Origin of the sequence: Streptomyces sp. NPDC046716, from assembly GCF_040645755.1 — a bacterium.
Classification (GTDB): Bacteria; Actinomycetota; Actinomycetes; order Streptomycetales; family Streptomycetaceae; genus Streptomyces.
Genome location: NZ_JBEYYU010000001.1, coordinates 168116 through 278530, shown reverse-complemented (window position 1 = coordinate 278530; position 110415 = coordinate 168116). Strand labels below are relative to the sequence as shown.

Genomic DNA, 110415 nt, shown 5'->3' with positions numbered 1-110415 from the left:
CCAGTCACGGGCCGCCTTGACGCCGCTGCTGATCGGCAAGGAGCGCGCCCACCCCACAGCCCTGAGCGAAGAGTCCGCCACGATGGACCACCTTTCTGTGTCCACTGACGCGTGCCCCGGATCGGCCGATGCACGTACACCCCTACGGGGGTAGTCGAACCGCCGCGGGAAGACGCCGTCCCAGGCGCCTCCGACGGCAAGCGGTGTTCCAGACGCAGCATCAGTGCCGCACCCAGTGCGGCGAGCAGGCCCATGGCGAGTCAGGGCAGCAGGCGGCCGTGGCGGAAGAGGACGCCGAACAGGGTGGGGCGATGACGTTCGCGAGGCCGAAGGAGTACCGGTACGCCGCCGGGTAGGTGCCCCGCGAGCCAGGTGGTACCGCGTCCGCGGCGAGCGCCATCGAGGCAGGTCCGTACGTCGTCTCCGCGACGGTGCGGCAGACCACCACCGCCACCAGGAACGGCGCCAGAGCCCGGGAAGGCAGCCGGACGGCCGCCGCGGACGCGGTGCATCACAGCGCCCACAGGCCGCCGGCCCTGGCCATCGCACCAGCGCGGGTGCAGCGGCGCCTCACATCCTCGCCCCACTGAACAGCCGTCGTTTCTCACAGGGGCGGTGGCGGCGATCAACCCGTTGTCGCCGTCGGCGGGCCGTCGCCGTCACACGTCGAACGCCGCGACGTCCGGGGTGTGTTCGTGGAAGTGGCGCCGCAGATGCCGTTCGATGAACCGCTCCCCGCGGCGCTGGAGGTGGGCGCGGCCCGCCTCGCTGCGGCCGAGTATCTGGTAGCGCAGGAGGTTGGCGGCGATGAGCGGCGGTACGGCCCAGGGCAGCGAGGGTGGCAGCCCCAGGTCGCGCATGCCCCGGCGGCCGAGGAAGAAGCGCAGCATGCTCAGCAGTCGCGCCCGCGCGTGGGCACGCCGTACCCGGGCGAAGTGCCGGAAGTGGAGGTGCCGTTGGGCTTCCACCAGCGCGCCGGCCAGGGGCGGACCGGCGGCGCCGCCGTAGCTCTGGGTGAGCAACAGGTGGTAGTTCAGGCGGTGTTGCTGCGGCTCGTAATCGAAGAGCCAGTCCTCGTCCACCCCCAGCAGATGACCCACGTATTTCCACAGATGCATGACCGCGCGCGATTCGGCGCGCGTCACGCGCACGCCCAGGAGGCGGACGCCGAGCAGCTGGACGGCGTTGAACAGGCCCAGTGTGGCGGCGAGATCGGACCTGTTGACGGGCAGGCCCCAGCGCGCGGTGTCCCATCCCCCGCCGCGCTCGAACCGGTGGTTGACCAGGGCGTGCATGAGGCGGACGTGCACGGTCAGGCGGAAGCCCTCCCCGTCGCGGCGCAGGGCGCCGGGGGCGGTGACGGCGGTCGCCCAGTGCTGTGTCTCGGCGATCCGGCGCAGCGCGGAGCCGCCGACCAGCCCGCCGGTCTCCACCAGCAGGCGCGGCGGTCCGTCGAAGCGGTAAGAGCCGATCAGCGCGAGTTGCAGCATCACGTCGGCGGTGTTGCGGCCGAATCGGCGGGCCACCCGGCCGCCCTCCTCGACCAGGTCGAAGTCCACCCAGTCGGGGACCGGTTCGACCGCGGCGAAGAAGTCGCGCAGCGCGCGGGGCGCGTCGGGCACCGCGTCGATGCCGTCCTGGAGCGCGCGCCGGAACTGTTTCATCGTCACCTTGCCGCAGTCCCCTGCCCCGGTGCCGCGCAGGGCGTCCGCCAGGGCCGCGCCGAGCTCGTCGCGTGCGGTGAGCCGTTCGCCGATGGTGGCGAGCAGGCCCTCGTCGACGCGGCCGCGGCTCACCCGCAGCAGGCGCAGGGGTCTTCCCAGGCGGCGGTTGAGGCGTTCCGTCTCACGGAAGCGCCGGGGGTACGGGGACGGAGGCGTCGTCGTCCGATGTGGCTCGACCGAGGCATCTCGCGTTGAAGGCTCGTGTGCGACCATGACTCGATGCTGACGGTCTCTCATATTCGCGTTCAACTCGTCTTCTGATGCCCAGGTCATCGCCCGGCCGCGACGACCGGCCGGCACCGGTCACTCGCGTCTCCGCGCGAAGGGTTCCGCGCCAGGAGCGGTCGCGGGCGACGGTGGAACGCATCCTGGAGGCGGGCGCGCAGGTCCTGTCCGAGCACGGCTACGAGGGTGCGTCGACCTCCCGGATAGCGACGGCGGCGGGTATCAGCCCCGGCTCGCTGTACCAGTACTTCCCGCACAAGGACGCGATCGTCCTGGCCGTGCTCGAGCGCTACAGCGACCGGCTGGTAGCGGGGATCACCGCCCAGATGACGGGGCAGTTCGAGCAGCCCGCGCCGGTGATCGTCCGCGCCACCCTGGCCACGCTGCTCGACGGTCTGGACGTGGAGCCGCCGTTCCTGCGCGCGGCCGTCGTCCACGGTCCCCAACTGGACGACGGCCGCGCCCTGCGGATCTTCGAGGACCGGATCGGCGAGCTGGTCCTCGCCTATCTCACCACCCGGCGGGACGAGTTGCGCCCCGATCTCTCGCTGTCCGCGGCCGCGTGGATGCTGGTCCGCACCGTCGAGCACCTGACGGTGCGCTATCTGCTGGACCGTCCTCCCATCGAGCGGGACCGCTTCCTTCAGGAGCTGACCCAGTTGACGCTCAACTACCTGCGCCCGACGGCGGTTTGACCGCAAGCGGTCGCCGACGCCGATGCCACTGGGGCGCACGGGCCCCGGGCGTCCGGCAGGATGTCCTGACACACCGGTACGCGAGGAGACGTCAGCAGTGAGTTACAACCAGCCCGGACCGTACACCGGCCCGCCGCAGCAGCCCGGGCCCTACGGCGTGCAGCAGCCCGGGCCGTACCCGCAGGCAGCACCGCCGGGGCCGTACGGACCACCCGCGCCGCCGGCACCGTACGGGCCGCCGCAGCAGCAGGGCGGGTGGGGCTGGCCGCCGCAGCCCGGCGGCATCCGGCCGCCGCAAGGTGGCGCGGGGAGGAAAGGGGGGATCATCGTCGGTGTGGCGGTGGCGCTGGTCGCGATCGGCGGCGCCGTGTTCTGGTACGTCGGCTCGAAGGGCCTCGAGGACGACGGCCCGCACCGGCTGACCGCGCCGTCGACGACATCGTTCGCCACGTACTTCCGGTACGGCGACGCCTCCGACACCGAGATCACCCTGGGCAAGAAGGCGGACACCCAGGAGCTGACGGAGATCGGCATCGAGAACCCCGAGCCGGTCGCCGCGAGCTACTACGAGGAGGACCTCAACAACCTCGACACCTCCGACCCGGACGCGGTCCAGGACAAACTGCGGAGCGCGAAGAACCACGCGCGGTTCACGGTCTCGGGCGCGTACGGAAAGATCGCCGACCCCAAGTCGACGCTGATCCAGTACATCGCCAAGACGCGGGAACATGTGGCCGACGCCGCGAACAGCAGCAGCGCGCACATCGTCACCACGCTGGGCGTGGCCGAGGACGCGGAGGCGGACTCGCTCGACGGCGCGGTGATGATGTGCGCCGATTTCGACGTCGACAACTGGGACACCGACGAGGACATCGAGACGACGGTGTGCGGCTGGGCCGACTACTCGACCATCGCGCTGGTCACTCCCTACGACGGGATCTTCGGCCTGTCGACCGAGGAGGCGGCGGAGCTCACGGGCAAGGTCCGCGGCGACCTGCGCGTCGCGCGCTGAACCCTGCCCCGTGACTCCTCCCGGCAGTCGACCCCTGTGAGCGAGGCCGACGCCGGCTACGCGTCGGCGCGGCGGCGCCCGCGGCGGCGGTTCAGCCACAGCAGGCCCGCGCCGCCCGCGATCACGGCCGCCCCCGCTCCGGCCAGTGGGAGGTCGCCGCCTCCGGTCTCGGCGAGTTCCTCACCGGACGCGGGGGTCGACCCGGTCTGGGGCGTCACGGCGGAGCGCGCCGATTCGGCCGGGGGCGTGGCCGGCGTGCCGGATGCCGTCGCGGCGACCGCGGCGACCGCGCCGCGCGTGATGTGGGTGCCCGTTCCCACGGGCTCGGCCGCGTAGTTGGCCTCGCCGACGCAGTCGCTGTACTCGTAGTTGGCCTTGGCCGAGCCCTTCAGGCCGCCCGCGTCGGTGCTGGTGGGGCCGCCGAAGACGACGTCGGTCCTGGGCATGGTCGCGCAGCTGGGAACGGCGAGGTAGTACTCGACGAATCCGCCCTGGCTGCCTTGCAGATCGCCGCTGCCGGCCGGGAGCGTCCAGGTGCCGAGGTGGGTCCTGGTTCCGGTGACGGTGTCCCTGGCCGTGCCGGTCCAGGTGTCCGTTCCCGACCGGGCGACCGTGAGGTCGTAGCGGTGACCGTAGACGGCGTCGAAGTCGACGGCGCAGGTGACACCGGGCCCGCCGTCGGCTCCCTCGTGGCAGTTCGGGTCGGTGGTGGTGGAGCCTCCGGTGAAGGTCGAGAAGCGTGCCGACAGGCGCTCGTGGCCGCCCTCGTTCTCGCGCGGCTGGAGACCGGTGTAGCCCATCGCGTTGCCGAAGTTGAACTGCTGCGCGAAGTAGAGGCCGCTCTGGTGGGCGGTGGCCTTCTCCACGGTCAGCGGGAAGGTGATGTTGCTCAGGCCGGATGACGGGGTGCCGGGGATGGACCAGCCGACCGAGACGTTTCCGCCGCCGACGGACGCGGAGGCCGACTGGGGTACTGCCATCAGCAATCCGGCCGCTGCCGCGACTGCTGCCGCACTGTGCCGGACGGTCCTGGTTTTCGTCACGCTCTGCTCCAAGATCTGTGATGAGTACGGTCGAACGGACGCTGTACCGTGGCGGACTGCCAACGGTTCGAACGACCTGTCGACCTTGTAGAGCGCAGGAGCGAGCCACCCCCTCGCCGCGTTATCCGTTCGTGATGCAGTTTGCGCATGTGAACGGATCGGGTGCCGGGATTCCCGTCCACCGCCGCTCGGCGTCGAACGAAAGAGAGTCCTCCGTGTTCGCCCGCCACAGCGACCTCACCCGCCTGTGCGACGAAGAGCTGTCGGCCGCGCTCCGACCCTCCGGCCAGGGCGGCGACCCGGCGGCATCGGCAGAGCTCGGCGCCCGGGCGCTGGCCGAGCTCTACCGGCGCCACCGGGCCGCCGCCCTGGCCAGGGCGCGGCGCTTCGCGGGCGACCACAGCGCCGAGGACCTGGTCTCGGAGGCGTTCCTGCGGACCGTGCGCGCCGTGCGGGGCGGGAGCGGGCCGACCGGTTCCTGGCGCCCGTACCTGCTCACGGTGGTGCGCAACACCGCCGCCGAGTACACGAGGGCGGCCCGCACCGAGGTGCCTCTCGCGGACTTCCAGACCTGGAGCGAGTCGCTTCCCGACGCCGTGGAGCCGGAGGCCGTCGTGCTGCGCACCGAGGAGACGCGCCTGCTCATCCGCAGCTTCCGTTCGCTTCCGGAACGCTGGCAGTCGGTGCTGTGGCAGCGACTGGTCAACGAACGTTCCACCGCGGACGTCGCCCACTCGCTGGGGCTGACTCCGAACGGAGTCACCTCGCTGCTGGCCCGTGCGCAGGAGGGCCTGCGCAGTTCCTACCTGCAGGCGCACGTGCGGCTGCGCGGGGACCGTGAATGCATCCATTACGCGGGCCTGTTGGGCGAGGCGGTGCGCGGCAAGGGCGGACCGAACCCGGGGCTGAGGCGTCATCTGGCCCGGTGCGCCCCGTGCGCGACGGCCTTCGCCGATCTGCGGAACCTCAACGGGCGGCTCAAGGCACTGGCACCCTTCGCGCTGCTGCTGCCCGCGCTCAAGGACACCGTGCACCTGGCCGCGCAGGGCCTGTCAGGCGGAGCGGTCACGACCGTCGCCAAGGGGGCGGCGGGCAAGGCGGTGGCCGGAGGCCTGCTGGCCGCGACGGCCGCGGTGGTGGTGGGCCTCGCCGTGTGGTCCGGATCGCCGAAGTCCTCGGCGCCGGAGGCGAAGCCGGCCGGGCCCGCGACCGCCTCGCCGTCGGCGTCCGAGGCGAGGTCCACGGCACCCTCCTCCCCCACCCCGAAGGCCGAGCCGTCACGCACCACGGCCCGCAGTGCGCGGAAGGCGGATCCGGCCACCGGCGCCCGGATCAGGGGCACCGCCTGGGGAACGTGCGTCGGCGCCGAGGACGGTCGGGCCGTCTCCCTCCCCTGCGACGATCCGCGGACGGCCTGGCGGCGGGACGGCGACGACCATTTCCGGCTCATCAACGCGACGACCGGCCAGTGCCTGGACACGGCGGAGCACTACGACCGCACCTCGTTCAACGGCGGGGGCATCTGGGCCGTGCGGATGGCCCCCTGTACGCGGGCCGGCACCTGGTCCGTCCCCGGCTTCTCGGACCACGTCGAGCGTCTGGTCGACGACACGACGCGGGCGTCGCTGTCGACGGGGAAGACCTTCGGCACCACGGCCCCCACCACGTTCATCGCGTACGGCGCGTACACGGACTCGGCGGACCAGAGCTTCCCCCTCGGGTGACGGGAGACCAGGTTCGTAATCGTCAACAAAAATGTCCGCACGATCGCTGTGCAGATTGTTGACAGTCTCGTAGCGTGTGCGACGCCTCGATCCCGAGGCCTCGGCGCAGTACTCGGCACGCGATGAGGAGACTTCATGCAGCGACTCTCGGCGTCCATGGGACGCACCGCTCCGCACCCCACGGGACGTCCGGCTCCCGGACGTCTGCTGCGAGGTGTGGCGCTCGTCGGCTCGCTCGCCCTGACGGCGCTCGCGACACCTGCGTCCTTCGCGGTCGCGTCCGCCTCGGTCGAGCGGGGCCGGGGCGCGGATCCGCAGGACGCGGCGCTGGCGTTCGACAGGAGCGCCTACACGACGATCACCGTCACGGTCGACGGGCGGCCCGTGAACGTCCGCCGCTACAAGGAACTCTGCTACGTCGCCGACCCGGTCGCCGCCGCGCCGCAGCAGTCCGGGATCGGCGGCAGCACCACGATCGACAACACGCGCTGCGGATACCAGAGCATGAACGTGTTCGTGCCCGAGAGCGCCTTCGGCGATCAGCGGGCGCCGATCTACTTCGCCGTGAACAACGCGGGCTGGATGGCCAGTTACGTCAGGTCGAGCGTCACCGCGGGGGCCGCCTACGACAGTGCGACGAGCAATGTGGGTGCGGCGCTGAAGGCCGGGTACGTCTTCGTGGACGTCGCGAACCGCAGCCGCGGAATGGTGGGCGCGGACGGTTCGTCGCCGGGCAAGGCGCCGGCCGCCGCGGTCGACGCCAAGGCCGCGGTGCGCTACCTGCGTCTCAACGACACCGCGATGCCGGGCAGCGCCGAGCGGATCGTCGTCAACGGCACCAGCGGTGGCGGCGCGCTCTCCTCGATCCTGGGCGCGTCCGGCAACGACAGCGTGTACGACCCGTACCTCGCGGCGATCGGCGCCGCGGGGATCGACGCCAAGGGGCGCAGCACCCTGCGCGACGACGTGTTCGCCGTGAACGCGTACTGCCCGATCACCGATCTCGGGAACGCGGACGTCGCCTACGAGTGGCTGTACAACCTTCTCGGCACCCGGGACGCGACCGGCTCGAACGCGCAGGCCGCGGACGCGGCGGCGATCGCGGCCAAGTTCCCCGCGTACGAGAGGAGTCTGGGCCTGCGCAACGCGGACGGTTCGAAGCTCACGGCCGACACCATGCTCGCCACCATCAAGAAGGAGGTCGTCCGCTCGGCGGAGAGGTATCTCCAGGCCGACCCGGCGCACACGATCCCGGCCCTCGGCGAGAACTTCGTCATCACCTCCGGCGGACCCGGCGGGACCACGACGAAGTCGTACGTCAACGACTGGCTGGACGTGGACAACGCCACCGACGAGGTGCGTTCGGTCGACATGACGAAGTACCTGAAGTTCGTCGCCACCCAGGCCACGCTGAAGACGACGCCCGCGTTCGACGGAGTGGGGGTGTACGGCAACACGACGAGCGGTACCGAGACCAACCTGTTCGGCCCGTACGCCCGGAAGTACCTGAACTACACCGAGTTCAGCTGGGACCACAACGACGTCGCGGGCGACGGGAGCGGCCTGGACGACACCGGGCTGACCTGGAAGCAGTACGTCGCCAGGAAGAGCACCACCGTCGACGACCAGCTCCGTCTCATCAACCCGATGGACTTCATCGGCACCAGGAGCGCCGACACGGCACCGAACTGGTACGTCCGCAACGGCACCCGGGACCGCGACACCTCGTTCATCATCGGCATCAACCTGGACCGCGCGCTGAAGGCGGACCCGCAGGTCGGGGACGTGAACTTCCAGCTGGCCTGGAACCAGCCGCACGCGGGCAACTACGACGTGCCGGAGGCCATGGCGTGGATCGCCGAGGTCGTCGAGCGCGCCGGCGATCCGACGGCCTCCGGCCACCGGTGACCGGCACAGGACGATGACGGGGTGCGGGGCAGACCAGGGCGGGCGTTCCGCCGAGTGCCCGGTCTGTGCCGTGCCCGTCCTATGCTGATGGCATGTCACGGTCGCATCAACAGGTTCGGCAACGACCGTACCGGCCCGGACTCCGAGGACGAGCCCGCGTCCGAGGACGCCGGAGCGAGCTGATCGGCAGGATCGTATGAGCGCATCACGGACCGCGCGGGCCACCTGGCGCAACACGACGCACGACTGGGCGGGGACCGTCGACTTCGGGCATCTCGCACGCATTCGCCGGGATCCGGTCCGCTTCGCGCCGAGCGGCACGCTCCATCTGGTCCTGGAGGTGATCGCATACGCGGCGGACGAGGCGGAGAGCAGGGGCGGTGGACGCTGCCGCGTCACCGTCCGTCCGGACGGCTCCGTCTCCGTCGTGGACGACGGACGCGGCACCGACACGCGCGTCGACGACCGGGGCGAGGTCGTGAAGAAGCCGGTCATGGCCACGAAGGACCTGCGCTTCTTCGACCACGCGGACGCCCCGGCGCTGCCCGACGGACACCCGCGACAGGGCATGTCCACCGTCGCCGCCCTCAGCACCTGGCTCGTCCACACCAACCGCCGTCACAACGGTTCCTGGACCCAGCGGTACGAACACGGCGGCCCCACCACCGGCCTGCGGTCGATCCCCGACGACGGGACGACCGGCACCGGCGTCCATTTCCTGCCCGCGCGGCCGCTCCTCCCGGCCGACGACGCGACGGTGCGTGACCTGGCACGGCTCACCGGCTCGTGGCCGCATCTCCGCCTGACGGTCCACGGCGGCCCCGCCCTTGGCCTTCGAGGCCTCCCGCGACCGCCCAAAGACCGTCCCCTGCCCGGTCGCTAGGCGATCGACGCGCGCAAGACAAGGAGAACAAGGTCACATGTGTGTCGGCTGCTGCTCTTCTGCGCGCTGCCTTAGCATCCGAACATGACGGTCCTGCCTGACGACGGGCTCTCCCTGGCAGCCGAATTCCCTGACGCGACGCATGATCAGTGGCAGCAACTTGTCGCCGGTGTCCTGCGCAAGTCGGGCAGGGAAGTCTCGGCCGGCGAGGCGGAGGACGCCCTCTCCACCACCATCGAGGACGGGCTGCGCGCCCGCCCGCTCTACACAGCGCACGACGCCGCTCCCCCGGTCGGCCTCCCCGGCTTTCCGCCGTTCGTCCGCGGCGGCCGCGCCGAGGGGAACACGGCCGGCGGCTGGGACGTGCGCCAGCGCCACGGACTGCCCGAGTCCGCCGCGGTCCTCGCCGATCTCGAGAACGGCGTGACGTCGCTGTGGCTGACGGTCGGCGACGCCGGCGGCTTCCCCGTCCCGGCGCTGCCCGCCGTCCTCGACGGCGTGTACCTGGACCTCGCCCCCGTGGTGCTCGACGCGGGCGCCGACCACGAGAGCGCCGCGCGTGAACTGCTGCGCGTGTACGAGGACCGGGGCATCGCCGCCGACGCGGCGCGCGGCAACCTCGGCGCCGACCCGCTCGGGCTGGAGGCCCGCACGGGCCGGGCGTACGACACCGAACCCGTGGCCGAACTGGCCCGGCTGTGCGCCCAGCGGTACCCGGGACTGCGCGCGCTGACCGTCGACGCCCTCCCGTACCACGAGGCCGGTGGCTCGGCGGCTCAGGAGCTGGGCGCGTCCCTCGCCACGGGCGTCGCCTACCTGCGGCGTCTCACCGAGGCGGGCCTGGACGTCCGGCAGGCCCTCGCACAGGTCGAGTTCCGCTACGCCGCCACCGCCGACCAGTTCCTCACCATCGCCAAGTTCCGCGCCGCGCGCCGACTCTGGGCACGGGTGGCCGAGGCGTGCGGCGCGCCGAAGAGCGGGGCGCAGCTCCAGCACGCGGTGACGTCCCCGGTGATGATGACGCGCCGCGATCCGTGGGTGAACATGCTGCGTGCCACCATCGCGACGCTCGCGGCCGGAGTGGGCGGCGCCGACGCCGTGACCGTGCTGCCGTTCGACGACGCGCTCGGCGTGCCGGACGCGTTCGCCCGGCGGATCGCGCGCAACACCTCCACCATTCTGATCGAGGAGTCCCACCTGGCCCGGGTGATCGACCCGGCGGGCGGCTCCTGGTACGTGGAGCGACTGACCGACGAACTCGCCCACGCGGCCTGGGAGTTCTTCCGAACCATCGAGCGGGAGGGCGGTCAGGCGGCCGCACTCCGCTCCGGCCTGGTCGGCGACCGGCTGGCCGAGACCTGGTCGGTGCGCGCCCGCCGCCTCGCCGAGCGCCGCGAACCGGTCACCGGTGTCAGCGAGTTCCCGCATCTGGCCGAGAAGCCCGTGGTGCGCGCGGCCGCGCCGCCGCGGCCGTCCGGCGGACTGCCCCGGGTCCGTCGCGACGAGGCGTTCGAGGCACTGCGGGCCCGTTCCGACGCCCACCTCGCGGCCACCGGGCAGCGGCCCCGGGTGTATCTGGCGGCGCTGGGACCCGCCGCCGCGCACACCGCGCGCACGACGTTCGCGGCCAACCTGTTCCAGGCGGGCGGCATCGAGCCCGTGACCGACGGCTCCTTCGAGGAGAGCGGGGCGCGGGAAGCGTGCCTGTGCTCCAGCGACGCGGTCTACGCGGAACAGGCCGAGGACGCCGCGCGGTCCCTGCGGGAGGCGGGCGCCCGGCACGTGTTCCTCGCGGGCCGCCCGGGCACCGTCTCCGCCCCCGACAGCTTCGTCTTCGCCGGCTGCGACGCCGTCGACGTACTCAGCGCCACGCTCGACCGCATGGGAGTGTCCCGATGACCGCCGCTGGCACGTCCGGTGTCCCCGACTTCTCCTCGATCGATCTCGGCAGCCCCGCGCCGGGCACCACGGCGCAGGAATGGCGCAGCGCCCTCAAGCGCGCGGGCGACGGCGCCGACCCGCTGTGGGAGACGCCCGAGGGCATCTCCGTCGAGCCGCTGTACACCGGCGAGGACCTGGAGGGCCTGGACTTCCTCGGCACGTACCCGGGTGTCGCACCGTACCTGCGCGGCCCCTACCCGACGATGTACGTCAATCAGCCCTGGACGATCCGCCAGTACGCGGGTTTCTCCACGGCCGAGGAGTCCAACGCCTTCTACCGGCGCAATCTCGCCGCCGGTCAGAAGGGCCTGTCGGTCGCCTTCGACCTGCCGACGCACCGCGGCTACGACAGCGACCACCCGCGGGTGACCGGCGATGTCGGCATGGCGGGCGTCGCGATCGACTCGATCTACGACATGCGGCAGCTCTTCGACGGCATCCCGCTGGACCGGATGACCGTGTCGATGACGATGAACGGCGCGGTGCTGCCCGTGCTCGCGCTGTACATCGTGGCGGCCGAGGAGCAGGGTGTGCCGCCGGAGAAGCTGGCCGGGACCATCCAAAACGACATCCTCAAGGAGTTCATGGTCCGCAACACCTACATCTATCCGCCGAAGCCGTCGATGCGGATCATCTCCGACATCTTCGCGTACACGTCGCAGCGGATGCCGCGCTACAACTCGATCTCCATCTCCGGCTATCACATCCAGGAGGCGGGTGCGACGGCCGATCTGGAGCTGGCGTACACCCTCGCGGACGGCGTGGAGTACATCCGGGCGGGCCGGGAGGCGGGACTTGACGTCGACGCGTTCGCGCCGCGCCTGAGCTTCTTCTGGGCGATCGGGATGAACTTCTTCATGGAGGTCGCCAAGCTCCGCGCGGCCCGCCTGCTGTGGGCGAAGCTCGTGAAGCAGTTCGACCCGAAGAACACCAAGTCCCTTTCGCTGCGCACCCATTCGCAGACGTCGGGCTGGTCGCTGACGGCGCAGGACGTCTTCAACAACGTGACGCGTACGTGCGTGGAGGCGATGGCCGCGACGCAGGGCCACACCCAGTCGCTGCACACGAACGCACTCGACGAGGCGCTCGCGCTGCCCACCGACTTCTCGGCGCGCATCGCCCGCAACACCCAGCTGCTCATCCAGCAGGAGTCGGGCACGACGCGGGCGATCGACCCGTGGGGCGGCAGCGCCTACGTGGAGAAGCTGACGTACGACCTGGCGCGCCGGGCCTGGCAGCACATCCAGGAGGTCGAGCAGGCCGGCGGCATGGCCAAGGCCATCGACGCGGGCATCCCGAAGCTGCGCATCGAGGAGGCGGCCGCCCGCACCCAGGCGCGGATCGACTCGGGGCGGCAGCCCGTCATCGGCGTCAACAAGTACCGCGTCGACTCGGACGAGGAGATCGAGGTCCTCAAGGTCGACAACTCCTCGGTGCGGGCCCAGCAGATCGCCAAGCTGCGCCGGCTGCGCGAGGAGCGCGACGAGACGGCCTGCCGGGACGCGCTCGACGCGCTGACCCGGGCGGCGGGCGGTGACGGCAATCTCCTGGAGCTCGCGGTGCGCGCGGCCCGGGCGATGGCCACGGTCGGCGAGATCTCGGACGCGCTGGAGAAGGTCTACGGCCGGCACGCCGGACAGATCCGTACGATCTCCGGTGTGTACCGCAACGAAGCAGGGGAGTCCGGATCCGTGGACCGGACCCGCGGCCGCGTCGAGGAGTTCGCCGAGGCCGAGGGGCGCCGGCCGCGCATCCTCGTGGCCAAGATGGGGCAGGACGGCCACGACCGCGGCCAGAAGGTGATCGCGACCGCCTTCGCCGACCTGGGCTTCGACGTCGACGTCGGCCCGCTCTTCCAGACACCGGGCGAGGTGGCGCGGCAGGCCGTCGAGGCGGACGTGCACATCGTCGGGGTGTCCTCCCTGGCCGCCGGGCACCTCACCCTCGTACCGGCGCTGCGCGAGGCGCTCGCCGACGAGGGGCGCGAGGACATCATGATCGTGGTGGGCGGGGTGATTCCGCCGCAGGACGTGCCCACGCTCCTGGAGATGGGCGCGGCCGCCGTGTTCCCGCCCGGCACGGTGATCCCGGACGCCGCCCACGACCTGGTGTCGCGCCTCGGGGCGGACCTCGGGCACGACGACCAGTGAGCCGGTGACGGTGTGCCCATCGATCTCGAAACGTACGTCAAGGGTGTCCTCGCCGGGAAGCGGGCGGTCGTCGCGCGGGCGATCACCCTCGTCGAGTCCACGCGTCCCCAGCATCGGCGCCTGGCCCAGGAGTTGCTGACCGAGCTGCTGCCGTACAGCGGCCGGGCCCGCCGGATCGGTGTCAGCGGGGTGCCGGGGGTGGGCAAGTCGACGTTCATCGACGCGTTCGGCTCCCTGCTCACCGGGCGCGGTCACCGGGTGGCCGTGCTCGCGGTCGATCCGTCGTCGAGCCGCACGGGCGGTTCCATCCTGGGCGACAAGACCCGGATGGAGCGCCTGGCGGTCGATCCGGACGCTTTCGTGCGCCCCTCCCCCACGGCCGGCACGCTCGGCGGTGTCGCGAAGGCGACCCGTGAGTCGATCGTCGTCATGGAGGCGGCCGGGTACGACGTGGTCCTGGTGGAGACGGTCGGCGTGGGCCAGTCGGAGACGGCCGTGGCGAACATGGTCGACACGTTTCTGCTGCTGTCTCTGGCGCGGACCGGCGACCAGTTGCAGGGCATCAAGAAGGGTGTCCTGGAGCTCGCCGACGTGATCGCGGTGAACAAGGCGGACGGGCCGCACGAGCGGGACGCGCGGTCGGCGGCGCGCGAACTGTCGGGCGCGCTGCGGCTGATGCACGGCAAGGACGCCTTCTGGACGCCTCCGGTGCTGTGGTGCAGCGCCCGTGAGGAGAGCGGGCTCGACGAGGTCTGGGAGCGGATCGAGCAGCATCGCTCGCTCCTCGACTCGACGGGGCGGCTCGCCGAGCGGCGCCGTACGCAGCAGGTGGACTGGACCTGGACGATGGTCCGCGACGAGCTTCTCGGGCGGCTGCACGCCGATCCCGCGGTGCGGGCCGTGACGCCGGGTCTGGAGCGGCAGGTCCGCGATGGCGAACTGACCGCGACGCTGGCCGCGGAGCGGATCCTGGACACGTTCCGGGAGCGGGACGCGCACTGAGCTGCGGGCCGGCTCCGGTCGGCGCGTCGTCGCCCGGGCGGCCCGGTCACCCGGCCAGGCAGCAGTCGCCGCACTTTCCGCCGCCCGGCGCGCGGTAGAGGAGGCAGCAGCTGTTGCGGCGGAACGTCAGCCCGGGTCCGGTGATGCGGCCGGTCCCCCGCAGCCGGCCCGTCTCCAGCAGTTCCCGCGTCAGGCGGGTGAGCGGACCGCGCAGGGCGGGCCGGATGCGCAGCAGTTGCGCTGCCGAACCGACCAGCGCGGACGCGGAGTTGCCGGCCAGCAAGCCCGGCGCCACCTTCGTGGTGAGAGCGCTCTCGACGTCCCGCAGCACGCCGTCGACCTCCGCGTGGAGGGCTTCGGCGAGCGACGGCAGGCCCGCCGCGAGCCGTCCCCGCGGGTCCGTCAGACGCAGGTCCGTCGTGTCGCCCGACCACTCCGCGGCGCCCATCGCCGGCACGATCCCGTGCACGAGGGCGCAGGCGAGGACCGGCGACCACAGCCGGGCCGCGAGCCCCAGGTGCGCGACGGACACACCGACGCGCCTCTCGGTCGTCGCGAACCGCTCGTCGACCGCCTGGGCACGGGCCGCGAACCCGTCCCGGAGACCGCCCCCGTCGACGCGGACCGGATCCCGAGGTGCCCGGGGCACGGCGGATTCGAGGGCGAAGAAGCCGCCGAGCCGCGCCACGTCGCGCAGCGCCCGGGCGACCTGCTCCGGCCGGGCCTCCGTGGCGTTCACGAGGTGGCGGGGGCGCGGCGCGGCGGCTTGATGAGATAGAGATCGAGGATCTCGGGCCGGTCCGCCACGCCGGGTCCGCCCGCCCGCACCCAGTCCGCTATGTCCTCGGTGGCGTCCGGGTCGTTGACCAGTCCGAGCCACACCGGCCGGGCGCCTGCCGCCCGGCCCGCTGTGGACGGCTGCACGACGACGACGTTGGCCTGCTCGCAGACGTCCAGGCACTCGGAGATCCGTACCGGGGCGATCTGGCGCAGCCGCGCGGTCTGGGCCGCGTGATCGGCGTCGACCTTGACGGTGCCGCAGCAGCAGTCGCGGCACACCACCACCCGGCACGGGACCGTCCGGTCCCCGGTCGTCACGGTCTCGTCGGCGAGCCGTTCAGGCATGCCGTGTCCTTCCTCTCGCCGGGGAGTTCCGCCCCGGGGTGCTTCGAGGAGGCGACAGCGTGAGTCTCCTGGCTCTCGGGTCCGTGCTCGTCCCGGCCTTCCCGCCCGCGCGGGGCAGTGGCTCGTCGGGATCCGCTCGCCGATCACAGTGGCGGTACCGCACCGGATTCACACCGGTTTCCTCGGGCGGCTGCCGCCCATGTCCAGAGCCATCATGCCATCCGCCCCGGCCTCGCGACGGGCCCGAGGTCGCATCGGACGCCGCGCCCGGGAAAAGCCGCCGGAAATCCATGAACCGGTTGTTAATGTCCCCCCATGAAGAGGCGTCAACTGCTCGGTATGGCAGGCGTATCCGCGTTATCCGTCGTCACCACGGCCTGTGGAGGTTCCGGGTCGGACTCCGTACCCCGGCCCAAACTGAAGTTCGCCAACCCCGTGCGTATCCCACCCCTTCTGCATCCCGCTCCGGGCAAGGACGGCAGCCGCAGGTTCGCACTGACGCTGCAGACCGGGCGGACGGCCATCCTGCCCGGGAAGACCACCCCGACCTGGGGATTCAACGGCACCTTCCTGGGGCCGACGCTGCGCGCCACGCGCGGTGACACGGTGCGGATGACGGTCCGCAACCGGCTGCCGGAGACCAGCACCGTGCACTGGCACGGCATCCGGCTGCCCGCCGTGATGGACGGCGGCCCCCACCAGCCCGTCGAGTCGGGCGCCACCTGGACGCCGCACTGGACCCTGGACCAGCCCGCCGCCACCGCCTGGTACCACCCGCATCCGCACGGCGAGACCGCCCAGCACGTCTACAACGGCCTCGCCGGAATGTTCATCCTCGACGACGACACCCGGCCGGAACTCCCCTCCGACTACGGCGTCGACGACATCCCGCTGATCCTCCAGGACAAGAAGTTCGACGAGGACAACGCCTTCACCGGCCGCGTCCTCAAGGGCACCTTCGGCATCCTGGGCGACCACGTCCTCGTCAACGGGACCTTCGATCCACATCTGAAGGTGACCACCGACCACGTCCGGCTGCGCATCCTCAACGGCTCCAACGCCCGCATGTACAACCTGTCCTTCGCCGACAAGCGCACCTTCCACGCAGTCGCCACCGACGGCGGCCTGCTGCCCGCGCCCGTGCCGGTCAAGGAACTGGCGCTGACCCCGGGCGAGCGCGCCGAGGTGGTCGTCGCCTTCGAGCCGGGCGAGCGGGTGGTGCTGCGCACCGTGGACAACGGCGTGGACATCGCCGAGGGCGACCTCGATGTGATCAGGTTCGTCGCCGCGGCCACGCTGAAGCCGTCCCCGGCGCCGCCCGCCGTGCTCGCGGCGCGCGATGCGATCGTCCCCGCCGCGGACGCGCGGGTGCGGCACTTCGTCCTCAACGGCCATGACGCCATCAACGGCGAGGAGATGGACATGAGCCGCATCGACGAGGTGGTCCCGGCCGGAGCCGTCGAGATCTGGGAGGTCGAGAACAACGTCTACTCCCACAACTTCCACATCCACGAAGTGGCGTTCCGTGTTCTCTCCGTCGGGGACGGCAAACCGGCGGCGTACGCGGAAGGCCGCAAGGACACCGTCTTCGTCCCCGGCAAGAGCAAGGTCAGACTGGCCGTCAGATTCGGCACCGCCACCGACCCCAAGTGGCCGTACATGTACCACTGCCACATCCTTCGTCACGAGGACTCGGGAATGATGGGCCAGTTCGTCCTGGTCGAACCGGGCACCGAGCGCACCGTCAGCCGCACGCTGAAGATGCCCCACCATTAGGCCGCCTGAAGGGCAGTCGTCGTCGGGCCGGCCGTCGGTGGCGGATCGGCCCGACGGTGTCCTAGGCGGAGTCGGTGCGCCACAGTTCGTCCGGGTCGTCGCCCGCCGCGTCGAGGATGAGCCGGGCGTCCCGTTGGCCCAGTTTGATCGCCTCCCCGATGAACTCCGGTTCGAAGAAGAGGTAGCTGAGCAGTTCGCCCCGGCTCTGCCCCGGGCCCAGGAGCGCGGCGAGGAACATCAGGTCCGGGTTGGTCAGGCGGCGCAGGCCGCGGAAACTCGTGTCCAGGACGTATTCCGCCATGACACCGAGCTGATCAACCGGGCCGGGCATCGGCCCGCCGAAGAGGTACTCGACGACGGTGTACGGACGTCCACGCGGGCTGATCCCCTGCGCCCCGGACTCCAGCAGTTCGTCCACCTTGCCGAGCGTCCGCGTGTCCTCCACCATGCGATCGCCCATCAGACCGGTCAGGATCTGCGCGACGACGTCCTGGACGGACGGTGCCGACTCGTCCCCGCACTCCACGGGCCGGGGCAGGTCGCGCAGCGGTGTGGTGGCGACGATCACGACGCGGCGCGCGCCGAGCGAGATCGTCGGCTTGATGGGGGCGTTGAGGCGGACGCCGCCGTCCATGTACCAGCAGCCGGTCGGCCCGATCCTGACGGGCGGGAACGCCACGGGAATCGCCACGGACGCCATCACATGGTCCACGTCCAGGACGGTACGGGTGTAGTCCACCGCCCGGTCGGTGTCGGAGGCGGGCAGCCTGGCTGCCGCGGGGCCCTCGGCGAACACCTCCGTCCGCCCGCTGCCACAGGCCGTCGTGGCCACGGCGACGGCCTGGGCCGCGCCGTCGGCCAGGTTGGCGTGGAGCTGGTCCCAGTCGACCTTCGTCCGCAGGGTGGTCCGAAGCGGGCCCGTGTCGAGCAGTCCGGCCAGGGGCGCGCTGGACGGGTTCACGACACGCGTCACGCACTGCCGCAGGATCATGGGCAGCGCTGTCAGCACGAACGGCCTGAAGACCTCGTTCTTCGTCAGTCCCTGCCAGGCGGCGATCACTTCGTCGGCCGCCCGGGCCGCGGGCAGGTGGGCGAACGAGGCGAAGAGCACCGCGTTGAGCGCTCCCGCGCTGGTGCCGGTGAACAGCGTCGGACGCTGCCCCCACTTGTCGAGCTCCGGCAGCAGGGTCGCCAGCATGCCTGCCTCGTAGGCGCCCCGCGCCCCGCCCCCTGCCAGCACCACGCCGATGTCGGCGCCCGCCGACGACGGGGTGGCGGCTCCGTCCTCGGGCATCGCCCCTCCCAGGTCCACGTCGCACGGGTGCGGCCGCGGCACGTCTGCCGTGCGACTCGGGCCGCCTCGTCGATGCCACTACGCCCGGCGGATCGGTGCAACGGCGGAACCGGCCATGCCCGCCTCTCGCCGGGAGCCCACCGCACGCCGTGGAGCTAGAGCCTGCTCATCGAGGCCATCGCGTACAGAAGTTCGATGACGGCCGTGGGGTCGCCCTGCTGGCTCGCGGCCGCTTCCCGTGGTGCGAGATGACCCGCCGCGACCCGGCAGAACCCCACTTCGGGCAGGACGATGTGGCTGACGCAGTTGTCCGGGCCCGCCGGGCCGTCGGCGGCGTCCACCGGCAGATACCAGTCGCCCCCGCTCTCGCCCTCGATCTCCAGGCGGACGCTGCTCGGCGACGCTCCCGGCTGTGTGAGGGGCCGCGGCGGGGACGCCAGTCCCGCCTGCCTGCGCGCGGCCAGGATCGCCGGCAGCATCTGCACGGCGACCCCGATGTCGGTGGCGTGGATCCAGGTCTCGAAAGCCCTGTCGGGCAGGGCCAGGCGCAGGGGCAGGACGACGTCGTCGCCGTAGGGCACGGCGATGTCCGCGACCCCGTTGCCGCTGAACGAGCAGGTGCGGATCAGTTCGTAGGCGTGGTCCCGCCAGACCCGTCGGACGGTCCGGGGATCCTCGTCACCGGACGCGTCGGACGCCGTACGGTCCTGCTCCGTCTGCTGCCAGAGGGCCCTGGGCGCCCCGCACGGGGTCGGGCAGGCCGGCCATGCCCCCTCGGTTCTCTCCCCCCTGCTGCCGCACACATCAACGTACCCAGCCGGTGTTGTCGTGCGCCAACTCGCTTGCGCATGAACGGAATTGATCGAAGGGAGAGCCCGGATGGATCGCTCCCGACCCGTCCGTGACGCCGGGCGGAGATCAGTCGAGACAGAACTCGTTACCCTCGATGTCCTGCATCGGGATGCACGACTCGTTCTCCTCGTCGGCGTACAGGGTGCACACGTGTGTCGCGCCGAGCGCGACGAGTCGCCCGCACTCGGCCTCCAGGACGGCGAGGCGCTCGGCGCCGACGAGTCCGGTACCGACGCGCACATCGAGGTGCACGCGGTTCTTGACGACCCTGCCCTCGGGAACACGCTGGAAGTACAGGCGCGGCCCCTCGCCCGAGGGATCGACGCACGCGGACCACGCGTCCCGCTCCTCCTCCGGCTGCGCGTTCCTGAAGTCGTCCCAGGTGTCGAACCCCTTGGGCGGCCGGGGCATGACGTACCCGAGCACCTCGCACCAGAACCGGGCGACACGCTCGGGTTCCGCACAGTCGAAGGTGACTTGGAACTTCTTGATCGCTGACATCGGCGCACCATACCAACGGCCGACGCCCCACACATCCCAAAAAAAGAGCCCCGCTCCGGGGGACGGTGTCAGAGCCCCGCGAGGGTCGCGTTGAGCTGACCGGCGGTCAGGGCGGACGCGGGCAGGGGGAGTTCGGACGGGGCGGGGCGCAGGCCCGCCAGGAGCAGGGCCAGAGGGCGGCGCCAGGCCTCGGCCGTGGTCGCGGCGGTGAGCGCGGGGACGGCCCGACCCAGTGCGGCGAGGGCGAACAGGACGTCCTCCACGACGACATCGGGCCGGACGGATCCCTGCGTCTGCCCACGCCGCAGGAGTTCGTCCAGAGTCCGGTGGTTGTGCGCGTGGACGGCCTCCAGGGCGGCGACGCCCTCCAGGCTCGTGGTCATCAGGTCGTTCGTGCCGCGGTCCGCGGCGAGCACCGTGAAGACGACCTCCAGGTAGCCGGTGAGACCCGCCCACGCGTCGTCGGCCGCGCGGGCCTCGTCGCCGGCGGCCATCGTGCCGCTCAACTGGTCCCGGAAGACGGCGTCGACGAGGTCGGCGCGGCGTGCGAAGTGCCGGTAGAGCGTCGCGTTGCCCACGCCCGCGCGGCGGGCGACGACGTCGAGGGGCGCCGTGAGCCCCTGCTCCCGGAACACCTCGCGCGCGGCCTCGACGATCAGCTCGCGGTTGCGTCGCGCGTCCCGCCGCCGGTGCGCTGCCGCGCCGGGTGCACCGCCGGTCATGTCGTCCTCCTGCGTCGTTTCCCACCGAACATCCGGGGAGTGGTCCCCGGTAATGATGCTATCGTCTCGCCGAACCGGGGAGCACTCCCCATTTAGTGAGGGGTGAATCATGGATGAAGCGGACAGGGCTCTCGTACTGGGCGGCGGCGGGCCCGTGGGCGGCGCGTGGCTGGTCGGCGTCCTGGCCGGGCTGGCGGACGCCGGCTCCGATCCGGCCGACGCCGATCTGACGGCCGGCGCGTCGGCGGGAGCCGTCTTCGGCGCCCGGCTCCTGTCGGGCCAGTCCCCGCAGGAGCTGTACGAACGTCAGCTGGCCGGCGCCGACCGCGTCGACCTCGCCGTCACGACCGCCCAGACGCTGCGGTTCCTTCGGGCCGCCCTCGGAGCGAGGAATCCCGACCGTTCCGCGCGCCGCCTCGGCCGCGCCGCGCTCGAGGCGCGGACCGTCCCGGAGTCCGAAGTCCTCGACACGGTGCGGACGTTGCTGAACGGCGCGGAGGACTGGCCGGTGCGTCTCCTGCGTGTCGCGGCGGTGGAGGCCGCCACGGGCGAGCCGGACGCCTTCGACCGCGAGTGGGGCGTCCCCCTCGTCGACGCGGTCGCCGCGAGTTGCGCCGTCCCCGTGGTGTGGCCGCCGGTCACGGTGGCCGGTCGGCGGTGGATGGACGGCGGCAGCCGCGCGACCGCACCACTGGAACTGGCCCGCGGCCACCGGCGCGTCCTGGCCGTCGTCCCCCTGCCGTCCGCCGTCGGGCCGCACCCGCACGCCGCACGTCAGGCGGCCGCGCTCACGGCGGCCGGAAGCCACGTCACGCTCATCACGCCCGACGCGGCGGCACGGCGCGCCATGGGGCGGAACATGACCGCGGACCACCGCCGGGCGGACGCCGCCCGCGCCGGTCACGCGCAGGCCCGGGCGCTGGCCGCGTCCGGCACGATCGACGACCTCCTGAACGCCTGAACCCGCGCCGGAACCGAGCCCGAGTCGCCGGGCGGCGCGCCACGGACCACCGACACCACTCACGAGGGACGGCCCCATGCCATCGGCACCCACGCTGCAAGAACTGGCCCCCGCGGGGCACGACACGGCCCGCGATCCCCACCCCGTGTACGCGGCGCTGCGGGCGCGCGGACCGGTCCATCGTGTCCTCGTCCCCGGGAGCGGCGAGAGCTGGCTCGTCGTGGGCCGCGACGCGGCGCGCCAGGCGCTGTCCGATCCCCGGCTGAGCAACGACATCCGCCACTCGGCGACCTGGGACACCGACGGCGGTCACGCCCTCGGCAGGAACATGCTGCAGAGCGACCCTCCGCACCACACGCGGCTGCGCGGACTGGTCGCCGGACGCTTCACGCCCGGGCGGATCGCCGCCCTGCGCCCGCGGATCGAAGCCCTCGCGGACGCCCTTCTCGCCGACCTGCCCCGGCCGGGGACCGTCGACGCCGTGCACCGGTACGCACTGCCTCTGCCGGTCGCCGTGATCTGTGAACTCCTCGGGGTGCCCGAGGACGGGCGCGACGTCTTCCACGCCTGGTCGCGGGAGCTGGTGATGCCCACCTCGGAAGCGGCGGCGGCCGCGGCAGGCGCGCAACTGACGGACCTGATAGGCGACCTGCTGGCCCAGCGAACCGCCGCTCCCGACGGCACCCTGCTCAGTGAACTGGCCGGCGCCGGGCAGAACGGCGCCCTCGCGGCCGATGAACTTCTCGGGATGGTCTTCCTGCTGCTCGTCGCCGGACACGAGACGACCGTCAATCTGATCTCGGCGGCGCTGTTCAGTCTTCTCACGCATCCGGAGCAGCTGGCCCTCGTGCGCGCGGATCCCTCGCTGACGGCTGCCGCGGTCGAGGAGACGCTGCGCCTGCACGCTCCGGTCCATTCCACCGCGTTCCGGTTCGCCAGGGAGCCACTGGATCTTGCGGGGACGGCGATCCCGGCGGGCGACGCGGTCCTGGTCGCTCTGGCCGCGGCGTCCCGCGATCCCTCGCACTACACCGACGCCGACCGTTTCGACCTGCGTCGCACGGGTCCCGCGCATGTCGCGTTCGGGCACGGCCTGCATCACTGTCTGGGGGCGCCCCTGGCCCGCGTCGAGGCCGAGACGGCCCTGCGGCGCTTCCTCGCGCGGTTCCCGGCCGTCGCGCTCGCCACGGATCCGGCGACGCTGACGTGGCGCAGCAGCACGCTGCTGCGCGGCCTGACGGACCTTCCTCTGCGCCTGGGGTAGCAGGTACGCGGGAGGGTAGGCGCGGAGCCCTCCGAGCCGTGGCGGGGGTGGTGCGGAGGGGTGTTCAGCGCAGCGAAAGCGCGGCGGTGATCGTCTTGCCTGCGGGGCCGATCTCCACGTCCAGACGGGAGCAGAGCCGCTGGATCACCACCATGCCGTATCCGCCGGGGGTGCCCTTGCGCGTGCGGACCCGCTGCGGTGCGGTCCGGCTGGCGTCGCTGACCCGCACCAGGAACTCGTCGTCCGCCACGTCGACCTCCAGGCGGGTCACCCCGCCCGCGTGCACCAGGGCGTTGGTCACCAGCTCGCTGACCACGAGCAGCGCGTCCTCACTCAGCTGTCCGGCCCGGGCCCGTGGCAGTTCGCGGCCCGCCGCGGCCAGTGCCGCCCGGACCGCCACCCGGGCGTCCGCACAACTGATCTCCTCTGTCTCCAGTGCTTGAGCCGCGCTCATATCGACGTAGGTCCTTTCCCGTACATGTCGCACCTCGTGCCGCCACAGTTCTCGCTTTCCCCGCACCCGTCCGTCCAACACTCCCCCGTTCCCGGCCGCTGCGGACGAGAAAGGGGGATCTGCCGATCACACGCCCAGGAACCTGTGGGAAGGTCTGCGGATGGTTTCCGACAGACAGAGAATCGACGTCACCCGGCAGGACCGGGTGACCGTGGTCTCCTTCCGTGACGACATGGATCTCACGGACGAGGCCGAGGCCTACCTCGCCCTGTCCGGCGCGCGTGGGGACACCGGCACCACCGGTACCCTCCTCGACCTCGCCGGTCTCGCCTTCGCCGACAGCACGACGCTGAACGTGATCCTGCGCGCCTACAACGACCACCAGGCCGTGCCGAGGCCCTTCGTCCTGAGCGGCCCCTACCAGCCGGCCGTCGCCAGGCTCTTCGAGATCACCGGCGCCGGTGACGCGCTGGAGATGGCCGACAACCGCGCCGCGGGGCTGCGCCGCGTCCACGAACTCCAGGAGCGGCTGGGCAGCGACCAGGCCTCCACGCCCGACGCGCAGTGACCCCGCGAGCCGGGCCGGGGGACGGCTCTATCCTGCGCGGATGACGCATGAAACCGAACTGACGTCTCCCGTCGACCTGTGCCGGCCCGACGGACGGTTGAACCGGGACGCGGTCGGCTGGACCCGGCGCCCCCTGCACACCGCCAATCTGCGCGGCTGGGGGCGGGCGAAGCGCTGGGAGTACTGGGCCATCGTGACCCCGGAGCACATCGTCGGCGTCGTTGTGTCGTCCCTCGACTACGCCGGCGTGCACGGGCTGTACGTCCTGGACCGGGCGAGCGGGCGGGAGACGAGCACGGACGCGGTGGTGCCGTTGGCCCGGGGCGCGGCACTGCCCGTGCGCAGCGGTGACGGCGAGGTCCGGGCGCGGGGCGGCGGTCTCGAGATCAGGATCTCGCAGGCCGCGGACGGCTCCTCGATCCGTGCGACGGGCCCCGGTGTGCGGCTCGACGCGGAGGTGCCGCTGCCGCCGGGGCACGAGTCCCTCGGAGTGGTCGTGCCGTGGAGCGACAGACGGTTCCAGTACACCGTCAAGGACATCGGCCGGCCCGTGCACGGCACCCTGGCCCTGCACGGGCGGACCTACGAGCTGGGCGGCCCGGGATCGTTCGCCGCGCTGGATCACGGCCGCGGCAAGTGGCCCTACTCGGTCACGTGGAACTGGGCGGCCGGCGCCGGGCCCGACCGGGCGATCCAGCTGGGCGGCCGGTGGACCGACGGCACCGGCAGCACCGAGAACGCCCTGTTCGTCGACGGCCGCCTGCACAAGATCGGCGAGGAGCTGCGCTGGAGCTACGACCGCTCGGACTGGCTGGCGCCGTGGCACATCGGCGGGGAGCGGGCGGACATCCGCTTCCACCCGTTCCACGAGAAGGCCGCCCGCACGAACCTGGGCCTTGTCGCGAACGAGACCCATCAGTGCTTCGGCCGCTTCAGCGGCTGGGCCCGCACCGACGACGGCACCAGGACCGACCTCGACGGGCTGGTCGGCTGGGCCGAGGAGGCACGGAACCGCTGGTAGCGGACTGGGCCGTACGGGCGAAGTTCCTGACACCTCATCACATGAGGCACTGTCGCGTTGTCATACGGTCATGACGATCGAACTCATCGCCCGACGGCCCATGCCCTCCCACCCGCGCCGCAGCGACGGGCAGGCCCCCTTGCCCGCCCCCGGGGAACGCGCCTCGCTGCGCCGCGCCTGGCGGCTCACCGAGGAACAGGTGGCCGAGGCGTTCGGAGTGACGGCGGCGACGGTCCGCTCCTGGGAAGCCGGGCGGTCCGCCCCGCGGGGGCTGCGCCGGGCTGCGTACGCGGCGTTCCTCAGCGGGCTCGCGCACGGCCGGGTGCCGGAGCCTTCCGGCGGCAGCTCTCCCCCGTCCGGAAAGCCGGCCGCGCCCCGTGGTCCGCGCGGGCGGTCGGGCGGAGCCGTCGTGGAGACCCGCGCGGCGGTCGTGCTGCGCGGGGCGGCTCCCCCGGCGCCCGGTCGACCGGTGGGGCGGGCGCCCGATCCGGTGTCGCCCGCGCGGCTGCGCAGATTCCGCTGGGCGACCACGGCCGTGGGGACGTGGATCGTGATCTGCCATCTGCTGGCCACCACCCCTGTCCCCCATCCGTAGGCCGTGACGGTGATCCGGCGCCGGCCGGGTCAGAGGACGAAGACGCTCTGCGCCGTCTCGGTGTTGTACGTCTCGCCCGGGTAGACGAGCCATTCCACCTGCCCCGTGCAGTCGGGGCCGGAGTGGACCTCGGCGATGGCGTCGGTGTTGTTGACGATGGACGAGGGGAAGCGGTCGACGGCGTAGCAGCCGCTCGGATCGGCGTGGTCGACGCCGTTGACGACGAGGACGCCCTCGGCCGCGGAGGCCGGTTCCGCGGTGGCCAGGGTCGCCGCGGTCGCCAGTGCCCCGAGGGTCAGGGCCGTGCGTCGCATCATGGTGAGTCCTCTCCGTGGCGCGGGTCACGCGTACCGCCACCCGCCGTCATCACGGAACGTACCGGATCACGTACGTCGAGTGACCGGCGCACGGAAGTGATCGCCCAGGGGCGGAGTGCGCCGTGGCTCACCCGAGTGAAGTCACCGCCGCGCGCAACTGTTCCAGCGCCTCCAGCACGCACCGGGCCAGCTCCTCACCACCGCCGCGCTCCCCCTCGGACCACTGCGCGAGCCCCCGCTTGAACGCGAGCACGCCCAACTCCCCCGCGACGGCGGCGACCTCGCCGGGAATGCCGCGCTCCTCCAGGGCCGCGACCATCGCGGCCGCGATGCTGACGGTCTTGAGCGCGTCCCGCTCCTGGAGCTCCGTACTGGCGGCGACGGCGGCCTTCACCCGCGGGGCCAGCTCACGGTTCTGCGGTCCCATCGCGCCCGAAGCGCGCTCGAGGCCCGCGGCGACCGCCTCCAGCGGGCCCGCGTCGGCGGGCGCCTCGGCGATGCCCTCGACCAGCAGCCGGCTCAGGGTCTCCTGGCCGGCCACCAGCAGATCGCGCTTGTCGGGGAAGTGCCGGAAGAAGGTGCTCTTGGTGACCCCGGCGCGCTCGGAGATCTGCGCGACGGTCGTGGCGTCGTAGCCCTGCTCGGTGAACAGGTCGACAGCAGCCACGACGAGCCGTTCGCGTGAACCTGCTTCCCACCGAGCCATGCCGTCATCCTACGTGATGGGACTCTTGTCCCATCACCCGTGTACCGTGATGGGACAAGAGTCCCATCACTTTGAGAAGAGACCTCATGCGCGTCTTCGTCACCGGTGGCACCGGCCTGATCGGCTCCACCGTCGTCGCCGAGCTCCTCGGCAACGGCCACTCCGTTCTCGCACTCGCCCGCTCGGACAGGTCCGCGGCGGCCGCAGAGCAGGCCGGCGCACAGCCGCTGCGGGGCGGGCTCGCCGATCTGGACGTCCTCCGCTCCGGCGTCGCCCAGTCCGACGGGGTCGTCCACCTCGCGTTCAGCAACGACTTCAGCAGCCCCGAGGCCCTGGCCCGGGGCGTCGCGGAGGAAGGGGCCGCGCTCGCGGCCCTGGGCGACGCGCTCGTCGGCAGCGACCGGCCGCTCGTCACCGTCTCGGGGACGCCGGTCGCGGCGGGCCGCCCGTCCACCGAGGCGGACCCGCTGCCGACCGACGGGCCGGTCGGCGGCCGCAGCGTCGCGGTCATGCGGGCGCTCGGTCTGGCCTCGCAGGGAGTGCGCAGTTCGGCGGTGCGTCTGCCGCGCACCGTCCACAACGAGGGCACCGGCGGGTTCGCCGGTCTGCTCACCGGCATCGCCCGGCAGAGCGGGGTGTCCGGCTACCCGGGCGACGGCGCCCAGCGCTGGCCGGCCGTGCACGCGCTGGACGCGGCCGTCCTCTTCCGCCTCGCCCTGGAGCAGGCGCCGGCCGGAACCGCCTGGCACGCGGTGGCCGACGAGGGGGACGCCGTGCGGGACATCGCCGGGGTCATCGGGCGACGGCTCGGGCTGCCGGTCCAGTCGGTTCCGGCGGAGACCTACGGCCCGCTCGGCCCGGTCTTCGCGGCCGACCAGCCCTCCTCCAGCGCCCACACGCGCGAGGCGCTGGGCTGGGAGCCGAAGCATCTCGCCCTGCTGGCGGACCTGGAGAAGATCCAGCCCTGACCCGGTTCCGGTGGAGGGACCCGGCGGGCGGGTCCCTCCACGCCTACGCGTCGACGGTGGCGGGCTCGCGAGTGCGGGTGTCGGCGGCCGGGGCCAGCAGGATCGCACCGGCCACGAACACGAGGACCGCGACCATCGCCGAGCGCAGGCCGTAGTGGTCGCCCAGGAAGCCCAGGGCGGGCGGGCCGACCAGGAACGCCACGTAGCCGATGATGGCGACCAGGGAGACCCGGGCCGTCTGGTCGGGGCCCGAGTCACCGGCAGCGGACAGGGCCACCGGGAAGCCGAGTGAGGCGCCGAGGCCCCAGAACAGCACGGCGATCGCGGCCACGACGGCGCTGTCCGAGAAGATCACCAGGACCAGCCCGACGGCACCGGAGACGGCGCTCGCCCGGACGACCGCCACGCGTCCGAAGCGGTCGAGGAAGTAGGAGCCGCAGAAACGGCCCGTGGTCATCGCGGCGGCGAACCCGACGTAGACGAGGGATCCCGCCGCCGCGCTCAGGCCGTGGCCGTCGACCATGAGCAGCGGCAGCCAGTCGTTCGCCGCGCCCTCGGCCAGGGCCATGGCCAGCACGATGGCGCCGATCAGCAGCAGCCGGTGGTCCTTCCAGACCTGCGGCCGGGAGCTCCGCCCCGCCTCCGGCGCCGCCCGCTCCGCGCCGAGGCCGATGCCGGCGGGCACGGAGCGCAGCGCGTACAGCAGGAGCGCCGTGGCCGCCACCGCGACGGCGGCGAGATGCCAGTGGGCGGGGACGTCGGCGGCCGTGGCCGCCATTCCGGCGAGTCCGCCGATCACCGTGCCGAGGCTGAAGCAGCCGTGCAGGGTGGGCAGGACCGCCCGGCCGGTGATGCGCTCGACATCGGCCCCGTCCACGTTGATGGCCACCTCGCCCGCTCCCGTGCCCGCGCCGAACAGGCACAGTCCCGCGGTGACCAGGGGGGCGGAGGCGAGGACGCTGCCCGCTCCGACCACGACGACGGCCGCGACGATCAGCCAGGTGCCCAGGGCGATGACGGGCCGGGTGCCGTAGCGCGACACGAAGCGTCCGGAGCACAGGATGCCGGCCATGGCCCCGACGGAGAGACCGAAGAGGACGAGCCCCATCTGGGCCGTCGACACGCCCAGTTCGTCGCGCACGTCCGGGGTGCGGGTGACCCAGGAGGACATGGCGATGCCGTTGAGGAAGAAGAAGAGGTACAGGGCCTGACGGCGCCGGCGCACGGCAGGGTCTATCAACAGGGGCTCCGCGGGAGTTCGGAAAGAATGGACAGGCAGGCGACGCGTCCCGCCCCCACCGGGTATGCACAAATGTACATACCCGGTGGAGCGGAGAGAAGAGAAGGCGGACCAGGACGATGACCGGAAGCAACCGCGGCCCCAACGATCCCCAGCGGCGCGAGCGGATTCTCGACGCGGCCCTCGACGTCATCGCCGAACACGGCGCCATCAAGGTCACCTTCCGCCGGATCGCCGCGGCGGCCGGGGTTCCGCTCGGCTCGCTCACCTACTACTTCGACGACATGCAGCACCTGCTCACCGAGGCCTTCACCCGCCTCGCCGAGACCGTCTCCAGCCGCTACGGAGCGCTGCTGGCCGCGGCGCGCACCCCCGAGGAGGCCCAGGAAGCCGTCGTCGAGATCATCTGCGGCAAGGTCTGGGGCTCCGACCGCAATCTCCTGCTCAGCTACGAGCTGTACGCCTTCGCCACCCGTCACCCCGAACTCCGCGAGGTGATGCGCTCCTGGATGCAGGCCAGCCGCGACTCCCTCGCCCGGCACTTCGACCCGCTCACCGCCCGTGCCCTGGACGCCCTGGTGGAGGGCTTCTCCATCCACAACTCCGTCGACGCCCGTCCCACCGACCGCGCGGGCATCGCGGCCGTCGTCGGCGCCGTCGTCGCCCGCCCCGCCGCCTCCGGCGTCGTCTAGGGTCGACACCACGATGAACAGCAACAACGCCTCCTCCACCCCGCCCGCGAAGGCCGACAAGGCAAGCGTGCGGCGGCACAATCTGAGCCTGGTGCTGCGCACCGTCCACGACGAGGGCGAGGCGACCCGGGCCGGTGTCGCGGCGCGTGTGGGGCTGACCCGGGCGGCCGTCTCGTCGCTCGTCGACCAGCTCCTGACGGAGGGGTTCCTCAGCGAGTGGGGCAAGACGTTCAGCGGGCAGGCGGGCCGCCCCGGCACCGTCCTGAAGGTGGCCCGCAGCGGTCCCGCGGGGCTGGGTGTCGAGATCAACATCGACTACGTGGCCGTGTGCGTCGTCGATCTCGCGGGCACCGACCGGGTCCGCCTGGTCGAGCGGATGGACAACCGCGGCGCGGCGCCGGCCGCGGTCCTCAACCAGGCCGCACGGATCGCCGCGCGGGCCGTCGTCTCCGCCACGGAACAGGAACTGCGGCCGGTGGCGGCCGAGTTGGCGCTGCCCGGCCTGGTCTCCGGCGGCGCCGTGCGGCAGGCGCCCAACCTGGGCTGGAACCGGGTTCCGGTCGAGGGCCTGTTCGCCCAGGCCCTCAGCACGCTGCGGCCCGAGCACCGCGCCCTGCCCGTGAGCGCGGACAACGAGGCGAACCTCGCGGCGATGGCCGAGCTGTGGTTCGCCGCCGCGGACGACGACCGCGCGCCCGTGAACAGCTTCGTCTACCTCACCGGTGAGATCGGTGTCGGCGGCGCGCTGGTGCTGAACGGTCAACTGCTGCGCGGCGCGCACGGGTTCGCGGGCGAGATCGGCCATCTGGTGGTCGATCCCGACGGGCCGCCGTGCAGTTGCGGCGCGCGCGGCTGTCTGGAGCAGTACGCGGGTCAGGCGGCGCTGCTGCGGGCGGCGGGCCTGGACGAGAAGTCGGGCGCGGCGGGTGTCGCGGAGCTGGAGGCGAGGGCACGGGCGAGCGAGCCGCGCGCTCTCCAGGCACTGGAGGATGCCGGGCGGCGGCTCGGCCGGGTGCTGTCCGGGGCGGTGAACCTGCTGGACCCGGACGCGGTGATCCTGGGCGGCGCCTTCCGGGAGCTGAAGCCCTGGCTGGCACCCGCCGCGGACGCGGAGCTGACGGCGCGGGTGGTGTCGGGCCTGTGGACGCCCGGCAGCGGACGGCTGCGGGCCTCGTCCTCGTCGGGCGACGCCGCGCGCGGCGCCGCGGCCCGCGTGGTCCGCGACGTACTCGCGGACCCGGCGGCGTACGCGGAGCAGACGACGGACTGAACGGCGGGCCCGCGGGGCGGCCGACCACCGCCGGGGTCGGGGGCCCGGCGCGACCTGAACGGTGTCCTCGCTCGCACCCCCACGCCGACCGACCACCACCGCCGGAGCCGGGGCGAAGCCTCGCGCCCGCATACCGCCCAAGCCCAGGGCCAAGCCGCGCAGCCCCGGACGGCGACCTCGCCACGCGTCCGCGCACCGGACGACCACCGCCCAGGCCCGGGGCGAAGCCCCGCGGTCCCGGCGCGGCCTGAACGGTGGCCTCGCTCGCACCCCCACGCCGGCCGACCACCACCGCCGGAGCCGGGGCGAAGCCTCGCGCCCGCATACCGCCCAAGCCCAGGGCCAAGCCGCGCAGCCCCGGACGGCGACCTCGCCACGCGTCCGCGCACCGGACGACCACCGCCCAGGCCCGGGGCGAAGCCCCGCGGTCCCGGCGCGACCTGAACGGTGGCCTCGCTCGCACCCCCACGCCGGCCGACCACCACCGCCGGAACCGGGGCCAAGCCTCGCGGCCCCGGACGGCCACCTCGCCACGCGTCCGCGCACCGGACGACCGCCGCGGAGAACCGGAGCAGAACCTCTCGGCTCCGGCGCGGACTTCACCGCCAGCCCTCCCCCTCGCCCGCACACCCGTCGTCCACCGCCAGGCCCGCCGGAGCCTCGCGGTTCCGGTCCGGCCCGGACGGCGGGCGGTTCTCGCGCTCAGGCGATGTTCTCCTGCAGCCGTGCCACGTTGGCCCGCACGTCGCCCTTGGACAGATCGCTGCCGATACTGACGGTGAAGGCTCCGGCGGCGAGCCACTGTGCGGCGTTGTCGACGCTGACGCCACCGGTGGCCATGATCCGGGCGCCGAGCAGGACGGACAGCAGCGACTTCAGGTAGCCGGTCCCGCCGATGTTCGCGGGGAAGAGCTTCGCCACTCCGCGCCCGGCGGCGATCCGCAGTTCGCTCGGGGTGAGTCCGCCCTCGACCAGGAGGCGGCCCGCCGCGTCGGCCACGGGCCGGACCTCGGGGACCTGGAAGGGGCTGACGAGGAAGTGCGCCCCGGCCGCGAGGGCCCGCTCGGCGATCTCGGGCGAGGTGACGGTGCCCAGGCCCAGGGTGACCTCGGGCGCGTCGCGCGACCAGGTCTCCACCAGCTTCTCCCAGCCGGGGGTCGTGGCCGTGAACTCGAAGGCGGTGATGCCGGACTCGACCAGGGTGCGGGCCATCCGGTCGGCCGCGTCGGCGCCTGCCTCGCGGACGGTCGGCGTGACACGGGCCAGCCGCAGCCGGTCGATGACGTCGGGGACGGCAGGGACGGCGGGGTTCATCGGTGTCTCCGTACGGTGCTGGGTCATGCCGGGGCCGCGATGCGCGCGAGCGCGTCCAGGGTGGACTCGGCGTCGGTGCCGCTGGCGCGCAGCACGATGGCGTCGCCGCAGCGGATGTTGAGCGTCATCAGCGACAGGACGCTGCGGGCGGGGACCTCGGTGCCGTCCTCGCGGGCGACGGTCACCTCGGCGGAGGCGCGGGCGGCGGTCTGGGCGAACGCGGCGGCGGGGCGGGCGTGCAGCCCCGCCTCCTCGGTGACCACCAGTCGGCGCTCGACGACGGTCATCGGGTTCCTCCTGCGAGCAGTGCGGTCAGCCGGTCCACGAGCTGGTCCTCCTCGTCGGGGCGGAGCGGGCGCGGATCGATCAGCAGTCGACCCGTCACGGCGAGGTGGTCCCTCAAGTGGACGCCCGAGGAAGCGAGTTCGGCGGCGAGTCCGGCCGCGTCACGGCCGGCGGCCGCCGGGTCCACGGTCAGTTCGGTGCGGTGGATGGCGCGGCCGGCCTCGTCACCGACGACCCGGGTCGTGATGCCGGGCAGGTCGGAGAGGCGCGCGGCCAGCTTCTCCATGCGCTCCCGGTGCCCGCCGGGCTCGGCGGTGCCGTAGTCGCGCAGTGCCTGGACGAGACCGAACAGGGTCTCCTTGCCGACCTTCATGGGGCGGGCGATGCCGCCGTACTGGGCGCGGCAGGCGGCGATCCGCGCGGCGCTGCCGCAGATCATGCCGGAGGCGGGTCCGCCCACGGCCTTGCCGCCGCTGTAGACGACGAGGTCGGCGCCGGTGGCGGGCCAGCGCCGCAGGTCCTCCTCGGCGGCCGCGTCGACGATGACGGGGATGCCGTGACGGCGGCCCACCTCGATCGTCTCCGCGAGGGAGACCATGCCCTTCTGCACGGCGTGGTGGGACTGGACGTAGAGGAGGGCGGCCGTGCGTGGTCCGACGGCGCCGGACAGGTGGTCGGCGGTGACCTTGTTCGCGGAGCCGACCTCGACGGCGCGGCCGCCGCCGAGCGCGATCATCTGGCGGATCGGGGCACCGAAGTAGACGGAGTGCCCGCGCGGCAGGATCACCTCGCACGGCGCGTCGCCGGGGTCGGGCAGCGCCTCGACGCGGCTCACGTCGGTGCCCGCGATCACGGAGGCGACCGCGATGGCGACGCCCGACGCGGCGCCGGTGGTGGGACAGCCGGCCTCGGTGCCGGTGGCGCCGGCGATCTCCCGGCCGACGGCGTCCAGCAGGTCGTCCATGACGACGTGCTGGCGGGCGGCGTCACCCATGGCGGCGATGACGCCGTCGCCGAGGACGCTGCCGCCGAGGGCGGTCATCTTGCCGCTGGCGTTGATGGCGGGCGGGACCCCGAGGTCCTGATGGAGGGTGGGCACACGGTCTCCTTGCGCTGCGGGTACGGGAGCGGGGGCGGTCACTTGCCGGGGATGGGGAAGAAGAGCCCGGCGAGCATCGCGCCGATGATGGCGCCGCCGGTCAGCGGCTTCTGCCACTTGTAGAAGAGGAGGGCGCCGATGGTGGAGCCGAGACCCACGGGCAGGGACGCGGTCGCGGCGGAGATGATGACGAGCGGTCCCAGATAGCGTCCGGCCGAGTTGCCGGCCCCCATCATCACGTCGGCGCCGAAGGTCGAGGTGCCGCCCGTGGAGTTCACGGTGGCGCGGCGGATCACGATGATGGCGATGCCGATCAGACCGCCGAGCAGCGCGCCCACCGGGACCGCGAGCCAGAAGTGCTGGAGCGGAGCGGTGAAACCGGCGCCGAGGAGCATGGCGGGGATCCCGATGCCCACGCCGGTCTGCAGGGACCCTCCGATGTCGAGGATGCCGACCATGGGGCCCTCGATGATGCGGGCGAACAGGAAGCCCGCGCCGAACGCCGCGGCGGCGCCGTAACTGCCGTTCTCCATACCGGCCTTGAGCATCGAGGCGACGGCGACGTCGTTGAACACCCCGGTGTCGTAGACGTAGTAGAGGTGGGTGCCGGTGAAGATGCCGGCGGCCAGGCAGGCCACGAAGACGGGGAAGGCCCACTCGGCCAGCCAGAAGCTGTGCTCGCCCGGCACCCTGCTCAGGAAGCCGCCCTTGGTCTCGGGCTCGCCGGAGTTCTGCGCGGGTATGCCGCCCGCGGCGGCGGTGGATGTGTCGGTCATGTCGCTGCCTGCCTCACTGGGGCTTGGTACCGGTCGCGTCGTGGAACTGCATGAGCCAGTGCGGGATGTGCACCTTCATCTGCTCCAGCAGGGTGAGGTCGACGCCGCGCAGGAAGGTGCTGGCCACGAACAGCACGATGACGACGCCGGCCAGCGCCTTGGTGACCTTGGTCCAGCCGAGGTCGTCGACGCCCTTGGCGATGACGATGCCGAGCACGATGCCGGGGACCGCGTTGCCCATCACGAGGTGGCCGAGCCCGCCGAGGACGGTGCCCCAGGCTCCGGCGCGGCGGCCCGCGTCCACGGCCGCCATCCAGAAGATGATCGGCATGACGGGGTTGATCAGCCACTCCGAGGCCGGTCCGAGCACCTGGGCCGCAACTTCCTGGAGGGAGTGCGGAATCGAGGCGGCCGTCGTGTTGAGGAGGGTGACCAGGAGCATGCCGACGACGGTGCCGGTCAGCGCCATCCGGCGCGGGTTGTGCAGCGTCGCGTCGAGGTTGCGGTTCTTCGCCATGGCGACCGCCGCCGACCAGTGCGGCACGATGCGGTGGTCCACGTCGGAGGTGAGCGCGCCGGTTCCGACCGCGCTCGACCAGGCGTTGAAGAGGAAGCCGAGCCCGAAGGAGAAGTGGGCGACGGGGTCGTTCTGACAGGCGTTCAGCTCGCCCAGGGTGCGGAAGGCGCCCATGCCCTGGACCTTCGGCGCGTGGAACATGCGGGCCACGCCCGCGCTCGCGCCGAAGCCGATGAGGCCGCCGATGACGAGCGACTCCAGGAGGACGGTGAGGGTTTGGTTCATCGGGTCACCTCATGTGCAGGGCGTGCTGGAGCGACGAGAGCCGCTCCTCGCGCACCGTGAAGTCGACGGCGTCCAGGTCGAGTGAGGCCACCTGGACCTCGACGCGCAGCGTGATCTCGAAGCGCTGACGGGTGCGAGGGAAGAGCAGGCCGAGGAACCGCTCGGTCCAGCGGTGCTCCACCGCGGACACCACGTCGAGTTCCAGCGGTTCCACGCGGAAGTTGACGCCGTCCGTGCGCTTGGCGACCTCGGACTGGACCTGTCCGATGGCGGTGGCGAACGCCTTCTCCCGGGTGGGGCCCGAACCGCTGAGCCGCAGGGTGTGCCGGGACTGCTTCACGAGGCCTCCTTGGCGAGCTTCTTCAGCAGCGCCTCGGTGACCTTGAAACCGAGCTCCTCGCTGTCGAGGAAACCGAAGCCGAGAACGGTGCGGCCCTGCTCCACGGCGGTCACGCCGGCCTGCGCCGAGCGCATGCCGAACTCGATGTCGTGGCCGTACTTGGCCTTGGCGGTGACGGCTCCGGCGCCGCCGCTGCCGCAGAAGGAGATGCCGAGCTGCGCGCCCTCGGCGTCCATCACGTCGCCCACCTTCATGTCGGCGCCGGGACCCGGGATGAGGACGGGCTCGCCGCCCGCGGCGCGTACGCCGTCGGCGACCGCCTGGCCCTTGCCGAGCCGGTGTCCGATCACGATCTTGACTGTCATGGCGGTGCTCCCTGGTGTGTCGGTCATGCCTGAGGTGTCATGCCTGCTGACTGGTCTGGTGCTGGAGCTGTGCCGCCGCCTCGAAGTGCAGGGCGAGCAGCAGGACTTCGGTGTCGCGTGCGGCGAATCCGCGGGGCGCGCAGTAGGCGTCGACGAGGGTGCGGACGGCCGCCATGCGGCCCGGGGCGATCTCCGAGCTGAGTTCGTCGTCGAGCGCGTCCAGGTGCTCGTCCGCGCGGACCCGCCGGACGAAGGCGAGGGCGTGCACGGCGAGCGCGAGCGAGCGGACGTCGTCGAAGCCGATGCCGCAGGTCTCCGCGTAGACCTGGGCGAGCGGCAGGAAGGCCGTCAGGTCGGCGCGGTCCGCGTCGGTGACGGGGCAGGCCGAGTCCCCTACGGTCGTCGCGAGTCGCTCGATGAGGGGGGTGGTCATGCACGGGCCTCTCGGTGGTTCGGTCGGTGGTTCGTGGCGTACGGGGCGCGCGTGCCGGGCTTCGTCGGGCCGCGGGCGAGCGCCGGTCCGTACGGCGCTCAGGTGGCGCTGCCGACGGGCAGCGGTCGTCCGGCGCGTACCGCGGTGACGGCGGTCAGGCGGGTGGTGCCGGTGCGGGTGGCGCCCTCGGCGTCGGTCAGCGTGACGGGTCCCTCGGTCAGCCGCAGCAGCGTCAGGTCGGCCTCGGACCCGGGCCGCAGGGTGCCCAGCTCGTCCTCCATGCCCACCACTTGAGCGGCGTGCAGGGTCGAGCAGCGGATCGCCTCGTGCGGGGTCAGACCGAGGGCGACGAGTTTGGTGAGGGTGTCGACGAGCGAGTGCACCGGGCCTTCGACGTTGCGGTGGTGCAGGTCGGTGCTGATGGTGTGCGGGGTGAAGCCCGCCGCGAGGGCGCGTGCGGCGGTGGCGAAGCTGAGGCTGGCGCTGCCGTGTCCGATGTCGAGGCGGACGCCGCGGGCCACGGCGGCGCGGGCCTGGGGTTCGCTGCCGAAGAGGCCGCCGGGTTTGCCGTGGAAGGCGTGGGTGACGACGTCTCCCTCGCCGAGCAGGTCGAGTACGTCGCCGAGGTGCGGCGGTTCGTTGCCGACGTGGACCATGACGGGCACGCCGACCCGCGCGGCCACGCGCTTGGCCGCCCGCAGCGGGGCGAGCCCGGAGTCGCCGAGGACCGAGGCGCTCATCCGGATCTTGATGCCGCGCACCCGCTCGGGGTGGGCGCGCAGCAGCTTCTCCGTGGCCGCCTCGTCGATGTCGTCGGGGCCGTGGCTGAGCTCCTGCCGCCCGTGGACCAGGCCGTGCCGGGAGATGTTGAGCCAGCTCAGGACGCGGGTGGTGGCCGGGCCGACAACGTTATCGACGAAGTCGTCCCAGTGGTCGCTGCCGCAGCTGCCCGCGTCCACCACGGTGGTGACGCCCTGGCGCACCCCGATCTCGTCGGCGGCCACGCCGAGATAGGTGCCGGGTGCGTAGACGTGTGTGTGGAGGTCGATCAGGCCGGGGGCGACGAGGAGCCCGGAGGCGTCGAGCGTCTCCTCTCCGGCGAGGGTGCCGGGGGCGCCGACGGCGGCGATCCGTCCGTCGCGCACGGCCAGGTCCCCGGGGACGGGTGCGGCCTGCAGGGGATCGGCCAGCAGACCACCCGCCACGACGAGATCGAATCGTTGCGGATGCACGGAGGAAGTTCCGTGTCCAGCCATGGACGGCCGCCTTTCACGAGCGTGAGAGTGGGTGCGTGGAGCATCCGGTCGCACGGCCCCGGACACCCAGGGGGCTGCGCCACAACCGAAGGACGCCATCCCGTTCCGTGGAGTAGAATGGCGTTCCGCTGTGCGGATCGATTGGCAACATAGTCCGCTTCTCCACGGAGGGTCAATGGAAGCGAGCAAGCCCGCGAATTCCGTCGCCAAGGCGCTGCATGTGCTGCATGCGGTGGCCCGCGCCGACGGGCCGCACCGGCTGGGCGACATCGCGGAGCGCTCCGGCGTCCCGAAGGCGACCGCGCACCGGGTCCTGGCGACGCTCGTCGAGGAGGGATACGTGGCGGCCGACGGCGAGGGGCGCTACGGCTGCGGCGTCCAACTCCGTTCCCTGGCCGCCCAGGTCCTCGCGGACGACGCCGTGGGCATCGACGCCGTGCTGCGCGCCCTGCAGCAGCGCCTCGGACAGGCCGTCCACCTGGCGGTCCTCAGCGGCGACCACGCCACGTACACGCACAAGGTCGATCCGGGACACGCCTACCGGATCGCGACCGACGTCGGGACGCCGCTCCCCCTGCACGCGACGGCCGCGGGCAAGGCCCTGCTGGCCCATCTGCCGCCGGCCGAGGCGGCGGACGTGCTGGACCGCACCGGCCTGCCCGCCCGCACCCCGCGCACCCACACCGACCGCGCGGCGCTCGTCGAGGAACTCGCCGCGATCCGCGCCGCCGGGTACGCCGTCGACTACGAGGAGGCGGACGAGTCCATCTGCTCGCTCGCCGCGCCGGTGCTCGACGCCGACGGCACGGCGGTCGGCGCGGTGTCCGTCTCGTCCCTCACCTTCCTGGTCACCGAGGTCCAGTTGGCCGCGTTCGCGCCGGCCGTCCGGCAGGCCGCGCAGGACGTGTCACGGCGCCTGTGACCGCAACGGTTCTCGTCCGGACACACCGATGCCCGGCGGAGGACTCCGCCGGGCATCGCTCGTCGAGGCGTTCCGTCAGCCCTGGTGGGCCTCGATCAGCTTCCGGTACCAGTGGTAGCTGTCCTTCGGGGTGCGCTCCTGGGTGTCGTAGTCGACCCGGACGATGCCGAACCGCTTGGCATAGCCGAGCGCCCACTCGAAGTTGTCGAGCAGCGACCAGACGTAGTAGCCGCGCACGTCGACGCCCGCGTCCATGGCGGTGCGCAGGGCGGTGAGGTGGTCGTGCAGATACGTCACCCGGTCCGCGTCGTGGACGGCGCCGTCGGCGGAGACCTCGTCGTACTCCGCGGTGCCGTTCTCCGTGATGTGGATGGGCGGCAGGGCGTCGCCGTAGCGCTCCTTGAGGCCGGTCAGCAGCTGGGTGAACGTCTCGGGGACGACCGGCCAGTTCATGGAGTTGCGCCGCACGTCGGGCCAGGGCTGCTCCGCGTACCGGTTGTCGGTGGCGACGCGGACGGCCGGGTCGGGCTCCCGGTGCGGGGCGTCGGCCACCAGGGTGGGCCGGTAGTAGTTGACGCCGAGGAAGTCCAGCGGCTGCGCGATGAGTTCGAGGTCGCCGTCGAGCCGGAAGTCCTGGCGGGTGATCAGCTCGCCCCAGGTGTCCTCGTCCGAGTCGGGGTAGCGGCCCGCGAGGATCGGGTCGGTCCACACCAGGTTGTGCTGGGTGTCGGCGCGCAGCGCGGCCGCCCGGTCGGCGGCCGAGTCGGTGGCCGGGACGTTGAAGTCCGGGTTGAGGGTGATGCCGACCTCGCGCACGCCGGCCGCGCGCAGCTCCTTGACGGCGAGGCCGTGGCCGACGAGCAGGTGGTGGGCGGCGGCGAGGGCGGGGGTACCCTCCTGGGCGCCGGGCGCGTGGCGGCCCACCGAGTAGCCGAGGAACGCGCTGCACCAGGGCTCGTTGAGGGTGATCCAGCGCGGGACGCGGTCGGCGAGGTGCCCGGCCACGATCGCCGTGTACTCGGCGAACCGCTCGGCGGTCTCGCGCACCCGCCAGCCGCCCTTGTCCTCCAGGGCCTGCGGCAGGTCCCAGTGGTAGAGCGTGGCAGCGGGCTCGATGCCCGCTTCGAGCAGCTCGTCGACGAGCCGCGAGTAGAAGTCGAGGCCCTTCTGGTTGGCCGGCCCCTGGCCCGTGGGCTGGATGCGGGGCCAGGCTATGGAGAAGCGGTAGGACTCGACGCCGAGGTCGCGCAGCAGGGCCACGTCCTCGGGGTAGCGGTGGTAGTGGTCGCAGGCCACGTCGCCGGTGTCGCCGCCGTCCGTGCGGCCGGGCGTGTGGCTGTAGACGTCCCAGATGGACGGGCCGCGGCCGTCCTCGTTCGCCGCACCCTCGATCTGGTAGGAGGCAGTGGCCGCGCCGAACACGAAGCCTTCGGGGAAAACGGGCAAGTCACTCATGAAAAGCCTTACTTGACGGATCCGCCGGTGATTCCGGCAGCAATGTACTTCTGGGCGAGGACGAGCAGCACGGCGGCCGGGATCGCCGACAGGACGGACGCGGCCATGACCGAGCCCCAGTCGCCGACGTGGGCGCCGATGTACTGGTAGATGCCGAGGGTGACGGGCTTGACGTCGTCGGTGGTGTTGAGCGTGAGGGCGAACATGAAGTCGCTCCACGCGTACAGGAAGGAGAACAGTCCGGCCGTGATGAGGGAGTTGCGGCTCATCGGCAGCACGACCTGGACGAAGGTGCGCACCTTGCTCGCGCCGTCGACCTCGGCCGCCTCGATGACCTCCTTGGGGATGGCCACCATGAAGGAGCGCATCAGGACGATGGCGAAGGGGATGCCCAGCGAGGCGTCGGCGAGCATCAGGCCGAAGTAGGAGTTGACCAGGCCGAGATCGACGTACGCGCTGTAGAGGGCGTTGGCGATGACGATGCCCGGCACCATCTGCGTGATGAGCGTGCCGAAGACGATGGACTTGGTGCCGGGCAGCCGGAACTGGGCGAGCCCGTACGCGGCGGGCGCGGCGATCGCCAGACAGATGACCACGGCGCCGAGCGCGACGGCGAGCGAGGTCAGCAGGTGCCCGCCCTGCTCGCTGATCGCGGAGGAGAAGCCGGACAGGTCCAGCGAGTGCGGCACGGGCGAGACCTCGAGGAGTCCCGACTCGGGCTGCAGCGCCGTGTTGATCATCCAGTACAGCGGGAACAGCATCACGAGCAGGATGACGACGCCGGCGACGGTGGCGCCCCAGCGGCGCTTCGGCCCGCTGGTCGCGGAGGCGGAGGCGGTTGCCATGCCGGTCACTTCCCCTCGGAGCGGTTGGCCCGCAGGTAGAACACCGCGAAGACGGCGGAGATCAGGATCAGGACGTTGCCGACGACGGCGCCCGCGCCGAAGTCGAGCTGGACGAAGGAGTTCTGGTACGTGAGCGTGCCGAGCGTCTGCGTGGAGTCCGCGGGTCCGCCGTCGGTCAGGGCGAGGATCAGGTCGAGGATCTTCACCGTCGACATGAAGCCGAGCACGAGGACGACCGTGATGACGGGCTTGAGCAGCGGCAGCGTGATGGAGCGGAAGGTGCGCCAGGCGGAGGCGCCGTCCAGCGACGCGGCCTCGTACAGCTCCTTGGGGATCTCCTGGAGTCCGCCGTAGAGGATCACCATGTTGAACGGGATGCCGATCCAGATGTTCACCATGATCACGGAGAACAGCGCCATGCCCGGGCTGGTCAGCCACGGGGTGTGGCCGCCGAATCCGAGGGTGTCGACGAAGGAGTTCAGGACGCCCGTGTCCTGGTCGAGGATGCGGCGCCAGACGATTCCGGAGACGACCATGGGGACGAGCCAGGGCAGCAGGATCAGCGAGCGCAGGAACCCGTTGAGGGGGAACCGCTTCGTGAAGAAGACGGCGAGCGCGAGGCCGATGCCGAACTGGCCGATCAGCGAGCCGATCGTGAAGACGATGGTGTGCCACAGCGCCTTGCCGAAGAGGTCGTCGTGGAAGACCTTGCTCCAGTTGTCGGTGCCGTTGAAGGGCGACTTGCCGTCGAAGAACGTGGACGGTGAGAAGTCCTGGAAGCTCATCACGACGTTGCGGACGAGCGGGTAGCCGAAGAACAGCAGCATGAAGACGACGGCGGGGGCGATGAAGCCCCACTGGGAGAGCCTGCGGCGGCGCCGCGTGTCGCGCTTCTTCACCGGGGTGGCGGGAGCCGGCCGGGTGGCGGGGGCGGCGGAGGCCGTGGTGGTCGACATGTTCGTGAAACCCCTCAGTTCCCGCTCGTGGCGCGCGCCTGCGCCTTCTTCAGCGCGTCCGCGCTGTTCTGACCGGTGAGCGCGGACTGGAAGGCGCTCTGCAGGGCCAGCGACACGGACGACCAGCCCGCTCCGACCTTCGCGGTCCGCGAGCGGGCGGTGGCCACCTGGTCGGCGAGCGCGTCGAGTTCGGGCACTTCCTTGCGCCAGATCGCCGCGGCCTTCTCGTTGGCGGGCACCATCCAGCTGTTGCGCGCGTAGGTGATCTGCTCCTTCTCGGAGGACATGCACCCGATGATCTTCGCGGCGGTCTTCTCGCGCTCCGTGTCACCGGTCTTCGGGACGGTGAGGACGGCGCCGCCGAGCGGGCCGACGGAGTCGTCGCCCGACTCGGGCACGGGGATCTGCGCGATGCCCCAGTTCAGGGACTTCTTGGTGTTGAGGGTCTCGACCTGCCACGGACCGTTGATCATCATCGCGGCGTTGCCGGCCATGAACTGGTCGTTGACGTCGGCCTGCGTCCAGTTGACCGTGGACTTGGACAGCGAGCCGTCCTTGAGGAGGCCCTTCCAGTAGTCGAGGGCCTCGGCGACCTGCTTGCTGTCGAGGTCGGTCTCGTCGCCGCCGTTGGACCACATGAACGGGGTGAACTGGAAGACGCCGTCCTCGGCACCGCCCGCGCTCAGGGCGATGCCGTACTGCTTGCCCTGGGTGAGCTTCTTCGAGGTCTCCTTCATCTCGGCCCACGTGGTGGGGACCTCGAGACCGGCCTTCTTCAGGATGTCCTTGTTGTAGAAGAGGGCGAGGGTGTTCACCGTGCGCGCGGCGCCGTAGTACACACCCTTGTAGGAGCCGAAGTCGACGATGCCCTTCGGGATGTCCTGCGTGGACAGGCCGAGCGACTTCAGGTCGACCAGGCCTCCCGCCTCGGCGAACGTCGGCATCTCGGAGGCGTCGAACTGGATGACGTCCGGGAGCGACTTCGACGACGCCATCCGCAGCGACTTCGTCATGACCTGTGAGGCCGGGACGCTCTGCTGCTCGATGGTGATGCCCAGCTTCGCGCTGCACCGCTTCAGGGTGGCGGCGTCCCAGCCGTGGTAGGAGTCGTCGGTCGAGGAGTTGAGGACGGTGTAGACGTCGTCGTCGCGCTGGCTGCCGCAGCCCGCGAGTGCCGCGGAGGCGACGAGGACGGAGACAACGGTGAGCGGGATAACGGCCCGCCGGCGTGCTGCTGTCACGGTGCTTGCCCTTGCCTGGGGAGGGGTGGCCGGCCCGGCGGAACGCCCGTGTTCCGCCGGGGATCAGTGATCGGGAGGCGTACGGGTCCGGCCCGGCCGTACGCGGCGAGCGGGCGAGAGCCCGGGGTGCTCAGCGGGCGCCGAGCAGGTGGTCCATCGCGAGCTGGTCGAGCCGCTCGAAGGCCATCGAGCGCTGGGCCGCGGCCTCCACGTCGAACTCCTCGAACGCGCTCTTGTCGGCGAGGAGGGCGGCGAGGCCGTCGGCGGCCGTGGGCTGCGCGAGCTGGTCGAGACGGGAGTCGAGCAGCGCCTTCTGCACCTCGGGGTCGGCGCGGAAGGCCGCGGCGCGCTCCTTGAGGATCAGGTAGTTGCGCATGCAGTTCTTGGCCGACTCCCACACGCCGTCGAAGCCGTCGGTGCGCACCGGCTTGAAGTCGAAGTGGCGCGGGCCCGCGTAGTCGGAGTTCTCCAGCAGGTCGACGAGCCAGAACGCCTGGCGCACGTCACCGGCGCCGAAGCGGAAGTCCTGGTCGTACTTGATGCCGGTCTGGCCGTTGAGGTCGATGTGGAAGAGCTTGCCCGCCCACAGGGCCTGGGCGATGCCGTGCGGGAAGTTGAGGCCCGCCATCTGCTCGTGGCCGACCTCGGGGTTCACGCCGACGAGTTCGGGGCGCTCCAGGCGCTCGATGAAGGCGAGTGCGTGGCCGATGGTGGGCAGGAGGATGTCGCCGCGCGGCTCGTTGGGCTTGGGCTCGATGGCGAACTTCAGGTCGTAGCCCTGCTCGGTGACGTAGTCGCCGAGGAGGTCGAAGGCTTCCTTCATCCGGTCCAGGGCGTCACGGACGTCCTTGGCGCCACCGGACTCGGCGCCCTCGCGGCCGCCCCACGCGACGTACGTCTCGGCGCCCAGCTCGACCGCGAGGTCGATGTTGCGGATCGTCTTGCGCAGCGCGTAGCGGCGGACGTCGCGGTCGTTGGCGGTGAAGCCGCCGTCCTTGAAGACGGGGTGGGTGAAGAGGTTGGTCGTGGCCATCGGGACGGCCATGCCCGTCTCGTCGAGCGCGGCGCGGAACCGCTTGACGATCGCCTCACGCTCGGCGTCGGTGGAGCCGAAGGGGATGAGGTCGTCGTCGTGGAACGTGACGCCGTACGCGCCGAGTTCGGACAGACGCTGCACCGACTCGACCGGGTCGAGCGCGGGGCGGGTGGCGTCGCCGAACGGGTCGTTGCCCCGCCAGCCCACGGTCCACAGACCGAACGTGAACTTGTCTTCAGGGGTGGGGGTGAATCCGCCGGACATGGTGCCGTCCTTGGGTCGATCGTTTGTTTTCTGACATGACTAATACGTCATTCGGCCGCTCGGCGCCAGACCCAACGGCGAAACTCACACTTCACAGATCGGCAACCACCTGCTGTTACGTAGAATCGAAGCGCTTGCGTCACGTCACACCCCGCACCCTCTTGTTCTTTTGTTTTCTGTACGATCAAATGCGTCATACAGGCGCTTTGGGCCGAGCCCGGCTTCAAGGCACAGGCAAGATCACCAACACGTTGAGGGGTGAGGGGGCTTCATGGCCGTCGTGATCGGCGTGGACAGCTCCACGCAGTCCACCAAGGCAGCCGTCACGGACGCCGCCACCGGCCGGATCCTCGCCGTCGGCCGGGCCCCGCACGTGGTCACCGGCGAGCACGGCGCCCGCGAGACCGAGCCGGGCGTGTGGTGGTGGGCCCTGCGCGACGCGGTCGCGAACGGGCTCAAGGAAGCGGACATCGCCCCCGAGGCCGTCACCGGGATCGCCGTCGCCGGACAGCAGCACGGCCTCGTCGTGCTCGACGAGGACGGCCGGCCGATGCGCCCGGCCGCACTGTGGAACGACACCCGTTCCGCCCCGCAGGCCGCCGCGCTGACCGAGGAGTTCGGCGGCCCGGACGCCTGGCTCGCGCGCACCGGCTCCGTACCGGTCGCCTCGCTCACCGCCACGAAATGGCGCTGGCTGCGCGAGCACGAACCGGCCCGCGCCGTCGCCGCCGTCCGCCTCCCGCACGACTTCCTGACCGAGCGGCTGTGCGGACAGGCCGTCACCGACCCCGGGGACGCCTCGGGCACCGGCTGGTACTCCACCGCGACCGGTGCCTACGACCCCGAGGTGCTCGACCTCCTCGGCCTGCGGCCCGAGCTGCTGCCCACGGTCGCCGCGACCGGCGGCACCCGCGCGGGCTCGCTGACCGCGCAGGCCGCACAGGCGCTGGGCCTGCCCGAGGGGATCGCGGTGGCCGCGGGCACCGGCGACAACATGGCGGCCGCGGTCGGTCTCGGCCTCGGCGGCGCCGGCCTCCTGGACCACCCGGTCGTCAGCCTCGGCACCTCCGGCACCGTCTTCACGGCCACCCGCACCCGCCCGGCCTCCCGGGATCTCGCCGGGTTCGCCGCGACCGACGGTACGTATCTGCCGCTGGCCTGCACCCTCAACTGCACGCTCGCCGTCGACAAGGTCGCCGCCCTCCTGGGCCTGGACCGCGAGGACGCCGAGCCCGGCGGCGGCGCCGTGCTCCTGCCCTACCTCGACGGCGAACGCACCCCGGACCTGCCGCACGCCACGGGCCTGCTCACCGGCCTGCGCCACGCCACCAGCGGGCGGCAGCTGCTCGGCGCCGCCTACGAGGGCGCCGTGTTCACCGTCCTGCGCGCGCTCGACGCGCTGCTCCTGGCCTGCGGTCTCGACCCCGACGACCCCGAGGTCGCCGCGCGCCCGCTGCGGCTGATCGGCGGCGGCGCCCGCGGCCGCACCTGGGTCGAGACGGTGCGCCGGCTGTCCGGACGGCCCGTGCTGCTGCCCGAGTCCGGCGAGCTCGTCGCGCTCGGCGCCGCCGCGCTCGCCCACGCCGCCGCCACCGACCTCGACCCGGTCGCCGTCGCCACCGCCTGGGACACCGGACGGGGCACACCGCTGCCCGCGGTGCCCCGCGACCAGGTGACCTGGAACCGGCTGGCCCACGTGCTGGACGGGGCGACGCCCGCCCTGCTGACCTGAGCCGACCTGAACCACCCCCTCCCGACCGCGCACCATCGCGCACCACCCCCCGCACCCCAAGGAAGATGATGAAGTTCACCGACGGCTTCTGGCTGATGCGCGACGGGGTCCAGGCCTCGTACGCCACCGAGGTACGCGACGTCCGCGCCACCGACGACGGCTTCACCGCGTTCGCCGCGACGAAGCACGTCCAGCGGCGCGGCGACACCCTCAACGCCCCGCTCCTGACCGTCGACTGCTTCTCCCCCGCCGAGGGCGTCATCGGCGTTCGCGTCACGCATCTGGCGGGCCGCAAGCACCGCGGCCCCGACTTCGCGCTGCCCGGCGCGGACACCGGCGCCGGCCGGGTGCGCCGGGACGGCGACGTCGTCGAGCTGACCAGTGGCTCCCTCGGCGTCCGCCTGGACACGGGCGCACCCTGGACCCTGTCGTTCCGCGACCCCGAGGGCCGCGAGGTCGCCACCGTGGGCCGCAAGGGCACCGCCTTCCTCACCACGGGCGACGGCGCCCACCACATGGCCGGGCAGCTGTCCCTCGGGGTCGGCGAGCAGGTCTACGGCCTCGGCGAGCGCTTCACTCCGTTCGTGAAGAACGGCCAGGTCGTCGACATGTGGCAGGCCGACGGCGGCACCAGCAGCGAGCAGGCCTACAAGAACATCCCGTTCAGCCTGCACGTCTCCCCCGCCGGCGCGTACGGCGTCTTCGTCGACCACCCGGGGAAGGTCAGCTACGAGATCGGCTCGGAGTCGGTCGGGCAGATGCAGTTCAGCGTCGAGGACCAGACGCTGACCTACTACGTCGTCGCGGGTCCCGAGCCCAAGGACGTCCTGCGCCGCTACACCGCGCTGACCGGCCGCCCGGCGCTCCCGCCGGCCTGGTCGTTCGGCCTCTGGCTGACCACCTCGTTCACCACGCAGTACGACGAGGCGACGGTGACGAAGTTCGTCGACGGCATGGCCGAGCGCGACATCCCGCTGTCCGTCTTCCACTTCGACTGCTTCTGGATGCGCGAGTACCAGTGGTCGGACTTCGCCTGGGACCCGGACGTCTTCCCGGACCCGGTCGGCATGCTGGCCCGGCTCAAGGAGCGGGGCCTGAGGATCTCCGTGTGGATCAACCCGTACATCGCCCAGAAGTCCGCCCTGTTCGACGAGGCGGCGGAGCTGGGGTACCTGGTGCGGACCGCCGAGGGCGACATCTGGCAGTGGGACCTGTGGCAGGCCGGCATGGGACTCGTGGACTTCACGAACCCCGACGCGTGCGCCTGGTTCCAGGCGAAGCTGAAGGTGCTCCTGGACCAGGGCGTGGACTGCTTCAAGACGGACTTCGGCGAGCGCATCCCCACGGACGTCGTCTGGCACGACGGCTCCGACCCCGAGCGCATGCACAACTACTACACGCACCTGTACAACAAGGTCGTCTTCGACCTCCTGGAGAAGGAGCGCGGCAGCGGCGAGGCCGTGCTGTTCGCCCGGTCGGCGGCGGCCGGCGGGCAGCAGTTCCCGGTGCACTGGGGCGGTGACTGCTGGTCGTCGTTCGGCGCCATGGCCGAGTCCCTGCGCGGCGGTCTCTCGCTGTCGCTGTCCGGCTTCGGGTTCTGGTCGCACGACATCGGCGGCTTCGAGGGCACCCCGGACCCGGCGGTGTTCAAGCGCTGGCTGCAGTTCGGTCTGCTCTCCTCGCACAGCCGGCTGCACGGTTCGTCCTCGTACCGCGTGCCGTGGGAGTTCGGCGACGAGGCGGTCGAGGTCGCCCGGCAGTTCACCAAGCTCAAGCACCGCCTGATGCCGTACCTGTACGGAGCGGCCGTGGAGGCCCACCGCACGGGCGTCCCGCTGATGCGCCCGATGCTGCTCGACTTCCCCGGCGACCCGACCGCCCGCGCCCTCGACCGGCAGTACATGCTCGGCCCGGACCTGCTCGTCGCGCCGGTCTTCTCGGCCGACGGCGACGTGGAGTACTACCTTCCCGAGGGCACCTGGACCCATCTGCTGACCGGTGAGCAGGTGCAGGGTCCGGCCTGGCGCAGCGAGCGGCACGGCTTCGACAGCCTGCCGGTGTACGTCCGGCCCGGTGCGGTGCTGCCACTCGGCGCCGACACGAGCCGCCCCGACGGCGACTGGCTCGAGGACCTGTCCCTGCTCGTCGCGCCGGCCGGCGGGGAGAACGGCACGGTGACCGTGTCGGTCCCCGACCACCAGGGCCGGGACGCGGCGTCGTACGAGGTCGTGCGGGACGCGGCGGGCGCGGTGAGTGTGACCGCGCCGCAGGGCCGGGCGGTGCCGGTGGTGGTGCGTTCCGCCCAGTAGCCGACGCGGAGCGTCTCTAAATACACGAGCGCCGCCCGGAAGCACATGCGTGCTCCGGGCGGCGCTCGTGTGTTCGGGGGCGCTCAGGGGCCGTCGTCGGGGCGCGGGGGCTCCAGGTGGGAGAGCCACGACGTCAGCAGGGTTTCCAGGGAGCCCGCTTCGGCGGTGGTCAGGAGATCCACGAGGCGCCGTTCGTTGTGCATGTGCTCCGCGAACGCCCGGTCGATGAGGTCCCGTCCCGGTCCCGTGAGGGCGACGATCCGGCCGCGCTGATCGTCGCCGGAGCGCCGCCGGGTGACCAGTCCGGCCTTCTCCAGGCGATCGATCCGCTTCGTCATGGCGCCGGTGGTGACCATGGTGTGGGCGGCCAGTTCGCCGGGCGCCCGCTCGTACGGCTCGCCCGCCCGCCGCAGCGCGCACAGGACGTCGAACTCTCCCTCGCTCAGTCCGTACCGGCCGTACACGAGGCGCAGTTCCTCGCCGAGCCGGTCCGCGAGGCGGTGCAGGCGGCCGATCACTCCTTGCGGCGTGACGTCGAGCTCGGGGCGCTCGCGCCGCCACTCGTCCTGGATGCGGGCCACGCGGTCCTTCGGCTGCTGCTCGTCCATGCCTCCCATATTAGCTTCCCGGGAAGCTATATTGTCTTCCATGGAAGCTAATGCCCGTTGGGTGGCGCTCACCGCTGTCGCTCCGGTGGCCTGGGGGGCCAACTACTTCGTGACCCGCGCGTACCTGCCGGCGGACAGCCCGCTGTACGGCGCCGCGCTGCGGGCCCTGCCCGCGGGCATCGCCCTGCTCGCGCTGCGCAGACGGCGGCCCCGTGGCGTGTGGTGGTGGCGCTCGGCCGTCCTCGGCGTGGTCAACGTGAGCGTGTTCTTCGCCCTCGTCTACGCCGCGTCGCAGCTGCTGCCGTCGAGCGTCGCCTCGACCGTCATGGCCGCCTCTCCCCTGACGATGATGTTCCTCGCCTGGCCGCTGCTGGCCGAGCGGCCGCGGGCCGCGCATCTGGGCGGCGCCGTGATCGGGCTGGGCGGGGTGTGCCTGATGCTGCTCACCGGGGCGGTGGCGGCGAGCGTCGCGGGCATGCTCGCCTCGGCCGCGGCGGTGCTCGTGTCCTCCTTCGGGCATCTGCTGACGAAGCGCTGGAGCGCGGGCACGGACATGATCGCCACGACCGCCTGGCAGCTCGTCGCGGGCGGCCTGTTCCTGCTGCCGTTCGCCGCCGTCGCCGAGGGCGCGCCGCCCGCGCTCTCCCCCTCCGCGCTGCTCGCCTTCGCCTTCGTGTCCCTGGTGGCCACGGCGCTGGCGTTCACCGCCTGGTTCACCGGCCTGCGCCATCTGCCCGCGGGCACCGTCGGACTGATCGGGCTGCTCAATCCCGTCACGGGCGTGCTCTGCGGAGTCCTGATCGCCGGGGAGGAGCTGACGGGCCGACAACTGTGCGGTCTCGCCCTGGTCCTGACGGGCGTGATCCTCGGCCGGCCCGCGCGCACACGCACCCGCGCGGCCCCCGGCCCACCGCTCCCGGACACCGGCGCGCGCGGGCCGGAACCGGATCAGGTCAGTTCGTCCGCGAGCAGGTCCATCAGCAGCCCGTCGTCCCAGACGCCCGTGCGGTGGTTGAGCCAGTAGGCGCGCATGACGCCGACGGGCTTGAACCCGACCTTGCCGTAGCAGCGGATCGCGGCGGCGTTGGCCGCGGCGGGGTCGATGGTCAGCCGGTGATGCCCCTTCTCCTCCACGAGCCACCGGGCCAGCGTGCGCACCGTGTCGGCACCGAGCCCCTCGCCGTGGTGCTTCGCCGTCAGGAAGATGTCGATCCCGGCCCGGCGGAACTCCGGGTCGTTCTCCTCCGCGTACTGGACGAGGCCGATGACCTCACCCCCGTACACCACCGCCAGCGCGCCCTCGTAGTCGTCCGGGGGCGACCACCAGACGGCGACCTCCGGCTCCCGTACGACCCTGTCCAGGATCTCCGTGTCGCCCCCGGCCACCGGGCGCAGCACGACCTTGTCCCCATGCAGCTCCATGCGCCCATTCTCCCCCGGCGTCCCTGATCAACCGGAGCCCGCCGCACGGGAGATGAGCCGAGCGGACACCCCCCGGTGCCTCTGCGTCATCCTGTGGCCAGTGCCATAATCACGGAGACCTCAACGGCCTCACCGGGAACGTCATGGTTTCCGGTGAACCGGTCCGCGACCCGATCCACGCTGGAGCCAGGCATGACGGCACATTCCTCCCCGAGCCGTATCGACACGAGCAGACCTCATCCGGCGCGCGTCTACGACTGGCTGCTGGGCGGGAAGGACAACTATCCCGTCGACCAGGACGTGGCGCAGAAGCTGCCGCCGCAGGCGCGGGAGAACGCCATGCGGAACCGGGCCTTCATGCACCGCGCCGCCGCCTGGCTGGCCGGGACCGGCGTCGACCAGTACCTCGACATCGGCACGGGCATCCCGACCAAGCCCAATCTGCACCAGATCGTGCAGGGCATCGTGCCCTCGGCCCGCGTCGCCTACGTCGACAACGACCCGATCGTGCTGCGGCACGCCGAGGCGCTGCTGGTGAGCAGCCCGGAGGGGGCGACCGACTACATCGAGGCGGATGTCCGCCGCCCCGAGGCGATCCTCGACCACGCGCGGACGTTCCTGGACTTCAGCCGCCCCATCGCACTGTCGATGATCGCGCTGATGCACTTCATCACCGACGAGGAGGATCCCTACAGCCTCGCGCGGACCCTCGTCGACGCGCTGCCGTCGGGCAGTTACCTCGTGCTCTCCCACGGGACGACCGACGAGCACCCGCATCTCGTCAAGTCGGTGCAGTCCACGTACAAGAAGGGCGAGATCCCGCTGCGGATGCGGACGAAGGCCGAGGTGGAGCCCTTCTTCGCGGGCCTCGACCTGGTGGACCCCGGTCTGGTCACGGCCACGTACTGGTACAAGGACACGCCCGCGCCCACCCCGGAGCTGAGCGGCTTCTACGTCGGCGTGGCCCGCGTCTCCTGACCACCCGCACGGCGCCCCGGCGGCCGGGGCGCCGTGTCCGCCGCTGCCGTCGTCCCGGCCTGTGCCAGCATGGGCGGCTCCCCACCCCCGGGACCGGCAGAAAGAGGCTGCGATGGACGAGCGTGAACTGACCCACCTGCGTCGCTGTGTGGAACTGGCGACCGAGGCCCTGGACGCGGGTGACGAGCCCTTCGGTTCGGTTCTGGTGGACGGCGCCGGAACGGTCCGGGCCGAGGACCGCAACCGCATCGCCGACGGCGACTCCACCCGGCACCCGGAGTTCGAGCTGGCCCGCTGGGCCGCCGGGAACATGACCCCGCGGGAGCGGCGGGACGCCACCGTCTACACCTCGGGCGAACACTGCCCGATGTGTTCGGCCGCGCACGCCTGGGTCGGTCTCGGCCGGATCGTGTACGTCGCCTCCTCGGCCCAGTTGACGCAGTGGCTGACCGAGTGGGGACGGCCCCAGCCGCCCGTCAATCCGCTGTCCGTGCGGGAGATCGCCCCGTCCGTGAAGGTCGAGGGACCGGTCGACGCGCTGGTGCCCGCCGTGAAGGCCCTGCACCGCCGCCTCGCCGACCGGGCCTGACCCCGGCACTCCGCGGGCGGTTCAGCCGAGGCCGAGTTCCCGCTCCCCCAGGGGCGCGAAGTAGTGCTCCACCTGGGCGGGCGTGACCTCGGCGAGGGTCGCGGGGCGCCAGCGCGGGTCACGGTCCTTGTCGATGATCTGGGCCCGAATCCCCTCCGGCAGGTCGTCCGTGTCCAGCGCCGCGCACGACGCCCGGAACTCCTGGTCGAGGGCCGCCTCCAGGGAGTCGAGGCGGGCCGCGCGGCGCAGGGACTCCAGCGTCGCCTTGACCGCCGAGGGCGACTTGGCCAGCAGGGTCTCGGCGGCTTCCTTGGCGGCGGGCTCCCCGCAGGCGAAGAGCCGGTCGACGATCTCCTCGACCGTGTCGGCGGCGTAACAGGCGTCGATCCACGGCCGCTCGCCGGCGAGCGCGCCCTCGGGGGCCGGCCGCGCGTGGCGCGCGACGGCGTCCTGCGCCGGTTCACGGGCCAGGTCGGCCAGGAGGTCCGGCAGCGCGGCCGACGGGACGAAGTGGTCCGCGAGGCCGCACAGCAGCGCGTCGGCGCCGTCGGCCGACAGGCCCGTCAGAGCGAGGTGGGTGCCCAGCTGACCGGGCGCGCGGGACAGCAGGAACGTGCCGCCGACGTCGGGGACCAGGCCGATGGAGACCTCGGGCATCGCGACCCGCGACCGTTCGGTGACCACGCGGACGGCGCCGTGCGCGGACAGGCCGACGCCGCCGCCCATGACGATGCCGTCCATCAGGGCGACGTACGGCTTCGGGTAGTGCGCGATACGGGAGTCGAGGCGGTACTCGGCGCGCAGGAACGCCTCGGACGCGGTGTGGTCGCCGCTGCGCGCATCGGTGTGGAAGAGACGGATGTCTGCGCCCGCGCACAGCCCGCGCTCCCCCGCCCCGTCGAGGACGACGGTCCGGACGGCGGGGTCGTGCTCCCAGGCGTCGAGCGCTGCGGCGACGCCGTGGATCATGGCGGGGGTCAGGGCGTTCAGCGCCCGCGGCCGGTTGAGGGTGATGCGGGCGGCGTGTCCGTCGACGGCGGTGAGCACGGGGGCGGCGTCGGGGGTCAACACGAGTCCTTCCGGTGAAGATCACGGCTGGCTGGCCCATCTCTATCACCCGCCCGCGTCGAAGGTCTCCAGCAGGATGTCGACGACCTCGTCCACCTCGGCCTCGGCCAGGTCGTCGAAGGCCCCGGAGTGCCGGGCCAGCAGCACCCCGGAGACCGCCGCGACCAGGACGTCCGCGCGCAGCCCCGGGCGGTCGCGGCCCTCCCGGGTGAACCGGTCCCGCAGCGGCTCCACCAGGCGGTCGTGCAGCGCCGCCCGGGTGGCCTCCTGTGCGGCGGCGTCCTTCAACGGTTCGACGGCGACCCGCAGCAGCGGCACCGGTCCGCGGCGCTGCGCGCGCCGTGCCACCTCGCGCAGCCGGGGTTCGGTGAGCAGGTCGTCCGGGCGGTCGTCGCCGTGCTCGGCCCGCAGCACCTCCACGTACAGCAGCGGTTTGCTGCCGAAGTAGCGGGCGATCAGGGACGGGTCGACGCCGGCCCGTTCGCCGATCTCGCGGATGGTGGTCCGGTCGTAGCCCCGCTCGGAGAAGAGGGTGGTGGCCGCCGTCAGCAGGGCCTCGCGGCTGCGTGCCGCATTGCGGCGCTGGCCCGTCTCCGGCGTGCTCACGGGCGGCCCTGTGCGGACGGTGCCGGGTCGGCGGCCGCGGCGGGTGCCGCCTGGACCACCGCGACGACGGACGGGCGCGGACGGGAGCCGCCGCGGGTGAGGGCCACGGCGATGATGCCGGTGATCGCGAAGGCGGCGCAGCCGACGAGGCCCGCGGTGCGGTAGCCGTCGTTGCCGGGGAGGCTCGCGCCGGGGGCGGTGGCGGCCTGGAGGATGACCGCGCTGAGTGCGCTGCCGGTCGAGTATCCGATGTACTTCACGACCTGATTGAAACTCATGGCGCTGCCCGTTTCCCGCGCGGGTACTCCGGCGACGATCAGGCCGGGGGTGACCGCGAAGGTGACGCCGACGCCGAGTCCGGCGAGCGCCATCATCGTGCCGATGCCCCACAGGCTGGAGCGGGCGAGCAGGAAGCAGACGAGGGAGCCGAGGGAGAGCAGGCAGCCCAGCGGCAGCATGCGGCCGGGGGTGGCCGCGCTGCCCAGCATCCGGACGAGCCGGCCGGTCAGGAGGCTCGCGGCGGAGAACGGCACGAGGAGCAGCCCGGTGACGACGATGGACGCGGAGAAGCCGTACCCCGCCGAGGTCGGGGTCTGGACGTAGCGGGTGACCAGGGCGATGAGGAGGTAGGTGCCGACGCCGCCGACCATCGTGGTCAGGTTGGCGACGAGGACGCCGCGGTCCTTGACGAGGCGGACCCGCACCAGGGGGTGGGTGCTGCGCAGCGAGTGGGCGACCCAGGCGGCCAGCAGGACGACGGCCGCGCCGGCCAGTCCGAGCAGCCGCGCCGAGGTCCAGCCCCAGCGTTCCCCTTCGGCGAGCGTCAGCAGCAGGGCCGCCATGCCGCCGGTGAGAAGCAGCGCGCCGGGGACGTCCATCGGGACGCTGGGGCGGTGCGGGGCGCGGGGCACGACGATCAGCGCGGCGGTGAGGGCCGCGGCGGCGGTGCCGGCCGCGAACCAGAAGCCCGCGTACATGCCCAGGTACTCGGCGAACATGCCGGTGATCGGGTAGCCGAGCCCGATGCCCGCGGCGGTGGTCAGGGAGAGTGTCGCCACCGCGGAGCGGGCCCGGGTGTCGGGCAGCGCGTCCCGGGCCGTGGCGATGGCGAGCGGGACGAGGCCCATGCCCACGCCCTGGAGGGCCCGGCCCACCAGGAGGCAGGCGAATCCGGCGGGGAGGGCGGCCAGGACGCTGCCGACGAGGACGAAGCCGAGCCCGCCGATGATGACCCGCTTGCGGTGCGGGCCGTCGCCGAGGCGTCCCATCACCGGCGTCGCCACGGCGCCGACGAGCATCGTCACCGTGAGCGCCCACTGCGCGGTGGCGACGGACACGTGGTCCTCGGCGGCGATGGTCGGGATGAGCGGGGCGCCGAGGCTGCTGACGACGGCGACGAGCATGCCGAGCGAGACGAGGACGGGCACCAGGGCCCGCGGGTGGCGGAGCGCGGACGCCGCCGCGTCGGGGGTGGTGGACACGGACGCCGGTATGGAGGGCTGCAAGGAGGGCTTCCCATTCTTGTCATCAAGCGATGTCATTGCATGATGACATGCGGCGAGGGCGCCCTCGCCGCTCACGCCGTGATACCCGCCTCACCTTCCCGGGCCGCACCCCCGGCTACCCGGCGTCGTAGACGTCCTTGACCTTGACCTCGGAGACCCCGCGCCCCTCGGGGAAGACCTTGCGCCAGTCGCCGATGACGTGGAGTTCGTCGGTGCCCATGGCGCGGACGACGGTCAGGCCCTCGTCGTGGGCCTTGAGGGCCTTCATCCACAGATTGGCGAAGGCCTGCGAGCGGATCAGGTGCATCCAGTCCGGCCGGTACATCTCCCGGTTGTAGTTCGATTCACCCATCGTGGAGACGAACTTGGAGTACATCGCCTTCACGTACTCCAGCGTCACCTCGTCGTCCTCGGCGATCGCCGTGTCCCGGGCGTCCTTCAGGGCGACACGGAACTTCTCGAGCAGGCCCTCCGTGGCGCCGGAGGTGTACGACTCGTGGATCTCCGGCGGGTCGCACAGCCCGTACTTCGGCCCGGACAGCCGCTGCAGGAGGCGCAGGGTCGGCTCGGTGACCCACAGCGGGCCCGGCTCGTCACGCTGCCCGATCGGGTTCGGCAGCACGTCCTCGTGGTCCCAGTGCGCGGGCGTGATCAGGTGGACGCCGGCCCGTCGCCGGTCGTGGCCGACACCGCCCGCGGAGTGCTCCAACTGTCCGAGCGGCAGGTGGGTCTTCAGGGCGGACAGATACGCGCCGTTGATGTCGAGAGCGGTCACCTCGTGCTCGCCCGAAGGCAGTTCGGCCCGCGCCCACTTCGGGCGGGCCTCCCACACCTGGTCGGCGCCGCGCGAGGTCTGCTTCTTCAGGACGTCCGGCATCCAGGGATGCGCGATCACGTCGTACCGGCCGCCCTTGCGGGTGGCGTCCAGCAGGGCCATCGCGTCCGGGATCGCCTTCTTCACCAGCGCCGCCGTCGCCGCCGCCACGTCGCCGCCGTGGTCCGCGAGCGCCGCGCGGACGGCCGCGCCGATCAGACCGACCGGTTCGTCGGCGGACCGGTGGGCGCGCCGGGCGGGCGGTCTGCCGCCCTTGGCCGTCGCGGGGTGCGGGCGGCGGTCGGGGCGTGCCGGTGCTTCGGGCCCGGCCTCCGGCTCGGGGGCGGGCGCGCTCGCGGGGGCCGGGGCGGGGCTCCCGCAGTCGGCGGGGTCGAGGTGCTGGGGGAAACCGGCGACGCGCAGAGCGGCCGGCTCGCCGCACAGCACGCACGGTTCCGGTGTCGCCAGCGTCTCGACGTCGTCGTCCGCGCCGCTCGGGTCGTCCGCGGGAGGCGCTTCCTCGACGTCCGGGGCCGGTTCGTCGGGCTCGGGATCCGACGGCTCGCCGGCCTCGGCGAACTTGGCGGCCAGCCCCTCCAGCAGATAGCCGTACCGCGTGCGGGTCTCCCCCGCCGGGTCGCGGCCCGCCTCCCAGGCGGCCACCGTCGACGCGCTCACGCCGAGCGCACGGGCCACCTGCACCTTCGACAGGCGTGCCTGTTCGCGCAGTTCACGCCGTACGTGCGGCTCGGGGAGCTCCGTCTCGGGGGTGACGGACGCGAGGAGGGAGTCGATCGCGTCGAAGTCGCTCATGCGCCGTCCGCCTTCCCGCCGGCCCGCTTGGCCCGGCGCCGCTCGGCCAGCGCAGGGGTGACGATCTCCTTCACCCGCTGCTCGCCCCAGCCGGTGATCTCCGCCGCGCGCCCGATCCGCCCGTGGACCGGCCGGCCCGTGACCGGGTCCCTGGCCAGGAAGTCGCGCAGCGCCGCGACGACACGCTCCTCCGTGACTCTCAACGCCTCGACGGCCCGGAAGAGTTCATGCTCCGCATCCGTATTCGACACCACTTGATCATGGCATTTTCCGTGACGTCGTTCAAATTCTTGACCGTGTCGGATTTCAGGACGCGCGGACGGGTGAATCCCGCTTCGTCGTGGGAGGAGTCGCAGGGCGGGAGACTCACGCCGTACGTCCGTCGGAGCACCGCTGACGCCGGGACGTGCAGGCGCCCGGCGTCAGCGGAGGCGGGGCGGCGGACGGGGTAGTGTCCGCGGCCACACCTCTTGCTTCCCGATCCGTCCGGCGGTGGATGCGGCGGGGCGGCAAAATCTCGACGGCGTACCCGACGGCGCCCGGTGTCCGGGACGCGGGCCGCTTGCCTCCCGCCGGTACGGGGTACCAGGGGTTCATGATCACCGACACCTCCACGCCCTCCGGGGGATACACCCGGCCGGACATCGACGTACGGGCCCTCACCCAGGTGCTCGACGGCGAGTACGCCGAGATCCGTGAGCTGGTCCGCACGAACCTCGTGAAGCACGCCTCCGTCCTCGAAGAGGCCGAGGAACTCGACATCGACGCGTTCCGCGAGCGGGTGCGCGAGCTCGCCGTCGCGATGGCGGCGACGGGACAGACGGGCATGGGCTTCCCGAAGGAGTACGGGGGCGGCGGCGACATCGGCGCGTCGATCGCGGCGTTCGAGACGCTGGCGTTCGGAGATCTGTCGCTGCTGGTGAAGGTGGGCGTGCAGTTCGGCCTGTTCGGGGGCGCGATCCTGCATCTCGGCACCGAACGCCACCACCGCGCGTATCTGCCGGATCTGATCACCGGCAAGCTGCTGGGCTGCTTCGCGATGACCGAGACCGGGCACGGCTCGAACGTCCAGGCGCTGGGCACGGTGGCGACGTACGACGCGGACAGCCAGGAGTTCGTCATCACCACGCGGGGCGAGGCCGCCCGCAAGGACTACATCGGCAACGCCGCCCGCCACGCCGAACTGGCCGTCGTCTTCGCGCAGCTCGAAGTGGGCGGCCGGGCCGAGGGCGTGCACGCCTTCGTCGTGCCGGTCCGGGTCGACGGCTCACCGGCGCCGGGCGTCCGGATCGAGGACGACGGCCGCAAGATGGGCCTCAACGGCGTCGACAACGGCCGGATCGGCTTCGACGGCGTGCGGGTGCCGCGGGAGGCGCTGCTCAACCGGTTCGCCGACGTCACTCCCGAGGGCGTCTACGAGAGCCCCATCGACAACCCGGGCCGCCGCTTCTTCACCATGCTCGGCACACTGGTCCAGGGCCGGGTCAGTGTCGGCGGCGGCGCGATCAACGCCGCGAAGGTGGCGCTGGCGATCGCCACGAAGTACGCCGTGCGCCGCCGGCAGTTCGACGCGGCGCCGGACACCGAGGAGCAGCTGCTGCTCGACTACGGGATGCACCAGCGCCGCCTCCTGCCGCTCATCGCCCGCACCTACGCCCTGCACTTCGCCCAGGACGTGGTCCGCACCCAGCTCCACGAGGTCTTCTCCGGGCGGACCGACGACGAGCAGGCGCGGCGCGAGCTGGAGTCGCGGGCCGCCGGCACGAAGGCGCTCGGCACCTGGCACGCCACGCGCACGATCCAGGAGTGCCGTGAGGCGTGCGGCGGCGCGGGCTATCTCGCCGTCAACCGGTTCGCCGCCCTGAAGGCCGACAGCGACGTCTTCACCACGTTCGAGGGCGACAACCACGTGCTCCTCCAGCTCGTGGCCAAGGGCCTCCTCACCAACTACGCGCACGAGTTCGAGGACATGGACCAGCTCGGCATGGTGCGGTTCGTCACCGGCCAGGCCGTCGAGACGGTCATCGAGAAGACCTCGGTGCACAAGCTCCTGGAGCGGGTCCGCGACCTGCTGCCCGGTGGCGACGAGTGGGACCAGGAGGCCGGTCTGCTCGACTCGGAGTACCAGCTCGCCATGGTCCGCTTCCGGGAGGAGCACATGCTCGCCGGTCTGGCGCGTCGCCTCAAGCGCGGGATGGACCAGAAGCGGGAGCCCGGCGCCGTCTTCTCGCATGTGCAGGACCATGTCATCGCGGTGGCGCGCGTCCACGTCGAACGGCTGGTCCTCGAAGCGTTCGTCGACCGGCTGCGCACGCTCCCCGACGGCGACAACAAGGTCGCGCTCGGGCTGCTGTGCGACCTGTTCGCCCTGTCCACGATCGAGGCCGACCGCGCCTGGTTCATGGAGCACGGCCGGCTCACCGTCCAGCGCTCCAAGGCGATCAGCCGTGAGATCAACGACCTCTGCCGCAAGGTCCGGCCGCTCGCCGTCGATCTGGTCGACGCGTGGAACATCCCGCCGGAGATGCTGCGCTCGCCCGACCTGGTGGGCTGAATCCCGGCGGAGCCTCGGGCCGCGCCCGCTCAGACCAGTCCGGTGACCGTCACGGTGACGTGCGCCGGGACGGCCTGCTCGGGGAGCGCCGCATCAAGATGTTCCTGCGCCGCGCGGCGGGCGGCGCGGGCGACGTCCACGGTGCGGGCCCGCCCACGCGCGACGAGCTGGATCTCGACGCGCCAGGGCCCGGTGCCGTCGACGGGCCCGGTCAGCCGCACACCCGCCGACGACACCGGGCCGGTCGGCTCCGCCGCTTCCGGGCGGGACAGCGCGGACCGCAGCCGGCCCGCGAGGTCGGGCTTGAGGAAGGCGACGTCGGGCAGGCTCGCCACGGCCCGGGCGATGTCCTGGGAGAGGGTGCCGGGCACGGTGTGCGGGGTCATCGGGTGCCGCCTTCCTGACCGTCGGCGAGACCGGTGCTGTCGATGAGGTCGGTGATACGGATGTCCACCGAGTCGATCTCCATGCCCAGCCGGAGGTCCGCCGTCTCGCGCACCCGGACCCGGACGTCCTCCGCGAGATCCGGCAGCTGGGCGTCGGCCGGTGCGTGGATCTCCAGGCGGACCTCGACGCGGTCGGCGGCCGCGCCGTCGGCGGGCCGCAGCCGGCAGGAGCCGGCCCGGACGCCGGGCACCGTCTCGGCCGCCGCCCGCAGGGTCCGGGCGGCCACCGCCTCCATGACCCACAGGTCCTCGTCCGGTTCTCCGAGCGGCAGCGGGCGCCCCGGCCGCAGTTCGAGGCGGACGACGTCCATGACGCGGCGGGTCAGCGTCGACGCGTCGTATCCGGCGTCGTCCAGGGGCTCCTCGCGCAGCCCGCGGACCGCGCTCTCCAGCCGGTCGAGGTCGCCGACGGCATCCCGGCAGTGGGGGCAGGTGCGCAGGTGGGGATCGTCGGACTGCTCCTCCCACAGCTCCCAGACCAGGGACAGCGGCCTGCCGCAGGCCAGCCGCTCGTCGTCGGCCAGGCCGTCGTGCGGGTTGGGCGGTTCTGTGTGAGCGGTCATCGCCAGGCCCCCAGCGCTTGTGTCAGACAGCGTCGTGCACGGAAGACGCGGGCGCGGACAGCCTCCTGGCTGATTCCGACCGCGTCCGCGATGAATTCGTAGGACCGGCCGTCCAGTTCGCGCAACACCCAGCAGGCACGCTGTTCGGCCGACAGCTGGTCGAGCGCCTGGCTCAGCTCCCGCACCGCGTCGCGCCCCTCGGCGATCCGGGCCGGTGACACCACGTGCTCGGGCGCGGCCACCTCCCCCGCCGACTCCAGGGGAGCGGCGGGTCGCCGGCCGCGCAGGATGTTCAGGCAGCGGTTGGTGACGATGCGGTACGTCCAGGTACCGAACGACGCCTGGCCCTGGAACTCGGGCAGGCGCCGCCAGGCGCTGATGAACGCGTCCTGCACGGCGTCCTCGGCCTCCGTGCGGGTGCCGAGCAGCCGGGTGGCGAGCCGGATCAGCGCCGGGGCGTGGTGCTGCACCAGGGCCGCGAAGGCGTCCTCGTCCCCTTCCGCGGCACGGACCACCAACAGGGTGTCGTCTCTCGCGCCCCTGCCGTCCGGCGGTGCGGTATCGATGCGGGCCCCCGCCACTGGGCGGCTCCTCTCGTCTCGTCCTGCTGGTTGGACACACCCGTGCGGCGTTCTGTTACGCATCACTTTCGGGCAGGTCACCGCCGGTCCCCGGTTCCGTCCGGCGCGGCGGAGAAAGATTCTTCGATCCGCCGCGTCACAGATGCGGCCGGGGCGGGTCTATCGGAACGAGCGCAACGGAACACCGGCGAACCGCTAGAGGAAGAAGGCCACAACATGACCACCAGCACGCAGACCGCGCCGACCACGAAGGACGTCCCGGCGGTGCGCACGGGTCCGTCGGTGCGGACGACGGCGGTCTCCGGTGGCGCCACCGGAGCCGACCAGCCCGCCGCGGACCGCGGCAGGACCTCCATCGCCGATGTCGTCGTGGTGAAGGTGGCGGGCATCGCGGCCCGGGAGATCCCCGGCGTGCACGACATGGGCGGTGGCCTGTCGCGCACCATCGGCGCGGTGCGCGACCGGGTGCCGGGCGGGCGGCCGAACGTGGGCCGCGGGGTGAAGGTCGAGGTCGGCGAGCGGCAGACCGCCATCGACCTGGATCTCGTCGTGGAGTACGGCGTCCCGATCACGGACGTGGCGCGCGATGTGCGCGAGAACGTCATCTCGGCGGTGGAGCGCGTCACCGGCCTCGAGGTCGTCGAGGTGAACGTGACGATCAACGACGTGCACCTGCCCGAGGACGACAGCGAGGCCCCGGCCTCGGACTCCCGCGTGGAGTGACCCGTTCGCGGTGCCCAGCAGTCAGCGGACAGGTGACCGGCGCGTGACGGCGCCGGGCGAGAGGGGACGAGAGTGGCAGGGAGCAGGGCGTTCGTCGGGATGGCCGCCGGCATGGCACTGGCCTTCGCGGGATACTTCGGAGGCTTCGGGGCGTTCCTGCTCGTGGCCGCCCTCGGCGGTCTGGGGGCCGCGGCGGGCCACTGGTACGACGGCGGCGGCCGCCTCCAGGAGCTGCGGGACGCCTATGAGCGGAGCCGTCGATGACCGCGCCGGCCCGGCGGGGCACGACGGTCGTGTCCGAGCGGGCGGTGCGCAAGATCGCCGAACGGGCCGCCGTCGAGGCGGCGCCGACCGGCAGCCGTCCCGCGAAGGACACGGCGAAGGGCTCGGCGACCGTACGCGGTCGGCGCGCGGACGTCGCGCTGGAGGTCGCCCTCCCCTGCCAGGCGTCCCTGTCCGACACGGTCCGCCGGGTGCAGTCCCACGTCTCGGACCGCACCCGGGAGCTGACGGGACTGCACGTCGGCACCCCGCGCGTAGGGGTCACCGCGCTGCTCCCCGCGGGGCCGGAGTGGAGCGCGCCGGTGCCCGAAACGGCGGTGCCCGCCGGGCGGACGCCGCTGCGGTGGTGGTCGCCGCGCAGGCTGCCGACGGGTCTGCTGACACTGGCCGGCACCGCGCTCTGCGGCGCCCTCGCGCTCGATCTGGTCCTGGTGCACCTCGCGCACCGCCCCGCCGCGCTGTGGCGCACGGAGTCCGTGCACTGGCTGACGGGTCACGGCTCCGCCGATCCGGCCGTGCGCGTGGGTGCCGGTCTGCTCGCCGTCCTCGGCGCCTTGATGATCTTCCTGGCGCTCTCCCCCGGCCGCCGGGGACTGCTCACCGTTTCCTCGTCCGATCCCCGGGTGCGGGCAGCCGTGGACCGCGCGGCGGTCGCGCTCCTGGTGCGCGACGCCGTGGCCGGCGTGCCGGGCATCGGGCCGGTCCGGGTGCGCGTGGGACGTCGGCGCGCCTCGGTCCGGGCCCGGCTCGCCTTCGGGGAGCGGGAGACGGCACGGACCGCGGTGCGGGAGGCGGCGCGCGGCGTGCTGGACTCCTGCGGCCTGCGGCGCCCGCTGAAGCTCCGGGTCCGGGTCCGGCCGGACGACTCCTGGGAGCCCACAGGGCCGAGTCTTCCGCAGGCGCCGGACACGCAGGCGCCGCACACGAAGGCGCCGGACGCGCAGGTCGAAGGAGGCCGCAGCTGATGTCCCGTAGCCGTACGGTCCTCAACCGGCTCACGCTCGCCGTGCTCGGCGCGGTCCTGCTCGCGGCGGCCCTCTGGCTGTCGGCCGGGGGGACGTCGTGGGCCCCTGATCTGCCGGGCCGGTGGCCCGCCCCCAATCCGCACACCCCGATCGTGCCCGCCGAGCGGCTCGCCTCGCTGCGCGAGCGGGGCTGGTGGACGCCGGCCGTCATGACGGTGTCCATCGTCGCGACCCTGCTCCTCGCGTACGGAAGCGTAAGGATGCTGCGCAGCGGATTCCGCCGGACGGTGCCGCTTCCCGCGCCCCACAGCGCCCTGCGCACCGGGGCTCTGGAGGACACCCTGACGCGACGGGCGACGGCCGTCGACGGAGTCGCGCACTGCCGGGCCCGCACACGGGTGCGAAGGAAGCGACTGGATGTCGTCCTGCGGGTAAGACTTCGGGAGGACACCTCTCCCCACACCGTGCTGCCGGCCCTCACCGGGCTCGCGCACGACACGGAGACCGTGCTCAGCCCGTACCGTCTCCGCCTGCACATCCGGCTCACCAGCCGCTCTCACCGAAGGCCTCATGTCCGCTGAACCACATGCCTCCGCCAGCCGCCCACGCTCGTTCACCGCGAGATGGCGGGCCGCCCGCTTCCCCGCGGAGTGGCAGGCCGCACTGCGCCGCACCCCCCTGTCCATGTGGCGCGACGACGTGTCGGACTACGCGGCCGCCCTCACCTACTACGCGATCCTCGCCGTACTGCCCTCGCTGCTGGTCACCGCCATCGGCTTCAGCCTGATCAGTCCGGGCACGGCGGAGGCCTTCGTCGCCCATGTCACCGCCTACGCCCCGGCGGAGTCGGGCACCCAGCTCCACGACGTGCTGTCGCGGACCCTGCGGGGCGGCACGGCCGCGTGGACCCTGCTGATCGCGGGCGCCGCCAGCGGGCTGTGGTCCGCGTCCAGTTATCTCGCGGTGTTCCGCCGCGCGCTGCACCGTATGCACCGGGTGGCGGACCACCGCTCGCCCTGGCACAAGGCCCACCGCATCCTGATCACCGCTCTGGCACTGCTCGGTCTGCTGGTGCTCAGCGCGCTCGTGCTGCTGCTGACCGGGCCCGTCGCCGAGAGTCTCGGCCGCACGCTCGGGTTCGGCACCGAGGCCTCCTGGGCGTGGAGTCTGCTGCGCTGGCCGCTGCTGATGGGCGTGGTCGCCCTGCTGGTCGTCATCGTCTTCCACACCGGTCCGGTGGCGGCGCGGGTGCGCGCCCACAGCATCCCCGGCGGCATTCTGGCGTCCGCCCTGTGGCTGATCGTCTCCGCCGGGTTCGCCGTGTACGCGTCCGCGCTGAGCACGTACAGCAGGCTCTACGGGTCCCTCGCCGGTGCCGTGGTCTTCCTGATCTGGCTGTGGCTGTCGAACCTCGCGCTGCTCGCCGGTGCGCAGTTCACGGCCGAACTCACCGCTCAGGAGCGGCGGGCCGCCGCCGACTGACCGGCGGCGGTGCCCCCGGTCGGCGGCGCGCGGGGCAAGCTGCATGCGAACTGCCTGTTGTCGCGTCGTGTCGTCCGGTGGGATGGGAACCACGACAAGAGGGCTCCCCGTGGTGCGGTCGGGAACGCTCGATGTCCTGGAACAGGGAGCGCCCATGAACACCCGGATCGACATCTTGTCCGCCGCGGGGCCGGAGTTCGGCCGGGCCGCTCGGCCCCTCGGCGCGCAGGACCACGGCACGGCGGGCCCCGCCCGGCTCATCGGCCGCGAGGCGGAAGTGGCGCTGCTGCGGACGTTCGTGCGGGACGCGTCGTCGGGCGGCGCGGCCCGTGTCGTGTGCGGCGCCGCGGGGTCGGGCAGGTCGGAGCTGCTGGAGGCGGGCGTCGCGCTGGGGGCGGCCGCGGGGATGTCCGTCCTGCGCTGCGCGGGTGTGCGGGGCAGCACGCCGTCCGACCTGTCCGGCCTGTTGCAGATGCTGTGGCCCCTGCTCGGGGACGCGCGGCTGCCGTCGGGCAGGGGGCAATTGCGGGTGCTGGAGGAGCTTCTCGTGGACGGCGCGCCGGGCCGGCGGGACCGGGCCCGGCTGCCGTTCACCGTGCTCGAGGTGCTGGAGTCGGTCAGCGCCGTGCAGCCGCTGCTGATCGCGGTGGACGACTGGGACGCGCTGGACTCCCCCAGCGCCGACGTGCTCACGTTCGTCGCCCGTCGCGTCGACGGGCATCCTCTGGGCCTGCTGATGACGGCTCGGACGCATCCCGCGGGCCCGCTGTCCCCTGCGGGTCTGCCGATGCTGTCCCTGGGCCCCATGAGCCTGCCCGAGTCCGCCGCGCTGCTGGCGGCGCGGCGCCCCGGTCACGATCCGCAGGCCGTGCGCGACCTGATGGCGCGGGCCGCGGGGAACCCGCTCGCGCTCCTCGAACTCCCCGCCCGCACCGACGACTCCCTCCCGCAGCTCCCCGCCTCCTCGGACCGGCTGGCGGCCGCGCTGGCTCCCGGGGCCGCGCGGCTCCCGGCGGCGACGCGCGATCTGCTCCTGGTGGCGGCGCTGCATCCGGCGGCGGACATCCCCCTGCTGCTGTCGGCGGCGTCCCGGATGCGCGGCGGCGACTCGCTCGACCTCTCCGTCGTGGAGCCCGCCGAGCGCCGCGGGCTCGTCGTCCTCGACGGCATGCGCATGGACTTCACGCATCCGGCGGTGGCCGGTGCCGTGGCGCACGGCACCGGCCGGCGGCACTGCCGTCGCGCGCACGCGGCGCTCGCCGCGGAACTCACCCGGGGTTCCGTGCGGCAGCTGTGGCACCTCTCCCAGTCGGTCGAGGGCCACGACGCGCACCTCGCCGCCCGTCTGGAGGACGTCCACCGCTCGGCCCTGCGGCAGAACGAACCGGCGATGGCACTGCGCCTGCTGCGGCGGGCGGCCGGACTGCACAGCGCGCCGCGCGACCAGGGGCGCTGCCTGCTGCGGGCCGCCCAGCTCGCGCACGGCGCGGGGTGGGTGCGCACGTCCCGGTCGCTGGCGCGCCGCGCGTCGGACCTTCCGCTCGGACCGCTCGGCTCCCTGTACGCCGAGACGCTGACCCGGCTCGACGGTGACGGCCCGACGGCGGACCCGGCCGGCTGGCCGCGGCCGGAGGGGGCGGCCGAGACGGACAGCGCCCTGGAACTCGCTCACCTCGTCGCGCCTCTCCTGACCGACGACCGGGAACGGGCGGACGCGCTCCTCGCCTACCTCGACGCGCTGCCGTCGGACGTCGCCGGCGACCCGCGTCTGCTGCACGCCATGGCGAGCGCGGCACCGGTCCGCCGGGCCGCCACGGTCCTCGCCCGGCTGGCCGCCCGGGGACCTGACATCGTTGCCATCCGGGATCTCGAACGGCTGGGCGAGGCCGCGCTGCGGGCCGGTGCGCCGCTCGAGGCGCTGGATCTGCACCGGCAGGCGGAGCGGCTCTGCCTCTTCCACGACCTGCCCGACCGGCTGCCCGCCGCCGTGCTCTGGCAGGGGCTCGCGCATCTGGTGACGGGTGACTGGGGGCAGGCCGAGACGGCGTTCCGCCGGTCGCGCGAGGAGGCGGCGCGGCGTGCGCTGAGCGACGAGGGGGCGGCGGCGGAGATCCTCGAACGCCTCACGCATGCGCTGCGTACGGGCACGGTGCCGGAGCCGGTCGACGTGGACGCCCTCGCCGCGGGGAGGGTGCCGGTGGCCGCGCTCAACGAGATCGTCGCCGTCGGCACCGGATGGGCACAGGCGGAGAGCGGTGACGTGGCGGCCGGTCACGCCACGCTCGCGCGTCTCCTCGCCGAACCCGCGCGCTGCACTCCGGCGCTGTTCGCCCTCGTGGTGTTCGCCGAGGCGGCGGCCGCCGTGAACGCGGCCGGGACGGCCCGCGCCCGGCTGCGCTCGCTGGAACGGGACCTGGGGCCGGAGCGGGCACCGCTCGTCGCGGTCGAACTGGCCGTGGCGCAGGCGATCCTGGCGGACGACGAGAACGCGGCGGACCTGTACGAACGGGCCTTCCACATGGATCTGGCGCACCGGCCGTTCCTGGAGGCGTCGTTGCGCCTCGCGCACGGGCGGTGGCTGCGACGGCAGCACGAGTTCACCGACTCGCGGGTGACGCTGCGTCAGGCGGCGGCCGCGTTCGCCATGATGGGCGCCGGGGCACGGGTCGCGCGGATCACCGAGGAGCTGCGGGCCTCGGGGCAGCGCACGGACACCTCCACGGCGGCGGGCTCCCGGCCCGCTCCGGCGGCCGGGCTGCTCAGCGCGCAGGAGCTGCGGATCGCCCGGCTCGCGGGGCGGGGTCTGTCCAACCGGCAGATCGGCCAGGAGCTGGGACTCTCGCCGCGCACCATCGGCGCCTACCTGTACCGGATCTTCCCCCGGCTCGGAGTGACGGCGCGGGCGCAGTTGCCGGGTGTGCTGCGGGCGGCCGACGAGGGCGCCGAGGTGTGAACCGGCGGGTTCCGCCCGGACGAGCCGATCAGTGCAGGTCCGTTCGCTGGGCGAGCTGGGCGCGGGAGTTGACGCCCAGCTTGGGGAAGATCTGGTAGAGGTGTGAGGCCACGGTCCGGGCGGACAGGTGGAGTTGTTCGCCGATGGCGCGGTTGGTCAGGCCGTCGGCGGCGAGACGGGCGATGGTGAGCTGCTGCGGGGAGAGCGCCGTGACCGGGCTGCCCTGGTCGGGTGCGGGGTCGGTGTGGCCAGCGGCGCGCAGTTCCGAGGCGGCGAGGTCGGCCCGGGAGGTGGCGCCGAGGGCCCGGAAGAGGGACTCGGCGACGGTGAGGGGTGCGCGGGACTCGACGACACGGCGGCGGCGCCTGAGCCACACGCCGTGGCTCAGCCGGGTCATGGCGTGCAGCAGGGGCCACGGGGCGATGTCGCCGTCGAGGGCCGCGCGGTACCGGGCTTCGGCCTCCTCGTCCGGCGCGAGGGCGGCGTCGGCGTAGGCGAGGATCTGCCGGAGCAGCGGGGCGCGCCCGCCGCGGGTGCGGTCGGCGATCTCCTTGACGACGGTTCTGGCGTCCTCGGCCTCTCCGGCGGGCAGCGCGGCCTCGACGAAGAAGGCCAGGCCCCAGAACTGCTGGAACGAGTACGGCGTGGTCAGTTCGGTGAACGACGCGCGCAGTTGGGTGTACGCGTCGGCGTAGCGTCCCGATCCGGAGGCGGTCAGGACGCGGGTGAGAGTGGCGAGGTTGAGATGCTGGCCCTGGCCGAGGTGCCGGGAGGCTCCCTCGATGGCCGCCGCGCGTTCCAGCGCCTTGTCGTGGTGGCCCTGGAGCGCTTCGATCAGGCCCTGGGCGCCGGTGGCGCGGGCCGCGTAGTTGTCGAGGCGCAGCCGGGTGGCGATGGTGCGGGCCTCGTCGGCCATGGCGTGCGCGGTCTGCCACTGGGTGCCACGCCATATCTCGCCCAGGGCCCGTGCGCCGAGGATGTGCGGGAGCCGTCCGTGGCGACCGGTGGACCGGGCGGCCCGTTCGGCGGTCCCGAGGAGTTCCCCGGCCCGTTCGAGGTCGCCGGTGAGGTGGGCGACCTGGCCGAGGAAGAGCTGTTCGTCGGGGGAGGACACTTCCGCGGCGCGCAGCGGTGTGTGGCTGATCGAGAGCGGGTCGGTGAGGGCCAGGGCGGTGAGTTCGCGGGGCTGCCAGGGTGGGGTGTGCAGGTCCTTCAGCGTGGCGACGACCAGGTCGCGTTCGGGAGCGGCGGCCTGTTCCCACCAGCAGCGGCCCGCGGCCGCGTGCAGGAGTTTTCGGGCGAGTGCCGGATGGCCGGGGGCGACCGAGCGGGCGGCGGCGCAGAGTTGGCCGATCCGCTCGGCGCCGACCGGGGGGTTGCCGGGCAGCAGGTCGTGGAGCCACAGGAGCATGGCCCGGCCGAGGTCGCCGAGTTCGGTCGGGTCGATGCCGCGGGCGTACTGCCGGGCCTGGTCGCCGAGTCCGTGGTTGCAGGCCAGTTCGGCGGCGCGCAGGAGCCGGCCCGCCCGGTGCTCGGGATCCGGGGAGAGCCGGGCGGCCGTCTCCAGTGCGGCGAGCGCGACCAGGAGCGTGGTGTCCGGCCAGGGCCCGGCGGCCAAGGCTTCGACGCGCCGGGCGAGTTCCTCGTCGGGGCCGGTCGCGCACTGGGCGGTGTGCCAGGCGGCGCGGGTGGGGTCGGTGATGCTTCTGCCGAGTGCCGCGTGCGCGGTCGTGCGCCGGGTGGCGGGCACCCGGTGCAGAGCGGCGACGCGGAGCAGGGAGGACGTGAACCGCAGGTGTGGTTGTTCCACGGCGACGAGTCCTCGTGCCGCGACCTCGTCGAGACCCGTTCGCGCATGCTCCGCGTCGCCCAGCAGACGGGCGCTCGCGTCCAGGATCTCCTCCACGAGGGTGGACGTGCTCAGTGCCGCGGTGAGGAGTACGCCGTTGCCCTGGGCCGACAGGGTTCGCAGGTCGTCGGCGAAGGCCTCGGCCAGGAGCGGGGTCGCCGGCAGCATGCCGAACCCGGCCGCTTCCCGCAGGCCGGTGCCGCCGAGGGACAGTTCGGTGAGCGCGAGGGGGTTGCCCCGGGCCACGGCGAGGATCAGCTCCTCCTCGGTGTGGGCCCGTGCCCGGCCCCGGCGGCGGACGAGCTCACGGGCGTGGGGGGCGGGAAGCGCGGTGAGGGCGACGGTGCGCGCCATCCGCGGGAATGGGCCGGCGGAGGGGGTGCGTTCGGTGACGAGGATGCCGACCCGGGTGTCGTGGCACAGGTGGGTCATCGCCCGGAGGGTGTCCCGGCTGGCGGGGTCGAGGCGGTCGAGGTCGTCGACGCAGAGGAGCACGGGCCCGGGGCCGCGGGTGATCAGCCGGAGTGCCGCGCGGGCCAGGACGGTCGGCTCCGGCTCGCCGGTGTCGTCGCCGAACGCCGAGGCCAGCGCGGCACGTTCGGGGCCCGGCAGGTCGCCGAGGCGGGGCAGCACGGGGTGGAGCAGTGCGTGCAGTGCGGCATGGCCGAGGTCCCGCTCGGCCGGCGCCCAGGTCGCCGACAGGACGCGTGTGCCGCGCTCGGCCGCCGCCCGCGCGGCGAACTCCACGAGAGCGGTCTTCCCCGAGCCCGGTGCGCCGGTGAGACGCAGAACCCGGCCGCCGTCGGGCAGCGCGTCCAGCAACGCCTCCACCAGGTCGCACTCGGTCGTGCGACCGATCAGCATCGTGTCGTCGGACGGTCCGTGCGCACTCATGACGCCCTCCCCCGCTGCGGCGCTCCCCCACGGAGCCACAAGTGTGTCACCGGGTGTGCTGACAAAAATGTGGTGTGCCCGGCGCTCTCGGGCGATGCGACACACGACACTGACACGGCTCCCGGATCCGCTGGGATCCTATCAGTCAGGTGTGTCCACCGGCCGTCACACCTCACCCGCTTCGCCGTGGACGGCCGTCGCGTACAGAGCGCGGACGCTGACGTCGGAACCGTGCTCCAGCCGCCGGAAGACCCAGTCGACCGGGTGGCACCGGCGCCGACCGGGCAGTTCCACGACGAGCGGCACCGGGCTGTCGGTATCGGTTCCCTCGCGCCAGGTCCCGCCCGCGTGCAGGACCAGGATCTCGCCGACGTAGCAGCCGAATTCGGCGAGGGACTCGGCCATCTCGTCGCAGGTGGCTCCGTCGCTGCGGAAGCTGTCGACGATGTCCTCGACGAGTTCGATGCTCGCGGGGCTGTAGTCCAGCTCCGCGCCGCTGATGTCCAGGGCCGCCTCGACGACCGCCGCCGCATGCCGAGGTGCGCTGTCGGGCTCCAGCGGATACTTCAGATGCAGGTGCATGTGTGTCCTCGGACCGTTTCCGTCGATGCCCTCGGGGCCGGCCGCGGATCTCGGGCCGGGCGGGCGACTGAGCAAGTGTGCGGGCACTACCATGCCGACCCGGGAGGCCGGAAGTACAGCCCCACCGGTTACTTCACTGGTTAATTTAAGAACCTGCACAGGTGTCCGCAGGCGTGCAGTCGATCGACTCATGCTGCGCGCCCGGGGATCTGGGACAGTCGAGTCCGCGTGACACCTGGACGAAGAGGACACACATGGCTCGCCCCCGCGGATTCGACACCGGCCTGGCAGTGGAGCGGGCGATGCGTCTCTTCTGCCGTCAGGGTTACCACGCCACGCCCATGCCGCATCTGACGGCGCGGCTGCGGATCGGCAGCGGCAGTCTCTACGCGGCGTTCGGCTCCAAGGAGGAGCTCTACGGGCGTGCCCTCGACCTCTACTGCGCCGACCTGGTCCGGCATCTCACGGAGCGCTTACGGGCCGACGGCGACATCCGCGCCACGGTGCGGGAGCTGCTGCTCGCCCTGGCCGCGGCGGACCTCGCGGACCCGGAGCAGGGCTGTCTGCTGGTCAACGCCGCCACGGAACGCGCGGGGCACCCCGCGACGGTGGACCGCGTGCGGGCGGCCATGGATGCCGTGGAACACCTGCTCGCCGACGCGCTGCGGCGCGCGCGGGCTCGGGGCGAGCTGCGCGCCGTCCACGACCCGGCGGAGCTGGCCCGGTTCCTGACCACGTTCGTGCAGGGGCTGCGGGTCATGGGCAACGCGCGGGCCGGCCGGGAGTTTCTGGAGTCGGCGGTGTCCGGGGCGCTGCGTGTCCTGGACTGAGCGGCGCCGGGTCACTCGGCGAGTTCGCCGCCGTACGCCCGGACCAGGTCGTGCAGGACGTGGTGGCCGTCGGCGTCCCGCGAGATCAGGCCGGCCGCGGTGAGCGCGCGCAGATGGCGTCGCGCCTGCGGCAGCTCCACCGCGGCGAGGGCGGCCGCGGCCTCCGTCGAGACGAGGGGTCCCGGGTGCCGCACCAGGTGCCGGAAGAACCGGGCCGTCGCGTCGTCGAGTGTCCGGTACGAGCACGAGAAGGCGACCCGCACGTCCACGCGCAGGTCGTCGGTGGTCAGGCCGTCGAGCCGTGGCTGGGTGGCGCGCAGTTCGGCGACGGCCAGGCGCAGGGGCAGGCGCGGTACCGCGCCGAGCTGTGCGCCGACCACGGCGACGGCGAGCGGCAGCAGACCGCACAGCGCGACGAGTTCGGCGGCGGCCTCGGGTTCCGCGCGGCAGCGCCGCTCGCCGATCCGCGCGGCCAGGGCCGCGCACGCCTCGTCCGGTGTCCACACGTCGAGGTTGAGCACCGAGGCGCCCTCGACCGCGGCGAGGGCGGACAGCTGGTTGCGTGAGGTGACGAGGGTCAGGGATCCCGCGGAACCGGGCAGGAGGGGTCTGACCTGTGCGGAGTCCCGCGCGTTGTCGAGTACGACGATCAGCCGGCGGGACGCGCTCAGTTCCCGGAACAGCTGGCCGCGCCGCTCGGTTCCGTCGGGGATGCCGTGGCTCGGTACGCCGAGCGCGCGCAGGAAGCCGGCGAGGACGGCACCGGGGTCCAGGGGGCTGTCCGTCGCGTCGAAGCCGCGGCAGTCCACGTAGAGCTGGCCGTCCGGGAAGCGGTCGGCGACCTGGTGGGCCCAGTGCACGGCCAGCGTCGTCTTGCCGATGCCCGCCATGCCGACGATCGCGGCGATGACGGTGTGCCCACGGGGCTCCGTGCGTCGGTCGATCTCCGCGAGGGCCGCCGTTCTGCCACGGAACACCATGAGGTCGGGCGGCAGCTGGCGCGGGATCACGGATCGGGCCGGGCGGCGTGCGGCGGCGTCCGCCAGGCGGCGCCGCTCGTCGTCGCCGAGAGCGAGCGCGTCCATCAGTTCGCTCAGGGTCGACGGGCGCGGCAGGCTCTGTCCGCGCTCCATGTCGCTGATGGCCCGGCCGCTCACACCCGATGCTTCGGCGAGGCCCTCCATCGTCATCAGCGAGCGCTGCCGCGCTTCGCGCAGCAGCCGGCCGAACATCGTGTTGTCCATACCCACCTCGCCGGCCGGCGCCGCGGGCGAGCGCGCACCGGAAAGCCCCGCACGTGTTTCCAAGTCCCGTCAACTTAGCAGTTCTGGATCGATCGTTCACGGGGCCATCTCACATACCGGGCGCGCGCGGCACACGTGTGAGTGTTTCAAGCCGTTCGGTCGCGCAGCGTTTCCCGGTCGGCGGGGTGCCCCGCGGTCCACGAGGTGAGGATCCGCAGCGCGTCGTACGAGGGGCTGCCGGGTTCGGCGGTGAGCACCATGAGGCGCTGGCCGGAGCCGTCGGGGCAGGCCCAGGTGTCGCAGTCGAGCGTGAGGTCGCCGACCAGGTGGTGCCGGTAGCGCTTGGTGCCGTAGGTGGCGGTGATCACCCGGTGTTCGGCCCACCAGGTGCTGAAGTCCTTGTCGCGTACGGACAGCTCTCCCACGAGGCTGGCGAGGTCCTGGTCGTCGGGGTCGGTGGCGGCCTCCATGCGCAGGGCCGCCACGGCGTCGCGGGCGTCGCTGCGCCACTCCCGGTACAGGCCGCGGAAGCCGGGGTCGGTGAAGAGCAGGTGGAGGTAGTTCCGCCGGCCCTGCGGAAGTGCGGAGAAGTCCGTGTACAGGGCGGTGGCCGCCGGGTTCCAGGCGAGGATGTCGAGGCGTCGGCCGAGGACCATCGCGGGTGTCTGGGTGAGCTGGTCCAGGAGACGCAGCATCGCGGGGCGCGGGCGTTGCGGGGTCCGGCGGCGCGGGCGGGCGTCGGTGCGGCCGGCGAGGTCGTAGAGGTAGGTCTGCTGGTCCTCGTCGAGGCGCAGCGCGCGGACCAGGGTGGCCAGGACCGATGCGGAGGCCCGGACCCGGCCCTGTTCGAGGCGTGTGTAGTAGTCGACGCTGATCGCCGCCAGCCCGGCCACCTCTTCGCGGCGCAGTCCGGCGACCTTGCGGGGCGTGTCCGGGTCGGGCAACCCGCAGGCTCCCGGCGTCAGTTGCGCTCGGCAGGCTTTGAGAAAGGCTCCGAGTTCACGGGGGTCGGACACCGCAGTCATCTCCTTCGGGGGCGTGGCTCTGTAGGGGCAGCCCTATGGTCCGCGGGCCGGGAACGTCGGGAGGGCTCCATCGCGTCGGGGACGCGTCCGCGACGACCATGGGACGCGTCACCGAACCGCACCGACCGACAGGACGAGGAGCGAGAATGTCCGCCACCATGACGACGCCCGGCCGGGCCTGCGTTTCGCACACCCCTTGCCGTCTCACCCGACGGGAGCGGCAGATCGCCGAGCTGGCCGCGGCGGGCCTGACGGTGGAGGAGATCGGCGAGCTGGCCGGGCTGCCCCGAAGGACCGTCAGCACGCAGTTGTACCGGATCCTCCCCAGGCTGGGTGTGACCACGCGCGCCGCGGTGCGCGACGCGCTGGACCGGCTGGACGCCCTGCACACCGACGCCTGCCGTCCGGGTCACAGCCCGAGGTCGAGGGCCAGGCACGAGTAGTGGTTCCACGAACCCTCGGGGTTGTAGCCGGACTTCGCCCCGGCTTCCGGGGCCGCGTCCACCTCCGCAGTCATGTCCTCGAAGCGGATCCGCTCGGGGAGCTTGCCGTATTTCGCGCTGCGCAGTGTCGCGGCGACGTCCGTCGTGACTGTCTCGGGCATGGCTCGTCCCTCTTTCCTGAGTTTCCTGAGCTGCCGATCGCGTCCCGGTGAGTACCTGGACCGCCTTCATCCTCCATCTTCAATCGTCACCAGTCAAGCTGGTTACGCAGAAACATGTCCGACGCCGTCGCGATACGTCTCCAGCAGCCGGAGCCACACTTCGCTGATCGTGGGGAATGCCGGTACGGCGTGCCAGAGGCGGTCCACGGGGGCCTCGGTGGTGATGGCCACGGTCGCGGAGTGCAGGAGTTCCGCGACGCCGGGACCGGCGAAGGTGGCCCCGACGATGACGCGGCGCTCCCGGTCGACGAGGATCCGGGCTCTACCGCGATAACCGGGGGTGTGCTGGTGGGCGCCCGCGACGTCGCCGATCTCACGGTCGACCACGTCGACGTCGCGTCCGGCGCGTTCGGCCTCGGCCGCGGTGAGGCCGACCGCGGCGATCTCCGGAGAGGTGAAGACGACCTGGGGAACGGCCACGGTGTCGGCGGTGCCGGTGTGCGGGCCCCAGGGGGTGCCGTCGACGGGCGTGCCGTGGGCGCGGGCGGCGATGACGGCACCGGCGATCCGGGCCTGGTACTTGCCCTGGTGCGTGAAGAGGGCGCGGGCGTTGACGTCGCCGACCGCGTAGAGCCAGTCGCCGGGGACGTCGGTGACGGTCAGGGTGTCGTCGACGGTGAGCCACTCGCCTGCGGTGAGGCCGACGGTCTCGAGCCCGATGTCGTCGGTGCGCGGTGCGCGGCCGGTCGCGAACAGCACTTCTTCGGCGCGGAGTTCCGTGCCGTCGGTCAGAGTGATGCCGACCTCGCCGCCGGGGCCCGGCTCACGTTCGGCGCGGGCCACACCGACGCCGAGGCGCAGGTCGGCACCGGCCGCGCGCAGCGCATCGGCGACCAGTTCCCCGGCGAACGGCTCCATGCGGGGCAGGAGGCGTTCACCGCGGGCGACCAGCGCGACCCGGCTACCGAGCCCCTGCCAGGCGGTGGCCATCTCGGTGCCGACGACACCGGCGCCCACGACGACGAGCCGTTCGGGCGCCTTCCCGGCACTGGTGGCCTCCCGGCCGGTCCAGGGGCGGAGGGTGTCGATTCCCGGCAGGTCCGGCAGCGCGGCACGGCTGCCGGTGCACACGGCGACGGCGTGCCGCGCCTCCAGCACCACCGTGCCGCCGTCGGGGGTGCGGACGGCGACGCGGCGTGGGCCGGTGAGCCGGCCGTGGCCCCGTACGAGTGCGATGCCGGCCGACGCCAGCCACTCGACCTGTCCCGTGTCGTCCCAGTGCGCCGACATGCGGTCGCGGTGCGCGAGCACGGCCGCCGTGTCGAGCGGTCCGGCGACGGCCGGGTGCAGACCGGGGACGCGGCTCGCCTCCGCGCGCAGCAGGACCGGCCGCAGCAGTGCCTTGCTGGGTTCGCAGGCCCAGTACGAGCATTCGCCACCGACGAGTTCGCTCTCGACGATCACGGTGCTGAGGCCGGCGGCCACGGCGCGGTCGGCGACGTTCTCGCCGACGGGTCCCGCGCCGATCACGATGACGTCGTAGATGTGGGCCGTCCCCATCGGGGACACCTCCTGAGGCTGCCGGAACGGGATGGGCGGTGCGGTCAGCGGAGCTTGCGGAAGGTCTGCCGCAGGTCGGCCGCGAAGGCCTCGGGGTTCTCGTACTGGACGAAGTGGCCGCCCTTCATGTGCGCGTTGACGTTGACGACGTTGTAGGCGCTGCGCGAGGGGCCGTTCTCGAACGCCGCGATGCGCCCCTCGGGCGTGTCGACGCCGGGCGGGTAGGCGTCGCCGAGCAGGAAGGTGAAGCCGGCGGGCGCCTCGACGACCGGCTGCCGGTCGTGGGAGGGGACCCACGGGTAGCGCACGGCGTTGCGGTACATGCGGATGGAGGTGCCGATGGACCGCGTCACCCAGAAGCTGGTGGCCTGGGTGAGGATGAAGTCGCGGGGGAAGGCCTGCTCGAAGTCGCCGCGCTTGTCGCTCCACTTCTTCCAGCGCTTCAGCACCCAGGCGAGCATGCCGATCGGGGAGTCGTTGAGTCCGTGGGTGAGGGTCGACGCGTCGAGCATGTGGACCGCCACATGTGAGGCGTAGGTGTCGACGAAGTTCTCTAGGTCCGCGCGCAGTTCGGGGGTGGCGTCCGCCGGGATCCTGGCGCCGTCGGTGAGGTCCCAGAACCGTTCGTTGGCGAACATGCCGGGCGGCAGGTCCTGGCCGAGGTGCAGGCCGATGAGGCTGTCGGCGTACTTGTGGCCGAGCTAGCTGGTGACCAGTGAGCCGTAGTCGGAGCCCGCCGCCGCGTACTTCTCGTAGCCCAGCACCTCCGTCATGAGCCGGTGCATGATGTCGGCGATCTTCCAGTAGTTCAGATCGCCTCGGCCGACGGGGGTGGAGAAGGTGAAGCCGGGCAGGTTCGCGATGACGACGTCGAAGGAGTCGGCGGGGTCGCCGCCGTGGGCGGCCGGGTCCGTGAGCGGGCCGACGAGCGGCAGGTTGAAGGCGTGGTTCCAGGGCCAGCCGGCGAACAGGATGAGCGGGACCGGGTCGGGTCCCTTGCCGCGCTCGTGGACGAAGTGCACGGCCGTGCCGTCGATCTCGACCTTGTGCTGGTTGTAGGAGTTGAGTTCCTTCTCCTGCGCGCGCCAGTCGAAGCCGTCCGCCCAGTACTCGACGAGCGGCTTCAGGTAGGCGGTGCTGATGCCGTAGTACTCGTCCTCGTTGTCGAGGTCGTCGAAGAAGCGGGTCCTGCGCAGCCGGTCGGCGAGGTCGTCGAGGACGTCCTGGGGGACGTCGATCCGGTAGGGGGCCAGTGCGTCCGGTGTGCTGTTGCTGTCCTCGCTCACGGCGGGCCTGCTTTCGTGTGGGTGTGTCAAGGAGGAGGCGGGATCGGGGGTGGGGTTCGGCCGGGTCATCGGGTGAAGTCCAGACGGGTCCGAGTCTGCCGGAGTTCGGCGATGTACCAGGAGCCGTCGGCCCTGACGAAGCGGGCGTGGTAGTGGCCGAAGCCGTGCATCCGGCGGAAGGGGATCTCGTCGGACGTCTCGGCGTCCGCGGGGCGGGTGACGATGTCCTCCATCGCGAACACGCCCCGGGCCGCCTCGGCCGAGTCGACGTCGATCTCGTCGGAGAACAGGTGGTGGACGAGGGTCGCGCCGCGGCCGCCGCCGGCGCCGACGGTCGCGGCGATCTCGTCCCGGCCCACCATGCGCAGCCACACCGAACCGTCCGGCTTGAGCGGGGTGAAGGTGCCCCCGGGTGTGAAGAGGTGTGCCAGATCCTGCCAGCGCTGCTGGTCCGCGTACCGTACGTAACGCGCCATCAGACGGCGGATGTCCTCGGTGATGCTCAGACGTTCGACGGTGTCCATGACTGCCTCCTGATCGGTGGGACGACCGGCTGGTCCGGTCATCCTGCGTCGCAGAAAATGGACCAGCAAGTCCAATCAGCGCGGGTCCCCGACGCAGGGGTTCAGCGGCCGGGGGCGCGGGCCGTGATCTCCTGGAGGAACCACTCGTTGCCGTCGGGATCGGCGAACGAGGCGAAGGTGCCGTAGCTGGGCCGGTCCGGCGCCACACCCTGCACGCGCCGCTCCCCTCCCGCGTGGTGGAAGGCGCCCGTGGCGTCGTGGAACGGGCCGGTGACGTCGACTCCGCGGCCGGTGAGTTCCGCGTACGCCTGCTCGATGTCGGTCACGACGAGGTGCAGGCCCTGCGCCGAGCCGGCGGGAGCGGTGGTCAGCCCGTCGCCGAAGATGACCGAGCAGGCGGAGCCGGGCGGCGTCACCTGCACGATGCGGTAGCCGTCGTGGATCGGGAAGTCCGCGTCGAGGCGGAATCCGAGGGTGCCGACGTAGAAGTCCATGGCTCGGTCGACGTCCGAGACGGGGACGACGACGACTTCGAGCTTCAGATCCATGGTGGGTGTTCTCGCTTTCGGAGCTGTTCGGGTGTGAGGGGCGGACCGGTCCTGCGGGAGCCCGTCACCGGGTGGCGCGGGCCGCTTCCTCGATGACGCGGGTGACGAGGCCGGGGTGGGAGACCGCGACGGAGTGCGAGGCGGCGACCTCGGTGGTGCGGGCGTGGGCGCGCTCGGCCATGAACCGCTGCACGGAGGCCGGGATGTTGAGGTCGCGGGTGGTGACGATGTCCCAGCTGGGGATGGACTTCCAGGCGGCCGCGGTGGCCTTCTCCTCGAGCGCGGACTGGGCGATGGGACGCTGCCCGACGGCGGCGAGCGCGGCCTCTGCGGGGGAGACGTCGGCGGCGAACTGGTGGCGGAACTTGTCCTGTTGGATGTAGAGGTCCGTGCCCTTCGTGCCGTCGGGCAGAGTGACGGGCACCGGGTCGAGGGCGTCGGGGAGCGTGGATCCGGGGTACTTGTTGGTCAGCTCCAGGGCCGACTCCCCCACGGCGGGCAGGAACGCGGCGACGTAGACGAGCCCCTTCACCTGCGGGTCACCAGCGGCCGCCGCACTGATCACGGAACCGCCGTAGGAGTGCCCGACGAGGATCTTGGGGCCCTTGACGTGGTCGAGGACGCCGCGCAGCGCGGTGGCGTCGTCGTGCGGGCCGCGCAGGGGGTTCGCGGCGGCGACGACCGGATAGCCGTCGGCGCGCAGCCGGGAGACGACGCCGTTCCAGCTGGAGGAGTCGGCGAACGCGCCGTGCTCCAGCACGATGGTGGGCTTGGCCGCGCCACGGGGGCCCGACGGACGTCCGGCGTCGGCATCGGCGGTGGCGGTGCCGCTCAGCGCGAGGGCACCGACCGCGGCGCCGACCGCGACCGCGGCCCCGATGCCGGTGAGAACCCGTCGACCACTCGCACGCTTGATGGTGAACACGAGAAACCTTCCTGAGAGATCGGATAGATCGGATAGATCGGATAGATCGGAGATCAGAGGAACCGAAGGAATCGACGCGACGCCGGAGTCAATCCTGCGTCACCGCCTTGTCTGGTGATTAACTTGTCAGGCACTGCATAACCTGTCAAGGTGGTGACGAGACGACGGCAGTCGATGTCCGTCCTCACTGTCACCCGCGACGAGGAGGCACACATCCGTCACATGACCGTCCACGGGGCACCGGCCGTCACACACCCGGGAAGCCTTCGGCACCACGGTCAACTGACTGATGCGCGCACCGAGGGCGCGGAGCAGAGTGGCCCCGTCGGTAAGCACACCGCACACGCACGGAAGGTTTCTCATGATCAACAGGCGTAGTTTCAACAAGGCCGTCGGCTTGGGCACGGGGGCGGCCGCCGCCTCGCTGGCCGGTCTGCAGGGCGTCTCGCACGCCGCCGCGGGAACCGCGGGCCACGGCGGGAAGGTGCCCGTCGTACCGACCGTCACCCCGGGTACGCACACCTCGTTCCCCGCGCTCAAGCAGATCAAGGCGGGTCTGCTGAACGTCGGTTACGCCGAGCTGGGCCCCCAGCACGGGCCCGCCGTCGTCCTGCTGCACGGCTGGCCGTACGACATCCACAGCTATGTCGACGTGGCGCCGCTGCTGGCCGACCAGGGTTACCGCGTGATCGTGCCCTACCTGCGCGGCCACGGCACGACGCGGTTCCTGTCCGACCGCACGGTCCGCAATGCCCAGCAGTCGGTGATCGCCCTCGACATCATCGCCCTGATGGACGCCCTGAAGATCCAGAAGGCGGTCGTCGCGGGCTTCGACTGGGGTTCGCGCACCGGTGACATCCTCGCGGCGCTGTGGCCCGAGCGGGTCAAGGCGCTGGTCTCGGTGAGCGGTTACCTCATCACCAACCGCAAGGCCCAGCTGGAGCCGATCTCCCCGACCGCCGAGCACACCTGGTGGTACCAGTACTACTTCGCGACGGAGCGCGGCAAGAAGGCCATGGAGCGCAAGGACCTGCGCCACGACCTGACCAAGCTGGTGTGGCAGATCGTCTCGCCGACCTGGGGCTTCGACGACGCCACCTTCGAGCGCACCGCGGCCGCCTTCGAGAACCCCGACTACGCCGCCATCGTCATCCACAACTACCGCTGGCGGCTGGACCTGGCCGAGGGCGAGCGGCGTTACGACGGCTACGAGGACGCGCTGGCGAAGGCCCCGACCATCGCGGTGCCGACCCTCACCATCGACGCCCAGTACGACCCGTTCACGGCACCCGGCGACGGGTCGTCGTACCGCTCGATGTTCACCGGGAAGTACGAGCACCGCACGCTGGCCGTCGGCCACAACCTCCCGCAGGAGGCACCGACGGCGTTCGCCCAGGCCGTCGTCGACGTGGACCACTTCTGACGGACAAGGCGCCCAGGGGCCGGCCCTCCCGGCCGGCCCGGGCAGCACATGTACGGGCCGCACTCCTCGGCACGGGCGCATTCGCGTGGGTACCATGCCCAGCGTCCATCACTACTGAGGAGTGAACGGTTGTGACCACCCCATCGGCCGACACGCTCCGATCGCGGTACGTAGAGCAGGCCGCGTCGGATCTGGAAGACAACCGTCGACGGCAGCAGCAACTGACCGAGAAGATCAAGATGCTGGAGCAGGAGGAGGCCCTCCTGGTCGACATCATGAATCTCGCCGAGCGGCACGAGGGGGCGAAGGCCCCGGCACCGCGTCCTGGGCGGAAGCCCTCCCCCGCGAAGGAGAAGACGGCGCAGCCGCTGCTCGGGGACCTCCTGGCGGAACTGCTCGCACCGCACAAGGAGCCCCGCCTCGCCCAGGAACTGCGGGACGAGCTGCTGGAGAAGCATCCGGACCGCTCCCCCACGCCTCAGGTGGTGCGGAACACTCTGGAGTCGCTCGTCGCCAAAGGCCGGATCCAGCGCCACAAGCAGCAGCGGTCGGTGATGTACACGATCACCGAGTCCGGTCCTGCGGACACGGACGACTGAGCCCGGCCTGCCGCACACCCCGACTCACACCCAACCTCACACCCGACTTCACACTCAACAGAACACCTCAACGCACTCCTCGCGTACGAGATCACTCCGAGGTGTGCACACCTGGTACGCAATCGCGTATATGCTCGCGTCGTCGAACGAAGATCCGCTCGGTGTCCCTATGAGCCAGGAGCCGCACACCATGAGCAACTTCCCCTCACCGCCGCCCGTCCCCCAGGACCGTCAGTTCGTCCTGGGCCGGCATCTGCGGATGTCCGTCCTCACGACGGCGCAGGAGACGGAGGGCCGTCACGACCTGGCGGACGTCACCCTTCCGCCGGGTTCGGGCACGCCGCTGCACCTGCACACCGGATACGAGGAGCGCCTCTGGATCGTCGAGGGCACGCTCACCGTATGGGCGGGCCACGACACGTACACGCTGCGTTCCGGCGACTTCTACCGGGTGCCGATGAACACCCCCCACACCATCAAGGCGGGTGAGGACGGCGCCCGCGCCCTCACCGTCAGCTCACCGGCCCGGTTCACCGAACTCGTGCGCCGCGCGGGGACCCCCGCCCATCTGGCCACTCCGGAGACCGAATGGGACCTGGAACTGTTCCAGGCCGTCACCGAGGAGATCGGGGACGTGATCCTCGGCCCGCCCGGCGCGACGCCGGCCGACCTCGAGAACACCCCGGGCGGCAGCTGACCGCGAGGGGGCGCCGGATCAGTCCTGGGTGCTGTGCTGCCGAGCCCGATAGGCGGCGGCCTTGACGCGGTTGCCGCAGGTGCGCATCGCGCACCATTCGCGCCGGTGGCCCCGCGAGCGGTCGAGATAGACCTGGGTGCACTCCGGGCGGGCGCATTCGCGCAGCAGCGCCCCGTCGTCGCCGCCGAGGATCTCGACCGCCTCCCGGGCGAGGGCCGCGAGTCCCTGGCCGACCGAGCCGGTGCGGGTCGCGCCGTCGGGGCCGAGCCGCAGGGTCACGGGCATCCCCGACGCCTGCAGATTCAGCTCGGCCACGGCGTCCTGGGGCAGCGGCTCGTCGTGCAGACGGGCGGCGACCAGTGAGTAGATCGATTCGCGCAGGTCGACGGCGAGGGTGAGGTCCACCTCGCTCGCGCCCGGAGCCAGATCGAGCATGCCGGACTCCATGAACCAGTCGTCGAGCAGCTCGGGGGTGGCGAGCTTCTCCATCGGCAGGTCGTTGCGCCTCGCGCGCAGCGTGCCGACGAAGTCGAGAGGGAGCGTCCCACAAGGAAAGGCATGATTCACGTAACCATACTGACCAGTGACCGACGAGAAAGCAAGCCTCACCCTCCCCGCGCTTCCCACGCGCGAGCGCGCTCACTTGCCGACGGCAGCCACCGGACGGCACCAGACGGCACCAGACGGCACCGGACGGTCATGGAGTGCCGACCGCTCCACTCCCTTACGGACGCCCGGCGACAGCCATCACCGTATTGACCGGTGAGTCACACCCATGCAAGGATCGTCACCATACAGAGCGGTGACGATGCCATCGGTCGTCAGCTCGACGTGTGGACAGGCCGCTCACGGCATCGCCGCGTCGACAGCTCCTTCGGTACGACGACAGAACGGGACGGACATGGCAGACCAGCGCAAGGGCACCGAGGGCGGGCCGCCCGTGGCGCGGCGGGCGATGTTGGCCACGCTGGCCGCGGGGGCGGCCGGCATCGCCACCGCGCCCTATCTGCAACGCGGTTGGGAGAGCGTGCTGGGTGCCGCCTCCCAGGCGGACCCGACCGGAGTCACCGGCCTCCTGCCCAATCCGGGCGGCTTCCGCTACTACAGCATCGTGGGATCGGTGCCGCGCAAGGACGCCCGCACCTACGCGCTGCACATCGGCGGACTCGTCGACCGGCCCCGGACCTTCACCCTGCCGCAATTGCGCGCCATGCGGCAGACCCGCGTCGTCCACGACGTGGTGTGCACCGACGGCTGGCGCGTGGCCGACACACCTTTCGAGGGGGTGAAGCTCGCCGACCTGCTCGACATCGCCGGGGTCCGCCCCGAGGGCAAGGCCGTCCGCTTCACCTGTTTCGACGGGGCCTACAGCGAGAACCTCACCCTGGAGCAGGCGCGCCGCTCCGACGTGATGGTGGCGCTCTCGATGCAGGACAAGCCCCTCACCCACGAGCACGGCGGTCCGGTCAGGCTGTACGCCGCGCCCATGTACTTCTACAAGTCGGCGAAGTGGCTCTCCGGCATCTCCGTCACCGACGAGGTCGTCCCGGGTTACTGGGAGGAGCGCGGCTACGACATCGACGGCTGGCTCGACGGAGAGAACGGGCACGCCGATGACCGCGCCGCCTGACACCGAAGCGCGGGTCCGCCGCTTCACCCGGGCCGAGCGCCTCGTCCACCGCGCCACCGGTCTACTGATGCTGCTCTGCCTGGTGACCGCGGCGTGCCTGTACCTCGGCCCGCTCGCCCAACTCGTCGGCCGTCGCCACCTGATGGTCACCGTCCACGAGTGGTCCGGGATCCTGCTCCCCGCGCCGTTCCTGCTCGGTCTGCTCTCCCCCGCGTTCCGCGCGGATCTGCGCAGGCTCAACCGCTTCGCCCCCTACGACCGGCAGTGGCTGAGCGCGGCCCGCAGACGCCTGACCGCACCCGCGGTGCGACCGGCGGGCAAGTTCAACGCCGGTCAGAAGCTCTACGCGGGCTGGCTCGCGGGCGCCGTGCTGCTGATGCTGTTCACCGGGCTCCTGATGTGGTTCGGCGGACTGCTTCCCTCGATCTCCCGCACCAGCGCGATCTTCGTGCACGACTGCCTCGCCTGGGGCATCACGTTCGTCCTCCTCGCACACCTGCGCAAGGCGTACGAGGACCCGGAGGCGCGGCTCGGCATGCGGACCGGTTCCGTACCGGTGCGTTGGGCGCGGGAGAAGCACTCCGAGTGGCTGCACGACGACGCCCCTACATCCCGACGACGGTCAGGTGACTGATGGTCGCCCGGCCCGGGACGTGCAGGATGTGAACACCGGCCAGAGGCCGTCCCCCGAACTCCAAGTCCACACGTGTGCTCTCTGCCCACGGCGGACACGCGACCGCCGCCGGCAGCATTGGCCGGCGGCCATCACGACTCTCGACAGACGAGGAAACCCATGAAGAGACTTCTGACCGTCCTCGCGGCCGCCGTGCCGCTGGTGACGGCAGCGGTGTACCTGCCCACGGCCACGGCGGAATCCGGCGGCTCCACCGCCGCACCGTTCCGGTGCGCGTCCGACTCGACGGCGCTGAAGGCCCCGAGCGGCGCGACGATCGAGTCCGTGTCGGCCGTGAGCAAGCCGGCGGGGGACGTCGAGGTGCCCCCGGTGACTCCGCTGCCCGGGGACACGGTCAAGGACGTCCCCGCGCACTGCCAGGTGACCGTCACCCTCGGCCACTCCGGTGCCGGCGATCACGCGAAGGTCCAGGTGTGGCTGCCGGAGCACGGCTGGAACGGCCGTTTCCAGGGACTCGGCGGCAGCGCCTACGCGGCCGGTGACTACGGTTCCGGGCTGGCCGCCGCAGTGAAGAGCGGCTACGCCACCGCCACGACCGACGCCGGGGTCGGCAGCTATCTCGATGTGAGCTGGGCGCTCGACGGCAAGGGCAAGGTCGACCGGACCCTGCTGAAGAACTTCGCCTCGCGCTCCGTGCACGAGGCCGCCGTCGTCGCCAAGCAGGTCATCGGCGAGGTCTACGGCCGCTCCGCCTCGTACGCGTACTTCAACGGCTGTTCCACCGGCGGCCGTCAGGGCTACGCCGAGGCGCAGAGCCATCCCGGCGACTACGACGGCATCCTCGCCGACGCGCCCGGCATCAACTGGGACGAGTTCGAGGTCGCCACGGCCTGGCCCCAGGTGGTGATGAACGAGGAGCACACCTACCCCAGCACGTGTGAACTCACCCTCGCGACCCAGGCCGCCGTCAAGGCGTGCGACACGCTCGACGGTGCCGCGGACGGGTTCATCGGCGACCCTGCCGCGTGCCACTACGACCCGCGCCGGCTGATCGGCACGACCCTCGAGTGCGACGGCAAGAAGGTGACCTTCTCGGCCGCCGACGCCGCCGTCGTCCGCAAGATCTGGGACGGCCCGCGCACCACGTCGGGCAAGAAGCTCTGGTACGGCCCGACGATCGGCTCCGACCTGACGACGCTGGCCGCCTCCGACGGAGTCTCGGTGGGATCGCCGTTCCCGGTGCCCTCCGAGTGGATCTCCACGTTCGTCAAGAAGCAGCCCGCCTACAACGTCGCGAACGCGAGCTACAGCGAGTTCCAGCAGCTGTTCCGGCAGTCCCAGGCCGAGTACGACAAGGTCATCGGCTCGGACGACCCGGACCTGTCCGGCTTCCGCAAATCCGGTGGCAAGCTGCTGACCTGGCAGGGGCAGGCGGACCAGCTGATCCCCACGCAGGGCACCGTCGACTACCGCGAGCGGGTCGAGAAGAAGCTCGGCGGCGCGCAGCGCGTCGACGACTTCTACCGGGTGTTCCTGGCTCCGGGCGTGAACCACTGCGCCGGCGCCGGCAACACCGGCCCCGCCCCCACCGACGCGCTCGGCGCGCTGGTCGACTGGGTCGAGCACGGCAAGGCGCCGCGGACGCTGAGCGCCGCCGTCACCGACACCTCGGGCAAGAAGGTCACGCGCGACCTGTGCCTCTACCCGCGGGTCCCGCAGTACACGGGCCACGGTGACGTGGCGGACGCGAGCAGCTTCCGCTGCGTCGCCCCGCGGCACTGACCTGCGGCGCACACAGCTCAGAAGGCGGCCGTGGCCGGCCCGGACGATCCGGGCCGGTCACGGCCGCCTTCGCGACGTCAGGGCGTCACGACGCCGGGGTCTGCGACAGCCTGTCGTACTGGGCCTGCCACAGGGCGTCGAGCCGTTCGTTCCACAGCGCGGACGGCGTGTCCGGCGCCTCGGGCTCGCCACTGCGCAGGACGTTCTCGGTCAGGATGTGGGTACCGCCGTCGGCGGGCGTGATCAACCACGCCTGGTACAGCTGCACTCCGGCGCCGATGCCCAGCCAGCCGACGCGGTGCGGCGGGTTGTTCTCCCCCACGAACACCTCGAACCGGTGTCCGTACCACTGCACGGTGAACACCTGAGCCAGCGCGTCGATGCCCACCTCGGTCACGCCCGGGGACCACTCCGGCCAACTCGACACGTCCGTGAGCAGGGCGAAGGCCCGGTCGGGCGGGATCGGTACCGTCGCTTCCCGCCGGAAGAAGCGATGAGCGTCGTCGGGCGAGAATCCGGCCGGCCAGCGAATGTCCGGGTGGGTGTTCAGCGGTTCACGCATCCGACGCCTTTCCTGCCTTCGTACGGTCGTGCCCTCGCACAACGGGCTGCCTCACCGCGCTGACCTCTGGTTTCTCGGGGTCATGCAACCACCGGGACACGGCGGATGTCCATGTGCGGCCCCGGCGGGGCCGGGGTGCGTTGCATGCATCGATGCACGCATGGAAAGATACATGGCTATGCCATCTATTTCGGGGTCGCGCTCCGCCGCGGAGACCGCGTACCAGCACGTGAAACAGGCGATCATCACAGGGCGGCTGCCCGGCGGTCGGTTGGTCACCGAGAGCGAGATCGGTGAGGAGCTCGGCATCAGCCGGACGCCCGCGCACGAGGCCTTCCTCCGGCTGAGCGGCGAGCGGCTGCTCGAACTCGCGGGCCGCAGGGGCGCCGTGGTCGCGCCCGTCGCGCCGCGCGAGGCCCAGGACGTACTGGAGATGCGCCAGGTCCTCGAAGGAGAGGCGGCCCGTCGCGTCGTGGCGGAGGGCGGTCCGTCCGGCGACCTGGTGCGGACCCTGACGGAGTGCGTGGAGCGGCAGCGGGTCCATCTGGCAGCCGCGGACCTCGAGGCGTTCGTCGCGGTGGACGAGACCTTCCACTCCACGGTGGTGGGGGCGTCCGGCAATGCGATCGCGGTGCACTTCTTCACGCTGTTGCGCGACCGTCAGCAACGCCTGCGCCACCAACTGCTGACGACGCGTCCGCAGCATCTGCCGGAGGTCGTCGAGGACCACCGGGAGCTGCTGGGCCGGCTGACCGCGGGCGACGCGGCGGGGTACGCAGCGGTCCTGGCGGACCACGTGGCCCGGCACCAGGGGGCGATGTGAGCTCCGTGGCCGCGCGCCCCTCCACCGTCCCGCCGTGGCGCGTCGTGTTCGGCGCGGTCTTCGTCATGAGCTGGTGCGGCAACCAGTTCAGCCCGCTGCTGTTGCTGTACAAGCAGCAGGAGCACTACTCGACGCTCCTGGTGAACCTGCTGCTCGGGGTCTACGTCGGCGGTCTGGCCCCGGCGCTGCTGCTGGCCGGAGCCCTCTCCGACCGGTACGGGCGGCGTCCGGTCATGTCGGTGGGCACGCTGACGGCCCTCGCCGCGGGCGCCGTGCTCGCGCTCGGCTCCCTCGGTGTCGCCCCGCTGTTCATCGGACGCCTGCTGGCCGGAGTGACGGTCGGGATCGCGATGGCGGTGGGCAACAGCTGGCTCAAGGAACTCTCGCAGGCACCCCACGACCCGGCCGCGGACGCCGGTGCGGGTGCCCGGCGCGCGTCGACGGCGTTCACGCTCGGCTCCGGCCTCGGCGCCCTGGTGGCGGGCGCGCTCGCGCAGTGGGGTCCGCTGCCGGAGGTGCTGCCCTTCGTGCTGCAGATCGTGGTCGCCGCGCCGTTCGTGTGGCTGGTGCGCCGGATCCCGGAGACCAGCCCGGGCGGTCTCGGTGGGCCCCTGCGCCGGCAGTTGCGGGTGCCGGCCGCGGGACACAAGCGGTTCCTGCGCGTCGTCGCGGTCGCGGCCCCGTGGCTCTTCGCCTCGGCGGCCCTCGCCTACGGGTATCTGCCCGTCCTGCTCGCCGGTTCCACCGGCTCCTGGGGTCTGGCCTACGCCACCGCGCTCACCGGTCTGACGCTCGGAGTGGCGGCTTTGATCCAGCCGTGGGCGAAGCGGATCGACTCGCCCTCCTCCGCGCGGGGGCTGGTGGTGTTCCTGTTCCTGACCGCCGCCGGACTGCTCGTGATGACCGGCGCCCAGTACCGGCAGTCGCTCTGGCTGGGCCTGGCCGCCGCCGTCGTCCTGGGGTGTGCCATCGGTACCGGGCTGGTCAGCGGTCTGCTGGAGGTTCAGCGCATCGCGGGACCGCGCGATCTCGCGGGACTCACCGGCGTCTTCTACACCCTCGCCTACGCGGGCTTCCTCACCCCGATCGTGCTGGCCGCCGTCACCTCGCTGTTCGGCACGACGACCCTGCTGCTCGCCCTGGTCGTGCTGGCGCTGCTGTGCGCGGGCTCGGTGCTGCTGGCCTACCGGCGTCATCTGCCGACCGGCGAGCGCGCGGCGACGACGCTGGTGGCGCAGGGCGGGGCGCGCTCACCCGAACGGGACGACGCCGCCCGGCGCTGAGGCCCGTACACAGGTGTGCCGGCGATCCGTGACCCACGTCGAACGGCCGGCACACCCGCGCCCGTCCGGGGAAGTCGGTGATGACGGCGCGCGCGGTCTTCCCGGCCTTCAAGGACTCGTGGCCCGCGTCGCTGTACGCGAGGCCAGCCTCCCCGGGGCAGGGGGGCCGCGTGGCCCGTCACACGTATGACCGCGCGGCGGACCGGCCCGTCGGCTGTCCCCGTCAGTAGGGTGCGGGCAAAACGGCCGAAGGAGCAGTCCCATCGCCACACATTCCGCACTCCCCTGGACGACCTCCCGCAGGCGAGCGCTGGCGGGCCTTGCCGGTACGGCCCTGCTCTGGGGCGCGGCGAGCGGCTCGTCGTCGGCCGCGTCCCGCTCCGCCCGCGAAGCGGCCCGGGCGCTGGCCGGCCGGATGACGCTGGAGGAGAAGGTCGGCCAGCTTTTCATGATCGAGGTGGCGGGCCGGGACGCCTTCCACGTGAGCGAGGACGCCGCGGCGCTCAACCGCGAGCGCTACGGGGTGGACACTCCCGCCGAGGCCGTCCGCAAGTACCGGCCGGGCGGCGTCATCTACTTCTCCGCGCGTGGCGACGACAACCTCGGTGCGCCGGGCCAGATCGCCCGGCTCTCCGGCGGTCTGCAACAAGCGTCGCGGGACACGTCGGGCCTGCCCCTGATCATCTCGGTGGACCAGGAGGGCGGCGCGGTCTCCCGGCTGCCCACCCCGCCGGCCACCGAGCAGCCGGGCAACATGGCGCTGGGCGCCACCTGGTCGACGGCGGACGCCCGGCGCTCGTACGAGATCACCGCCACCGAACTGGAGGCGTGCGGGATCACCGCCGACCACGCTCCGGTGGCGGACGTGAACGTCAACCCGGCCAACCCGGTGATCGGGGTGCGCTCCTTCGGGGCCTCTCCGCAGGCCGTCTCGGCGTTCGTCCGCGCCGCCGTCGAGGGACTGCACCGCGGTGGTGTCGCCGCCACCGCCAAGCACTTCCCGGGGCACGGCGACACGGACACCGACAGCCATGTGGGGCTGCCGCGCATCACCCACAGCCGGGCCCGGCTCGACGCGATCGACCTGCCGCCCTTCCGCGCGGCCGTCGCCGCGGGCGTGGATCTGATCATGACGGCGCACATCAGTGTTCCCGCTCTGGATCCCACCGGGGTGCCCGCCACCATGTCGCACGCCGTCGTCACCGGTCTGCTCCGCGAGGAGCTGGGGTTCGACGGGCTGATCGTCACCGACGCCCTCGACATGCGGGGCGCGAGCGGGCAGTTCCCGCCGGACAGGGCCGCGGTGACGGCACTGGCCGCGGGGGTCGACATGCTGGTGCTGTCCCCCGACCTTCCCCGGGCGTACGCGGCGGTGCTCGACGCGGTGCGCTCCGGGCGGATCTCCGCGGCCCGGCTCGACGCCTCGGTGATCCGCGTCCTGAGCCACAAGGTCCGCCGCGGCCTGTTCACCGCGGCCTCCGACGCGGGCCGGGCCGAACGCGTCGTCGGCGGGCCGGAGTTCCGTTCGGACGTGGCCGCGATCACCTCCCGCGGCACGACGCTGGTCAAGAACGACGGCGCGGTGCTCCCGGTCCGCCCCGGCGCGCGCGGCGTCCTCGTCACCGGTGCGGACTCCCCCGCCGTGTCCCGTCTCGCCGCTTCGTTCCGCTCGCGCGGGCACGCGGTGACGGCGCTGGACGCCGGTTCAGCGCCGGACCGGGCCGTGATCGAGAAGGCCGTCGGGCACGCGAACGCCGTGGATCTGGTGGTCGTGGCCACCAGCACCGCGGGCGCTGGACAAGGGGACCTGGTCCGCGCGCTGTTGGCGACGGGGGCGCAGGTGGTCGTGATCGCGGTGCGCACCCCGTACGACATCAACCGCTTCCCCGGCGCGCCCGTGTACCTGGCGACGTACGGCAACGGCGCGACCGCCCTCGACCGGGCGGTGGGGGTCGTCGTCGGCGAGCACGGTCCGAGCGGGCGACTGCCGGTGTCGGTACCGGCGGCCGACGGTCCGTCGCGGACGCTGTTCCCGGTCGGGCACGGGCTGCGGTTCCAGGGCTCCTGACCGGGGCGGCGCCGGTCAGGAGCGACGGGCGGAGGCGGCGAGGCGGTCGGCGAACGCGCCGACGAGATCGCGCAGTTCGCCGGGGCGTTCGATGACGAACGGCCGGTCGAGCGCGGCGAGCACCGGTGGCAGCCAGTCGAGCCGCTCCGCCCGCAGCACGACGCGCAGCCAGCGCTCGGCCGCCGGGGCGTCGCCCGTATCGGGCTCGTCGTCCGTCACGCTCGCGAGACCGGCGGGAAGGCGGGCGCGGATCTGCTCGACGGTTCCGTGGAAGCGCAGGACGACTTCATGGCGGTACGCGGCCGTGGCGAATCCGGAGAGCACCCGCTGTGCCGGATCGAGGTCCGGGGGCGCCTCGAACGAGCCGGGCAGGGTCCGCGCGTCGGCGATGCGGTCGAGCCGGAAGGTCCGGTCCTCGCCGATGCGGGCGTCCGCCCCGGTGACGTACCAGCGGCCCGCGTGGGCGACGACTCCGTACGGGTGCAGTGTGCGTTCGCTGCGCCGCCCGTCCCGGCCGGTGTAGCGGATCGACACCGGGCGGTGATGGCGTACGGCGTCGGCGAGGGTGAGGAGGGTTCCGGCATCCGGGGTGACGGTCTCGCCGGGCACGCCGGTGTCACCGGGCTCGTCGGTGAAGGCGAGGCCGTCCAGGAGGGTGTCGAGGCGGCGGGCGACCGGCCGGGGCAGCACACGTCGGATCTTCGCGGCCGCCGTCTCGCTCGCCGTGGGATCCGTCGTCAGTCCGGCGCGGCGGCCGGCGATCAGGCCGAGCAGCACGGACAGCGCCTCGTCGTCGCTGAACATGAGCGGCGGCAACCGGTATCCGGGGCCGATCCGGTAGCCGCCGTAGCGGCCGCGCACCGATTCCACGGGCACGTCCAGATCGATCAGCTGGTCCACGTACCGCCGGACGGTGCGTCCTTCGACGCCGAGCCGGTCGGCGAGTTCGGCCACCGTCCGGGTGCCGCCCGACTGCAGCAGTTCCAGGAGCGTGAGCACACGGCCGGTGGGTCGGGACATGCTCGCACTCTACCGTCGATACCGGACCGAATCTGTCCTCTATTGCTCCTAGCCTGCGTCACACAAGCCCGTCGCACAGCCAAGGAGATTCCCATGGACTTCGTCTCGATCCGCGTCATCACCGGCGATGTACCGCGCCTTGTCGCCTTCTACGAGCGGGCCACGGGGGTCCGGGCGGAGTGGGCCACCGAGGACTTCGCCGAACTGCGGACGGCGGGCGCCACGCTCGCGATCGCCGGCACCCGCACCGTTCCGCTGTTCGCCCCGGGGTCGGCACGCCCGGCGGACAACCACAGCGTGATCACCGAGTTCCTCGTCGACGACGTGGACCGTGTGCACGAGAACCTGAGCGGGTTCGTCTCCGAGTTCGTCGGCGGGCCCACGACGATGCCGTGGGGCAACCGGTCGCTGCTGTTCCGGGACCCCGACGGCAACCTCGTCAACTTCTTCACCCCGGTGACCGAGGCCGCGATCGAGAAGTTCGCCCGCTGACGCGGTCAGTTCATAGCGTCGGCCTCGGCGACCGCGTCGGCGAAGGCTGCGGGCTGCTCCTGAGGGAGGTTGTGGCCGGCGTCCGCGACGATGCGGTGGGTCCAGGGGCCGGTGAAGTGCGCGGCGTATCCGCTGCCGTCGGTGGGCGGGATGACGCCGTCGGTCGCGCCGTCCAGGGTGACCGTCGGGACGGTGATCGCCGGCTGGTCGAGGAGCCTGCGCTCCAGTGCCTCGTAGCGGGGGTCGCCGGGGGCGGCGGCGAGCCGGTGCCGATAGCCGTGGACGACCACGTCGACGTAGTCGGGGTTGGTCCACAGCTCGGCCGTCTGCGCGAACTCGGCCTCGGTGAACCGCCAGGCGGGCGAGTTGCGGTGCCAGACGACCCGGGCCAGGTCCTCGCGGTTGCGCCGGAGTCCCTCACGGCCGCGCTCGGTGAGGAAGTAGAAGAAGTACCAGTAGCCCTCCTCCATGGAGGGAGCCAGAGGCTCCTGCGCGGCGGCGATGTTCTGGATCAGATAGCCGTTGACGGAGACGAGGCCCGTGCAGCGTTCGGGCCACAGCGCCGCGGCGACGTCGGCGGCCCGGCCGCCCCAGTCGTAACCGGCGAACAGGGCCCGGGGCAGGTGCAGGGCGTCCATGAAGGCGATCAGGTCGGCGCCGAGCGCCGCCTGCTGACCGGACCTGACGGTGCCCGCGCGCAGGAACCGGGTCTCGCCGTGCCCGCGCAGGTAGGGGATGTAGCAGCGGTATCCGCGGCGGGCGAGCGCGGGTGCCACCTCGGCGTAGGAGCCGACCGGGCTGAACGGCCAGCCGTGCAGCAGGATCACGGGGGTGCCGCGGACCGGGCCGACGTCGTGGTACGCGATCTCCAGTACGTCGGTACGGGTACGGCGCAGCGGTCCCAGGCCGTCGCCGCTCCCCTCGGCCGCCGCGCCGGCCTGCGCCCGCCCGGGGCTCCGCCTGCTGGTCATGACGCTTCCTCACCTTCCGTCCGCACAACGCGGACACATTCGTCACTGGTTCGAGTGGTTATGAGAATGCGGGTGCGGGGTGTCGCTGTCAAGGACGCACCGCGGCGTCACATGTGTGTCTGGTTTTGCACTCACCGATACATGGTTGAACGTGCAAGAGTCTCCAGCCGAACAGCGATTCCTCGCGCATCTCTCCCCTCACAGGAAAAGGCGGACGGCATGCTCACCCCCACGACGAAGTTCTACGGCGCGGCCGCGGCCGGCGCCCTGGCCCTGTCCCTGATCGGCCTCGGCGCCGGGTCCGCCCAGGCCGCAGCAGGGTGGCCCCCACTGCAGGAGGGCGCGCTCCTGTACGCGGAGAGCGACGGGTCGGGGGCGGTCACCGCGGTCGACCTGGACGACGTCGGTACCTGCCACACCCTTGCCGCGCCCGTCCGGTCGATCCAGATCGCGTCCGGTTCCGCTTCGGTGACGCTGTATCCGGAGGCCGGCTGCGGCGGCGTCCACGCCTGGGCCTCCGGTTCGCTGACGCAGTCCAACCTGCCCTATGCGGCCCTGAGTTATCGCGTGCTGCCCGCGTGACGTGCCGCAGGGTCAGACCGTGATGGTCTGGTACTCGGTGTAGGTGCCGAGCCCGACCGCGCCGTACTCGCGGCCGATGCCACTGGCCTTGAAGCCGCCGAACGGGCCGTCGAAGCCGACGGAGGCGCCGTTGACGGTGACGGTGCCGGTGCGCACCCGGCGGGCGACCGCGAGGGCGTGCTCCTCGTCGGTGGACCAGACGCCGCCGGACAGGCCGTACTCGGAGTCGTTGGCGATGCGGACCGCGTCGTCGTCATCGTCATAGGGGATGACGACGAGGACCGGGCCGAAGATCTCCTCCTGGGCGATCCGCATGGAGTTGTCGACGTCGGCGAAGACGGTGGGCGTGACGTAGTTGCCCTTCTCCAGGCCCTCGGGGATCTGCGGCCCGCCGGTGACGAGCCGCGCGCCCTCCTCGATGCCGATCTGGATGTAGTCGCGGACCCGCTGCTGCTGGTCGGGGCGGATCATCGGGCCGATGAAGGTGTCCGGGGCTGCGGGATCGCCGACCGTCAGCGACTCCACCATCTCCTTCAGCCCCGCGACCACCTCCTCGTAGCGGCTGCGCGGGGCGAGGATCCTCGTCTGCGCGATGCACGACTCGCCGTTGTTGAGCAGGGAGCCGAACTTCAGGCCCGAGACGGCCCGTTCGACATCGGCGTCCGGGAGGACGATCGCGGCGGACTTGCCACCGAGTTCCAGGCTGACGCGCTTGAGCTGCTCGCCCGCGAGCGAGGCGATGCGACGCCCGGCGCGGGTGGAGCCGGTGAAGGCGATCTTGTCCACCTCCGGATGCGCCACCAGGTACTCGCTGGTCTCGCGGTCCGCGGGGAGGACGCTCAGCACACCGGCGGGCAGGCCGACCCGCTCGAGCAGTTCGGCGAGGAAGCCCATGCTCAGCGAGTTCTCCGGAGACACCTTCAGCACGACGGAGTTGCCCGCGAGCAGCGCCGGGAGGATCTTCGAAGTGGCCGAGGAGAAGGGCGAGTTCCACGGGATCACGGCGGCGACCACGCCGACGGCCTCGCGCCGCACCACGCTGCGCACCGGCGACGCCGGGTCGGAGGGGACCAGGGTCTCCTCCCAGCCGAACTCCTCCGCCGCCTTCAGGTAGGCGTTCGCCTGCCGGGTGAGTCCGGGCTGGCCGGCCCGGGTGAACCAGCCCGCCGAACCGTTCTCCAGCGAGATCAGGTCGGCGGCCTTCTCGGCGTTCTCCTCACGCAGCGCGTTGAACCGCCGCAGGACCGCGATCCGCTCCGCCGGCGCGGTCCCGCGCCACACGCCCGCCTCGAACGATGCCCGCGCCGCGGTCACCGCCCGGTCGATGTCGGCAGGCTGCGCCTGGGCGGCGCGGCCGATCACCGACCTGTCGTGCGGCGAGGTGATGTCGAGCAACTGCGGGGCGCTCGGCTCGGTCCAGGAGCCCCCGATGAACAGCCGGTCATAGGTGATCATGCGCTTTCTCTCTTTCGGATGCGGTGGAGCACTGCCTTAACTGTCACTTCAATGTAGCACTTAATATCGCGGTGCGCTCGATGGTGAGGTGTTTATGTGAGGAAGGGTCGCGCACAGGCTCGTCACCTGGACCACCGTGGGGCGGACCACGCTGGACCACTCACCGCGCAGTCCCGGCCAGACGGCCAGCAGCGCCTCGCCGTCCGCACGGCCCAGATGGGCCGTGACGTCGGTACGGTCCGGGCCGACAGACGTCCAGGACAGCAGCACGCGGCCCTCCGGCACGGCGGTCGGCCGGCCGAGCGGGAGCCAGTTGGCGACGAGCGTGCCGCCCGCCGGCCGCACCAGCGCGCCCCTGACGTCGGCGGGCATCGACTCGGCCGTGAGCGCGGACAGTTCCACGGTCCGGTGGGCGTCGGAACCAGGTACGAGCGTCAGCGGAGGCCAGCCCGTGCTCGCGTTCCACGACCGGCGGCGCCTTGTCACCGTGCGACGCACGGCACGTCCCCCTCGGGCAGGGCCCGTGCCACCCGCTCCAGCAGCTCTGTGGCGGCGGTCCGTCCCGGGGCGCGCTCCGGAGCCGGGCACCTGCTGTCGTCGTGCAACGCGCCGAGGAAGCGGGCCAGTCGGCCGCCGCCGACGGTCGTCAGGGCGAGGTTGCCCTCCCACAGCGTTTCGCGCAGCCGGTCGGTCGTGAGCCGGCCGTCGCCGGCGGCGGCCGTGAGCAGCCGGAGGACGAGGATTCGCTCCAGCGGCCCCGGTGTCCAGCGTCCTCGGTCCAGGTCCGCGGCGAGAGAGACGGTCAGTTCGGTGAGGCGCTGCGCGGGCGGTGTCTCGCGCGGGGTCGCGGGTGGTGCGTCATGGTGCATGGAGAGGCGGGCCTTCTGTCGGATGCTCAGTAGAGGTCGTCGTGGGGGTAGAGGGTGAACAGCCGCGCCGTCTCCACGTAGAGCCAGGTGAGGCTCAGCGTGAGGCCGAACGCGGCCGACCAGGACCGATCGCGGGCGGCACCGTGGGTGACGCCGCTCTCGACCTGGCCGAAGTGCAGGGAGAGGAACGACGCGGCGAGCGCGACGCCGAGGAGCCCGGTGAACAGGCCCAGCCCGAAGGGGTCAAGCCCCAGGCCGTCCGCGCCGACGAGCGGGAGGAGCAGCCGGTCCGCCAGCGCGAGGAGGCCGAGGCCCAGCAGGGCCGCGCCCAGGAACCCGTACAACCGCCGGTTCACACGTATCCAGCGCAGGGCTCGCGCGAGCAGCACCCCGGCGGACGTCGCCATCGTCCCGAGCACCAGCTGCACGAGGACTCCCGGTGACAGCAGGCCGGAGACCGTCCAGGACAGCGTTCCGAGGAACACGCCCTGGCACGCGGCGAAGGTCAGCGTCAGGGCCGCGGACGACGTGTTCCTGCGGCACTGGGCCACGACCAGGGCCACGGCGAGCAGTCCGGCCCCGGCGGCGATCCCGTACGGGACGCAGGACGGGAGCGTGCCGAGCGGCAGCAGCACCCACGCCAGGACGGCCGCGAGGGCCGTCGTGGCGAGTGCCGTCGCCGCGCGGGGCAGGACGTCGCCGACGGTCATCAGGTCGCCCACGAGGAGCGGGGGCGCGTCGGGCTCGCCGGTCGGCGGCTGCTCGACGTCCTTGCCCGCCCTGATCCGGTCCCGGGCCACGGCCTGTCCGGCCCGTGGCTCGCGGGCGGCCGTCTTTTGCCCGCCGTGCGGGGTGAACTGCGGCAGGCGGAGCACCGGATTGCTGCTCCTGATCGTGGGCTGCCGCTCGACCGGTGTCACGTCAGATCCTCTTCTCCGTGTCGGACGTACCGCCGCCGAGTCCGCGCGATCCGTTGTCGCGGGAGCTGTTCGGAGGTACCGGCCTGGTCGTCCGCGTGGGGCTGCGGGCGGCCGTGCGTGTTCCGGGGTGCCGACGGGCGCGCCGGAGTGTGGGCGCCTTCAGCCTGTCGCGGCTTCCGGGTCCGCGCATCCGTCACATGACAGTGTGTCGCGCGATGAGGAACACGTATCTCGGGGCGACGGGGCAGCGGGGCGACGGGGCACACGACCTGACTCGTTCCTGCGCGCCGGGTCCCCGATCGTGTGCTCTCCGGGCTCCGGCACGACCTTCGTGGGGAGACAAACACTGTCGTCAGGTGAACGGATCGGACCTGCGCACGTGTTCACATCGGATTCCGTGGCCTCAGGCGGCCGGAACGGTCTCCTCCGTGCCGGTCGCGTCGGCGGTGTCCGGGACCGCGGCGGCGGTGGCCGGCCTGCCGCCCGGCTTCAGGAAGAGGGCGAGGGCGACACCGGCGGCGAGGGCGGGGGCCATCCAGAGGTAGCCGGTGGCCGTGGCGTGGGCGAAGGCGTCCAGGGCCGTGTCGCGCAGAGCCGTCGGCAGCCCGGCGACGGTGTCGGGCCGGGCGGCGTCGAACCCGCCCACGCCGGCCAGGTGTCGGGTCCGGTCGGCGAAGCCCGTGTTGAGCAGGGCACCGAAGACGGCGACGCCGAAGGCCGCGCCGATGGAGCGGGCGAACGTGACCACGGCGCTGGCCGCGCCGAGGTCGGCGGCGGGCACGCTGTTCTGCACGGTGGTGAGCACGACCATGGGCACCATGCCGATGCCGATCCCGGTGACGAGGAAGTACGCGCTCAGGACGAGGGTGTGGGTGGCGGCACCGATGGTGCTGAGCAGGAGCAGCCCGGCGAGGTTCGCGAGCAGCCCCGTGAGCAGGATCGCGCGGAGTCGGCCGGCGTGCGCGGCCCAGCGTCCGGCGAGGGACTGGCTCACCACAAGGCCCGCGACCAGCGGCAGCAGGTGGATGCCGGAGAGGGTGGCCGAGACGCCGTGCACGATCTGCAGGTAGGTGGGGAGGTAGACGAGGACGGCGAACATCGCGGCGTTGGCGACGAAGCCGATCAGCGCGGAGAAGACCACGGTGCGGGAGGCGAACATGGCGGGCGGCAGGACCGGCGCGGCGGCCCGGCGCTCGACGGGTGCCAGCAGCACGGCGAGCGCGACGGTGGCCGCGATCAGCGCCACGATGGCCGGTGAGCCCCAGCCCCAGCGCTCGCCGAACGAGGTGATCAGGACCAGTCCGGTGGCGATCGCCGCCAGGATCGTGGCGCCCGCGTAGTCGATCCGGGCCTTGGTCCCGCCGCGCGACGCGGGCAGCGCCCGTGCCGCGACGAACAGGGCGACGGCGCCGACCGGCAGGTTGATCAGGAAGGCCCAGCGCCAGGAGAGCTGGTCGGTGAAGATGCCGCCCAGCAGGGGGCCGACGATGCTGGCGACACCGTAGACAGAGCCGAACATGCCCTGGTAGCGGCCGCGTTGGTCCGGGGCGACGATGTCCCCGACCAGGGCGAAGGTCAGCACGATCATGCCGCCGCCGCCCATGCCCTGGAGCACGCGGGCGCCGATGAGTTCGGGCAGGTTCTGCGCGAGGCCGCAGGCCACGGAAGCCACGAGGAAGACGGCGGTCGAGGCCAGGTACAGGCGCTTGCGGCCGAACATGTCGCCCAGCTTGCCCCACAGCGGGGTCACCGCCGTCGACGCGAGGAGGTAGGCGGCGCTGACCCAGGCGATGTCGTCGAACCCGTTCAGGTCCTCCGCTATCCGGGGCAGCGCCGTGGAGACGATCGTCTGGTCCAGGGCCGCGAGGAGGACCGCCAGGATCAGCGCGCTCATGGCGGCGGCCACCCCGCCTCTGCGGGATGACGGGGATTGCTGTGACGTCGGCATCGAAGGTGCCTCTCTGATCTGAAGTGATGTCACTGCACTACTTAACTGTCACTTCAATGTAGCATTTATGGAAAGGAGGTCCACCTCACAGTGGCTCTAGATGTGCGAGGCTCCACATTCGACGGTTAGACTCAGGGCCGTGAGAGCCGACGCAGCACGCAATCTGGAAACCGTCCTGACGACCGCGGCCCGCATGCTCGCGGCCGACCCCGCCGCCAGCATCGCGAGCATCGCCACCGAGGCAGGTGTGGACCGGCGCACCGTCTACCGGCGCTTCGCCTCCCGCGAGGACCTTCTCGCCGCCGTCCACGAGGCGCGGCTCACGGCGATCGAGCACGCCGTCGAGGACGCCCGGCTCCGCGAGGCACCCGTCGCCGTCGCCCTGCACCGCTACGTCGAGAACATCATCGGCGTGAACCGCGACTGGCCCGTGGACCTCACCCGGATGCTCGCCGACGACGGCCTGCGCAAGCGCCGAGACGCGTCGGTCCACGAGGTGGACGTCTTTCTCGAACGCGCCACCGCCGAGGGGCTGTTGCGGCCCGGTCTGCCGCACGGCTGGGCGAGTGCGCTGCTGCCCCAGTTGATGCACCTGGTCGCCCGGCAGCTGCCCGACCTGAGCCCCGGCCAGGCGGCGGACGTAGTCGTCGACACCTTGCTGAAGGGGCTCGGCACCGCGCCCTGAACACGCCGACGGCCCCTGCCGGCACACGATGGGACGTGTGCCCGCAGGGGCCGACCTCCGGGTTCAGCGGGGGCGGGAGTGCTTCAGGGGCGGCCGCTCGGCTCGTCGGCGGACAACGCGATGCCGAGCGCGTCCTCCAGCGCGGCGACCGTCCGTGCGGGGTCCTCCGCGTGCACCGTGGCGAAGCCGAGTTCGGCCGCCGGGGGCAGGTACTGCGCCGTGTCGTCGACGAACACGCACTCCTCGGCCGGCAGACCGAGCCGGTCCAGGACGAGCTCGAACATCTTCGGCTCGGGCTTGCGGGTGCCGTGGAGTTCGGACAGCACCACGGCGTCGTAGCGCTCGTCGATGTCGTATCCGTCGTAGAGGTTCCACGGCGTGAGGCCCACGGAGTTCGAGAGGATGCCGACCTTCACTCCCGCGCGGCGCGCGGCGGCGGCCGCCGCGATCAGCGTGTGCTCGGGACGCAGGTCGGCGAAGATGCGCCCCATCAGGTTGTCCGGGTCGAGGCCGAGGAGCCGTCCGGCCGCCTCGTTCCACTCCGGCTGCCCGATGGTGCCGCGCTCCAGTTCCTCGGTGCGGCGGATCCCCTCGGGGTTCAGGTAGAGACCGGTGAGCAGCGTCCCCTCGGCCAGTCCCGCGCGCCGCTCGAAGGCGAGCGCGGCAGGCAGCAGAGGGGTCGTCAGCACACCGCCGAAGTCGAGGACGAGGCCCTTGCGGTGAAGAGTCATACGCACACCTTAGAGGGCGCCCGGAACATGTTCCGGGCCGGCAGGTGTGTTTGCGGCCGATGGGCACATGTGTGCCCGTTCGGCGCAGCGGGCCGTACCGGTCAGGCGCTCCGGTAGCGGTGCGGGTGGGCGGCGAAGACGCCCAGGACACGGACCTCGCTGGAGAAGAAGCGCAGCTCGTGCAGGGCCAGGGCGACCCGCTCGTCGTCGGGGTGGCCCTCGATCTCGACGTAGAAGCGGCTCGCGCTGCGGCCCGCTCCCATCTGGTAGCTCTCGATCTTGGTGAGGTTCACGCCGCTGCTGGCGAATCCGCCGAGCGCCTTGTACAGCGCGCTCGGGATGTTGCGCACGCAGAAGAACAGGCTCGTCATCGTCGGCTCCCCGAGGGCAGGCGCCGGGGCGGCCTCGCGGGAGAGGACCACGAACCGCGTGGTGTTGTCCGGGTCGTCCTCCACACCCGCGCGCAGCACGTCCAGGCCGTGCAGCGCGGCCGCGGCGGGCGGGGCGAGGGCCGCGTGCCGCGGGTCGCCCAGTTCGGCGACCTCACGCGCGGCTCCCGCAGTGTCGTCGCAGACGAGGGTGCGCCAGCCGCCCTCGCGCAGCAGCTTGCGGCACTGGCCGAGGGCGTGCACATGACTGCGGACGCACTCCACCCGGTCCGGCGTCGCGCCGGGGACACCCATGAGGTCGAAGCGGATGGCGAGGAAGTACTCGGCGACGATGAACAGCCCCGACTCGGGCAGCAGATGGTGCACGTCCGCGACGCGCCCCGCCGCGGAGTTGTCGACCGGGATCACGGCGACATCGGCCGTGCCCAGCGTCACGGCGTCCAGCGCCTGCTCGAAACTCGTGCACGGCAGTTGGGGGTCCCCGGGAAACAGGGCGCTCGCGACGGTCGCCGAATTGGATCCGAGTTCACCCTGGTACGTGACGGTTGTCACCGCTTCATGCCCTTCCACGTGGTTCTGTCGCCTGGGCGGCGGCCACGCGCTCGCACACCGCACCTGGAGCAGTATCGGTGGTCCGGGCGCCGGAAGACGCATCAGGGGTACCGGCAGTCGAACGGCTCACGGCACGGGGCGGCGCGGAACGTCGCGTTTCACGGTCAACTTACTTATGGAGAGCGGGCCGCGGACGACGAGAGTGGGGCGCGTCACCGTCAGCCCCAGGGAAGGACCCCACGTCATGAGCGGCCACGAACCCGGCGTCCCGTCCGGCGGCGGAGTCCCGGACCGCCGTCCCCGGCTGATCCTGGACATCGAACGCGTTCTGGGCGTCCGTGCCCGGCAGGCCATCACGGCCGATTTCCTGTTCGATCCGGCGGCGCCGCTCGTCGTCTCGGTGGAGTTCGTCGCCGAGGCCGGTCCGCGGGTGCGGTGGCGGATCGGGCGGGACCTGCTCCAGGAGGGGCTGTCCTCGATGAGCGGCCTGGGAGACGTACGGGTCTGGCCCGCGGCCCCGCAGAGCGGGGCGACGGTCCGGATGCAGCTGGCGTCCGGGGACATGGCCGCCCTCTTCGAGCTGCCCCTGCCCCCGCTGGCGGCCTGGCTGGCGCACACGTACGAACTCGTGCCCGCAGGGCAGGAACTCGCCGACGTCGACTGGGACGTGACGGCCGCGGATCTGCTCGGACCACGGGCCCACTCCGACTGACCACCGCACACCGGCCTGCCGCCGCTCCCGGCGTTCAGCGCCTGGACGTGATCAGCTCGCAGTCGTCCGCGCGCGCCTCCTCCAGGGTGAGCCGGAGCCCGGCGGGAGGCTCGGTGATCCTGCGGGCACGCAGGTCGATCCAGGCGCCGAGGGTGCGGACCACCGCGGCCTCCTCGCCGTCCTCCCGCGTGAAGGTGTGCTCGAACCGCCAGCGCCCACGGTCCGCGCTCAGCCCGACGAGACGGGTCGTGACGGTCACGGTGTCGAGCGGGAACACCTCGCGCAGGTAGCGCACCTCCTCACCGAGGGAGACGGCTGCGACCCCCGCCTTGACGAGTGCCCGCGGCGGCCAGCCCGCGTCGACGAGGAGGGCGAGCCGGGCGGTGGCCGCGTACTCCAGGTACCGCGTGTTGCGCAGATGCCCGTTCAGGTCCGTGTCGTCCCACCGCACCTCGAACGATTTCGTCGGCCCCTCGGCCATGTCGGAACCCGCCTTCCACTCCACGATCACCAACCATGCTCCAGCACTCCCTCCACGTGCCGGCCCGGCCGAAAGGTTCACACCCGGGCCCGGACATGTGACTGGTTGCCGAAACACGTTCTTGCCTGGATAGTGTCTCCTCATGAACATCACCGGGGACACGTCCGAGGCCAGTGTCTTCTCGAAGGGCTGTCCCTCCCGCCGCGTACTCCTCGATGTGACGGGCCGTTGGGGGATCCTCGTGCTGGCCGCCCTCCATCAGGGCGAGTCCAGGTTCGGCGTGCTGCGCCGGCACATCGAGGGCATCAGCGAGAAGATGCTGTCGCACACGCTGCAACTGCTGCGCAGGGACGGCCTGGTGCTCCGGCACGTGGACGACAGCACCCCGCCCCGGGTCACCTACGCCTTGACCGCTCTCGGCCGCACGGTCGCGGTCCCGGCCGTGGAGCTCGTCACGCTCCTCGAAGGACGGGTCGAGCAGTTCGAGCGGGCACGGGACGCCTACGAGGAGTGCACACCCTGCGCGGACGCACACCTCGGTTCCGTGGGCAGGCCCGCATGAACGTAGTGCCGTGCCGCCGGAACCGGTCGCTGGGGCTCACCAGCCTGACGGTCGCGGCGAGCGTTCTGCTGGCGTCGCTGATCGGCGTCGCGTTCGCCGTGCTGCTGTGGGCGATCTCCGACGCGAACAGCTCGGTGTCGGACCGTCGTGCGTCCCGTACGGCGCTCGTGGAGGCCGGGACCATGGAGCAACTGCTGCTCGACCTGGAGACGGGACAGCGCGGTTTCGTGATCACCGCGCGGGAGGACTTCCTCCAGCCGTGGCCGGCGGCGCGCGAACGACTGCCGTCGGCCTCCCGCCGGTTCACCGCGAGCGCCACCTCCCCGGCACAACTGCGGGCGGCCGAGCGGATCGCGCGGGACGTCGAGTCGTTCCTCCACGCGTACTCGGAGCCGCTGGTGGCGATGGTGCGCCGCGGCGACCCGGCCGCGGCAGGGCTGGAGCGGACCGCCGAGGGCAAGCGACGCGTCGACGCCCTGCGCGCCCGGTTCGACACCTACATGGAGGACGAACGCGCCCAGCTCGCGCGGCGCACGGACGCGGCCGGCACCAACAGCCGTCAGGCGGTGCTCGCCGCGGCACTCGGCCTCGCGGCGTCGACGGCGCTCGTGGCCGTCTTCACCGTGCTCCAGCACCGGGCGGTGGTGCGGCCGGTACGCGGCGCGGCGGCCGCGGCGCAGGAACTGGCGGGCGGCGATCTGAGTGTGCGGGTGCCGCCCAGCGCGGTCGCCGAGATCGGTGCGCTCGGTACGTCGTTCAACACCATGGCGGCCTCCCTCCAGGACAGCCGCCGGCGCATCATGGAGAGCACCGAGGCCGTGCACCGGCGGACAGCCCGCGATCTGCACGACGGAGCTCAGCAGCGGCTGGTCAGCCTCATGATCGGGCTGCGGCTCGCGCGGGAGATGCTCCCCGGCGCGCAGCAGGGGGCGCTCGATCTGCTGGACCAGTCGATCGACAACGCGCAGACGGCCGTCAACGAACTCCGGGAACTCGCCTCCGGTATCTATCCGCTCGTCCTCACGGTGAAGGGTCTGGTGGCCGCGGTGCAGGACCTCGCGGTCCGGTGCCCGGTGCCCACGGTCGTCGAGAGCGCGAACGAGCGAAGGATCTCCCCCACCGTCGAGTCGAACGCCTACTTCGTCGTGGCCGAGGCCGTGACCAACGCGGTCAAGCACGCGCGGGCCTCCCGGATCGACGTCACCGTCGACTTCGGCGACATGCTGCGGATCAGGATCGCCGACGACGGGATCGGCGGAGTGGGCAAGGCGTCCGCCGGGAGCGGGATGACCGGCCTCGCGGACCGGGTGGCGGCCTTCGACGGCAAGGTGACCATCGACTCCCCTGCCGGGGGCGGCACCACCCTCCTGATCCAGATACCGATTCCCGCCTGATCCGTCTCCTGACGGGTCGTCACCGCGAGGGCGCGTCGTGCTCGGTCGACCTCCGGGCCGGGTCCGTGCCGAGCCTGCGGCGGTCCTTGCCCGACAGGCCGCCCCAGACGCCGTAGGACTCCTGGTGCGCGAGGGCGGTCGCCGCGCACCGGTCGGCGACCGCGCAGCCGGCACAGATGCGGCGGGCCCGCTCCTCGCGGTCGCGGCGGGCACGACCGCGCTCGCCCGCCGGGGAGAAGAAGACCGAACTGCTCATACCGCGACAGGCGGCCTGCTCCTGCCACTGCCAGTCGACGTGGAGGGGGCGCGGGGAGGTGTGCATCGTCTGCCTTTCGAAGGGTGTGGGAAAGCTGGGTGCCCAAAGGGCGTGGGGTCATTCGGCCGGCTGGACGAGTACGTCCCAGTCCACTCCGTCGAGTTCGGCGCCGCGGGCCACCAGGGCGTAGGTCCCGGCGAGCCAGCGGACCACCGGTGCGGCGGGGATCTCGAAGAGCGCGGTGCGGGTGCTGCCGAGCCGCAGGCAGTAGGCGGACCGCTCGCCGTCGGGGCCGTCCACCGGCCAGAGCGCGACATCGCCCTCCCCCGCCCGGGCGGCCAGGCCCTCGGTGAGCAGGTCGCGGGCGAAGACCCAGCGCACGAGCCGGTTGCCGTCGGCCTCCACGATCAGGGTGACGGCCAGCGGGTCGCCCGTGTCGTACGAGAACTCGGCGGACCGGCGCAGCGCCAGGGCGGAGGTCACCCAGTGTGTGAGCTCCACGGTGAGGTGGGTCGGGTGTGTGTCCATGGTCGTCTCCTCGTCAGGGGCGTTTCGAAGGGGCGGGGGCATCTGCCAGTCTGGGCAGCGGCCGCGGCCGGGGCTGTCGTGCGGTCCCTCGGTCGGTGTCGGGCCGTCCTCGGCACATGTGTAGGGCACACCCCACGTCGCGGGACGGCACGGGCCTGCCACATGTGCGCGGCACACCTCGCGCTAGGATCCCGCCATGAACCCACCATTGCGGGCAGTGCTCGGGGAGGACCAGCCGATCGTGCGCGAGGGCATCGCGACGATTCTGCGGTCCGCGGGCATCGACGTGGTCGCCGCAGTCGACAACGCGGTGGATCTCGTCCGTGCCGCCGACGAGCACCGCCCCGACGTCGTGATCACCGACATCCGGATGCCGCCGGCGCTGGAGGCGGACGGGCTGGACGCCGTGCGCGAGATCCGCGCGGCGCGTCCCGGGACCGCCGTGATCGTGCTGTCGCAGTTCCTCGACGCCTCCTACGCGCTCGATCTCGTCGGGGACGATCCCAGCGGCGTGGGATACCTGCTCAAGGAGAAGGTGGCGCATCCCCAGCTGCTCACCGACGCCGTCGAGCGCGTCGTGGCCCGGGACTCGGCGCTCGATCCGGACGTCATCGCCGCGCTGCTGGGCCGCAAGCGTCCCGAGGATCCGCTGGCGGCCCTGACGCCGAAGGAACGGGAGGTCCTGGCGCACATGGCCGAGGGGCACTCCAACACCGGGATAGCCGCGCTGCTGTTCGTGAGTGTCGCCGCCGTGGAGCGGCATGTGACGGGAATCTTCATGAAGCTGGGGCTCAGCCAGACGGCGTCCGGGCAGCACCGCCGGGTGCTGGCGGTGCTGCGCTACCTCGGTCAGTAGCGGCCCCCGAGGTCCCGGGGCCTCAGGACGCGGTGGGGGCGAACAGCCCCCGCAGGTCGGCGTCGACCAGCTTGTCCTTGGGGACGAAGGATTCGATGCCGGCCCCGCGGAGTTCCTCCGGCGACCAGAGCGACTTGTCGGTGGAGGTCAGCACGATCCGCGGCGGACGGTCCTCCCGGGTCAGCTGCCGGGCCACGCTCAGCCCGTCGACGTCGGGCAGGTGGAGGTCGAGCAGCAGACCGTCGGGCCGGTGCGCCCGCACCGCGGCCAGGGCCGAGGCGCCGTCCGGGGACTCCGCCACGACGCGCAGGCCCCGCGCCGTCAGCAGCATCGTGGCGACGCGGCGGAATCCGGGGTCGTCGTCGACGACGACGATGTTGATGCACATGGTGTCAGCATGCCGGGCGGTCCGACGGCGCGGCCATAGGGGAATCCCTACGGTTTTGTGTATCGCTCACGCAAGGGAAACCCGCAGCTCCGCGCGTCGGGGCCGGACCGTGCTCAGGACGTGCCGTCGGGCTCCGGGGGTGTGTCGGGCCGCCGTGTCGTCGCGCGGGCCAGGCCGCTCCGGTCGCTCAGCGGGACCTCCTTGATGAACAGGGTCACCAGGAAGGCGATCAGGGCGATCGGGGCGGCGTAGAGGAAGATGTCGCCGATGCCGTGTCCGTAGGCGCTCTCCAGCCAGGTGCGGACCGGGGCGGGCAGATGGGCGAGGTCGGGGAGCGAGCCGTCGCCGGAGGCCCGGGCGGCCGTGAGGCGGTCCGCGGGGGCGAGTTGGCCGAGGGTGTCGCGCGCGTAGTGGCCGATCCGCGTCGATAGGATCGCGCCGAGCACCGAGACGCCGACCGCGCCGCCCAGGGAGTGGAAGAAGGTCACCGTCGAGGAGACGGCACCGAGGTCGTCGGCCGACACCTGGTTCTGGGTGCACAGCACGAGGTTCTGCAGGGTCATGCCGACACCGAGCCCCATCAGGGTCATGCACAGGGCGATGAACACGTACGACGTGTCGTGGCGGAGCATGCCGAGCAGTGCCAGGCCCGCCGTCAGCAGGATGCCGCCCGAGAGCAGCCAGCCCTTCCACCGGCCGGTGCGGGTGATGACGCGGCCGGAGACGGTCGAGGAGACGAACAGCCCCGCGATGAACGGGATCGTCATGAGACCCGACCGCGTCGGCGAGTCGCCCCGCGCCAGCTGGAAGAACTGGCTGAAGAAGACGGTGCCGGCGAACAGCGCGACGCCGACGAACAGGGAGGAGAGCGAGGCGAGCGCGATGGTGCGGTTGCGGAACAGCCGCAGCGGGATGATCGGTTCGGCCGCCCTGGTCTCGACGAGGAGGAAGACGAGGGTCAGCAGGAGGGCGCCCGCGACGGACGCGCAGGTCTGCCAGGACAGCCACGCGTACTTGTCCCCGGCGAAGGTGACCCAGACCAGCAACAGGCAGACGGCCGCGCTGACGAAGAAGGCGCCCGCCCAGTCGACCTCGGCCGCGCGTCCGGTGACCGGGAGGTTCAGCGTCCGTTGCAGCACCACCAGAGCGACGAGCGCGAAGGGGATCCCGACGAACAGGCACCAGCGCCAGCCGAGCCAGCTGGTGTCGGTGATGACGCCCCCGAGCAGCGGGCCGCCGACGGTGGCCACGGCGAACGTCGCCCCGAGGTAGCCGGAGTAACGGCCGCGCTCCCTCGGGGAGATCATCGCCGCCAGGACGACCTGCGCGAGCGCGGACAGTCCGCCGCCGCCGAGGCCCTGGATCACACGGGCGGTGATCAGCGTGGCGGTGTTCGGCGCGAGGCCCGCGACGAGGGAGCCGGCGGAGTAGACGACCAGCGCCGACTGGACGAGCACCTTCTTGCTGAACTGGTCGGCGAGTTTGCCCCACAGCGGGGTGGACGCCGTCACCGCGAGCAGGGAGGAGGTGACGACCCAGGTGTAGGCGCTCTGGCCGCCACCGAGGTCGCCGATGATCCTGGGCAGGGCGTTGGTGACGACGGTCGAGGACAGGATCGCGGCGAACAGGCCGAGCAGCAGTCCCGACAGGGCGCGCATGATCTGCGCGTGGGTCATCGGCGCGGGCCGGGGCCCGTCGCCGGGGTGGGCCTGGGGCCGTACGTCGGCGCCCGGGGTGGTGGTCATGGGGTGTCGCGTCCTTACGTGGGTGAGGGCGGGGGCGGTGACCGGCCCGAGGGGTTCCTCGTCCCGTCCGGCACGAGCCGGGCACGGGGGGCGGACACCGGCCCAGTCTCGGGGCCCGTGCAGGACACACACATCCGTCGATCGACTGCGTCGCGCCGGCATCACGCCGCCGTCGCTCGGACCGGACGCGCCCATCACGCCGTCGAGGTCGCCGACAGGGCCCGTCGGACGCTCGCGCAGGTGAACGACCGGTTGACGGAGTTCCTCGACCGCCCGCGGGAAGCCCTGCCCAAGCCTCCTGACGCGTAGCGGCGGCGCGCTTCTACAATGTCCCGGTACGAGGATGGGGACAGGGACACCGATGGCACGCAGCGCCACATCAGGGGCGGGACATGTGTCGCCGCCCACCGGCTCCGGCGACCCCGGCGGGCCCGGTGTTCCGCTGGTGGGACGCGAACGGGATCTCGATCTCGTCTCCGGTCTGTTCGGCGGAGGGCCGGGCGGTGCGCTGCTGCTGTCCGGGCAGCCGGGGGTCGGCAAGTCGGCCCTGCTGGACGCCGTCGCCGCGGCCGCCGCGCAGGACGGCACCCGGGTGCTGCGGGCGGCGGGGGCCGAGTTCGAGGCCGACATCAGCTACGCGGCACTGAACCAGCTCCTCCTGCCGCTCCAGGGACTCCTCGACCGGCTCGGCGTGCCCGGCGGGGACGCGGTGCGGGTGGCTCTCGGTTTCGGTGCGGGGCCCGCTCCGGAGCGCCTGGTCGTCTGCGCGGGTGTGCTGGCCCTGCTGCGGGCGGCCGCGGAGGACGGGCCCGTGCTGCTGGTCGTGGACGACCTGCCCTGGGTGGACCGGGCGAGCGCCGCCGTCCTCGGCTTCGTCGCCCGGCGGCTGACCGGCGACCGCATCCGGTTCCTGGCCGCCTCCCGCACGGGCGTCGCGAGCTTCTTCGACGGCGGCGGCCTGCCCGCGCACGAACTGCCCGCCCTGGACGCGGAATCCGCGGCGCGCCTCGTCGATCAGCGCTTCCCCGACCTGGCCCATCCGGTCCGCCTGCGGCTCCTGGAGGCCGCGCAGGGCAACCCCCTCGCCCTGCTCGAACTGCCCGGCGCGCTGCGCGCGGAGCAGCGCCGGGCCCAGGAGGTGCTGCCCGCCGTCCTGCCCCTGGGCGAGCGCCTGCAGTCGCTGTTCGTCTCCCGCGTCCGGGAACTGCCCGAAGCGACCCGCACACTGCTCCTGCTCGCCACCCTCGACGGCACGGGCGACCTCGGCGTGCTCTCGGCCGCCGCGCGGGAGGGCCGGGGCCACGCGGACCTGCGGGACCTGGACCCGGCCGAGCGGGACGGGCTGGTCCGGATCTCCTCCTCGCCCCGCCGGCTGGTGTTCCGGCACCCGCTCATCATGTCGGCCGTCGTCGAGGTCGCCACCAGCAGCGGGCGGCGCGCGGCGCATCGCGCGCTGGCCCGGGTGCTGGCCGGTAAACCGGAGCAGCGCGCCTGGCACCTGGGCGAGGCCACCCTCCTCCCGGACGAGGAGGTGGCCCTGCTCCTGGAGCGTTCCGCGCGGCGCGTCCTGGACCGGGGAGACGCGGTGGCGGCGATCGCGGCGCTCACGCGGGCCGCCGACCTCAGCCCGCTGGACGCCGACCGGGCCCGCCGGCTGTCCGAGGCGGCGTATGTGGGCGCCGAGGCGATCGGCGCGCTGCACAGTGCCTCGGCGCTGCTGGAGGACGCCCGGCGCGCGGACCCCGGGCACAGCGGTTCGCTGCGGTCCGCGACGGCCGCGGTCCAGCTCGTCCTGAACGGCGACGGCGATCTGGCGACCGCGCACCGCCTCCTGGTCGGCGCCATCGAGCAGGGCGACCACGGCTACGACGCCGAGGACCCGGCGCTCGTCGACGCGCTCCACACCCTTCTGCTGCTGTGCAACTACGGCGCCGACGCGGAGTTGTGGGCGCCGTACTACGCGGCGGTCGCCCGGCTGCGTCCCGCTCCCCCGCCGCTGCTGCTGGTCGCCGCCCGCACCTGGGGCGATCCCGCGCACGCCGACGCGGAGACGCTGCGCGCGCTCGACGACATCATCGCGGGCATGCGGGAGGAGACCGATCCGGCGCGCGTCGTGCGCGTGGGGACGGCCGCCCTGTATCCGGACCGGCTGCCTGCGGTGCGCGAGGCGGCCTGGCGGCTGGTCCGGCAGGGCCGCGAGGGCGGTGCGGTACGGCGGCACATCGGCGCCCTGCTCCACCTGGGCCTGGACGACTACCACCGGGGCGACTGGGCGGGGGTGGTGAAGCTGTCCGATGAGGGTCTCGAAGCCTGCTCGACGTCCGGGTACACCGTCTGCACCTGGTTCTTCCAGTACACGAAGGGCCTGGTCACCGCCTCCCGCGGGGACACCGCGACCGCGCACGCGCTCGCCGACGCGATGACGAACTGGGCGGCGCCCCGGGGCATCAGGGAGGCGGTGCACTGCGCGCTGCACGTGCACGCGCTCGCGG

At 72.3% G+C, this 110415-nt stretch carries 113 protein-coding genes and 1 riboswitch (2 of these 114 only partly in view); of the genes, 49 read left to right on the top strand and 64 right to left on the bottom strand.

What is annotated here, in order from left to right; translation table 11 throughout:
- Both ABZ930_RS01310 and ABZ930_RS01305 read right to left on the bottom strand, forming a co-directional pair.
- Window positions 1–81, bottom strand: the 5' end (the start) of a protein-coding gene (locus ABZ930_RS01310) for an ATP-binding protein (protein WP_361539522.1). The gene continues 333 nt to the left of window position 1, outside the view; only the first 81 of its 414 coding nucleotides appear in the window; the start codon lies at window positions 79–81; the stop codon falls past the left edge of the window.
- A 578-nt stretch (window positions 82–659) separates the two neighbouring features.
- Entirely contained in the window at window positions 660–1796 is a 1137-nt protein-coding gene (locus ABZ930_RS01305; RefSeq protein WP_361539519.1) for an oxygenase MpaB family protein, read from the bottom strand.
- A gap of 284 nt (window positions 1797–2080) precedes the next feature.
- Here ABZ930_RS01305 and ABZ930_RS01300 point away from each other — a divergent pair, with 284 nt between their 5' ends.
- Window positions 2081–2644, top strand: coding sequence for a TetR/AcrR family transcriptional regulator (locus ABZ930_RS01300; RefSeq protein ID WP_361539516.1), 564 nt, complete (start codon window positions 2081–2083; stop codon window positions 2642–2644).
- 97 nt (window positions 2645–2741) lie between these two features.
- Entirely contained in the window at window positions 2742–3656 is a 915-nt protein-coding gene (locus ABZ930_RS01295) for a hypothetical protein (protein ID WP_361539513.1), read from the top strand.
- Window positions 3657–3712: 56 nt separating this feature from the next.
- Here ABZ930_RS01295 and ABZ930_RS01290 read toward each other — a convergent pair whose 3' ends face one another.
- Window positions 3713–4636: a hypothetical protein gene (locus ABZ930_RS01290; protein WP_361539511.1), complete on the bottom strand. Its 924-nt coding sequence runs from the start codon at window positions 4634–4636 to the stop codon at window positions 3713–3715.
- A gap of 278 nt (window positions 4637–4914) precedes the next feature.
- Here ABZ930_RS01290 and ABZ930_RS01285 point away from each other — a divergent pair, with 278 nt between their 5' ends.
- The 6 genes from ABZ930_RS01285 (at window position 4915) to meaB (ending at window position 14307) form a co-directional block, all read left to right on the top strand.
- The gene (locus ABZ930_RS01285) at window positions 4915–6423 is read left to right on the top strand and encodes a sigma-70 family RNA polymerase sigma factor (protein ID WP_361539508.1); all 1509 of its coding nucleotides are present in this window, start codon (window positions 4915–4917) and stop codon (window positions 6421–6423) included.
- A 135-nt stretch (window positions 6424–6558) separates the two neighbouring features.
- On the top strand, window positions 6559–8331 hold the full coding sequence (locus ABZ930_RS01280; RefSeq protein WP_361539505.1) for a subtype B tannase: 1773 nt from the start codon (window positions 6559–6561) through the stop codon (window positions 8329–8331).
- A gap of 196 nt (window positions 8332–8527) precedes the next feature.
- On the top strand, window positions 8528–9214 hold the full coding sequence (locus ABZ930_RS01275) for an ATP-binding protein (RefSeq protein WP_361539502.1): 687 nt from the start codon (window positions 8528–8530) through the stop codon (window positions 9212–9214).
- An 84-nt stretch (window positions 9215–9298) separates the two neighbouring features.
- Window positions 9299–11113: a methylmalonyl-CoA mutase family protein gene (locus ABZ930_RS01270; RefSeq protein WP_361539499.1), complete on the top strand. Its 1815-nt coding sequence runs from the start codon at window positions 9299–9301 to the stop codon at window positions 11111–11113.
- A complete protein-coding gene (gene scpA / locus ABZ930_RS01265) occupies window positions 11110–13305 on the top strand; it encodes a methylmalonyl-CoA mutase (RefSeq protein ID WP_361539496.1) in 2196 nt (731 codons plus the stop codon). Before ABZ930_RS01270 ends, scpA begins: the two co-directional genes overlap by 4 nt.
- 12 nt (window positions 13306–13317) lie before the next feature.
- Window positions 13318–14307 (top strand): methylmalonyl Co-A mutase-associated GTPase MeaB, encoded by a 990-nt coding sequence (meaB, locus tag ABZ930_RS01260; protein ID WP_361539493.1) that lies wholly within the window; start codon window positions 13318–13320, stop codon window positions 14305–14307.
- Window positions 14308–14353: 46 nt separating this feature from the next.
- On the opposite strand, the gene ABZ930_RS01255 is transcribed toward meaB, so the two are convergent.
- Together ABZ930_RS01255 and ABZ930_RS01250 are read right to left on the bottom strand one after the other, a co-directional pair.
- The gene (locus ABZ930_RS01255; protein WP_361539490.1) at window positions 14354–15046 is read right to left on the bottom strand and encodes a (2Fe-2S)-binding protein; all 693 of its coding nucleotides are present in this window, start codon (window positions 15044–15046) and stop codon (window positions 14354–14356) included.
- Entirely contained in the window at window positions 15043–15432 is a 390-nt protein-coding gene (locus ABZ930_RS01250) for a (2Fe-2S) ferredoxin domain-containing protein (protein WP_361539487.1), read from the bottom strand. The genes ABZ930_RS01255 and ABZ930_RS01250 overlap by 4 nt, the downstream gene beginning before the upstream one ends.
- Window positions 15433–15493: 61 nt before the next feature.
- A riboswitch (cobalamin riboswitch) is annotated at window positions 15494–15616 on the bottom strand.
- A gap of 251 nt (window positions 15617–15867) precedes the next feature.
- On the opposite strand from ABZ930_RS01250, the gene ABZ930_RS01245 reads away from it, so the two are divergent.
- On the top strand, window positions 15868–17208 hold the full coding sequence (locus ABZ930_RS01245; protein ID WP_361539484.1) for a multicopper oxidase domain-containing protein: 1341 nt from the start codon (window positions 15868–15870) through the stop codon (window positions 17206–17208).
- 61 nt (window positions 17209–17269) lie between these two features.
- Here ABZ930_RS01245 and ABZ930_RS01240 read toward each other — a convergent pair whose 3' ends face one another.
- The 4 genes from ABZ930_RS01240 to ABZ930_RS01225 form a co-directional block, all read right to left on the bottom strand.
- On the bottom strand, window positions 17270–18502 hold the full coding sequence (locus ABZ930_RS01240) for a patatin-like phospholipase family protein (protein WP_361539481.1): 1233 nt from the start codon (window positions 18500–18502) through the stop codon (window positions 17270–17272).
- A gap of 155 nt (window positions 18503–18657) precedes the next feature.
- On the bottom strand, window positions 18658–19305 hold the full coding sequence (locus ABZ930_RS01235) for a hypothetical protein (RefSeq protein ID WP_361539479.1): 648 nt from the start codon (window positions 19303–19305) through the stop codon (window positions 18658–18660).
- Between the two features lie 115 nt (window positions 19306–19420).
- Entirely contained in the window at window positions 19421–19855 is a 435-nt protein-coding gene (locus ABZ930_RS01230; protein WP_361539477.1) for a VOC family protein, read from the bottom strand.
- 68 nt (window positions 19856–19923) lie between these two features.
- A complete protein-coding gene (locus ABZ930_RS01225) occupies window positions 19924–20577 on the bottom strand; it encodes a TetR family transcriptional regulator (protein ID WP_361539474.1) in 654 nt (217 codons plus the stop codon).
- 109 nt (window positions 20578–20686) lie between these two features.
- On the opposite strand from ABZ930_RS01225, the gene ABZ930_RS01220 reads away from it, so the two are divergent.
- Window positions 20687–21538 (top strand): patatin-like phospholipase family protein, encoded by an 852-nt coding sequence (locus tag ABZ930_RS01220; RefSeq protein WP_361539471.1) that lies wholly within the window; start codon window positions 20687–20689, stop codon window positions 21536–21538.
- Window positions 21539–21614: 76 nt separating this feature from the next.
- A complete protein-coding gene (locus ABZ930_RS01215) occupies window positions 21615–22802 on the top strand; it encodes a cytochrome P450 (protein ID WP_361539468.1) in 1188 nt (395 codons plus the stop codon).
- Window positions 22803–22866: 64 nt separating this feature from the next.
- Here the strand turns inward: ABZ930_RS01215 and ABZ930_RS01210 are convergent, their stop codons facing one another.
- The gene (locus tag ABZ930_RS01210; RefSeq protein ID WP_361539465.1) at window positions 22867–23256 is read right to left on the bottom strand and encodes an ATP-binding protein; all 390 of its coding nucleotides are present in this window, start codon (window positions 23254–23256) and stop codon (window positions 22867–22869) included.
- Window positions 23257–23416: 160 nt separating this feature from the next.
- Between ABZ930_RS01210 and ABZ930_RS01205 the strand changes: the two genes are divergently transcribed.
- The 3 genes from ABZ930_RS01205 (at window position 23417) to ABZ930_RS01195 (ending at window position 25440) form a co-directional block, all read left to right on the top strand.
- Window positions 23417–23824: an STAS domain-containing protein gene (locus ABZ930_RS01205; protein WP_361539462.1), complete on the top strand. Its 408-nt coding sequence runs from the start codon at window positions 23417–23419 to the stop codon at window positions 23822–23824.
- 40 nt (window positions 23825–23864) lie between these two features.
- Window positions 23865–24845, top strand: a complete 981-nt coding sequence (locus ABZ930_RS01200; protein ID WP_361539459.1) for a DUF2804 domain-containing protein — start codon at window positions 23865–23867, stop codon at window positions 24843–24845.
- A 70-nt stretch (window positions 24846–24915) separates the two neighbouring features.
- The gene (locus ABZ930_RS01195; RefSeq protein ID WP_361539456.1) at window positions 24916–25440 is read left to right on the top strand and encodes a hypothetical protein; all 525 of its coding nucleotides are present in this window, start codon (window positions 24916–24918) and stop codon (window positions 25438–25440) included.
- 29 nt (window positions 25441–25469) lie between these two features.
- On the opposite strand, the gene ABZ930_RS01190 is transcribed toward ABZ930_RS01195, so the two are convergent.
- Both ABZ930_RS01190 and ABZ930_RS01185 read right to left on the bottom strand, forming a co-directional pair.
- Window positions 25470–25757 (bottom strand): hypothetical protein, encoded by a 288-nt coding sequence (locus ABZ930_RS01190; RefSeq protein WP_361539454.1) that lies wholly within the window; start codon window positions 25755–25757, stop codon window positions 25470–25472.
- 127 nt (window positions 25758–25884) lie between these two features.
- Window positions 25885–26463: a helix-turn-helix domain-containing protein gene (locus tag ABZ930_RS01185; protein ID WP_361539451.1), complete on the bottom strand. Its 579-nt coding sequence runs from the start codon at window positions 26461–26463 to the stop codon at window positions 25885–25887.
- A gap of 86 nt (window positions 26464–26549) precedes the next feature.
- Here ABZ930_RS01185 and ABZ930_RS01180 point away from each other — a divergent pair, with 86 nt between their 5' ends.
- Window positions 26550–27431, top strand: a complete 882-nt coding sequence (locus tag ABZ930_RS01180; RefSeq protein ID WP_361539448.1) for an NAD-dependent epimerase/dehydratase family protein — start codon at window positions 26550–26552, stop codon at window positions 27429–27431.
- Window positions 27432–27474: 43 nt separating this feature from the next.
- Here the strand turns inward: ABZ930_RS01180 and ABZ930_RS01175 are convergent, their stop codons facing one another.
- Entirely contained in the window at window positions 27475–28671 is a 1197-nt protein-coding gene (locus ABZ930_RS01175; protein WP_361539445.1) for an MFS transporter, read from the bottom strand.
- A gap of 119 nt (window positions 28672–28790) precedes the next feature.
- Here ABZ930_RS01175 and ABZ930_RS01170 point away from each other — a divergent pair, with 119 nt between their 5' ends.
- Both ABZ930_RS01170 and ABZ930_RS01165 read left to right on the top strand, forming a co-directional pair.
- A complete protein-coding gene (locus ABZ930_RS01170) occupies window positions 28791–29363 on the top strand; it encodes a TetR family transcriptional regulator (protein WP_361539442.1) in 573 nt (190 codons plus the stop codon).
- 13 nt (window positions 29364–29376) lie between these two features.
- A complete protein-coding gene (locus ABZ930_RS01165) occupies window positions 29377–30633 on the top strand; it encodes an ROK family transcriptional regulator (protein WP_361539439.1) in 1257 nt (418 codons plus the stop codon).
- A gap of 702 nt (window positions 30634–31335) precedes the next feature.
- Here the strand turns inward: ABZ930_RS01165 and ABZ930_RS01160 are convergent.
- The 9 genes from ABZ930_RS01160 to ABZ930_RS01120 form a co-directional block, all read right to left on the bottom strand.
- Complete coding sequence (locus ABZ930_RS01160; protein WP_361539436.1) at window positions 31336–31947, bottom strand: bifunctional 4-hydroxy-2-oxoglutarate aldolase/2-dehydro-3-deoxy-phosphogluconate aldolase; 612 nt, start codon at window positions 31945–31947, stop codon at window positions 31336–31338.
- Window positions 31948–31970: 23 nt separating this feature from the next.
- Window positions 31971–32234 (bottom strand): HPr family phosphocarrier protein, encoded by a 264-nt coding sequence (locus tag ABZ930_RS01155; RefSeq protein WP_361539433.1) that lies wholly within the window; start codon window positions 32232–32234, stop codon window positions 31971–31973.
- Window positions 32231–33331, bottom strand: a complete 1101-nt coding sequence (locus ABZ930_RS01150) for a DgaE family pyridoxal phosphate-dependent ammonia lyase (protein ID WP_361539430.1) — start codon at window positions 33329–33331, stop codon at window positions 32231–32233. Before ABZ930_RS01150 ends, ABZ930_RS01155 begins: the two co-directional genes overlap by 4 nt.
- Window positions 33332–33369: 38 nt before the next feature.
- Window positions 33370–34107: a DUF4310 family protein gene (locus tag ABZ930_RS01145; RefSeq protein ID WP_361539427.1), complete on the bottom strand. Its 738-nt coding sequence runs from the start codon at window positions 34105–34107 to the stop codon at window positions 33370–33372.
- 13 nt (window positions 34108–34120) lie between these two features.
- A complete protein-coding gene (locus tag ABZ930_RS01140) occupies window positions 34121–34909 on the bottom strand; it encodes a DUF4311 domain-containing protein (RefSeq protein ID WP_361539424.1) in 789 nt (262 codons plus the stop codon).
- Between the two features lie 4 nt (window positions 34910–34913).
- On the bottom strand, window positions 34914–35249 hold the full coding sequence (locus tag ABZ930_RS01135) for a DUF4312 family protein (RefSeq protein ID WP_361539421.1): 336 nt from the start codon (window positions 35247–35249) through the stop codon (window positions 34914–34916).
- Complete coding sequence (locus ABZ930_RS01130; protein ID WP_351454398.1) at window positions 35246–35614, bottom strand: SFCGS family glycine-rich protein; 369 nt, start codon at window positions 35612–35614, stop codon at window positions 35246–35248. The genes ABZ930_RS01135 and ABZ930_RS01130 overlap by 4 nt, the downstream gene beginning before the upstream one ends.
- Before the next feature lie 37 nt (window positions 35615–35651).
- Complete coding sequence (locus ABZ930_RS01125; RefSeq protein WP_361539417.1) at window positions 35652–36047, bottom strand: hypothetical protein; 396 nt, start codon at window positions 36045–36047, stop codon at window positions 35652–35654.
- 98 nt (window positions 36048–36145) lie between these two features.
- Entirely contained in the window at window positions 36146–37279 is a 1134-nt protein-coding gene (locus ABZ930_RS01120) for an amidohydrolase/deacetylase family metallohydrolase (protein ID WP_361539414.1), read from the bottom strand.
- 199 nt (window positions 37280–37478) lie between these two features.
- Here ABZ930_RS01120 and ABZ930_RS01115 point away from each other — a divergent pair, with 199 nt between their 5' ends.
- A complete protein-coding gene (locus ABZ930_RS01115) occupies window positions 37479–38225 on the top strand; it encodes an IclR family transcriptional regulator (RefSeq protein WP_361539411.1) in 747 nt (248 codons plus the stop codon).
- Window positions 38226–38300: 75 nt separating this feature from the next.
- Here the strand turns inward: ABZ930_RS01115 and ABZ930_RS01110 are convergent, their stop codons facing one another.
- From ABZ930_RS01110 to xylA, 5 genes are all read right to left on the bottom strand, one after another.
- Window positions 38301–39680, bottom strand: coding sequence for a GH1 family beta-glucosidase (locus ABZ930_RS01110; protein WP_361539408.1), 1380 nt, complete (start codon window positions 39678–39680; stop codon window positions 38301–38303).
- Between the two features lie 8 nt (window positions 39681–39688).
- Window positions 39689–40525 (bottom strand): carbohydrate ABC transporter permease, encoded by an 837-nt coding sequence (locus ABZ930_RS01105; protein WP_361539405.1) that lies wholly within the window; start codon window positions 40523–40525, stop codon window positions 39689–39691.
- 5 nt (window positions 40526–40530) lie between these two features.
- The gene (locus ABZ930_RS01100) at window positions 40531–41481 is read right to left on the bottom strand and encodes a sugar ABC transporter permease (protein WP_361539402.1); all 951 of its coding nucleotides are present in this window, start codon (window positions 41479–41481) and stop codon (window positions 40531–40533) included.
- Window positions 41482–41495: 14 nt separating this feature from the next.
- Entirely contained in the window at window positions 41496–42722 is a 1227-nt protein-coding gene (locus ABZ930_RS01095; protein ID WP_361539399.1) for a sugar ABC transporter substrate-binding protein, read from the bottom strand.
- Between the two features lie 130 nt (window positions 42723–42852).
- The gene (gene xylA, locus ABZ930_RS01090; RefSeq protein ID WP_361539396.1) at window positions 42853–44022 is read right to left on the bottom strand and encodes a xylose isomerase; all 1170 of its coding nucleotides are present in this window, start codon (window positions 44020–44022) and stop codon (window positions 42853–42855) included.
- Window positions 44023–44293: 271 nt separating this feature from the next.
- Here xylA and xylB point away from each other — a divergent pair, with 271 nt between their 5' ends.
- Complete coding sequence (gene xylB, locus ABZ930_RS01085; RefSeq protein WP_361539393.1) at window positions 44294–45754, top strand: xylulokinase; 1461 nt, start codon at window positions 44294–44296, stop codon at window positions 45752–45754.
- Window positions 45755–45822: 68 nt separating this feature from the next.
- Window positions 45823–48063: an alpha-xylosidase gene (gene yicI, locus ABZ930_RS01080; RefSeq protein WP_361539390.1), complete on the top strand. Its 2241-nt coding sequence runs from the start codon at window positions 45823–45825 to the stop codon at window positions 48061–48063.
- Between the two features lie 83 nt (window positions 48064–48146).
- Here the strand turns inward: yicI and ABZ930_RS01075 are convergent, their stop codons facing one another.
- Window positions 48147–48671, bottom strand: a complete 525-nt coding sequence (locus tag ABZ930_RS01075) for a MarR family transcriptional regulator (RefSeq protein WP_361539388.1) — start codon at window positions 48669–48671, stop codon at window positions 48147–48149.
- Window positions 48672–48711: 40 nt separating this feature from the next.
- Here ABZ930_RS01075 and ABZ930_RS01070 point away from each other — a divergent pair, with 40 nt between their 5' ends.
- A complete protein-coding gene (locus tag ABZ930_RS01070; protein WP_361539385.1) occupies window positions 48712–49695 on the top strand; it encodes an EamA family transporter in 984 nt (327 codons plus the stop codon).
- Here the strand turns inward: ABZ930_RS01070 and aac(6') are convergent.
- Window positions 49620–50093 carry an aminoglycoside 6'-N-acetyltransferase gene (aac(6'), locus tag ABZ930_RS01065; protein WP_361539382.1) on the bottom strand — a complete coding sequence of 158 codons (474 nt, stop codon included), beginning with the start codon at window positions 50091–50093 and terminating at the stop codon, window positions 49620–49622. The genes ABZ930_RS01070 and aac(6') overlap by 76 nt on opposite strands.
- A gap of 192 nt (window positions 50094–50285) precedes the next feature.
- On the opposite strand from aac(6'), the gene ABZ930_RS01060 reads away from it, so the two are divergent.
- Both ABZ930_RS01060 and ABZ930_RS01055 read left to right on the top strand, forming a co-directional pair.
- On the top strand, window positions 50286–51071 hold the full coding sequence (locus tag ABZ930_RS01060; protein WP_361539379.1) for an SAM-dependent methyltransferase: 786 nt from the start codon (window positions 50286–50288) through the stop codon (window positions 51069–51071).
- A gap of 112 nt (window positions 51072–51183) precedes the next feature.
- A complete protein-coding gene (locus ABZ930_RS01055; protein WP_361539376.1) occupies window positions 51184–51660 on the top strand; it encodes a nucleoside deaminase in 477 nt (158 codons plus the stop codon).
- A 21-nt stretch (window positions 51661–51681) separates the two neighbouring features.
- Here the strand turns inward: ABZ930_RS01055 and ABZ930_RS01050 are convergent, their stop codons facing one another.
- From ABZ930_RS01050 to ABZ930_RS01030, 5 genes are all read right to left on the bottom strand, one after another.
- The gene (locus ABZ930_RS01050) at window positions 51682–52728 is read right to left on the bottom strand and encodes an enoyl-CoA hydratase/isomerase family protein (RefSeq protein WP_361539641.1); all 1047 of its coding nucleotides are present in this window, start codon (window positions 52726–52728) and stop codon (window positions 51682–51684) included.
- 45 nt (window positions 52729–52773) lie between these two features.
- Window positions 52774–53334 (bottom strand): TetR family transcriptional regulator, encoded by a 561-nt coding sequence (locus ABZ930_RS01045; RefSeq protein ID WP_361539373.1) that lies wholly within the window; start codon window positions 53332–53334, stop codon window positions 52774–52776.
- Window positions 53331–54815, bottom strand: a complete 1485-nt coding sequence (locus ABZ930_RS01040) for an MFS transporter (RefSeq protein WP_361539370.1) — start codon at window positions 54813–54815, stop codon at window positions 53331–53333. The genes ABZ930_RS01045 and ABZ930_RS01040 overlap by 4 nt, the downstream gene beginning before the upstream one ends.
- A 139-nt stretch (window positions 54816–54954) precedes the next feature.
- Window positions 54955–56466: a helix-turn-helix transcriptional regulator gene (locus ABZ930_RS01035; protein WP_361539367.1), complete on the bottom strand. Its 1512-nt coding sequence runs from the start codon at window positions 56464–56466 to the stop codon at window positions 54955–54957.
- Window positions 56463–56717, bottom strand: a complete 255-nt coding sequence (locus ABZ930_RS01030; RefSeq protein WP_361539364.1) for a hypothetical protein — start codon at window positions 56715–56717, stop codon at window positions 56463–56465. Before ABZ930_RS01030 ends, ABZ930_RS01035 begins: the two co-directional genes overlap by 4 nt.
- A 344-nt stretch (window positions 56718–57061) precedes the next feature.
- Between ABZ930_RS01030 and ABZ930_RS01025 the strand changes: the two genes are divergently transcribed.
- Window positions 57062–59020 (top strand): acyl-CoA dehydrogenase, encoded by a 1959-nt coding sequence (locus tag ABZ930_RS01025; protein ID WP_361539361.1) that lies wholly within the window; start codon window positions 57062–57064, stop codon window positions 59018–59020.
- Between the two features lie 29 nt (window positions 59021–59049).
- Here the strand turns inward: ABZ930_RS01025 and ABZ930_RS01020 are convergent, their stop codons facing one another.
- From ABZ930_RS01020 to ABZ930_RS01010, 3 genes are read right to left on the bottom strand one after another with little or no spacing between them, the layout of a single operon-like run.
- Window positions 59050–59406 carry a hypothetical protein gene (locus tag ABZ930_RS01020; RefSeq protein ID WP_361539358.1) on the bottom strand — a complete coding sequence of 119 codons (357 nt, stop codon included), beginning with the start codon at window positions 59404–59406 and terminating at the stop codon, window positions 59050–59052.
- Window positions 59403–60029: an Asp23/Gls24 family envelope stress response protein gene (locus ABZ930_RS01015; RefSeq protein ID WP_361539355.1), complete on the bottom strand. Its 627-nt coding sequence runs from the start codon at window positions 60027–60029 to the stop codon at window positions 59403–59405. Before ABZ930_RS01015 ends, ABZ930_RS01020 begins: the two co-directional genes overlap by 4 nt.
- Window positions 60026–60610 carry a sigma-70 family RNA polymerase sigma factor gene (locus tag ABZ930_RS01010; protein WP_361539352.1) on the bottom strand — a complete coding sequence of 195 codons (585 nt, stop codon included), beginning with the start codon at window positions 60608–60610 and terminating at the stop codon, window positions 60026–60028. The genes ABZ930_RS01015 and ABZ930_RS01010 overlap by 4 nt, the downstream gene beginning before the upstream one ends.
- Before the next feature lie 216 nt (window positions 60611–60826).
- Between ABZ930_RS01010 and ABZ930_RS01005 the strand changes: the two genes are divergently transcribed.
- From ABZ930_RS01005 to ABZ930_RS00980, 6 genes are all read left to right on the top strand, one after another.
- Window positions 60827–61333 (top strand): Asp23/Gls24 family envelope stress response protein, encoded by a 507-nt coding sequence (locus ABZ930_RS01005; protein WP_361539349.1) that lies wholly within the window; start codon window positions 60827–60829, stop codon window positions 61331–61333.
- 72 nt (window positions 61334–61405) lie between these two features.
- On the top strand, window positions 61406–61597 hold the full coding sequence (locus ABZ930_RS01000) for a hypothetical protein (protein ID WP_361539653.1): 192 nt from the start codon (window positions 61406–61408) through the stop codon (window positions 61595–61597).
- Window positions 61594–62580 (top strand): DUF6286 domain-containing protein, encoded by a 987-nt coding sequence (locus ABZ930_RS00995; protein ID WP_361539346.1) that lies wholly within the window; start codon window positions 61594–61596, stop codon window positions 62578–62580. Before ABZ930_RS01000 ends, ABZ930_RS00995 begins: the two co-directional genes overlap by 4 nt.
- Window positions 62580–63161 carry a hypothetical protein gene (locus ABZ930_RS00990; protein WP_361539343.1) on the top strand — a complete coding sequence of 194 codons (582 nt, stop codon included), beginning with the start codon at window positions 62580–62582 and terminating at the stop codon, window positions 63159–63161. The genes ABZ930_RS00995 and ABZ930_RS00990 overlap by 1 nt, the downstream gene beginning before the upstream one ends.
- The gene (locus tag ABZ930_RS00985; RefSeq protein ID WP_361539340.1) at window positions 63151–64062 is read left to right on the top strand and encodes a YihY/virulence factor BrkB family protein; all 912 of its coding nucleotides are present in this window, start codon (window positions 63151–63153) and stop codon (window positions 64060–64062) included. Before ABZ930_RS00990 ends, ABZ930_RS00985 begins: the two co-directional genes overlap by 11 nt.
- Before the next feature lie 154 nt (window positions 64063–64216).
- Window positions 64217–67015 (top strand): LuxR family transcriptional regulator, encoded by a 2799-nt coding sequence (locus ABZ930_RS00980; RefSeq protein ID WP_361539337.1) that lies wholly within the window; start codon window positions 64217–64219, stop codon window positions 67013–67015.
- 28 nt (window positions 67016–67043) lie between these two features.
- On the opposite strand, the gene ABZ930_RS00975 is transcribed toward ABZ930_RS00980, so the two are convergent.
- Window positions 67044–69758, bottom strand: coding sequence for an AAA family ATPase (locus tag ABZ930_RS00975; protein ID WP_361539334.1), 2715 nt, complete (start codon window positions 69756–69758; stop codon window positions 67044–67046).
- A gap of 165 nt (window positions 69759–69923) precedes the next feature.
- Window positions 69924–70340 carry a hypothetical protein gene (locus tag ABZ930_RS00970; protein WP_361539332.1) on the bottom strand — a complete coding sequence of 139 codons (417 nt, stop codon included), beginning with the start codon at window positions 70338–70340 and terminating at the stop codon, window positions 69924–69926.
- Window positions 70341–70594: 254 nt separating this feature from the next.
- Here ABZ930_RS00970 and ABZ930_RS00965 point away from each other — a divergent pair, with 254 nt between their 5' ends.
- Window positions 70595–71170, top strand: a complete 576-nt coding sequence (locus ABZ930_RS00965; protein ID WP_361539329.1) for a helix-turn-helix domain-containing protein — start codon at window positions 70595–70597, stop codon at window positions 71168–71170.
- Window positions 71171–71181: 11 nt separating this feature from the next.
- Here the strand turns inward: ABZ930_RS00965 and ABZ930_RS00960 are convergent, their stop codons facing one another.
- A complete protein-coding gene (locus ABZ930_RS00960) occupies window positions 71182–72414 on the bottom strand; it encodes a helix-turn-helix domain-containing protein (RefSeq protein ID WP_361539326.1) in 1233 nt (410 codons plus the stop codon).
- Window positions 72415–72560: 146 nt separating this feature from the next.
- Window positions 72561–73439 carry a helix-turn-helix domain-containing protein gene (locus ABZ930_RS00955; protein WP_361539323.1) on the bottom strand — a complete coding sequence of 293 codons (879 nt, stop codon included), beginning with the start codon at window positions 73437–73439 and terminating at the stop codon, window positions 72561–72563.
- Window positions 73440–73585: 146 nt separating this feature from the next.
- Here ABZ930_RS00955 and ABZ930_RS00950 point away from each other — a divergent pair, with 146 nt between their 5' ends.
- A complete protein-coding gene (locus tag ABZ930_RS00950; RefSeq protein ID WP_361539320.1) occupies window positions 73586–73882 on the top strand; it encodes a helix-turn-helix transcriptional regulator in 297 nt (98 codons plus the stop codon).
- On the opposite strand, the gene ABZ930_RS00945 is transcribed toward ABZ930_RS00950, so the two are convergent.
- The 7 genes from ABZ930_RS00945 to ABZ930_RS00915 all read right to left on the bottom strand — a co-directional run bounded on the left by ABZ930_RS00945 (window position 73849) and on the right by ABZ930_RS00915 (window position 78877).
- Entirely contained in the window at window positions 73849–74043 is a 195-nt protein-coding gene (locus ABZ930_RS00945; protein ID WP_361539317.1) for a hypothetical protein, read from the bottom strand. The genes ABZ930_RS00950 and ABZ930_RS00945 overlap by 34 nt on opposite strands.
- A 102-nt stretch (window positions 74044–74145) precedes the next feature.
- Complete coding sequence (locus tag ABZ930_RS00940; protein ID WP_361539314.1) at window positions 74146–75603, bottom strand: NAD(P)/FAD-dependent oxidoreductase; 1458 nt, start codon at window positions 75601–75603, stop codon at window positions 74146–74148.
- Between the two features lie 44 nt (window positions 75604–75647).
- Window positions 75648–76241: a hypothetical protein gene (locus tag ABZ930_RS00935; protein ID WP_361539311.1), complete on the bottom strand. Its 594-nt coding sequence runs from the start codon at window positions 76239–76241 to the stop codon at window positions 75648–75650.
- Between the two features lie 63 nt (window positions 76242–76304).
- On the bottom strand, window positions 76305–76889 hold the full coding sequence (locus ABZ930_RS00930; protein WP_361539308.1) for an epoxide hydrolase: 585 nt from the start codon (window positions 76887–76889) through the stop codon (window positions 76305–76307).
- Window positions 76890–76954: 65 nt separating this feature from the next.
- Window positions 76955–77413, bottom strand: a complete 459-nt coding sequence (locus ABZ930_RS00925) for a nuclear transport factor 2 family protein (RefSeq protein WP_361539305.1) — start codon at window positions 77411–77413, stop codon at window positions 76955–76957.
- Window positions 77414–77514: 101 nt separating this feature from the next.
- Window positions 77515–77961, bottom strand: a complete 447-nt coding sequence (locus ABZ930_RS00920) for a VOC family protein (RefSeq protein WP_361539302.1) — start codon at window positions 77959–77961, stop codon at window positions 77515–77517.
- 64 nt (window positions 77962–78025) lie between these two features.
- Window positions 78026–78877 (bottom strand): alpha/beta hydrolase, encoded by an 852-nt coding sequence (locus tag ABZ930_RS00915; RefSeq protein ID WP_361539638.1) that lies wholly within the window; start codon window positions 78875–78877, stop codon window positions 78026–78028.
- 370 nt (window positions 78878–79247) lie between these two features.
- Between ABZ930_RS00915 and ABZ930_RS00910 the strand changes: the two genes are divergently transcribed.
- The 3 genes from ABZ930_RS00910 (at window position 79248) to ABZ930_RS00900 (ending at window position 81605) form a co-directional block, all read left to right on the top strand.
- The gene (locus ABZ930_RS00910; RefSeq protein WP_361539299.1) at window positions 79248–80309 is read left to right on the top strand and encodes an alpha/beta hydrolase; all 1062 of its coding nucleotides are present in this window, start codon (window positions 79248–79250) and stop codon (window positions 80307–80309) included.
- 131 nt (window positions 80310–80440) lie between these two features.
- On the top strand, window positions 80441–80908 hold the full coding sequence (locus tag ABZ930_RS00905; protein WP_361539296.1) for a hypothetical protein: 468 nt from the start codon (window positions 80441–80443) through the stop codon (window positions 80906–80908).
- 190 nt (window positions 80909–81098) lie between these two features.
- Window positions 81099–81605, top strand: coding sequence for a cupin domain-containing protein (locus ABZ930_RS00900; RefSeq protein WP_361539294.1), 507 nt, complete (start codon window positions 81099–81101; stop codon window positions 81603–81605).
- An 18-nt stretch (window positions 81606–81623) separates the two neighbouring features.
- On the opposite strand, the gene ABZ930_RS00895 is transcribed toward ABZ930_RS00900, so the two are convergent.
- Window positions 81624–82172 (bottom strand): ABATE domain-containing protein, encoded by a 549-nt coding sequence (locus ABZ930_RS00895; RefSeq protein WP_361539291.1) that lies wholly within the window; start codon window positions 82170–82172, stop codon window positions 81624–81626.
- A 334-nt stretch (window positions 82173–82506) separates the two neighbouring features.
- Here ABZ930_RS00895 and ABZ930_RS00890 point away from each other — a divergent pair, with 334 nt between their 5' ends.
- From ABZ930_RS00890 to ABZ930_RS00880, 3 genes are all read left to right on the top strand, one after another.
- Complete coding sequence (locus ABZ930_RS00890) at window positions 82507–83235, top strand: molybdopterin-dependent oxidoreductase (protein WP_361539288.1); 729 nt, start codon at window positions 82507–82509, stop codon at window positions 83233–83235.
- Window positions 83219–83869, top strand: a complete 651-nt coding sequence (locus ABZ930_RS00885; RefSeq protein ID WP_361539285.1) for a cytochrome b/b6 domain-containing protein — start codon at window positions 83219–83221, stop codon at window positions 83867–83869. The genes ABZ930_RS00890 and ABZ930_RS00885 overlap by 17 nt, the downstream gene beginning before the upstream one ends.
- 159 nt (window positions 83870–84028) lie before the next feature.
- On the top strand, window positions 84029–85651 hold the full coding sequence (locus ABZ930_RS00880) for a tannase/feruloyl esterase family alpha/beta hydrolase (protein WP_361539282.1): 1623 nt from the start codon (window positions 84029–84031) through the stop codon (window positions 85649–85651).
- 85 nt (window positions 85652–85736) lie between these two features.
- Here the strand turns inward: ABZ930_RS00880 and ABZ930_RS00875 are convergent, their stop codons facing one another.
- Window positions 85737–86213 carry an SRPBCC family protein gene (locus tag ABZ930_RS00875; protein ID WP_361539279.1) on the bottom strand — a complete coding sequence of 159 codons (477 nt, stop codon included), beginning with the start codon at window positions 86211–86213 and terminating at the stop codon, window positions 85737–85739.
- A 172-nt stretch (window positions 86214–86385) separates the two neighbouring features.
- Between ABZ930_RS00875 and ABZ930_RS00870 the strand changes: the two genes are divergently transcribed.
- From ABZ930_RS00870 to ABZ930_RS00860, 3 genes are all read left to right on the top strand, one after another.
- Window positions 86386–87036 (top strand): GntR family transcriptional regulator, encoded by a 651-nt coding sequence (locus ABZ930_RS00870; protein ID WP_361539277.1) that lies wholly within the window; start codon window positions 86386–86388, stop codon window positions 87034–87036.
- A complete protein-coding gene (locus ABZ930_RS00865; RefSeq protein ID WP_361539274.1) occupies window positions 87033–88319 on the top strand; it encodes an MFS transporter in 1287 nt (428 codons plus the stop codon). The genes ABZ930_RS00870 and ABZ930_RS00865 overlap by 4 nt, the downstream gene beginning before the upstream one ends.
- Before the next feature lie 415 nt (window positions 88320–88734).
- Window positions 88735–90387: a glycoside hydrolase family 3 N-terminal domain-containing protein gene (locus tag ABZ930_RS00860; RefSeq protein WP_361539271.1), complete on the top strand. Its 1653-nt coding sequence runs from the start codon at window positions 88735–88737 to the stop codon at window positions 90385–90387.
- 15 nt (window positions 90388–90402) lie between these two features.
- On the opposite strand, the gene ABZ930_RS00855 is transcribed toward ABZ930_RS00860, so the two are convergent.
- The gene (locus ABZ930_RS00855; RefSeq protein WP_361539269.1) at window positions 90403–91407 is read right to left on the bottom strand and encodes a YafY family protein; all 1005 of its coding nucleotides are present in this window, start codon (window positions 91405–91407) and stop codon (window positions 90403–90405) included.
- A gap of 93 nt (window positions 91408–91500) precedes the next feature.
- Here ABZ930_RS00855 and ABZ930_RS00850 point away from each other — a divergent pair, with 93 nt between their 5' ends.
- Window positions 91501–91899 (top strand): VOC family protein, encoded by a 399-nt coding sequence (locus tag ABZ930_RS00850; RefSeq protein WP_361539266.1) that lies wholly within the window; start codon window positions 91501–91503, stop codon window positions 91897–91899.
- A gap of 5 nt (window positions 91900–91904) precedes the next feature.
- Here the strand turns inward: ABZ930_RS00850 and ABZ930_RS00845 are convergent, their stop codons facing one another.
- Entirely contained in the window at window positions 91905–92870 is a 966-nt protein-coding gene (locus ABZ930_RS00845) for an alpha/beta hydrolase (protein ID WP_361539263.1), read from the bottom strand.
- Window positions 92871–93089: 219 nt separating this feature from the next.
- Between ABZ930_RS00845 and ABZ930_RS00840 the strand changes: the two genes are divergently transcribed.
- Entirely contained in the window at window positions 93090–93452 is a 363-nt protein-coding gene (locus ABZ930_RS00840) for a hypothetical protein (RefSeq protein ID WP_361539260.1), read from the top strand.
- Window positions 93453–93464: 12 nt separating this feature from the next.
- Here ABZ930_RS00840 and ABZ930_RS00835 read toward each other — a convergent pair whose 3' ends face one another.
- From ABZ930_RS00835 to ABZ930_RS00815, 5 genes are all read right to left on the bottom strand, one after another.
- Complete coding sequence (locus ABZ930_RS00835; protein WP_361539257.1) at window positions 93465–94907, bottom strand: aldehyde dehydrogenase; 1443 nt, start codon at window positions 94905–94907, stop codon at window positions 93465–93467.
- A gap of 60 nt (window positions 94908–94967) precedes the next feature.
- Window positions 94968–95405 carry a hypothetical protein gene (locus ABZ930_RS00830; RefSeq protein WP_361539254.1) on the bottom strand — a complete coding sequence of 146 codons (438 nt, stop codon included), beginning with the start codon at window positions 95403–95405 and terminating at the stop codon, window positions 94968–94970.
- On the bottom strand, window positions 95390–95776 hold the full coding sequence (locus ABZ930_RS00825; protein ID WP_361539251.1) for a hypothetical protein: 387 nt from the start codon (window positions 95774–95776) through the stop codon (window positions 95390–95392). Before ABZ930_RS00825 ends, ABZ930_RS00830 begins: the two co-directional genes overlap by 16 nt.
- Window positions 95777–95802: 26 nt before the next feature.
- Entirely contained in the window at window positions 95803–96696 is an 894-nt protein-coding gene (locus ABZ930_RS00820; RefSeq protein WP_361539248.1) for a Bax inhibitor-1/YccA family protein, read from the bottom strand.
- A gap of 403 nt (window positions 96697–97099) precedes the next feature.
- Window positions 97100–98590, bottom strand: a complete 1491-nt coding sequence (locus tag ABZ930_RS00815) for an MDR family MFS transporter (RefSeq protein WP_361539245.1) — start codon at window positions 98588–98590, stop codon at window positions 97100–97102.
- Window positions 98591–98837: 247 nt separating this feature from the next.
- On the opposite strand from ABZ930_RS00815, the gene ABZ930_RS00810 reads away from it, so the two are divergent.
- Entirely contained in the window at window positions 98838–99329 is a 492-nt protein-coding gene (locus ABZ930_RS00810; protein ID WP_361539635.1) for a TetR/AcrR family transcriptional regulator, read from the top strand.
- Window positions 99330–99412: 83 nt separating this feature from the next.
- Here the strand turns inward: ABZ930_RS00810 and ABZ930_RS00805 are convergent, their stop codons facing one another.
- Window positions 99413–100060, bottom strand: coding sequence for an HAD-IA family hydrolase (locus ABZ930_RS00805; RefSeq protein WP_361539242.1), 648 nt, complete (start codon window positions 100058–100060; stop codon window positions 99413–99415).
- A gap of 101 nt (window positions 100061–100161) precedes the next feature.
- Entirely contained in the window at window positions 100162–101001 is an 840-nt protein-coding gene (locus ABZ930_RS00800; protein WP_361539239.1) for a prephenate dehydratase, read from the bottom strand.
- Between the two features lie 244 nt (window positions 101002–101245).
- Here ABZ930_RS00800 and ABZ930_RS00795 point away from each other — a divergent pair, with 244 nt between their 5' ends.
- Window positions 101246–101713 (top strand): SsgA family sporulation/cell division regulator, encoded by a 468-nt coding sequence (locus ABZ930_RS00795; protein ID WP_361539236.1) that lies wholly within the window; start codon window positions 101246–101248, stop codon window positions 101711–101713.
- A gap of 34 nt (window positions 101714–101747) precedes the next feature.
- Here ABZ930_RS00795 and ABZ930_RS00790 read toward each other — a convergent pair whose 3' ends face one another.
- Entirely contained in the window at window positions 101748–102224 is a 477-nt protein-coding gene (locus ABZ930_RS00790) for a thioesterase family protein (RefSeq protein ID WP_361539632.1), read from the bottom strand.
- A gap of 112 nt (window positions 102225–102336) precedes the next feature.
- On the opposite strand from ABZ930_RS00790, the gene ABZ930_RS00785 reads away from it, so the two are divergent.
- Window positions 102337–102756, top strand: a complete 420-nt coding sequence (locus tag ABZ930_RS00785) for a helix-turn-helix domain-containing protein (protein WP_361539233.1) — start codon at window positions 102337–102339, stop codon at window positions 102754–102756.
- Window positions 102753–104150 carry a CHASE3 domain-containing protein gene (locus tag ABZ930_RS00780; RefSeq protein ID WP_361539230.1) on the top strand — a complete coding sequence of 466 codons (1398 nt, stop codon included), beginning with the start codon at window positions 102753–102755 and terminating at the stop codon, window positions 104148–104150. The genes ABZ930_RS00785 and ABZ930_RS00780 overlap by 4 nt, the downstream gene beginning before the upstream one ends.
- Before the next feature lie 19 nt (window positions 104151–104169).
- Here the strand turns inward: ABZ930_RS00780 and ABZ930_RS00775 are convergent, their stop codons facing one another.
- Both ABZ930_RS00775 and ABZ930_RS00770 read right to left on the bottom strand, forming a co-directional pair.
- A complete protein-coding gene (locus ABZ930_RS00775; protein ID WP_361539227.1) occupies window positions 104170–104472 on the bottom strand; it encodes a WhiB family transcriptional regulator in 303 nt (100 codons plus the stop codon).
- 51 nt (window positions 104473–104523) lie between these two features.
- Window positions 104524–104934 (bottom strand): SsgA family sporulation/cell division regulator, encoded by a 411-nt coding sequence (locus ABZ930_RS00770; RefSeq protein ID WP_361539224.1) that lies wholly within the window; start codon window positions 104932–104934, stop codon window positions 104524–104526.
- 196 nt (window positions 104935–105130) lie between these two features.
- On the opposite strand from ABZ930_RS00770, the gene ABZ930_RS00765 reads away from it, so the two are divergent.
- Window positions 105131–105790, top strand: a complete 660-nt coding sequence (locus tag ABZ930_RS00765) for a response regulator transcription factor (RefSeq protein WP_361539221.1) — start codon at window positions 105131–105133, stop codon at window positions 105788–105790.
- Between the two features lie 22 nt (window positions 105791–105812).
- Here the strand turns inward: ABZ930_RS00765 and ABZ930_RS00760 are convergent, their stop codons facing one another.
- Together ABZ930_RS00760 and ABZ930_RS00755 are read right to left on the bottom strand one after the other, a co-directional pair.
- Window positions 105813–106178 (bottom strand): response regulator transcription factor, encoded by a 366-nt coding sequence (locus ABZ930_RS00760; protein ID WP_361539218.1) that lies wholly within the window; start codon window positions 106176–106178, stop codon window positions 105813–105815.
- Between the two features lie 113 nt (window positions 106179–106291).
- The gene (locus tag ABZ930_RS00755; protein ID WP_361539629.1) at window positions 106292–107854 is read right to left on the bottom strand and encodes an MFS transporter; all 1563 of its coding nucleotides are present in this window, start codon (window positions 107852–107854) and stop codon (window positions 106292–106294) included.
- A 430-nt stretch (window positions 107855–108284) separates the two neighbouring features.
- Between ABZ930_RS00755 and ABZ930_RS00750 the strand changes: the two genes are divergently transcribed.
- A protein-coding gene (locus ABZ930_RS00750) for an AAA family ATPase (RefSeq protein WP_361539215.1) crosses the window boundary here: on the top strand, window positions 108285–110415 show its 5' portion. It continues 704 nt past the right edge of the window; 2131 of the gene's 2835 nt are visible here — the first part of the coding sequence; its start codon is at window positions 108285–108287; its stop codon lies beyond the right edge, outside the window.

Coding starts and splice junctions, on each gene's coding strand:
- ABZ930_RS01290 (WP_361539511.1), bottom strand. CDS start 4,636: ATGGCAGTACCCCAGTCGGCCTCCGCGTCCGTCGGCGGCGGAAACGTC.
- ABZ930_RS01280 (WP_361539505.1), top strand. CDS start 6,559: ATGCAGCGACTCTCGGCGTCCATGGGACGCACCGCTCCGCACCCCACG.
- ABZ930_RS01275 (WP_361539502.1), top strand. CDS start 8,528: ATGAGCGCATCACGGACCGCGCGGGCCACCTGGCGCAACACGACGCAC.
- ABZ930_RS01270 (WP_361539499.1), top strand. CDS start 9,299: ATGACGGTCCTGCCTGACGACGGGCTCTCCCTGGCAGCCGAATTCCCT.
- scpA (WP_361539496.1), top strand. CDS start 11,110: ATGACCGCCGCTGGCACGTCCGGTGTCCCCGACTTCTCCTCGATCGAT.
- ABZ930_RS01250 (WP_361539487.1), bottom strand. CDS start 15,432: ATGCCTGAACGGCTCGCCGACGAGACCGTGACGACCGGGGACCGGACG.
- ABZ930_RS01240 (WP_361539481.1), bottom strand. CDS start 18,502: ATGCCCGAGGACGGAGCCGCCACCCCGTCGTCGGCGGGCGCCGACATC.
- ABZ930_RS01230 (WP_361539477.1), bottom strand. CDS start 19,855: ATGTCAGCGATCAAGAAGTTCCAAGTCACCTTCGACTGTGCGGAACCC.
- ABZ930_RS01225 (WP_361539474.1), bottom strand. CDS start 20,577: ATGACCGGCGGTGCACCCGGCGCGGCAGCGCACCGGCGGCGGGACGCG.
- ABZ930_RS01220 (WP_361539471.1), top strand. CDS start 20,687: ATGGATGAAGCGGACAGGGCTCTCGTACTGGGCGGCGGCGGGCCCGTG.
- ABZ930_RS01215 (WP_361539468.1), top strand. CDS start 21,615: ATGCCATCGGCACCCACGCTGCAAGAACTGGCCCCCGCGGGGCACGAC.
- ABZ930_RS01210 (WP_361539465.1), bottom strand. CDS start 23,256: ATGAGCGCGGCTCAAGCACTGGAGACAGAGGAGATCAGTTGTGCGGAC.
- ABZ930_RS01205 (WP_361539462.1), top strand. CDS start 23,417: ATGGTTTCCGACAGACAGAGAATCGACGTCACCCGGCAGGACCGGGTG.
- ABZ930_RS01200 (WP_361539459.1), top strand. CDS start 23,865: ATGACGCATGAAACCGAACTGACGTCTCCCGTCGACCTGTGCCGGCCC.
- ABZ930_RS01195 (WP_361539456.1), top strand. CDS start 24,916: ATGACGATCGAACTCATCGCCCGACGGCCCATGCCCTCCCACCCGCGC.
- ABZ930_RS01190 (WP_361539454.1), bottom strand. CDS start 25,757: ATGATGCGACGCACGGCCCTGACCCTCGGGGCACTGGCGACCGCGGCG.
- ABZ930_RS01185 (WP_361539451.1), bottom strand. CDS start 26,463: ATGGCTCGGTGGGAAGCAGGTTCACGCGAACGGCTCGTCGTGGCTGCT.
- ABZ930_RS01180 (WP_361539448.1), top strand. CDS start 26,550: ATGCGCGTCTTCGTCACCGGTGGCACCGGCCTGATCGGCTCCACCGTC.
- ABZ930_RS01170 (WP_361539442.1), top strand. CDS start 28,791: ATGACCGGAAGCAACCGCGGCCCCAACGATCCCCAGCGGCGCGAGCGG.
- ABZ930_RS01165 (WP_361539439.1), top strand. CDS start 29,377: ATGAACAGCAACAACGCCTCCTCCACCCCGCCCGCGAAGGCCGACAAG.
- ABZ930_RS01160 (WP_361539436.1), bottom strand. CDS start 31,947: ATGAACCCCGCCGTCCCTGCCGTCCCCGACGTCATCGACCGGCTGCGG.
- ABZ930_RS01155 (WP_361539433.1), bottom strand. CDS start 32,234: ATGACCGTCGTCGAGCGCCGACTGGTGGTCACCGAGGAGGCGGGGCTG.
- ABZ930_RS01145 (WP_361539427.1), bottom strand. CDS start 34,107: ATGACCGACACATCCACCGCCGCCGCGGGCGGCATACCCGCGCAGAAC.
- ABZ930_RS01140 (WP_361539424.1), bottom strand. CDS start 34,909: ATGAACCAAACCCTCACCGTCCTCCTGGAGTCGCTCGTCATCGGCGGC.
- ABZ930_RS01130 (WP_351454398.1), bottom strand. CDS start 35,614: ATGACAGTCAAGATCGTGATCGGACACCGGCTCGGCAAGGGCCAGGCG.
- ABZ930_RS01125 (WP_361539417.1), bottom strand. CDS start 36,047: ATGACCACCCCCCTCATCGAGCGACTCGCGACGACCGTAGGGGACTCG.
- ABZ930_RS01115 (WP_361539411.1), top strand. CDS start 37,479: ATGGAAGCGAGCAAGCCCGCGAATTCCGTCGCCAAGGCGCTGCATGTG.
- ABZ930_RS01110 (WP_361539408.1), bottom strand. CDS start 39,680: ATGAGTGACTTGCCCGTTTTCCCCGAAGGCTTCGTGTTCGGCGCGGCC.
- ABZ930_RS01105 (WP_361539405.1), bottom strand. CDS start 40,525: ATGGCAACCGCCTCCGCCTCCGCGACCAGCGGGCCGAAGCGCCGCTGG.
- ABZ930_RS01100 (WP_361539402.1), bottom strand. CDS start 41,481: ATGTCGACCACCACGGCCTCCGCCGCCCCCGCCACCCGGCCGGCTCCC.
- xylA (WP_361539396.1), bottom strand. CDS start 44,022: ATGTCCGGCGGATTCACCCCCACCCCTGAAGACAAGTTCACGTTCGGT.
- xylB (WP_361539393.1), top strand. CDS start 44,294: ATGGCCGTCGTGATCGGCGTGGACAGCTCCACGCAGTCCACCAAGGCA.
- yicI (WP_361539390.1), top strand. CDS start 45,823: ATGAAGTTCACCGACGGCTTCTGGCTGATGCGCGACGGGGTCCAGGCC.
- ABZ930_RS01075 (WP_361539388.1), bottom strand. CDS start 48,671: ATGGACGAGCAGCAGCCGAAGGACCGCGTGGCCCGCATCCAGGACGAG.
- ABZ930_RS01070 (WP_361539385.1), top strand. CDS start 48,712: ATGGAAGCTAATGCCCGTTGGGTGGCGCTCACCGCTGTCGCTCCGGTG.
- ABZ930_RS01060 (WP_361539379.1), top strand. CDS start 50,286: ATGACGGCACATTCCTCCCCGAGCCGTATCGACACGAGCAGACCTCAT.
- ABZ930_RS01055 (WP_361539376.1), top strand. CDS start 51,184: ATGGACGAGCGTGAACTGACCCACCTGCGTCGCTGTGTGGAACTGGCG.
- ABZ930_RS01035 (WP_361539367.1), bottom strand. CDS start 56,466: ATGAGCGACTTCGACGCGATCGACTCCCTCCTCGCGTCCGTCACCCCC.
- ABZ930_RS01025 (WP_361539361.1), top strand. CDS start 57,062: ATGATCACCGACACCTCCACGCCCTCCGGGGGATACACCCGGCCGGAC.
- ABZ930_RS01020 (WP_361539358.1), bottom strand. CDS start 59,406: ATGACCCCGCACACCGTGCCCGGCACCCTCTCCCAGGACATCGCCCGG.
- ABZ930_RS01015 (WP_361539355.1), bottom strand. CDS start 60,029: ATGACCGCTCACACAGAACCGCCCAACCCGCACGACGGCCTGGCCGAC.
- ABZ930_RS01005 (WP_361539349.1), top strand. CDS start 60,827: ATGACCACCAGCACGCAGACCGCGCCGACCACGAAGGACGTCCCGGCG.
- ABZ930_RS00995 (WP_361539346.1), top strand. CDS start 61,594: ATGACCGCGCCGGCCCGGCGGGGCACGACGGTCGTGTCCGAGCGGGCG.
- ABZ930_RS00990 (WP_361539343.1), top strand. CDS start 62,580: ATGTCCCGTAGCCGTACGGTCCTCAACCGGCTCACGCTCGCCGTGCTC.
- ABZ930_RS00985 (WP_361539340.1), top strand. CDS start 63,151: ATGTCCGCTGAACCACATGCCTCCGCCAGCCGCCCACGCTCGTTCACC.
- ABZ930_RS00980 (WP_361539337.1), top strand. CDS start 64,217: ATGAACACCCGGATCGACATCTTGTCCGCCGCGGGGCCGGAGTTCGGC.
- ABZ930_RS00975 (WP_361539334.1), bottom strand. CDS start 69,758: ATGAGTGCGCACGGACCGTCCGACGACACGATGCTGATCGGTCGCACG.
- ABZ930_RS00970 (WP_361539332.1), bottom strand. CDS start 70,340: ATGCACCTGCATCTGAAGTATCCGCTGGAGCCCGACAGCGCACCTCGG.
- ABZ930_RS00965 (WP_361539329.1), top strand. CDS start 70,595: ATGGCTCGCCCCCGCGGATTCGACACCGGCCTGGCAGTGGAGCGGGCG.
- ABZ930_RS00960 (WP_361539326.1), bottom strand. CDS start 72,414: ATGGACAACACGATGTTCGGCCGGCTGCTGCGCGAAGCGCGGCAGCGC.
- ABZ930_RS00955 (WP_361539323.1), bottom strand. CDS start 73,439: ATGACTGCGGTGTCCGACCCCCGTGAACTCGGAGCCTTTCTCAAAGCC.
- ABZ930_RS00950 (WP_361539320.1), top strand. CDS start 73,586: ATGTCCGCCACCATGACGACGCCCGGCCGGGCCTGCGTTTCGCACACC.
- ABZ930_RS00945 (WP_361539317.1), bottom strand. CDS start 74,043: ATGCCCGAGACAGTCACGACGGACGTCGCCGCGACACTGCGCAGCGCG.
- ABZ930_RS00940 (WP_361539314.1), bottom strand. CDS start 75,603: ATGGGGACGGCCCACATCTACGACGTCATCGTGATCGGCGCGGGACCC.
- ABZ930_RS00935 (WP_361539311.1), bottom strand. CDS start 76,241: ATGTTCGCCAACGAACGGTTCTGGGACCTCACCGACGGCGCCAGGATC.
- ABZ930_RS00925 (WP_361539305.1), bottom strand. CDS start 77,413: ATGGACACCGTCGAACGTCTGAGCATCACCGAGGACATCCGCCGTCTG.
- ABZ930_RS00920 (WP_361539302.1), bottom strand. CDS start 77,961: ATGGATCTGAAGCTCGAAGTCGTCGTCGTCCCCGTCTCGGACGTCGAC.
- ABZ930_RS00910 (WP_361539299.1), top strand. CDS start 79,248: ATGATCAACAGGCGTAGTTTCAACAAGGCCGTCGGCTTGGGCACGGGG.
- ABZ930_RS00900 (WP_361539294.1), top strand. CDS start 81,099: ATGAGCAACTTCCCCTCACCGCCGCCCGTCCCCCAGGACCGTCAGTTC.
- ABZ930_RS00890 (WP_361539288.1), top strand. CDS start 82,507: ATGGCAGACCAGCGCAAGGGCACCGAGGGCGGGCCGCCCGTGGCGCGG.
- ABZ930_RS00885 (WP_361539285.1), top strand. CDS start 83,219: ATGACCGCGCCGCCTGACACCGAAGCGCGGGTCCGCCGCTTCACCCGG.
- ABZ930_RS00880 (WP_361539282.1), top strand. CDS start 84,029: ATGAAGAGACTTCTGACCGTCCTCGCGGCCGCCGTGCCGCTGGTGACG.
- ABZ930_RS00875 (WP_361539279.1), bottom strand. CDS start 86,213: ATGCGTGAACCGCTGAACACCCACCCGGACATTCGCTGGCCGGCCGGA.
- ABZ930_RS00870 (WP_361539277.1), top strand. CDS start 86,386: ATGGCTATGCCATCTATTTCGGGGTCGCGCTCCGCCGCGGAGACCGCG.
- ABZ930_RS00860 (WP_361539271.1), top strand. CDS start 88,735: ATGACGCTGGAGGAGAAGGTCGGCCAGCTTTTCATGATCGAGGTGGCG.
- ABZ930_RS00855 (WP_361539269.1), bottom strand. CDS start 91,407: ATGTCCCGACCCACCGGCCGTGTGCTCACGCTCCTGGAACTGCTGCAG.
- ABZ930_RS00850 (WP_361539266.1), top strand. CDS start 91,501: ATGGACTTCGTCTCGATCCGCGTCATCACCGGCGATGTACCGCGCCTT.
- ABZ930_RS00845 (WP_361539263.1), bottom strand. CDS start 92,870: ATGACCAGCAGGCGGAGCCCCGGGCGGGCGCAGGCCGGCGCGGCGGCC.
- ABZ930_RS00840 (WP_361539260.1), top strand. CDS start 93,090: ATGCTCACCCCCACGACGAAGTTCTACGGCGCGGCCGCGGCCGGCGCC.
- ABZ930_RS00835 (WP_361539257.1), bottom strand. CDS start 94,907: ATGATCACCTATGACCGGCTGTTCATCGGGGGCTCCTGGACCGAGCCG.
- ABZ930_RS00825 (WP_361539251.1), bottom strand. CDS start 95,776: ATGCACCATGACGCACCACCCGCGACCCCGCGCGAGACACCGCCCGCG.
- ABZ930_RS00815 (WP_361539245.1), bottom strand. CDS start 98,590: ATGAGCGCGCTGATCCTGGCGGTCCTCCTCGCGGCCCTGGACCAGACG.
- ABZ930_RS00810 (WP_361539635.1), top strand. CDS start 98,838: ATGCTCGCGGCCGACCCCGCCGCCAGCATCGCGAGCATCGCCACCGAG.
- ABZ930_RS00805 (WP_361539242.1), bottom strand. CDS start 100,060: ATGACTCTTCACCGCAAGGGCCTCGTCCTCGACTTCGGCGGTGTGCTG.
- ABZ930_RS00795 (WP_361539236.1), top strand. CDS start 101,246: ATGAGCGGCCACGAACCCGGCGTCCCGTCCGGCGGCGGAGTCCCGGAC.
- ABZ930_RS00785 (WP_361539233.1), top strand. CDS start 102,337: ATGAACATCACCGGGGACACGTCCGAGGCCAGTGTCTTCTCGAAGGGC.
- ABZ930_RS00780 (WP_361539230.1), top strand. CDS start 102,753: ATGAACGTAGTGCCGTGCCGCCGGAACCGGTCGCTGGGGCTCACCAGC.
- ABZ930_RS00775 (WP_361539227.1), bottom strand. CDS start 104,472: ATGCACACCTCCCCGCGCCCCCTCCACGTCGACTGGCAGTGGCAGGAG.
- ABZ930_RS00770 (WP_361539224.1), bottom strand. CDS start 104,934: ATGGACACACACCCGACCCACCTCACCGTGGAGCTCACACACTGGGTG.
- ABZ930_RS00765 (WP_361539221.1), top strand. CDS start 105,131: ATGAACCCACCATTGCGGGCAGTGCTCGGGGAGGACCAGCCGATCGTG.
- ABZ930_RS00760 (WP_361539218.1), bottom strand. CDS start 106,178: ATGTGCATCAACATCGTCGTCGTCGACGACGACCCCGGATTCCGCCGC.
- ABZ930_RS00755 (WP_361539629.1), bottom strand. CDS start 107,854: ATGACCCACGCGCAGATCATGCGCGCCCTGTCGGGACTGCTGCTCGGC.